Source organism: Streptomyces sp. 1-11 (assembly GCF_007176755.1).
In the GTDB taxonomy this organism is placed as follows: domain Bacteria; phylum Actinomycetota; class Actinomycetes; order Streptomycetales; family Streptomycetaceae; genus Streptomyces.
The window spans coordinates 1-113918 of sequence record NZ_BJTV01000004.1 but is presented as its reverse complement, the minus strand read 5'-3'; the positions used below and the strand labels follow the sequence as shown (position 1 = coordinate 113918).

General features: G+C 71.8%; 103 protein-coding genes, 1 tRNA gene and 6 pseudogenes (1 of these 110 running past the window's edge). 72 read left to right on the top strand and 38 right to left on the bottom strand.

The annotated features are described in order from the left end of the window. Positions 1 to 281, bottom strand: the 5' portion of a protein-coding gene (locus TNCT1_RS10230; RefSeq protein WP_143630546.1) for an ABC transporter permease. The gene continues 895 nt to the left of window position 1, outside the view; only the first 281 of its 1176 coding nucleotides appear in the window; the start codon lies at positions 279 to 281; the stop codon falls past the left edge of the window. After that, on the bottom strand, positions 278 to 1255 hold the full coding sequence (locus TNCT1_RS36645; RefSeq protein WP_268894162.1) for an ABC transporter ATP-binding protein: 978 nt from the start codon (positions 1253 to 1255) through the stop codon (positions 278 to 280). The genes TNCT1_RS10230 and TNCT1_RS36645 overlap by 4 nt, the downstream gene beginning before the upstream one ends. 148 nt (positions 1256 to 1403) lie before the next feature. Here TNCT1_RS36645 and TNCT1_RS10220 point away from each other — a divergent pair, with 148 nt between their 5' ends. The 13 genes from TNCT1_RS10220 to TNCT1_RS10175 all read left to right on the top strand — a co-directional run bounded on the left by TNCT1_RS10220 (position 1404) and on the right by TNCT1_RS10175 (position 15541). Continuing rightward, a complete protein-coding gene (locus TNCT1_RS10220; RefSeq protein WP_143630544.1) occupies positions 1404 to 1910 on the top strand; it encodes a hypothetical protein in 507 nt (168 codons plus the stop codon). Further along, entirely contained in the window at positions 1910 to 2218 is a 309-nt protein-coding gene (locus TNCT1_RS10215) for a transcriptional regulator (protein WP_143630543.1), read from the top strand. The genes TNCT1_RS10220 and TNCT1_RS10215 overlap by 1 nt, the downstream gene beginning before the upstream one ends. 91 nt (positions 2219 to 2309) lie before the next feature. Further along, positions 2310 to 3227 (top strand): ATP-binding cassette domain-containing protein, encoded by a 918-nt coding sequence (locus TNCT1_RS10210; RefSeq protein WP_143630542.1) that lies wholly within the window; start codon positions 2310 to 2312, stop codon positions 3225 to 3227. Continuing rightward, positions 3224 to 3988 (top strand): ABC transporter permease subunit, encoded by a 765-nt coding sequence (locus TNCT1_RS10205; protein WP_143630541.1) that lies wholly within the window; start codon positions 3224 to 3226, stop codon positions 3986 to 3988. Before TNCT1_RS10210 ends, TNCT1_RS10205 begins: the two co-directional genes overlap by 4 nt. A 165-nt stretch (positions 3989 to 4153) precedes the next feature. Further along, positions 4154 to 4318: a plantaricin C family lantibiotic gene (locus TNCT1_RS10200; protein WP_143630540.1), complete on the top strand. Its 165-nt coding sequence runs from the start codon at positions 4154 to 4156 to the stop codon at positions 4316 to 4318. A 31-nt stretch (positions 4319 to 4349) separates the two neighbouring features. Further along, complete coding sequence (locus tag TNCT1_RS35805) at positions 4350 to 4511, top strand: class II lanthipeptide, LchA2/BrtA2 family (protein ID WP_174266226.1); 162 nt, start codon at positions 4350 to 4352, stop codon at positions 4509 to 4511. A 37-nt stretch (positions 4512 to 4548) separates the two neighbouring features. Then, complete coding sequence (locus tag TNCT1_RS35800; RefSeq protein WP_174266225.1) at positions 4549 to 4710, top strand: class II lanthipeptide, LchA2/BrtA2 family; 162 nt, start codon at positions 4549 to 4551, stop codon at positions 4708 to 4710. Between the two features lie 110 nt (positions 4711 to 4820). Then, positions 4821 to 7838 carry a type 2 lanthipeptide synthetase LanM family protein gene (locus TNCT1_RS10195; protein WP_143630539.1) on the top strand — a complete coding sequence of 1006 codons (3018 nt, stop codon included), beginning with the start codon at positions 4821 to 4823 and terminating at the stop codon, positions 7836 to 7838. Positions 7839 to 7840: 2 nt separating this feature from the next. After that, on the top strand, positions 7841 to 10033 hold the full coding sequence (locus TNCT1_RS10190) for a peptidase domain-containing ABC transporter (protein ID WP_143630538.1): 2193 nt from the start codon (positions 7841 to 7843) through the stop codon (positions 10031 to 10033). Beyond that, positions 10030 to 12876, top strand: coding sequence for a type 2 lanthipeptide synthetase LanM (gene lanM, locus TNCT1_RS10185; protein WP_143630537.1), 2847 nt, complete (start codon positions 10030 to 10032; stop codon positions 12874 to 12876). Before TNCT1_RS10190 ends, lanM begins: the two co-directional genes overlap by 4 nt. A 23-nt stretch (positions 12877 to 12899) precedes the next feature. Further along, positions 12900 to 13067 (top strand): hypothetical protein, encoded by a 168-nt coding sequence (locus tag TNCT1_RS35515; protein WP_160160386.1) that lies wholly within the window; start codon positions 12900 to 12902, stop codon positions 13065 to 13067. A gap of 6 nt (positions 13068 to 13073) precedes the next feature. After that, complete coding sequence (locus tag TNCT1_RS10180; protein WP_143630536.1) at positions 13074 to 14057, top strand: LLM class flavin-dependent oxidoreductase; 984 nt, start codon at positions 13074 to 13076, stop codon at positions 14055 to 14057. A gap of 140 nt (positions 14058 to 14197) precedes the next feature. Further along, positions 14198 to 15541, top strand: coding sequence for an NAD(P)/FAD-dependent oxidoreductase (locus tag TNCT1_RS10175; RefSeq protein WP_143630535.1), 1344 nt, complete (start codon positions 14198 to 14200; stop codon positions 15539 to 15541). A gap of 462 nt (positions 15542 to 16003) precedes the next feature. On the opposite strand, the gene TNCT1_RS10170 is transcribed toward TNCT1_RS10175, so the two are convergent. Continuing rightward, entirely contained in the window at positions 16004 to 16987 is a 984-nt protein-coding gene (locus TNCT1_RS10170) for a helix-turn-helix transcriptional regulator (protein ID WP_235902536.1), read from the bottom strand. An 824-nt stretch (positions 16988 to 17811) separates the two neighbouring features. Between TNCT1_RS10170 and TNCT1_RS10165 the strand changes: the two genes are divergently transcribed. Next, positions 17812 to 18639 carry a BTAD domain-containing putative transcriptional regulator gene (locus TNCT1_RS10165; RefSeq protein ID WP_268894166.1) on the top strand — a complete coding sequence of 276 codons (828 nt, stop codon included), beginning with the start codon at positions 17812 to 17814 and terminating at the stop codon, positions 18637 to 18639. 98 nt (positions 18640 to 18737) lie between these two features. After that, positions 18738 to 19679 carry a cupin domain-containing protein gene (locus TNCT1_RS10160; protein ID WP_143630532.1) on the top strand — a complete coding sequence of 314 codons (942 nt, stop codon included), beginning with the start codon at positions 18738 to 18740 and terminating at the stop codon, positions 19677 to 19679. Positions 19680 to 19871: 192 nt separating this feature from the next. Here the strand turns inward: TNCT1_RS10160 and TNCT1_RS10155 are convergent, their stop codons facing one another. Both TNCT1_RS10155 and TNCT1_RS10150 read right to left on the bottom strand, forming a co-directional pair. Continuing rightward, entirely contained in the window at positions 19872 to 20993 is a 1122-nt protein-coding gene (locus TNCT1_RS10155; protein WP_143630531.1) for an acyl-CoA desaturase, read from the bottom strand. Between the two features lie 7 nt (positions 20994 to 21000). After that, complete coding sequence (locus TNCT1_RS10150; protein WP_143630530.1) at positions 21001 to 22056, bottom strand: ferredoxin reductase; 1056 nt, start codon at positions 22054 to 22056, stop codon at positions 21001 to 21003. Positions 22057 to 22143: 87 nt separating this feature from the next. Between TNCT1_RS10150 and TNCT1_RS10145 the strand changes: the two genes are divergently transcribed. The 6 genes and pseudogenes from TNCT1_RS10145 (at position 22144) to TNCT1_RS10110 (ending at position 29360) form a co-directional block, all read left to right on the top strand. Beyond that, positions 22144 to 23283: a CdaR family transcriptional regulator gene (locus tag TNCT1_RS10145; RefSeq protein ID WP_143630529.1), complete on the top strand. Its 1140-nt coding sequence runs from the start codon at positions 22144 to 22146 to the stop codon at positions 23281 to 23283. 145 nt (positions 23284 to 23428) lie between these two features. Next, positions 23429 to 23502 (top strand) — tRNA-Met (locus TNCT1_RS10140). A 326-nt stretch (positions 23503 to 23828) separates the two neighbouring features. Continuing rightward, positions 23829 to 24233 carry an anti-sigma regulatory factor gene (locus tag TNCT1_RS35795; protein WP_174266224.1) on the top strand — a complete coding sequence of 135 codons (405 nt, stop codon included), beginning with the start codon at positions 23829 to 23831 and terminating at the stop codon, positions 24231 to 24233. Positions 24234 to 24652: 419 nt separating this feature from the next. Continuing rightward, positions 24653 to 24879, top strand: a pseudogene (locus TNCT1_RS10125) (IS5/IS1182 family transposase); the annotation flags it as partial. Between the two features lie 790 nt (positions 24880 to 25669). Beyond that, positions 25670 to 27763: a SpoIIE family protein phosphatase gene (locus TNCT1_RS10115; RefSeq protein WP_235902498.1), complete on the top strand. Its 2094-nt coding sequence runs from the start codon at positions 25670 to 25672 to the stop codon at positions 27761 to 27763. A 661-nt stretch (positions 27764 to 28424) separates the two neighbouring features. Then, entirely contained in the window at positions 28425 to 29360 is a 936-nt protein-coding gene (locus TNCT1_RS10110; RefSeq protein WP_143630527.1) for a GAF domain-containing SpoIIE family protein phosphatase, read from the top strand. Positions 29361 to 29506: 146 nt separating this feature from the next. Here the strand turns inward: TNCT1_RS10110 and TNCT1_RS10105 are convergent, their stop codons facing one another. After that, positions 29507 to 29827: an ANTAR domain-containing protein gene (locus tag TNCT1_RS10105; RefSeq protein WP_143630526.1), complete on the bottom strand. Its 321-nt coding sequence runs from the start codon at positions 29825 to 29827 to the stop codon at positions 29507 to 29509. 771 nt (positions 29828 to 30598) lie between these two features. Here TNCT1_RS10105 and TNCT1_RS10100 point away from each other — a divergent pair. Beyond that, positions 30599 to 32392, top strand: coding sequence for a SpoIIE family protein phosphatase (locus tag TNCT1_RS10100; protein ID WP_143630525.1), 1794 nt, complete (start codon positions 30599 to 30601; stop codon positions 32390 to 32392). A gap of 37 nt (positions 32393 to 32429) precedes the next feature. Here the strand turns inward: TNCT1_RS10100 and TNCT1_RS10095 are convergent, their stop codons facing one another. Next, a complete protein-coding gene (locus TNCT1_RS10095; protein ID WP_235902496.1) occupies positions 32430 to 32951 on the bottom strand; it encodes a hypothetical protein in 522 nt (173 codons plus the stop codon). Positions 32952 to 33741: 790 nt separating this feature from the next. Here TNCT1_RS10095 and TNCT1_RS10090 point away from each other — a divergent pair. The 3 genes from TNCT1_RS10090 to TNCT1_RS36225 all read left to right on the top strand — a co-directional run bounded on the left by TNCT1_RS10090 (position 33742) and on the right by TNCT1_RS36225 (position 35617). After that, positions 33742 to 34047 (top strand): hypothetical protein, encoded by a 306-nt coding sequence (locus tag TNCT1_RS10090; protein WP_143630523.1) that lies wholly within the window; start codon positions 33742 to 33744, stop codon positions 34045 to 34047. 134 nt (positions 34048 to 34181) lie between these two features. Beyond that, a complete protein-coding gene (locus tag TNCT1_RS10085; RefSeq protein ID WP_235902493.1) occupies positions 34182 to 34676 on the top strand; it encodes a DUF5994 family protein in 495 nt (164 codons plus the stop codon). A gap of 71 nt (positions 34677 to 34747) precedes the next feature. After that, positions 34748 to 35617, top strand: coding sequence for a DUF5994 family protein (locus TNCT1_RS36225; protein WP_235902491.1), 870 nt, complete (start codon positions 34748 to 34750; stop codon positions 35615 to 35617). A 211-nt stretch (positions 35618 to 35828) separates the two neighbouring features. On the opposite strand, the pseudogene TNCT1_RS10070 reads toward TNCT1_RS36225, so the two are convergent. Then, positions 35829 to 36914: pseudogene (locus TNCT1_RS10070) on the bottom strand (fatty acid desaturase). 87 nt (positions 36915 to 37001) lie between these two features. Between TNCT1_RS10070 and TNCT1_RS10065 the strand changes: the two are divergent. The 4 genes from TNCT1_RS10065 (at position 37002) to TNCT1_RS10045 (ending at position 40002) form a co-directional block, all read left to right on the top strand. Further along, complete coding sequence (locus TNCT1_RS10065) at positions 37002 to 37979, top strand: magnesium transporter CorA family protein (protein WP_143630522.1); 978 nt, start codon at positions 37002 to 37004, stop codon at positions 37977 to 37979. Between the two features lie 189 nt (positions 37980 to 38168). Next, complete coding sequence (locus TNCT1_RS10060) at positions 38169 to 38705, top strand: DUF5994 family protein (RefSeq protein WP_143630521.1); 537 nt, start codon at positions 38169 to 38171, stop codon at positions 38703 to 38705. Between the two features lie 6 nt (positions 38706 to 38711). Further along, complete coding sequence (locus tag TNCT1_RS36910; protein ID WP_373298060.1) at positions 38712 to 39233, top strand: hypothetical protein; 522 nt, start codon at positions 38712 to 38714, stop codon at positions 39231 to 39233. Between the two features lie 283 nt (positions 39234 to 39516). Further along, positions 39517 to 40002, top strand: a complete 486-nt coding sequence (locus TNCT1_RS10045) for a DUF5994 family protein (RefSeq protein WP_069777876.1) — start codon at positions 39517 to 39519, stop codon at positions 40000 to 40002. A 39-nt stretch (positions 40003 to 40041) separates the two neighbouring features. On the opposite strand, the gene TNCT1_RS10040 is transcribed toward TNCT1_RS10045, so the two are convergent. The 3 genes from TNCT1_RS10040 to TNCT1_RS10030 all read right to left on the bottom strand — a co-directional run bounded on the left by TNCT1_RS10040 (position 40042) and on the right by TNCT1_RS10030 (position 43110). Next, positions 40042 to 41310, bottom strand: coding sequence for an ATP-binding protein (locus tag TNCT1_RS10040; RefSeq protein ID WP_069777875.1), 1269 nt, complete (start codon positions 41308 to 41310; stop codon positions 40042 to 40044). Positions 41311 to 41429: 119 nt separating this feature from the next. Further along, positions 41430 to 42293, bottom strand: a complete 864-nt coding sequence (locus TNCT1_RS10035) for a slipin family protein (protein ID WP_069777874.1) — start codon at positions 42291 to 42293, stop codon at positions 41430 to 41432. Between the two features lie 124 nt (positions 42294 to 42417). Further along, positions 42418 to 43110, bottom strand: a complete 693-nt coding sequence (locus TNCT1_RS10030; protein ID WP_143630520.1) for a DUF5994 family protein — start codon at positions 43108 to 43110, stop codon at positions 42418 to 42420. A 344-nt stretch (positions 43111 to 43454) separates the two neighbouring features. On the opposite strand from TNCT1_RS10030, the gene TNCT1_RS10025 reads away from it, so the two are divergent. Next, a complete protein-coding gene (locus TNCT1_RS10025; RefSeq protein ID WP_143630519.1) occupies positions 43455 to 44015 on the top strand; it encodes a DUF5994 family protein in 561 nt (186 codons plus the stop codon). A 108-nt stretch (positions 44016 to 44123) separates the two neighbouring features. Here TNCT1_RS10025 and TNCT1_RS10020 read toward each other — a convergent pair whose 3' ends face one another. The 7 genes from TNCT1_RS10020 to TNCT1_RS10000 form a co-directional block, all read right to left on the bottom strand. Continuing rightward, positions 44124 to 45365: a PP2C family protein-serine/threonine phosphatase gene (locus tag TNCT1_RS10020; RefSeq protein WP_143630518.1), complete on the bottom strand. Its 1242-nt coding sequence runs from the start codon at positions 45363 to 45365 to the stop codon at positions 44124 to 44126. A 352-nt stretch (positions 45366 to 45717) separates the two neighbouring features. Next, positions 45718 to 45873 (bottom strand): DUF6131 family protein, encoded by a 156-nt coding sequence (locus tag TNCT1_RS35790; protein WP_099054839.1) that lies wholly within the window; start codon positions 45871 to 45873, stop codon positions 45718 to 45720. 85 nt (positions 45874 to 45958) lie between these two features. Then, entirely contained in the window at positions 45959 to 46567 is a 609-nt protein-coding gene (locus TNCT1_RS10015; protein WP_143630517.1) for an alkaline shock response membrane anchor protein AmaP, read from the bottom strand. Between the two features lie 27 nt (positions 46568 to 46594). Further along, on the bottom strand, positions 46595 to 47221 hold the full coding sequence (locus TNCT1_RS10010) for a DUF6286 domain-containing protein (RefSeq protein WP_235902489.1): 627 nt from the start codon (positions 47219 to 47221) through the stop codon (positions 46595 to 46597). A 104-nt stretch (positions 47222 to 47325) separates the two neighbouring features. After that, positions 47326 to 47733, bottom strand: coding sequence for an Asp23/Gls24 family envelope stress response protein (locus TNCT1_RS10005; RefSeq protein ID WP_143630516.1), 408 nt, complete (start codon positions 47731 to 47733; stop codon positions 47326 to 47328). Beyond that, positions 47730 to 47897 carry a hypothetical protein gene (locus tag TNCT1_RS35785; protein WP_030645371.1) on the bottom strand — a complete coding sequence of 56 codons (168 nt, stop codon included), beginning with the start codon at positions 47895 to 47897 and terminating at the stop codon, positions 47730 to 47732. The genes TNCT1_RS10005 and TNCT1_RS35785 overlap by 4 nt, the downstream gene beginning before the upstream one ends. Before the next feature lie 84 nt (positions 47898 to 47981). Continuing rightward, a complete protein-coding gene (locus TNCT1_RS10000; RefSeq protein WP_143630515.1) occupies positions 47982 to 48473 on the bottom strand; it encodes an Asp23/Gls24 family envelope stress response protein in 492 nt (163 codons plus the stop codon). A gap of 154 nt (positions 48474 to 48627) precedes the next feature. Between TNCT1_RS10000 and TNCT1_RS09995 the strand changes: the two genes are divergently transcribed. From TNCT1_RS09995 to TNCT1_RS09955, 9 genes are all read left to right on the top strand, one after another. Continuing rightward, complete coding sequence (locus TNCT1_RS09995; RefSeq protein ID WP_174266222.1) at positions 48628 to 49203, top strand: RNA polymerase sigma factor; 576 nt, start codon at positions 48628 to 48630, stop codon at positions 49201 to 49203. Then, positions 49194 to 49865 (top strand): hypothetical protein, encoded by a 672-nt coding sequence (locus tag TNCT1_RS09990; protein WP_143630514.1) that lies wholly within the window; start codon positions 49194 to 49196, stop codon positions 49863 to 49865. Before TNCT1_RS09995 ends, TNCT1_RS09990 begins: the two co-directional genes overlap by 10 nt. After that, positions 49862 to 50230, top strand: a complete 369-nt coding sequence (locus tag TNCT1_RS09985; protein ID WP_235902487.1) for a hypothetical protein — start codon at positions 49862 to 49864, stop codon at positions 50228 to 50230. Before TNCT1_RS09990 ends, TNCT1_RS09985 begins: the two co-directional genes overlap by 4 nt. Positions 50231 to 50607: 377 nt before the next feature. Then, a complete protein-coding gene (locus TNCT1_RS09980) occupies positions 50608 to 51843 on the top strand; it encodes a PP2C family protein-serine/threonine phosphatase (protein ID WP_143630513.1) in 1236 nt (411 codons plus the stop codon). A gap of 658 nt (positions 51844 to 52501) precedes the next feature. Next, positions 52502 to 53539, top strand: a complete 1038-nt coding sequence (locus TNCT1_RS09975; RefSeq protein WP_235902485.1) for an IS110 family transposase — start codon at positions 52502 to 52504, stop codon at positions 53537 to 53539. A gap of 32 nt (positions 53540 to 53571) precedes the next feature. Further along, positions 53572 to 54858, top strand: a complete 1287-nt coding sequence (locus tag TNCT1_RS09970; RefSeq protein WP_143630512.1) for an alpha/beta fold hydrolase — start codon at positions 53572 to 53574, stop codon at positions 54856 to 54858. 35 nt (positions 54859 to 54893) lie between these two features. After that, positions 54894 to 55529: an MBL fold metallo-hydrolase gene (locus TNCT1_RS09965; RefSeq protein WP_143630511.1), complete on the top strand. Its 636-nt coding sequence runs from the start codon at positions 54894 to 54896 to the stop codon at positions 55527 to 55529. A gap of 40 nt (positions 55530 to 55569) precedes the next feature. After that, on the top strand, positions 55570 to 56349 hold the full coding sequence (locus TNCT1_RS09960; RefSeq protein WP_143630510.1) for an exodeoxyribonuclease III: 780 nt from the start codon (positions 55570 to 55572) through the stop codon (positions 56347 to 56349). 15 nt (positions 56350 to 56364) lie between these two features. Further along, entirely contained in the window at positions 56365 to 56784 is a 420-nt protein-coding gene (locus TNCT1_RS09955) for a DUF6278 family protein (protein ID WP_143630509.1), read from the top strand. A gap of 260 nt (positions 56785 to 57044) precedes the next feature. On the opposite strand, the gene TNCT1_RS09945 is transcribed toward TNCT1_RS09955, so the two are convergent. Further along, entirely contained in the window at positions 57045 to 58610 is a 1566-nt protein-coding gene (locus tag TNCT1_RS09945; RefSeq protein ID WP_143630508.1) for an alpha/beta fold hydrolase, read from the bottom strand. 120 nt (positions 58611 to 58730) lie between these two features. Next, positions 58731 to 59120 (bottom strand): annotated as a pseudogene (locus tag TNCT1_RS09940) (hypothetical protein); the annotation flags it as partial. Positions 59121 to 59197: 77 nt separating this feature from the next. On the opposite strand from TNCT1_RS09940, the gene TNCT1_RS36640 reads away from it, so the two are divergent. The 5 genes and pseudogenes from TNCT1_RS36640 to TNCT1_RS36900 form a co-directional block, all read left to right on the top strand. After that, on the top strand, positions 59198 to 59329 hold the full coding sequence (locus tag TNCT1_RS36640; RefSeq protein WP_268894161.1) for a hypothetical protein: 132 nt from the start codon (positions 59198 to 59200) through the stop codon (positions 59327 to 59329). A 287-nt stretch (positions 59330 to 59616) separates the two neighbouring features. Continuing rightward, positions 59617 to 59715: pseudogene (locus TNCT1_RS36905) on the top strand (WhiB family transcriptional regulator); the annotation flags it as partial. A gap of 281 nt (positions 59716 to 59996) precedes the next feature. Further along, complete coding sequence (locus TNCT1_RS09930) at positions 59997 to 60263, top strand: hypothetical protein (protein ID WP_143630507.1); 267 nt, start codon at positions 59997 to 59999, stop codon at positions 60261 to 60263. Beyond that, positions 60263 to 60529, top strand: coding sequence for a PD-(D/E)XK nuclease family protein (locus TNCT1_RS09925; RefSeq protein WP_143630506.1), 267 nt, complete (start codon positions 60263 to 60265; stop codon positions 60527 to 60529). The genes TNCT1_RS09930 and TNCT1_RS09925 overlap by 1 nt, the downstream gene beginning before the upstream one ends. A gap of 170 nt (positions 60530 to 60699) precedes the next feature. After that, positions 60700 to 61782 (top strand): annotated as a pseudogene (locus TNCT1_RS36900) (recombinase family protein); the annotation flags it as partial. A gap of 817 nt (positions 61783 to 62599) precedes the next feature. On the opposite strand, the pseudogene TNCT1_RS36215 reads toward TNCT1_RS36900, so the two are convergent. Further along, positions 62600 to 62957 (bottom strand): annotated as a pseudogene (locus TNCT1_RS36215) (hypothetical protein); the annotation flags it as partial. A 143-nt stretch (positions 62958 to 63100) separates the two neighbouring features. On the opposite strand from TNCT1_RS36215, the gene ggt reads away from it, so the two are divergent. Then, positions 63101 to 64903, top strand: coding sequence for a gamma-glutamyltransferase (gene ggt / locus TNCT1_RS09910; protein ID WP_143630504.1), 1803 nt, complete (start codon positions 63101 to 63103; stop codon positions 64901 to 64903). Positions 64904 to 64938: 35 nt separating this feature from the next. On the opposite strand, the gene TNCT1_RS09905 is transcribed toward ggt, so the two are convergent. Then, positions 64939 to 67638, bottom strand: a complete 2700-nt coding sequence (locus tag TNCT1_RS09905) for an ATP-dependent Clp protease ATP-binding subunit (RefSeq protein WP_143630503.1) — start codon at positions 67636 to 67638, stop codon at positions 64939 to 64941. A gap of 156 nt (positions 67639 to 67794) precedes the next feature. Beyond that, positions 67795 to 68571 (bottom strand): type I methionyl aminopeptidase, encoded by a 777-nt coding sequence (map, locus tag TNCT1_RS09900; protein ID WP_143630502.1) that lies wholly within the window; start codon positions 68569 to 68571, stop codon positions 67795 to 67797. Between the two features lie 63 nt (positions 68572 to 68634). Between map and TNCT1_RS09895 the strand changes: the two genes are divergently transcribed. The 8 genes from TNCT1_RS09895 to TNCT1_RS09860 all read left to right on the top strand — a co-directional run bounded on the left by TNCT1_RS09895 (position 68635) and on the right by TNCT1_RS09860 (position 78212). Beyond that, positions 68635 to 68886: a helix-turn-helix domain-containing protein gene (locus TNCT1_RS09895; protein ID WP_143630501.1), complete on the top strand. Its 252-nt coding sequence runs from the start codon at positions 68635 to 68637 to the stop codon at positions 68884 to 68886. Between the two features lie 461 nt (positions 68887 to 69347). Next, a complete protein-coding gene (locus tag TNCT1_RS09890; protein WP_143630500.1) occupies positions 69348 to 70190 on the top strand; it encodes a nitrilase-related carbon-nitrogen hydrolase in 843 nt (280 codons plus the stop codon). Beyond that, a complete protein-coding gene (locus TNCT1_RS09885; protein WP_143630499.1) occupies positions 70187 to 71470 on the top strand; it encodes an aspartate aminotransferase family protein in 1284 nt (427 codons plus the stop codon). Before TNCT1_RS09890 ends, TNCT1_RS09885 begins: the two co-directional genes overlap by 4 nt. A 17-nt stretch (positions 71471 to 71487) precedes the next feature. Then, positions 71488 to 73074 carry a PucR family transcriptional regulator gene (locus tag TNCT1_RS09880; RefSeq protein ID WP_143630498.1) on the top strand — a complete coding sequence of 529 codons (1587 nt, stop codon included), beginning with the start codon at positions 71488 to 71490 and terminating at the stop codon, positions 73072 to 73074. A gap of 155 nt (positions 73075 to 73229) precedes the next feature. Further along, on the top strand, positions 73230 to 74072 hold the full coding sequence (locus tag TNCT1_RS09875; protein ID WP_143630497.1) for a nitrilase-related carbon-nitrogen hydrolase: 843 nt from the start codon (positions 73230 to 73232) through the stop codon (positions 74070 to 74072). A gap of 31 nt (positions 74073 to 74103) precedes the next feature. After that, entirely contained in the window at positions 74104 to 75507 is a 1404-nt protein-coding gene (hydA, locus tag TNCT1_RS09870) for a dihydropyrimidinase (RefSeq protein WP_143630496.1), read from the top strand. 11 nt (positions 75508 to 75518) lie between these two features. After that, positions 75519 to 76538, top strand: a complete 1020-nt coding sequence (locus TNCT1_RS09865) for a TIGR03842 family LLM class F420-dependent oxidoreductase (protein WP_143630495.1) — start codon at positions 75519 to 75521, stop codon at positions 76536 to 76538. Positions 76539 to 76673: 135 nt separating this feature from the next. Next, positions 76674 to 78212, top strand: coding sequence for an NCS1 family nucleobase:cation symporter-1 (locus TNCT1_RS09860; RefSeq protein WP_143630494.1), 1539 nt, complete (start codon positions 76674 to 76676; stop codon positions 78210 to 78212). Between the two features lie 140 nt (positions 78213 to 78352). Here TNCT1_RS09860 and TNCT1_RS09855 read toward each other — a convergent pair whose 3' ends face one another. Next, entirely contained in the window at positions 78353 to 79018 is a 666-nt protein-coding gene (locus TNCT1_RS09855; RefSeq protein ID WP_143630493.1) for a hypothetical protein, read from the bottom strand. Positions 79019 to 79178: 160 nt separating this feature from the next. Continuing rightward, a complete protein-coding gene (locus TNCT1_RS09850) occupies positions 79179 to 80243 on the bottom strand; it encodes a biotin/lipoate A/B protein ligase family protein (RefSeq protein WP_143630492.1) in 1065 nt (354 codons plus the stop codon). A gap of 230 nt (positions 80244 to 80473) precedes the next feature. On the opposite strand from TNCT1_RS09850, the gene TNCT1_RS09845 reads away from it, so the two are divergent. The 4 genes from TNCT1_RS09845 to TNCT1_RS09830 all read left to right on the top strand — a co-directional run bounded on the left by TNCT1_RS09845 (position 80474) and on the right by TNCT1_RS09830 (position 85230). Next, a complete protein-coding gene (locus TNCT1_RS09845; RefSeq protein ID WP_143630491.1) occupies positions 80474 to 82288 on the top strand; it encodes a gamma-glutamyltransferase family protein in 1815 nt (604 codons plus the stop codon). A gap of 92 nt (positions 82289 to 82380) precedes the next feature. After that, positions 82381 to 83226 (top strand): inositol monophosphatase family protein, encoded by an 846-nt coding sequence (locus TNCT1_RS09840; RefSeq protein WP_143630490.1) that lies wholly within the window; start codon positions 82381 to 82383, stop codon positions 83224 to 83226. A gap of 88 nt (positions 83227 to 83314) precedes the next feature. After that, positions 83315 to 84724, top strand: a complete 1410-nt coding sequence (locus TNCT1_RS09835) for an NAD(P)/FAD-dependent oxidoreductase (protein WP_143630489.1) — start codon at positions 83315 to 83317, stop codon at positions 84722 to 84724. Continuing rightward, positions 84721 to 85230 carry an O-acetyl-ADP-ribose deacetylase gene (locus TNCT1_RS09830; protein WP_143630488.1) on the top strand — a complete coding sequence of 170 codons (510 nt, stop codon included), beginning with the start codon at positions 84721 to 84723 and terminating at the stop codon, positions 85228 to 85230. The genes TNCT1_RS09835 and TNCT1_RS09830 overlap by 4 nt, the downstream gene beginning before the upstream one ends. A gap of 69 nt (positions 85231 to 85299) precedes the next feature. Here the strand turns inward: TNCT1_RS09830 and TNCT1_RS09825 are convergent, their stop codons facing one another. The 3 genes from TNCT1_RS09825 to TNCT1_RS09815 all read right to left on the bottom strand — a co-directional run bounded on the left by TNCT1_RS09825 (position 85300) and on the right by TNCT1_RS09815 (position 87170). Next, positions 85300 to 85626, bottom strand: a complete 327-nt coding sequence (locus TNCT1_RS09825; protein WP_143630487.1) for an SHOCT domain-containing protein — start codon at positions 85624 to 85626, stop codon at positions 85300 to 85302. 35 nt (positions 85627 to 85661) lie between these two features. Beyond that, on the bottom strand, positions 85662 to 86120 hold the full coding sequence (locus TNCT1_RS09820) for a DUF6325 family protein (RefSeq protein WP_235902483.1): 459 nt from the start codon (positions 86118 to 86120) through the stop codon (positions 85662 to 85664). A gap of 162 nt (positions 86121 to 86282) precedes the next feature. Next, positions 86283 to 87170, bottom strand: coding sequence for a YhjD/YihY/BrkB family envelope integrity protein (locus TNCT1_RS09815; protein ID WP_143630486.1), 888 nt, complete (start codon positions 87168 to 87170; stop codon positions 86283 to 86285). A 770-nt stretch (positions 87171 to 87940) separates the two neighbouring features. Here TNCT1_RS09815 and TNCT1_RS09810 point away from each other — a divergent pair. The 5 genes from TNCT1_RS09810 to TNCT1_RS09790 all read left to right on the top strand — a co-directional run bounded on the left by TNCT1_RS09810 (position 87941) and on the right by TNCT1_RS09790 (position 94747). Then, positions 87941 to 89179 (top strand): hypothetical protein, encoded by a 1239-nt coding sequence (locus TNCT1_RS09810; protein ID WP_143630485.1) that lies wholly within the window; start codon positions 87941 to 87943, stop codon positions 89177 to 89179. A 175-nt stretch (positions 89180 to 89354) separates the two neighbouring features. After that, positions 89355 to 92132: a LuxR C-terminal-related transcriptional regulator gene (locus tag TNCT1_RS09805; RefSeq protein WP_143630484.1), complete on the top strand. Its 2778-nt coding sequence runs from the start codon at positions 89355 to 89357 to the stop codon at positions 92130 to 92132. Between the two features lie 30 nt (positions 92133 to 92162). Next, on the top strand, positions 92163 to 93794 hold the full coding sequence (locus tag TNCT1_RS09800) for an MFS transporter (RefSeq protein WP_143630483.1): 1632 nt from the start codon (positions 92163 to 92165) through the stop codon (positions 93792 to 93794). Positions 93795 to 93812: 18 nt separating this feature from the next. Next, on the top strand, positions 93813 to 94331 hold the full coding sequence (locus TNCT1_RS09795) for a hypothetical protein (RefSeq protein ID WP_143630482.1): 519 nt from the start codon (positions 93813 to 93815) through the stop codon (positions 94329 to 94331). 218 nt (positions 94332 to 94549) lie between these two features. Then, on the top strand, positions 94550 to 94747 hold the full coding sequence (locus TNCT1_RS09790) for a hypothetical protein (RefSeq protein ID WP_143630481.1): 198 nt from the start codon (positions 94550 to 94552) through the stop codon (positions 94745 to 94747). 76 nt (positions 94748 to 94823) lie between these two features. Here the strand turns inward: TNCT1_RS09790 and TNCT1_RS09785 are convergent, their stop codons facing one another. Continuing rightward, entirely contained in the window at positions 94824 to 96233 is a 1410-nt protein-coding gene (locus TNCT1_RS09785) for a DUF2252 domain-containing protein (protein ID WP_143630480.1), read from the bottom strand. 180 nt (positions 96234 to 96413) lie between these two features. On the opposite strand from TNCT1_RS09785, the gene TNCT1_RS09780 reads away from it, so the two are divergent. The 8 genes from TNCT1_RS09780 to TNCT1_RS09745 all read left to right on the top strand — a co-directional run bounded on the left by TNCT1_RS09780 (position 96414) and on the right by TNCT1_RS09745 (position 104931). After that, on the top strand, positions 96414 to 97100 hold the full coding sequence (locus tag TNCT1_RS09780; RefSeq protein ID WP_143630479.1) for an HdeD family acid-resistance protein: 687 nt from the start codon (positions 96414 to 96416) through the stop codon (positions 97098 to 97100). A 414-nt stretch (positions 97101 to 97514) separates the two neighbouring features. Beyond that, positions 97515 to 98009, top strand: a complete 495-nt coding sequence (locus tag TNCT1_RS09775) for an SHOCT domain-containing protein (protein WP_143630478.1) — start codon at positions 97515 to 97517, stop codon at positions 98007 to 98009. A gap of 33 nt (positions 98010 to 98042) precedes the next feature. Further along, positions 98043 to 98474 carry a hypothetical protein gene (locus tag TNCT1_RS09770; RefSeq protein ID WP_143630477.1) on the top strand — a complete coding sequence of 144 codons (432 nt, stop codon included), beginning with the start codon at positions 98043 to 98045 and terminating at the stop codon, positions 98472 to 98474. A gap of 46 nt (positions 98475 to 98520) precedes the next feature. Then, on the top strand, positions 98521 to 100434 hold the full coding sequence (locus tag TNCT1_RS09765) for a glycoside hydrolase family 15 protein (protein ID WP_143630476.1): 1914 nt from the start codon (positions 98521 to 98523) through the stop codon (positions 100432 to 100434). Then, positions 100427 to 101914, top strand: a complete 1488-nt coding sequence (locus tag TNCT1_RS09760) for an MFS transporter (protein ID WP_216856606.1) — start codon at positions 100427 to 100429, stop codon at positions 101912 to 101914. The genes TNCT1_RS09765 and TNCT1_RS09760 overlap by 8 nt, the downstream gene beginning before the upstream one ends. 62 nt (positions 101915 to 101976) lie before the next feature. Beyond that, positions 101977 to 102861, top strand: coding sequence for a methylenetetrahydrofolate reductase (locus TNCT1_RS09755; RefSeq protein ID WP_174266219.1), 885 nt, complete (start codon positions 101977 to 101979; stop codon positions 102859 to 102861). Between the two features lie 106 nt (positions 102862 to 102967). Beyond that, on the top strand, positions 102968 to 104437 hold the full coding sequence (locus TNCT1_RS09750; RefSeq protein WP_143630827.1) for an AlkA N-terminal domain-containing protein: 1470 nt from the start codon (positions 102968 to 102970) through the stop codon (positions 104435 to 104437). An 11-nt stretch (positions 104438 to 104448) separates the two neighbouring features. After that, positions 104449 to 104931 (top strand): methylated-DNA--[protein]-cysteine S-methyltransferase, encoded by a 483-nt coding sequence (locus TNCT1_RS09745; protein ID WP_143630475.1) that lies wholly within the window; start codon positions 104449 to 104451, stop codon positions 104929 to 104931. A gap of 9 nt (positions 104932 to 104940) precedes the next feature. Here the strand turns inward: TNCT1_RS09745 and TNCT1_RS09740 are convergent, their stop codons facing one another. From TNCT1_RS09740 to TNCT1_RS09725, 4 genes are all read right to left on the bottom strand, one after another. Then, positions 104941 to 105588, bottom strand: a complete 648-nt coding sequence (locus tag TNCT1_RS09740) for a Sir2 family NAD-dependent protein deacetylase (protein ID WP_143630474.1) — start codon at positions 105586 to 105588, stop codon at positions 104941 to 104943. 92 nt (positions 105589 to 105680) lie between these two features. Further along, positions 105681 to 105992 (bottom strand): hypothetical protein, encoded by a 312-nt coding sequence (locus TNCT1_RS09735; protein ID WP_143630473.1) that lies wholly within the window; start codon positions 105990 to 105992, stop codon positions 105681 to 105683. Then, positions 105992 to 107380, bottom strand: coding sequence for a hypothetical protein (locus TNCT1_RS09730; protein WP_143630472.1), 1389 nt, complete (start codon positions 107378 to 107380; stop codon positions 105992 to 105994). The genes TNCT1_RS09735 and TNCT1_RS09730 overlap by 1 nt, the downstream gene beginning before the upstream one ends. Next, positions 107377 to 107826, bottom strand: a complete 450-nt coding sequence (locus tag TNCT1_RS09725) for a hypothetical protein (protein ID WP_235902482.1) — start codon at positions 107824 to 107826, stop codon at positions 107377 to 107379. The genes TNCT1_RS09730 and TNCT1_RS09725 overlap by 4 nt, the downstream gene beginning before the upstream one ends. Before the next feature lie 527 nt (positions 107827 to 108353). Between TNCT1_RS09725 and TNCT1_RS09720 the strand changes: the two genes are divergently transcribed. Continuing rightward, positions 108354 to 108554: a type II toxin-antitoxin system VapB family antitoxin gene (locus TNCT1_RS09720; protein ID WP_143630471.1), complete on the top strand. Its 201-nt coding sequence runs from the start codon at positions 108354 to 108356 to the stop codon at positions 108552 to 108554. Between the two features lie 4 nt (positions 108555 to 108558). On the opposite strand, the gene TNCT1_RS09715 is transcribed toward TNCT1_RS09720, so the two are convergent. Together TNCT1_RS09715 and TNCT1_RS09710 are read right to left on the bottom strand one after the other, a co-directional pair. Then, entirely contained in the window at positions 108559 to 109053 is a 495-nt protein-coding gene (locus TNCT1_RS09715) for an NUDIX hydrolase (RefSeq protein ID WP_143630470.1), read from the bottom strand. A 28-nt stretch (positions 109054 to 109081) separates the two neighbouring features. Next, entirely contained in the window at positions 109082 to 110155 is a 1074-nt protein-coding gene (locus TNCT1_RS09710) for an ADP-ribosylglycohydrolase family protein (protein ID WP_143630469.1), read from the bottom strand. A 150-nt stretch (positions 110156 to 110305) separates the two neighbouring features. Here TNCT1_RS09710 and TNCT1_RS09705 point away from each other — a divergent pair, with 150 nt between their 5' ends. After that, positions 110306 to 111466: a glycerate kinase gene (locus tag TNCT1_RS09705; protein ID WP_143630468.1), complete on the top strand. Its 1161-nt coding sequence runs from the start codon at positions 110306 to 110308 to the stop codon at positions 111464 to 111466. A gap of 26 nt (positions 111467 to 111492) precedes the next feature. Here the strand turns inward: TNCT1_RS09705 and TNCT1_RS09700 are convergent, their stop codons facing one another. The 3 genes from TNCT1_RS09700 to TNCT1_RS09690 form a co-directional block, all read right to left on the bottom strand. Continuing rightward, on the bottom strand, positions 111493 to 112725 hold the full coding sequence (locus TNCT1_RS09700) for an alpha/beta fold hydrolase (protein WP_143630467.1): 1233 nt from the start codon (positions 112723 to 112725) through the stop codon (positions 111493 to 111495). Between the two features lie 201 nt (positions 112726 to 112926). Then, entirely contained in the window at positions 112927 to 113742 is an 816-nt protein-coding gene (gene pssA, locus TNCT1_RS09695) for a CDP-diacylglycerol--serine O-phosphatidyltransferase (RefSeq protein WP_143630825.1), read from the bottom strand. Positions 113743 to 113764: 22 nt separating this feature from the next. Beyond that, positions 113765 to 113918, bottom strand: a 154-nt coding sequence (locus TNCT1_RS09690) for a phosphatidylserine decarboxylase (RefSeq protein WP_174266218.1), incomplete at its 5' end; no start/stop codon positions are given.

Genomic DNA, 113918 nt, shown 5'->3' with positions numbered 1-113918 from the left:
ACCCGCTTGCGCGCCTGCGCCATGCCGTCGCACGACGTCACCCGCACCCCGGGCGGCGCGGTGCCGAGCGACGCGGCCGGAGTGCCGCAGACGGTCACGGTGGCGGAGGTGCTGCGCCCCATGAAGTTGAAGCCGATCACCAGGCCGAACGTGACCAGGGAGAGCAGAACCAGGCTGAGGAGATAGCCCCGGGTGTACATCCGCGCCCGCAGTTCCCGGACGTAGACCAGGCGGACGCGGGTCGGGTTCAGCGAGTGCTGCTCGGAGCCGGGGCGCTTCACGCGGACACCTCGTCCAGGTCGGAGGTACGGGCCTTGCCCGGGGTCGGAGCGCCGTCGGCCGCGGAGTCGTCGGCGGCGGAGCCGTCGGCCGGCGGGTCCCCGACCGGTTCGACCAGGTCGCGGAACAACTCGGCGAGGCCGGGCACATGTCGCCGCAGCTGCCTCACGGTGCCGTGCCGCACGGCCTCCGCCAGCAGGTCGTTCTCGGTGCGGCCCGCGACGAGATCGACCAGGACCCCCTGCTGGTGCGCCCGGAAACCGGCGGCCGCGGCGCAGCCCGCGGGCCAGTCCTCACCGGCGCCCTCGACCTCCACGTACACCTGGCCGCTCGCCTGCGCGGGCCGCAGCTCGTCGAGGGTCCCGCAGGCCACGCGGCGTCCGGCACGCACGATCGAGACCCGGTCGCAGAGCTGCTCGACCAGGTCCAGCTGGTGGCTGGAGAAGAGCACGGGCACGCCCTGTGCCGCCTTCTCGCGCAGGACGTCACTCATGTCGTCGACGGCGAGCGGGTCGAGCCCCGAGAACGGCTCGTCCAGGACGAGCACTTCGGGATCGTGGACCAGGGCGGCGGCCAGCTGGACGCGCTGCTGGTTGCCGAGACTGAGGGTGTTCACCCGCTTGTCGCGATGCTCGGTGATGCGCAGCCGCTCCGTCCAGCGGACCATCGCCCCACGGGCATCGGCATGGGACAGCCCGTGGAGCTCGCCGAAGTAGATCAGCTGCCGTGCCACGGTCATCTTGGGATAGAGCCCGCGCTCCTCGGGCATGTAGCCGAACCGTGCCGACTCCAGTCTCCCGACCGGCGCATCACCCCAGAGCACCTGTCCGCGGTCCGGTGCGAGCACCCCGACGCCGATGCGCATGGCGGTGGTCTTGCCCGCCCCGTTGCCGCCGACGAAGCCGCATATCTCCCCAGGTCTCACGCTCAACGTGAGTGAATCCAGCGCCTGTCGGGATCCGAAGCGCTTCGACACTTCCTCGAGTAGCAAAGGTTTCACGGGCCTCCCCTTCCGTCTTCCTGTGCCGTGGACGTGTGCGCGGAGTCTACTTTCCTGTCAGGAAACTACCTGCTACTTTCTCGTTAGGAAAGTAGAGGTGCTCCTCAGAAGGGTGTGAGGGCAGATGACGTCCGAAGACAGACACGACAGGGACCCCGCCGGCCGGCAGGCCGTGACGCCGGCCGACGCGCAGGCCGCGCTCGACGACATCCGCAGACGGCAGGAACAGTCCGGTGCGGCCGAACTGCGGTTCGGCCTGTCACGTGCCTCCGTCCTGACGGCGGCGCTGCTGCTGTTCGTCTCCTTCGCCTCCTTCGACCTGCCCAATCCCTGGGGCGGCGCGGTGCTGCTCCCGGGGCTGCTGCTGGTGGCGCTGATCGTGGTCCGGCACACCCACGGCGCGCCGGTCCGCAACAGGCCGGGCGCCACGGGTGCGCTGCTGGGAGTGGTCTGCGGGATCGCCGGGTTCGGGGTGTTCCTGGGGCTGGCGGCGGCGCTCTCCTCGGTCGGCGTGCCGGCGCCCCACCTCGTCGCCGCCGCGGTGGTGGTCGGGGCGTGCCTGCTGGCGGCGCCCCCTGCCCGCCGGGCCGCCGAGGCGCGGCTGCGGCGCCGGGCGGAGCGGCGGTACTGATGGACGCCGACTTCGACGCCTTCCTGCACCCGGCCCCACGGCTGACGATCGTCGCCCTGCTGGCGCCCGCGGGATGGACCGAGTTCGGATTCATCCGGGACGCGATCGGCACGAGTGACTCGGCCCTCTCCAAGCAGTTGTCGGCGCTCGCGGCCGAGGGGTACGTCGAGGTGCGCAAGCAGGTCGGTGTAGGCGGCCGGCGCACCCTCGCACGGCTCACGCCGAAGGGGCGGGACGCGTTCGTGCGGCACGCCGCCGCGCTGGAGCGGATCGCGGCGACGGCGCGGGCCGTGCGACCGGCCGACTGACCGCCGCCGAGAAGGAGACGGCAGGCGCCGGCCCCTGCCTTTCGACACCCATGCTCATACACGCAAAGTCAGTCATGGGAGACACAGTGTGATGATCGAAGTGCGAGAGCTGACGAAATGTTATGGAAAGACCCGGGCGGTCGACGGACTGAGCTTCCGCGTGGAGCCGGGACGAGTGACCGGCTTCCTCGGGCCCAACGGTGCCGGAAAATCGACGACGATCCGCGCGATGATCGGTCTCGACCGTCCCACCTCGGGTGAAGTCCTCATCGACGGCAGGCGTTACGAAGAGCTGCCCCGTCCCCTGACCGCGGTGGGCGCGCTGCTCGACGCCCGCGCGGTGCACAGCGGCCGGAGCGTGCGCGGGCACCTGGCGGGTCTGGCCCGCAGCAACCGGCTGTCGCCGCGGCGGGTCGACGAACTCCTGGACATGGTCGGACTCGCGAGCGTCGCCGACAAGCGGGCGAAGGGGCTGTCGCTGGGCATGGCCCAGCGTCTGGGCATCGCTGCCGCCCTCCTCGGCGACCCACAGGCGCTGCTGCTCGACGAGCCGGTCAACGGCCTGGACCCGGAGGGCGTGAAGTGGATCCGCGACCTGATCAAGCGCCTGGCGTCCGAGGGCCGTGTGGTCCTGGTCTCCAGCCACTTGATGAGCGAGATGGCGTTGACCGCCGAGCACCTGGTCGTGATCGGACGCGGCCGGCTCCTCGCCGACACCTCCGTGGCGGACTTCATCGCCGGCAACTCCCGTTCCTACGTCCTCATCCGCACACCCGAGCCCGAACGGGTGCGCGACCTCCTGGCCGCTCGCGGCGTCCAGGTGGACGCCGGGCCCGACGGATCACTGGAGGCGGTGGGCACCGACCCACGGACGGTGGGCACTCTGGCCGCCGAGAACCGGATCGCCGTCTACGAGGTCAGTCCGAGAACCGCCTCCCTGGAGGAGGCGTTCATGCAGTTCACCGCGGATGCCGTCGAGTACCGCGCGGAGCAGGGGGCAGTGCGATGAGCAACGACCTGGGCGCGGCCGTCGGTTTCGAGTGGTCCAAGGCGCGCACCCTGCGTTCCCTGCCGTGGAGCCTCGCGGTCGGTGTCGGCCTCAGCCTCGCCTTCGCCGTGCTCACCGGAGCCGTCGTGCAGCACCAGTACGCGCACAAGCCGGCTCCGTCGTCCTTCGACCCGATCTCCGCCGGGTTCAGCGGGCTGCGGCTGGGGCTGATCGGGCTCGTGGTCTTCGGAGTGCTGGTCGTCACCAGCGAGTACTCGTCCGGGACGATCCGCAGTTCACTGGCCGCGGTGCCCCGGCGCGGAGTCTTCTACACGGCCAAGCTGCTCACCGGAGGCCTGATGGCCCTGGCGGTCTCCGCCGTCGCCGCGGTCACCAGTTTCCTCCTCGCCCAGGCGACCATGGGCGACGAGAGCGTGTCCCTCACGGCCGACGGCGTGCTGCCCGCCCTGGCCGGGGCAGTGCTCTACGCGACCATGCTGAGCGTGTTCTCCATGGGCGTCGCCGTCCTCCTGCGCTCCTCCGCGATCACCATGGGCATCCTCGTGCCGCTCTTCTTCACGGTCTCGACGATCCTCACGAACATCCCGGGCGTCGGCAGGTTCGCCCAGTTCCTGCCCGACCAGGCCGGCGGGCTGGTGCTCTACCGGCACGCGCCCGACGAGTACGTGCTGAACGCGTGGTCCGGACTCGCGGTCCTCGCGGCGTGGACCGCGGCCGCGGCGATCGCCGGCTATCTGGCCCTGCGCCGCCGCGACGCCTGACCGCACCGGCGCGGTCCGTGCGCCCCGCGCATGCGGACCTTATGCGCAGCCGATGCGCGCTCTCCCTCGTCGGCGATGCGGGGGTCGAATGTCCGCCTCCCATGATCGGAGCAGGCGCCGAACGGCAGTTCGGCCCCCGCATCCACCACACAAGGGAGAACCTCCATGTACCAGGGTGACCTGTCCCTCATCGAGGAGATCGAAGAGCAGGACTTCGACGGCGTCGCTTACGGCGCGTGCACCACGAACACCTTCTCGCTGTCGGACGCGCTGGGCAACCACGGCGGCTGGTGCACCCTCACCAAGGAATGCCAGGCCAACTGCAACTGACCGTCACCGGCGCAGCGAGAGAGGCAGCTCCATGCAGAACGAGAAGGACATCCTCGGGGCGTACGACGAGGCCGAGCTCATCGAGCTGAGCGAGGCCGACGTCACCGGCGGCACGACGCCGGTCTCCATAGCGGTGACCGTGGCGGCCAGCGTCGCCTTCTGCCCGACCATCAAGTGCACCAGCGCCTGCTGACGAGCAGATCACTTCGAGCAACGGGGAAGGAACCATCATGCAGAACGAGAAGGACATTCTCGGGACGTACGACGAGGCCGAGCTCATCGAGCTGAGCGAGGCCGATGTCACCGGTGGCACGACGCCGGTGTCCATCGCGGTGACGGTGGCGGCCAGCGTCGCCTTCTGCCCGACCACCAAGTGCACCAGCGCCTGCTGAGTGCTCTGTAGGTCGGTGTAAGCGGGCGGGGCGGAATGGATCGAAACCCCCAAGGGTCCATTCCGCCCCGCCTTTTGGGGGCACTTCACATCGCGTGCAGAAGGACGGCAATGAGATCTGCGATCAACCTCTATCCGGAGTTCGACGACACGGAGATCGGTGAGACGATCACGCCGCTCGCGCCATTCGACGACCACGTTCTCGCCGTGGTCGCCGGTGAGCCGCGGGAGTCCGTCGCGGCATCCGCCCGGCCCGGCGTCGTCAAGGACTGGCTGTCGCGTCCGGAGGAATACCCGTTCCAGCACGTGATCAGGGCGATCGCGGCGGCTGCCGCGGACGGGGATCCGCTGGCCGCGTTCACCGGCCTGTTCGCCGACGTGGACGACGCGCTGGTCGAACTGCTCGCCAGGGCGGAGATCCGCGTCCGCGAGCTGTACACCCGTCCGCTGGTGGCGGCCGTCAACCACGCGCGCGAGCAGGGGCTCCTCGAAGGGGACAGCCCGCAGGAGCGCTACCGGTACTTCGTGGACGAGGCGACACGGGGTTCGTTCGCCGCCGCCGCGGGTCTCAGCTTTCCCGTGCTGCGGGACCTCACGCCGGTGGTGCTGGCCGGCACCGTCGACGCCGTCGTCGAACTCTGCTCCAGAGTGGCCGCCGACCGGGAGACGCTGCGTGACACCTTCGGTCTCGCGCCGGACGACCGGCTGGTCTCCTTCGGCGCACCCGAGGGCGACACCCACCACCACGGCCGGGCCGTCTGCATCCTCACTTTCGAGTCCGGCACCCGCCTGGCCTACAAACCGCGCGACGTGTCCTGCGAGGCCGCCTACCTCCGCCTCGCGGACGAACTCAACAAGGCCTTCGGCACCCGTCTCGTCGCCGCCCGGGCACTCGCCCGCGACGGCTACGGATACGTCGAGTACATCGAGGCCGAGGACGTCTCCGGCATCTCCGAGCGCTTCATGCGGGACAGCGGTGAACTGGCCGCCGTCCTCTACCTGCTGAACGCGCGTGACATGCACTTCGAGAACATCGTGCCGACCCGCCGCGGTCCCGTCCCGGTGGACCTCGAGACCCTGCTCCACCCGGAGCGGGTCCACGACGGGCCGGTCCCGGAAGCCGAGGGGAACGCGTACGCCACCATCGGACAGTCGGTCTACGGGGTGGGGATCCTGCCGCTGGTGATGGCCGGCAGGAAGAAGGACCGGGGCGGACACGTGGACCTCGGATTCCTCGGCGGGCCGGGGCGCGGCACGTCTCCGTTCAAGCAGATGAGTTTCGACGCGCCGTACACCGACGAGATCAGGCTCTCCCTCAAACCGCAGGCGGTGCAGGGCCGCAAAACCGTCGTCGGCGAGCGGACCGAGGAGGAGATCCTCCGCCTGGGCCGGGAGATGGCGGACGGCTTCACGCGCACGTACCGTGCGGTCCTCGCGGCACCCGGCACCTGGACCGCGCTGCTGCGCACGACCGCCGACGGCCTGCGGATCCGCTACGTCCACAACCCCACCGCGCTCTACTCCCAGACCCTGCGCATGACCACGGGGCCGAGCGCACTGGACGACCCGGCCACCTATCTCGCGCTCCTCAAGCGCATCGCCATCGCCAGCAAGACCTCGGCCCGGCCGCTGATCGTCTCCGAACTCCGGCAGCTCGCCGAGCGGGACGTCCCGTACTTCACCGTCGGCGCCACCGGAACGCGGATCTGCGACGGGGACGGCCGGGAGGTGGGCGCCGAGCTCAGCCACTCCCCGCTGGAACTCGCCCTCGGCAAGGCGGGCCGCCTCGGCGAGACCGATCTCGTACAGCAACTGCGGCTCATCCGGTCGGCGTTCACCGCCCAGTTCCCGGACAACCACCTGTCTCCCGCCCGGCACGCGGAAGCCCCCGCGGCGGCCGGCGACGCCGGCACCGGTGAACGCGAGGCCCTCGTCGCCCTCGCGCGGGAACTGTGCGACGGCCTGGTCGAGACCTCCCTGCCCGACCGCTTCGCGCACCTGCCCAGAACCTGGATCGGGCCGCTGGCGTCCGCGGAGGCGGACCGCCCCTGGCCGCCCGGCGTGCTCGGCTACGACCTCTACACGGGCCGGACCGGAATCGCCCTCACGCTCGGCGCCGCCGGACGCGTCCTGGACGACGACCGCTACCTGAACGTCTCGCGGCAGATCTTCTCGGCGACCGCCGACATCCTGGCCTCGCACCGCTACGAGTCCCGCAGCCTCCGCCAGGCCGGCTACGGCGGCTACACCGGCATGGCGGGCATCCTGTTCTGCCTCTCGGCGGCGGGCCGCCTGGCCGGCGAGGACGACTGGGTGCGCGCCGCCCGGGGAGCGGTGCCCCTGGTCCTCGAGCAGATCCGCGCCGAGCCGGCCGACGGGCTGCCGCTGGACGTCATCAGCGGCCTCGCGGGCGTGCTGAACTGTGTCACGGCCATCGCCGGCCCCGACGCGCCCGAAGCGGTCACCGAGGTGACGCTCCTCCTCGCCCGGGCCATCGGGTCGGACGGTGTCCAGGCCCGGTCGGTCCTGGACCAGTCGGGGTTCGCCCACGGCATCAGCGGGATCGTCCACGCCCTCGGCCGCGCCCACCCCCTGCTGCCGGCGGAACACAGGCCCCTGGTCGAGACGGTGCTGAGCGCACTCGTCGAGCGGCTCGACGTGTTCTTCGACCCGGACGAGCGGAACTGGGCGTCCCGTGCCTCGCAGACGGGAACCTTCGCGACCGGCTGGTGCCACGGCTCGACCAGCGTCGCCCTGGCCCTGGACACCTACGGGACCGTGCCCGGCGCCGAGGACGTCACGGCCTCGCGGGACCTGGCGATCAGCAACACGCTGCGTCTCGGGTTCGGCCGCAACCTGACCTGGTGCCACGGCGACCTGGGCAACCACGGCGCCCTGCGCTTCATCGCCGGCCCGGCCGGCACACCGCTGCACGCGCAAGTGCGCGAACAGGAACGCCGCTGGCTCCGGCCGGAGGTGTTCCGCCGCAAGACGGCCGACCCCGACAGCCGCTACGCGCACACCAACAGCCTCATGGTCGGCAGCGCCGGCCTGGCACTGCACCTGCTCAACCGGATCGAGCCGGACCTGCGCCTGTGCCCGCTCACCCTCACCGTGGGAGGGCGCTGACCATGACGACACCCCACCGGGAGAAGATCTCCACGGCACGCCGGGTACCGACCGTCACCCAGGTCACGCAGACGGAGTGCGGTCTGTGTTCGTGCGTCGCCCTGCTGCGGTACTACGGGCGCGCGGAGGAGATCGTCAGCGCCCGCGAGGTCATGGAGGCGGGACGGGACGGCCTGTCGGCCGGCCAGCTCGCGCAGTTCCTGGAGTCACGCGGCATGCGAGTCAAGCCGTACCGGGTCAGGAACGTGGCCGCCCTCGCGAACTTCACCTCACCGGTGATCCTCTACTGGGAGAACTACCACTTCGTCGTCCTGGAGAGCTTCGACGGCCGCACGGCCGTCGTCATGGATCCCGCCGTCGGACGGCGCCGGATCAGCCGCGAGGAACTGGAGAAGAGCTTCACCGAGATCGTCCTCACCGCCGAGCCGGGCGAGGGGTTCGAGAAGAAGCGCGCCAGGCCGTTCGCCGAATGGCGCAAGTTCCTGCTGCTCACGACGGACGCGAAGCGGCGCATAGGCCTGGTGGCCCTGCTGTCGCTCAGCGGCTACGGGACGGTGCTCGGCATCCCCGTCCTCACCCGCTGGGCCGTCGACCGGTACGCCCACTGGCAGGGACCCGGTGATTCGGCCGTCCTCCTGGGGGCCGTGCTGGCCGCCGCCCTGTGTTACTACGTGCTGCATCTGACGAGGGTCATGCTGCTGTCCTCGTTGATCGCCGTGCTCGGCAAGGACCTGATGAGCCAGACGTTCACGAGGCTCCTCAACCTGCCGTTCAAGTTCTTCACCACACGGCCGCCCGGTGAACTGATCTACCGGCTCAACAGCGTGACGTCGGTACGCGACCTGATCTCCTCCCGGATGGCCCAGGGCGTGCTCGACGTGGGCACACTGATCTGTGTCACGGTGTACCTGCTGGTCACGGAGTGGCGCCTGGGCCTGGTCGCCGTGGGCCTCTTCCTGCTCAACGCCCTGTACCTGATGAAGACGCGGTACCGGGTCACCGAGGCGGTCGACTCGGAGATCGCGTACCTCTCCAAGAGCCAGGGCACCCAGCTCGACGCCATCGTGTCGATCCCGGCCATCAAGATGGGCGGCTACGCCGAGGAGTTCCTGACCGGCTGGAACGAGACGTACAGCAACTCGCTGGACGCGATGAGGACGCGGATGCGTCTCCAGCAGGGCCGCATCGCCGGCCTGTCGACCACGACGCAGATGTTCGGGCCGCTGATCCTGCTGCTGTTCAGCCTCTACCTGGTCAGCCACGGAGGCATCTCCCTGGGGGCCGCCGTGTCGGTCCAGGCGATCTCCGCGACCTACTTCTCGCTGGCCAGTTCGGTGTTCCAGACCTACACCTCGTTCAACGAGGTGTCCCGGTACGTGTCCCGGCTGGCGGAGATCTCCGAAGAGGAACCCGAGGCGCCCGGTGGCACCAGGACCGAGCTCGCCTCCCCGTCCATCACCCTCAAGGACGTCAGTTTCCGGTTCACCAAGCACAGCGACCTGGTGGTCCGGGGCGTCTCGATGACGATCGGCGCGGGAGAACGCGTCGCCCTCGTCGGACCCTCGGGATCCGGCAAGAGCACCCTCGGCCGCATCATCTGCGGACTCTACGGGGCCACGAGCGGAACGATCGAGTTCGGCGGCCACGACCTCGAGAAGTACGACATGACCGCCCTGCGCCGCACCATCGGCTACATCCCCCAGGAGGTGCACATGCACAACCGCACCATCCTGGAGAACCTGACACTGGGCAAGGACCTGTCCGAGGAGTACGTCCGCGAGTTCTGCGACCGGCTGGGCATCCTCGACTTCGTCGACGACCTGCCCATGGGGTTCAACACCCTGGTCTCCGACATGGGAGCCAACTTCTCGGGCGGGCAACGCCAGCGGATCGCCATCGCCCGCGCCCTGCTGGGGAATCCGAAGATCCTGGTCATGGACGAGGCCACAGCGGCACTCGACAACATCAACGAACGCCGTGTCATGCGGGTCATCTCGGAGATCGGGGCGACACAGGTCGTGATAGCGCACCGTCTGGCCACCGTGAAGTCGGCCGACCGGATCTACGTCCTCGACAAGGGCACCATCACCGAAGCCGGAACCCACGAGGAACTCCTCGGCGAGGGCGACCTGTACGCCGACTTGTACGGTGACGGCCGGCGGGAGGAAACGCTGGTGGGGGGAGAGCGAGCGTGACCGGCCCACAGGTGGCAGTCGTCGACTTCCTGCCGTTCTACACGAACCGCGTACCCCGTCAGGCAGTCGTGGACCGACTGCGCGGCCCCCTGTCCCGGGTGTCCGCACCCGAGCACGCGCGGGAGCTGACCGACCAGATCTGGGAGGACCTCGTCACCACCGTGGAGGGACACTCCCTCCGGGTGCTGATAGCCGAGTTCCACGAGTTCCGGGGAGCCCAGGGGCTGCCCATGTCCACCGACAGCGACGAGGCGCTCCAGAAGTTCCGCCGGCACCTGGACGACCCGGTGAACTGCCAGGACATCCTGGCCCGTTACGAGGTGCTGCGCCGTCGGCTCACCGTGGTCCTGGACCATTTCCTCGACGCCTACGACGAGATGTTCACCGCCTTCCACCAGGACCGGCCGCGGCTCGCGGCGGCCGGGCTGCTGGCCGACGGGAACGACACGCTCGCCTCCCTGATCACCACGGGCGGGGACCCCCACAACGACAACCGGCGCGTCGTGGGCGTGCGCCTCGCCGGCGGCGGAAGGCTGGTCTTCAAGCCGCGCACCCTGGTGGCCGACGACTTCGTCCGCGACCTGTACGCCGCGGCCGAGCCGTACCTCGTCCATTCCCTCGACGGATGCGTGCCGGCGTCGCTGTCCGTGGGCGAGCACGGATGGCAGCGGTTCGTCACCCCCGGCGCCATGACCGCGCCGGACCAGCCGGCCCGGTACTTCTACCGCTTCGGGGCGCTGTGCGCGCTCTTCGGCGCCATCGGCGCGTCCGACCTCCACGACGAGAACCTGCTGGCCGCCGGGGAGCACCCGTGCGTCATCGACACGGAGATGATGCTGCGGCCGGGCGCCGGCTCCGGGGACGACTCGCTCGAACACCGGCTGATCAAGCACGTCGAGGCCTCCGTGGCCTCCACCATGCTGGTCCCGAACGTCCGCCCCGAATCGCCGATCGACGTGATCCTGGCGGGCGTCGGCGTCGGCGGCGAGCAGGTGTCCGGGAAGCTGAAGAAGACCGTGATCCAGGACGGCGGCACGGACGCCGTCCGCCTGCGCTGGGAACCGGTCGTGTACCGGCACAAGGAGAACGTGCCGCGACTCGGCGAGGAGGGGCTGCCGGCCGTGCGGTACTACGGCGACATCCTCGCCGGATACACCGACGCCCTGGGAGCCGTCCGGCAGCGCGAGGCGATCGAGGGCGTTCTCGACCGGTACGCCGACCTGCCCGTACGCTGCCTGATCCGCTCGACGATGGTGTACGGCCGCTTCCTCGACGCGGCCACGCAACCCAAGTACCTGCGCGACACCGGTGAGACCGAGCGTCTCCTCGGACTGCTGAAGGGCTTCCCCCGGCATCTGAGCGACGAGGCGCGCGCGTTCGCGGGCGAGGCCGAGCGCATCGCGCTGGACACCGGGAACGTGCCCTACTTCACGGCGCGGGCCGGTTCCACCGAGCTGGCCACGAACACCTCCCGGCAGGACCGGGCCCACCCGTCGTCACCGGCGGACTTCGCCCGCGCGGGCCTCGCGCTCCACGCCGGGCAGAGCGACGCCTACCACCGGTTCGTCCTGGAGGAGTGCTTCGGCGAACTCGCCGAGGCGGCGCCGGACGTCATGTCCCGGCACAGCGTCTTCGCCCCGGTCCTGCACACCGCGGCGGACGAGGCGTGGTGGCCTCTGGTGGCCCGCACGCTCCAGGACGTGCGGGTGACTCACCAGGGCGAGGACGGTGCGCAGTGCGGCTGGATCGGCGGGGTGGGACCCGACCGCGGGGTCCCCACCGTGGTCCCGGGAAACCTCCTGTCGTTCCACGACAGCGGGGGGATGGTCACCTTCCTCGAGGACGCCGCGCGGCACGACCCGGAACTGGCGGAGCTGCACCTGAGTGCCGACCGCGGCCTGAGCGCGCTTCTCGAGACGTACGGGGAGGCGCTGCTGCGGGCCCCGGAGAGCGTGTTCACCGGTGCGGCCTCGCTGCTGCTCACCCGGCCGCGCCGGCAGGACCGCGGCTGGACGTCCCGGTTGCTGGAGCGCATCCCGGAGCGGATCAGGGCCGGCACCCTGGAGAAGGACCTGGCCAACGGTCCCGCCGGCCTCCTCATGGCCGTGCTGGCCCGTCTCGAAGCGGGTCAGGAGCCCCTGATGGACGAGGACCGGCTCACCGAGCTGTGCGATCTGGTGCTCGCCCAGGCCGGTACGACGCTGGACCGCGCCTGGTTCGACGTCGCCCACGGCGACCTCGGCATGCGGTGGGCCGTGTCCCGGATCGGCCGGTACCGGAATGACCCGGCCCTGACCGGCGCGGCCGCGGACTGGCTGACGGAACGCCTGGCCCACGGGGAGCTGCCGCCGGTGCCCGGCTGGTGCAACGGCAGCGCCGGGCTGCTGCTGGTCGCGGCGGAGATCCTCGCGTCGGCGGACCGGCCCTGTACGCTCGCCGGCGGCCGCCTCGCCGAACTGGCGGACCGTGCGACGTCGTTGCGGGAGGGGAAGCCGGTGGACCTGTCGGTCTGCCACGGCTCCAGCGGCGTGATCCAGTCGCTGATCGCGGCGAGCGGACTCTGCGAGGACCCGTCCCTGCTCGACCGGGCGGCCGACTACCGGGGGCGTGTGGCGAGTGCGGCCCGTGAGCAGGGGTTCAACACCGGCTGTCCGGGGAGGACTTCGCTGCTGGGCTACATGTTCGGCTGGTCGGGCATCGGTCATACCGACCTCCTGCTGAACAGGGCGCTGGACGGCCCGGCCCCGGCCTTCGTGCCGGTCGCGTTGACCGCCTCCCGCGTGCCGGGAGCGCCGTCGCCGCGGCCGCGTGGCGCGAGCGCCCTGACGGAAGTCCCGCGGTGACCACAGACAAGGAAGAACCAGTTATGAGCGAGAAGAAGCAGAGCGGCATGGCGCCGTCGTTCCCCCTGTTCGTCGGGGCGATCATCGCGGCCGTGGCCTTCAGCCAGGACAACCGGGGCGGTGCCGTCCTGGGTCTGGTGGCCGGAGCCGTCATCTCCCTGATCGTGTCGGTACGTCGGCGGAAGCGGTAGCGCACGATGAAGTACTCGATATTGCTGCCGGTGGTGCCGGCCCGCCCCGAACAGGCGGTGCTGTTCGCGAACCTCGTGCAGTGGACCGCCGCCGAGCGTCTGTGGCAGGGGCAGTCGCTGGTCCTCGACTCCCACCACCTCGCCACCTGGCTCGCCGGGATCGGAGTGCGCGTCCCGATGGGCTTCGGGGTCTCCCTGATGCCGATGCGGTCGCCCTACCAGGCGGCGTTCGAGGCGCGCTCGGTCGCACTCGCCACCGGGCACTCCGTGGTGGCCGGGTTCGGGCCGGGGCCCGTCTCCTTCCAGAGCGCTCTGATGGGACGGCCGTACGCCAGTCAGCTGCGGGCCTGCCGGGAGTACGCGACGATCGTGCGCGCCCTGGTGTCGGGCGACGACGCCATGGTCGAGGGCGAGTACTTCTCGGTGGCCGCCCGGCTGCCGAAGCGTCCGGCGCCGCCGGTGGAGGTGGGCCTCGGGGTGCTGCGCCCGAGGATGGCGGCGCTCGCGGGCGAGGTGGCCGACCGGGCCGTCACCTGGCTCCTGCCCGCCCGGTACCTGGCCGAGACGCTGGTCCCGGCGATGCACGGCGCCGACCGCAAGCTCGACGAGCCCGTGCGCACCACGGCCATCGTGCCGCTGGCGGTCGCCCGGGAGGGCCGTGACGTCACCGCCCTGGTCGAAGCGACCTGCGGGAACCATCTGAAGGCCCCCCACTACCAGGACGCGCTCCGCAAGGCCGGAATCGCCGTGTCCGACGAGGGCGACGCGAAGGACGCCGCGCGGGTCGCGGACGCGGGTGCCTTCCTGTACGGCACCGTGGACCAGATCCGCGACCGGCTCGCCGAGTTCGCCGCCGCGGGGGTGGACGAGGTGGTCCTCAACACGATCGGTGTCGCGCAGACGCACGGACCGAAAGCGGCCGCCCAGGACCTCCTGCAGATCCTCGGCAGCACGTCGGGCGCGTCCGCGGCCGTCGTCGGACCGGCCTGACGCGCGGCCGGCCGGGCGGCGCCCCGCTCGCCCGGCGTGGCCCGGGGGCGCCGTCCTCCGGGCCCGGGACGCGCGACCGAGCGCGCGTCACCTTCCATGCCTGATCACACGATTGTCCGTCAGCAGAGAGGGCGAAGCACATGTCCCGCACCGAGAACGTCGATGTCGTCGTCGTGGGAGGGGGCCCGGCCGGAGCCACGGCCGGAAGCCTGCTCGCCAAAGCCGGCCACACGGTACTCGTCCTGGAACGGGAGACCTTCCCCCGGTACCACATCGGGGAGTCCATGGTGTCCGGCATGGCGCCGCTCATGGAGGAACTCGGCCTCGTGGACGAGCTGGACGCGCGCTTCCGGCACAAGAGCGGTATCACCCTGCGGTGGGGCAGGGACCCCGAGCCGTGGCGCAGCGACTTCTCCGCGGCCTTCTCCTCGACCGGCAGCCACTTCACCCACGCCTGGCACGTCAGGCGGAGCGAGTTCGACGAGCTGATGCTCGACAACGCCCGCAAGCTCGGCGCCATGGTGCACGAGGCCGCCCAGGTCACGGAGATCCTCCGGGACGAGACCGGCAGAGTGACCGGGGTGGGCTACACGCAGGACGGGGAGACCCACCGGGCCAACGCCCGCTTCGTGGTGGACGCCTCCGGCCAGGGCCGGGTGCTGACCCGTCAGCTGACCCGCACCAACTGGCAGGACGACCTGCGCAACGTGGCGGTGTGGACCTACTTCGACGCCTTCACGCCCATCGCGGACAAGGACGACATCCTCGTCGAGGCCATCCAGGGCGGTGGCTGGGTATGGGGCATCCCGCTCTCCGACACCGAGCTGAGCATGGGTTACGTGCTGTCCGCCGAGCAGCTCGCCGAACGGACCCGTGGCGGTCGTACCCAGCGGGACGTCTTCCTCGACTGCCTGAAGGACAGCCACGTCGCGCGGACGATGGTCGACGTGGACGCCGTCGGTGAACTGCGCACCACACGCGACTGGTCCCATGTGTGCGACACGTTCCACGGCCCGGGCTGGGTCGCGGTGGGAGACGCCGCCGCGTTCATCGACCCCCTGTTCTCCTCCGGGGTGTGGCTGGGCACCTCCGGGGCCTGGCTGGCCGCCCGGGCGCTCGGCGCCGCGCTGGAGGACGAGGGCCAGGAGGAGCGGGCCCTGGAGCGGTTCGACGCCCTCTACCGCCAGCTGTTCAAGGACATCCTGGCCTACGTGCGCTTCTTCATGGACCCGACCCGGCTGCGCGAGGAGTACGAGGAGCGGGCCCGGGAGATCGGGAACATGGTCATGCAGAGCTCGCGTGTCGGCTTCGTCTCGATGATCTCCGGCGTGAACGCCGTCGCGGACGTGGTGGACTTCGACCCGATGAGCGTGGAGGACGTCGAGGGCGTCATGCAGGAGTGGGACGAGCAGGCCACCGCGAGCCAGGAAGCCGGTGAGGACGACGGCCGGCGTTCGCGTGCGCTGCAGGTGGACGCGTCCTAGACCGTGTCCGTGAGGTCGCGTCGTCCGCACGCCGTGCGGGCGTCGCGGCGTCCGGCCCGTGCCCGGGGTCCCGGCCGAAGGCCCGGGGGAGTGCCGGCCGGCCGCCCTCGCACAGGCCGCCCTCGCACCGTGCGGGCTCGGGCTTCCGGCCGGCGCGGCGAGCGGGCGTGCCGGCCGGCGCGGCACGGGCGCGTTCGCGGACACGGCCCAGGAGGCCGTCCGGTGCTCTGACCGCCCCGGCGCCGGCGCGCGGCGCCGCGCTCACCGTCCCATGGAAGGATCCGCTTTGTCCCGAGGAGTCCGCCGGCCCGCATCGGTGGCCACCACCGCGCCCGCGGCCGAGTCGCCGTGGGCCGTGACCGCACAGGCCGAGGCGGGTGCCGGCCTTCCCGCGGAACCGCTGGTGTCGGACTTCACCTGGCCGATTCCGCCGGGCGACAGACCCCCGCTCCGTCCGGTGCGTCAGATCCACTGCCGGCGAGCCGCCTGCACACCTGCCGCGAAGCGGCTGGAGACGCCGAGCCGCTCCATCAGCCCGGCCAGTTTCCGGCGCTCCGTGCGCACGCTGATGCCCAGCGAGCGGGCCACCGCGCTGTCGGTGAGACCTTCGGCCAGCAACTCGAGCAGCTTGCGTTCCTGAGGTGTGATCTCGCAGGGCTCCGTCTCGCCGGAGCCGGCTGGCTGGGAGAACGAGTTGGCATGGTCCCAGTACGCCTCGAACAGCGCCCGCATGGCCAGCACCACCGGCCGGCTCCTGAAGAGCAGCGTCGTGCCGGAGACCTGCCCGGGCAGCCCGCTGACCACGGCGGCCGTCGTGTCCACGATCAGCAGGCGCATCGGCAGGGAGGGGGTGGTGCGCACCTCGCAGTCGTGCTCGACCATCCACTGGGCGTGCGACCGGGTGACGCGATCACGCATGATACTGTCGATGTAGATAGAGCGAAAACGCACGCCTCTGGCGATGGCGCGCTCGTTGAGGAGCCGTGAGGCTTCCACCGACTCCTCGGTCAGTCCCCCCGCGGGATGGAAGGCCAGACTCTCCTGCTGACAGGACTCCGCCAGGGCCTCGATACGCGTACGGATGTCATCGATGCGATGCAGCCGCTCGATGCCGTCGACCTGGGCTGATCTCACGGCGGCGGCGTATTCGGCGGCCAGAGCGTCGAGCACCGTCGTGTTGTGCTTGATGCGGTGTTCCCGCCACGCGAGCTCCTCCTGCTCCCGCTCGAGCAGGACTCTTATCCCGCGCAACGGGTCCACGGCTCTCAGCCCGCCCGGCGAGTCCTCGGAAGGGGCCAGCAGCGACAGGTCGACGAGCCGTGTTATGGCCGCCTTCACGCTGCCGTCGTCGCTGCTCGTCAGCCGGGCCAGCTCGTGTGCCTCCTGTTCGTTGTGGAACAGGAACGCGCGATACACCCGTAGTGTTTCCTGGTCAAGTGCCAGCACCTCGGTCAAGTGCTTCCCCCTTTTACGGCCACCCTGTGAACTAGCCCGCGTCGACCACGCGCCCTGAAGCGGGGGCGCCGGTCTGTGCGTTTCTGGTGATGCTCCTGTCAACAGTCTGCATGATCGGCATGGTAGCGACTGATGACGTCCGATGCGGCTTGCGGACGACTCGTCACTTCGGTACCCCGTCGCCCGCGAGGATCACAGGAGTCGGTCGAAAGGGACTTCACCGACCGGCATCCGTCGCGAGCGGGCGCTGGTTCGTCCCGTCATGTCCTGGCTGCATGTGGCAACTGGCTGCCCGGCAATTTCCTGACAGATCTCGGATGCGCACGGGCGGGTTTCCGAATGGTTTCCTCTCCTCGGTCGCTGTTGCCGCCGGGGTAAGGCGAAGCGGCCGTGGCAAAGGGGACACCACCGGCCCAATGCCCTTCAACGTCCTTTGCGGACATATGAATTGGAGGCGAGGCATGTTCCTGGCGGTCACGCTCGCCACGGCCTTCACTCCTGCTCGCCGCGGACACCGCGCCTGCCCGCGCCGGTCCGCACCATGGCCGGCCAGGCCGCCGGGGCCCGCGCCGCCGGACTCCGCGCGGTACGCGTCACGGGCAAGCTGAACAGATCGTCACATTGAGCAAATAATGGGGGACAATTATGACGTCGACCGTGAGTCGCCGCTTCGTATTACTGACGTTTTTTCCCGAGAAGAAGGTGTTGTTCACAGCCCTGTGCTGTCCGCTCCCGTGAAAGGAGTGGGTGGCACCGTGCTGTTCAGAATCCTGGGACACCTGCGATTTCAGGAAGAGGTCGAGGTTCGTTCCCCCATGCGGCGGGCGATTCTCACGGCTCTGCTCCTGCGGTCCGGTCACCCCATCGGAATGACGGAACTGGCCGAACTGCTGTGGGACGATCCGCCCTCGTCGGCCAAGGCGAACATTCGCAGTCACTTCACCGGACTGCGGCGCGATCTCGACCGGGCCACGCCGGGACTGAGCGACAGGATCAAGACATCCCGCGGCAGTCAGAGCGGCTACCGGGTCGAGGCCGGGCCGGACGAGGTGGACCTGCCCATGTTCGTCCAGGCCTCCCGGCAGGGCCGCAACCACCTGGCGCGGGGCGAGGTCGACCGGGCCATCGCCGTACTCGAGGACGCGCTGGCCCTCTGGCGCGGCCCGTTCGGGCAGGATCTGCCGATGACGCGCTGGTTCGACGCGCACGCGACGGGACTGCGCAACGGGCGCCTCGACACGTACGAGGACCTCTTCACCGCGCTGCTCATCGCGGGCCGGACCGAGATGCTGTCCTACCGCATCGAGACGATCATCGCGGAAGCGCCGTACCGGCAACGTCTGTGGGAGCTCCTGGCAGCGGTGTACTGCGTCCAGGGCGACTCGGCAGGCGCCTTGAGCGTCCTCAGGCGCTGCAGGACGGTCCTCGTCGAGGACCTGGGCCTCGACGTGCCCCCGAGCGTCGAGGCCATCAGAGGCGCGGCGCTCACCTGGGACGGCGACGAGGCCCTGCGGCTGGTCGTACGCGCCGCCTCGTGCCGGGCTCAGGCCCCCTGGGGTGAAGCCGCCCCGGGACGCGAGCGAGGCCGGCCGCTTCCGGCCGTGCCGGCCCCCCGGCTCTCCGTCCAGGAGGCGACCGGGTGAGGCCTACGACCACGGCCGGTCCGCCCCCCGGCACCCCGTCCACCGACTTCCCAACGCAACCGGCCGGTCCCGCGCCGACGGTGAACCACGGAGGAGCCATGGAATCCCCCACAGACCTCTCGGCCGCTGTGGACGACTTCGTCTCCACCCTGACGGCCGGCGACTTCCTGACGCGGGTCTACCACCGGGAACATCGCGTGTTCCCCGGTGCCGCGGAGCCGATCAGGAGCCTCTTCGGCTGGGACGACCTCAACGAGATTCTGGAGACGCACCCCCTCAGATCCCCGCAGATGCGGTTGTCCCGGGACGGCAGACAGCTCCCCGAGGCCTCGTACATGGAGGCACGCGCCGCCCGGCGCGGGCGCCGCCGGGTCCGCGTCGATCCGGTGCGGCTGCGAGCGGCACTGAGCGCGGGCCACACGCTCGCGATGCGGTACGCGGACGAGATCCACCCCGGACTGTCGCAGCTCTCCGAGGCCTTCGAACGCAGGCTGCTCAGCGACTTCGAGTTCAACCTGTATGCCTCCTGGGCGCCCACCGGCGGCTTCAACGCCCACTGGGACAACCACGACGTGTTCGCCATCCAGCTCCAGGGCAGGAAGCGGTGGCGCATCTTCGGGCGCAACGAGTTCTCCATGCACCCGAGGGACTCGGAGATGGGCACGCCACCGGCCGAGGCCGTCGACGACCTGGTGCTCTCGCCCGGGGACGTCCTCTTCCTGCCGCGGGGCTACTGGCACGACCCGGTGACCGAGGAGGGCCCCTCCCTGCACATCACCGGCTCGATCCCCTGCACCACAGGCCTGGACCTCGTCCGCTGGCTGCTGGACCAGCTCCGCGAGGACGAGGCCATGTGCGCCGAACTGCTGCGCTTCGGCGGCCCGGAGGGCCCGCGGGAGGTGCTGGGGAAGGTGCGGGAGCGGCTGAACGCGGCGTTCGAGGAGGAGGACCTGCTGAAGCGGTTCTTCGCCGCCCGGGACGGCGCACAGTTCGGCAGGTTCCGACTGGGCCTCCCGGACGTCGGGCCCACCGCCCCCTGAGCGGGCAGGTCCTCCGGCAGGGCCCTGACAGGGGCCGGCGCGACGCGGCGAAGGGGTGGCCGGGCACGGTCGGCCCCGGAACCCGCGCCCGGCCCCGGGGTTCCGGCGGCGCCGCTTCGCCGGCGGCCGCCGGAATCCCCCGGCGGACAAGGGCGCCTGACCTCGGGTTCGTGAGCCAGGCGCTTTTACCCGTCAGGCTGCGACGAGCTCCTGCTCGCGAGCCGGCGTCTGGACCGCGGGCTTCTTCTTGTTCGGCAGCGAGAGCCGGACGACCTTGCGCCACGCGGAGAACACCTGCTTGGGCAGCGGCCCGGTGACGTACTCCAGCTCGTACTTCTCGAACAGCGCGCGCACCTTCACCGCGACCTCGGCGTACCGGTTGCTCGGCAGGTCCGGGAACAGGTGGTGCTCGATCTGGTGCGACAGGTTGCCGGTCATGAAGTGCATGGCCCTGCTGCCGCTGATGTTCGCCGAGCCCATCATCTGGCGCAGGTACCACTGGCCGCGCGTCTCGTCCTCGATCGACCGGCGCTCGAAGACCTGTACGCCCTCGGGGAAGTGCCCGCACATGATCACGGAGTGGGACCAGACGTTGCGGACCAGGTTCGCGGTGAACGTGGCGGCGAGCGTCGTGAGGAACGACGGGCCCGACAGCAGCGGGTGGATCACGTAGTCCTTGAGCACCTGCTTGCGGATCTTGCGGCCCACGGCCTTCGCCCGCGCGCGGAACTCGGGGTTCCTGCGGCGGCGCTCGCTCAGGTTCTTGCCGAGCTCCAGGTCGTACGCCGCGATGCCGTACTCGAAGAAGCAGGCGTTGACGAAGTTCCACAGCGGCTGACCGAGGTGGAACGGGTGCCACTCCTGGTCCTCGTCGACGCGCATGATGCCGTAGCCGAGGTCGTTGTCCTTGCCGATCACGTTGGTGTACGTGTGGTGCAGCTCGTTGTGCGAGTGCTTCCACTGGTCGGACGGCGAGACGTGGTCCCATTCCCAGGTGGTGGAGTGGATCTTCGGGTCCCGCATCCAGTCCCACTGGCCGTGCAGGATGTTGTGGCCGATCTCCATGTTGTCCATGATCTTCGCCACGGACAGTCCGGCGGTGCCGAGCAGCCACGCGGGCGGGAAGAACGAGAACAGCAGCACACCCCTGCTGACCAGTTCGAGCTTGCGCTGCGCCGCGACGACCTTACGAATGTAGGCGGCGTCCTTCTCGCCGCGGCCGGCGATCACCTCGTCGCGGATCGCGTCCAGCTCGCGGCCGAGCTCCTCGATCTGCTCCGCGGTCAGGTGGGCGGTGGGGTCGATGGCGGTCAAGGTGTTCCTACCGTTCGATGTCGCAGGGGCCCGCGGCGGCGGACACGCAGGTCTGGATGAGGACGCCCGGTTCGGCCTCGGTGATCTCGCCGGTGCGCAGGTCGCGTACGGCGCCCGCCTTGAGCGGCGTGACGCAGCCGAAGCAGATGCCCATGCGGCACCCGGAGGGCATGAGCACGCCGGCCTCTTCACCGACGTCCAGCAACGGCGTGGCGCCGTCCGCGTCGACGGTCTTGCCCGTGGTGCTGAACGTGACCTCGCCACCGTCGCCGGCCACGACGATGCCGGGGCGGAAGCGCTCGGTGTGCAGGCGCTCCTGTACGCCGTGCTCGGTCCAGTGCGCTTCGGCGGCGTCCAGCAGGCCCGCGGGCCCGCAGGCCCAGGTCTCGCGCTCGGCCCAGTCGGGCACGAGCTCGTCGAGACGGGCGATGTCGAGCATGCCGTCCGTCTCGGTGTGCACCTCGGTGAGCCGCAGCTTCTTGTCCGCGACCAGGTCGTGCAGATCGCCTCGGAAGATCACGTCGTGCGGCCGCGGCGCGCAGTGGACCATGACGACGTCGTCGAACTCGGTGTCGCGCAGCATGCCCATCACCGGCGTGATGCCGCTGCCGGCCGTCAGGTAGAGCACCTTGGCCGGCTTGGCCTGCGGCAGCACGAAGTCACCGGTCGCCTGGTCGAGCTGGATCAGCGTGCCCGGTTTCGCCCTGCGGACCAGGTGGTTGCTGACCTTGCCGTCGGGGATCGCCTTCACGGTGATCGTGACGCGGCCGTCCTGGCGGTTCGTCGGCGAGGTGAGGGAGTAGGCACGCCACAGGCGCACCCCGTCGACGTCGACCCCGATCCGCACGTACTGACCGGCTGTGTGGCCGCGCCAGCCCCGTCCCGGTCTGATCACGATGGTCGCGGCGTCGGCCGTCTCGGGGCGCACGGCCTCGATGCGCCCCCGCAGGTCGGCGCCCGCGCGCAGCGGGCTGACCAGGTCGAGGTAGTCCGACGGCAGCAGCGGCGTCGTGACCATCTCCAGCAGTTTCCACGCCCTGCTGCGGAGGGTTGCACTCGTCATGACTCCAGCTTGCTGCGCCTCAGGGCGTAAAGTCCTGACCGTAGGACGTGAATCTGGTGGGTGAAATTGTTCGCAGGGAATAAAAACGTGAGTCGTGTAACCCAGAGGGCCAGCGAACTGGCCCTGGATGAGACGACGGTCACCGCACTGAGGGCCGCGCTGAAGACCACCGCCGACGAGGTGGTCCAGGCGATCATCGACGAAGTCCCCTCCTACGCCAACGCCCTGTCGGGCCACATGGGCGCCACCATCCGCCGAGCCGTTCGCACCGCCCTGGGACACTACCTGGACCTCGCGAGCGGAAACGCCACGGGCGGTGACGGCGGTGACGCGGCCTACGAGCTGGGCCGCGGCGAGGTGCGCGACGGCCGTTCGATGGACGCCCTGCTCAGTGCCTACCGCGTCGGTGCCCGCGTGGCCTGGCGATGCCTGGCAGCGGGCGCCGTGCCCGCAGGTCTGCCCGCCGCCGAGGTCGCCAAGTTCGCCGAGCTGACCTTCGCCTACATCGACGAGCTCTCCGCCGCGAGCGCCGCGGGCCACGCCGACGAACTGGCCGCCAGGGGCAGGGCCCACGAGCGCCACCTGGAACACCTGGCCCGCGACCTCCTCGCCGGCGCGAGCCCGGACGTCCTGCTGGCCTCCGCTCAACGGGCCGGATGGCAGCCTCCGGTTACGCTGACGGCGGTCCTGCTGCCCGCCGCCCAGGCCCGGCCCGCCTACCGCACACTCGACCCGAGCACCCTCGTCCTCGACGATCTGCCGGACGCCACCGGTGTGCTGCTCGTCCCCGATGCCGACCGATCACATCTCTTGCGGCAGCTGACCGACCGCACCGCCGTGGTCGGCCCGGCCCGGCCATGGACTCGTGCGTCATCCTCGTACGCACGAGCCGCACGCGCGCGCTCCCTCTCCTCCGATATCCGCGACACCGAGGACCACCTGCCCGAGCTGGTGCTGAGCGCCGACGTGGACGCGTTCGCAGACCTGCGTGCCCGAGCCCTCGCGCCGTTGCGCACCTTGCCTGTCGCGACCGCACGGCGGCTGGAGGAGACGCTGCGGGCGTGGCTGCTGCACCAGGGCAGGCGGGACGAGGTGGCGGCGGCGTTGTTCGTCCATCCCCAGACAGTCCGGTACCGGATGTCGCAGCTGCGGGAGCTGTTTCCGGATCTCGCATCGCCACACCGGGTCCTTGAACTGACGCTGGCGGTCGGTCTTCGGGCCAGTTGACGCGTAAACGCGTCACCGCCCGCAGTTGTCGACGACGCGGGCCGTCCCTGCGTCCCGTACCTCGCGACCGGCCGGGCTCGCTCCGGAGCGTAGGCGAAGGTCGATTGGGCGATTCCGATCGGTACCGTACAGTTCACCGTACCGACGCGGGGTGGAGCAGCTCGGTAGCTCGCTGGGCTCATAACCCAGAGGTCGCAGGTTCAAATCCTGTCCCCGCTACTCGAAAGTGAAGGCCCGGCATCCGCCGGGCCTTCACTGCGTGGGTCTCGTGCGCTTCGGCGTCGGGGCGGGGTGCCGGAACGGCCGGCACGGCGGTGTCGTCGTCCATCTAGGTGCCGAAGGCGTCGAGGGGGCTGCAGCGCACTCGCCCAGCACGCGCCGGCACCGTCGAACCCCCGCCGGACGACGTCCGCGGGATCTGCCGGTCACCCGGCAGACACGGACGGTTCACCGGGCAGGCATGGGTAACCCGGCAGATGGCTTCCACCGGGTGCGCAGAGCACCGGTCGGCGGCGGCCCGGAGCCACCCGCGCTGGAGGAACCTCGTGAACGGCGAATCGACCATCCCATCCTGCGAGACGCGCTTCCCCGCAGTCACGGCGAGTATCACCGCAGCCCGGCACTGGGTCCGCGACTGCGTGGACGGTTTTGGCGGCCCGCTGCGCCGGCACCGGATGATCGAGACCGCCGAACTGCTCGCCTCGGAACTGATCACCAATGCCATCCGTCACGGCTCCGGCCCGCCCCTGATCCAGCTCACCTGGAACGGTCGGTGTCTGCGCATAGCCGTCAGCGATTCCAGCGACCGCTGGCCCCGCAAGTGCGCCACCGCGAACACCGAGCCCGGCGGTTTCGGCATCCAACTCCTCGACCGACTCGCCCGACGCTGGGGCGTCACCCCTGGTCACCCCGGCAAAACGGTCTGGGCCGAACTCGGCCTCGACTCCTGAACGCGGTGCGGAGCCGACCACCAACGGCGTCGTCCACGGCACCGGCTCGGGCACGCTGCGGATCCGGGCCGAGAGTGAGCGGATCGTCACCTGGGAGGGCAAGACCCGACGCGAGATCATCCGGTGCCTCGAGCGATACGCCGCCCGCGAGGTCTTCAACCTGGTCAGGCCGGTTTCCCGCACCCCTGCGTTATAGGGGCGTCGGTGATAGAGGGAGGCCCGCTGGGAGCATGCTGGCCGGGCCTCTGACCTGAGGCTCGAGGCTAATCCCCGCTGGAGAACTCCGGTGGGGATTAGCCTCGAACTCGACTGTCCCTGAGCGCATGACGCGCTCGGCTCCTCATGCAATTAGCTTTCGGGCGATGCGCTCGGGGACGCTGGAGTTGCAATCGCAGCCAGCGAGACGGGGTCCGTGAGGCGACGCTGCCATCGTCTGGGCCGACTTCGCCCATGCCGGACAGCTCGTGACCTGGGCGAAAACCTACCTGAACCCGACGATCAAGACAATCAGCCGATCGAAGGACGCCTCCGGATTGGTCATTCTGCCCCGGCGTTGGGCCGTCGAACGCTCCCGCTGCCTGGATCATGCACGCCCGTCGGCATGCTCGCGACTACGAACGGCTCGTCCAGGCACTCGGAAGCGCTCAGGAGTCTGTGCCACCGCATTCCCGTGATTACTGCTCCAGCGGGAGGCGTAATGGTCGTGAATTTCTGTTCCTGCCGGTGATCCTTGATGTGCAGGAAACCCAACGCCTCGAGCTGCCGTGCACGGCGCAGCGGACCGACGTCCAGTGGACGCATCGCGCCAGAGGAGATGAGGTCAGCGACCTTGTCCTTGGCAGCAGAGTCGTCACCGGCGATCAGCACGTCGAGCGGGAAGCCGTGGCCTTCACCCGGCGAGAGCAGCCCGGCGAACGTGGTGTTGAACGCCTTGACGACGATCGCGTCCGTGCCGACGATCTGCCACCCCGCTTTCTCAGCCAGCACATCCGCACCGCAGCCACAGCGACGATGTCAGCCGGGTGAGGCGAGGGGACGGGCTCACTCGCGGACTGCACGGAGGTCGCGACACGGCGGTCGCGGCGCTTGATCAGCCGGCCTCTCGGCCCCGGAGACTGCCGGGTCAGGATGCGCCCGCCAGAGCCTGCGCACCGCCTCCGGCTTCTGCGATGCGGCGGGCGCCGTCCGGTCCGAGCCGCCGCCACGGCTGAGGTGCAGACCGATCGCCGACGCCGCCAGGCTCAGCACGGCGGCTGCGCACCGGGCGATCCGGGAGTCGCGACGTGAGGTGGCATCGATGTGGGAGCCGACCACCGCGACGAGAACGGTGATGTCTACCGCGGCGGAGATCCGGCGGCCTGCCCGGGGACGTCGCACGATGCGGTGGAGCGGCGCGCAGGAGCCAGGCGCAGTCTGGATACTGGAGGTGGGTTGCCGTGGCGCACAACGAAGCCATTTCGGCCGTCGAGGGTGCGGCAGTACTGGAAGCTCTGTTCCACCAATCCCCGGCCGGCCTGATGCTCCTGGACACGGAATTGCGGATCCTATGGATCAACGTCAACACGCCGGTCCTGAAAACGGGCACCCCTGAAGAGATCACAGGCCGGCACTTCACCGACGTATGTGACCTTTCCGCGCCCGGTGAGGTCGAGACGATGCTGCACGGCGTGCTGGAGAGCGGCGCGCCCGCTCGGGGGCGGCGATTGGGGGTGCGTCCGAAGGGCGCGCCGGGGCCGGAGTACCGGTTCTCCGTCTCGGCATTTCGTCTTGAGGACGCGCAGGGCAGGATCCTGGGAGTGCTGACGGAGATACTTGGTGTCACCGAATACGAAAAAGTACGCGCCCGTCTGCGCCTTCTCGACTCGGTGCGCGATCGCGTGGGACAGACCCTAGACGTTGTGGCCACTTGCGAGGATTTGGTGCAGGCGGTGGTGCCGGACCTCGCCGACATCGCCGTGGTGGAAGTGGTGGAGGCAGTGGTGCGTGGCGAGGAACCTCCGCCGAGTCCCCTCGGACGGGAGGTGCCGCTGCGCCGTGCCGCCTTCGCTCGCAGTGGCGGCGAGAACCAGGGCCAGGCACATCCGGTGGGGGACGTGCGTGCTCTGCCGTTCCCGACGCCCTACGCCCAGACGCTGACCGACCTCAAGCCGCGCCTCGTCGCCCTGGGTCCCGAAACACCTTGGCTGGCGGCCGTCCCGCAGCGCGCCGAGGCGATCCGCGCCTCAGGCGTCCAGAGCCTTGTTACCACACCCCTGACCCTGCGGGGAAAGGTGCTGGGACTGATGAGCCTCTACCGCACCGACCAGGGCGACGTCTACGACCAAGGCGATGTCACCCTCGCCGAAGCAGTGGCCGCTCACGCCGCGCTGTGCATCGACAACGCCCGCCGTTACACCCGCGAACACACCATTGCCCTGACGATCCAGCGCCACCTGCTGCTTCCCGAGGTTGCGACGCAGACGACCGTTGAAACCGCGCACATACTGGTGCCCTCTGAAACCGGGGGAGGCGGCGGGTTCGACACATTCGCCCTGTCCGGCGCCCGCACCGCACTGGTGGTCGGCGAAGTAGCCGGCCGAGGGGGCATCCATGCGGCCACCACCATGGGACAGATAGGAACCGCCGCACACGCCCTGGCCGCGCTCGACCTGGAGCCCGACGAGCTCCTCGCCCGCCTCAACGACACCGCCATCAGCCTGGCCCAGGAACGCGCCGCTCTGCCGCCCGGCGACCCCATGCCGCTCACGGGAAGCTGCGCGTACGCGGTCTACGACCCGCTCGCTGGGACCTGCACTATCGCCCTGGCCGGTCACCCCCCACCCGTCATCGCCCATCCCGATGGGAGCACCGAGATTCCTCACCTACCGAGCGGACCTCCCATGGGCAGGACCGATGGACCCCCCTTCGCTGCCACCACGGTGTCTCTCCCCGACGGCAGCGTCCTCGCCTTCTACACGCCGTCCCTCCTGCACACCTCCCAGTCCCCGGAGACCCTCCAACGGGCGCTGGCCCACACTGACCGGCCACTGCAGGATCTGTGCGACGACGTGCTCTACGGGCTGCGGGACGACACCCGCCACGGCGACGTCATCCTCCTCCTGGCCCGCACCCACACATTGCCCGCGGACCAGGTCGCCGCATGGCACCTCGACTCCCACCCCAAAGCCGTCGCCACGGCGCGCACCCACGCCCAACACCAACTCACCCACTGGGGAGTGGGCGAGGAAACCGCCTACACCACCGAAATGATCGTCAGCGAACTGGTCACCAACGCCATCCGCTACGGCACACCGCCTGTGCAGTTGCGGCTCATCAAGGACCGCACGCTCACCTGCGAAGTCCACGACCGCAATGCCCTCGCGCCACGGCTGCGTCACGCGAAAACCATCGACGAAGGGGGGCGCGGCCTGTTCATCATCGCCCGACTCGCGCAGAACTGGGGCGTCCGTTACTCCGTCGACGGCAAGATCGTCTGGGCCGAGCAGGCTCTGCCGCCCGCAAACTCGCCCCATCCCCAACAGCGGTCATAGCGTTACCGAGCGCGCCCGGATCGTCCTCGGCCAGCCGTGCCGGCGAGAGCGCGGCGGTGCAACTGCAGCTGCTCGGTGAACTGCAACGGGGCCGGGAGGCGTCCAGAGGGTGCCCGACAGACAAGCCACGAGGCGCTCGGTAGGACCCCGGTAAGTACCTGTATGGGCCCTCGTGCCGTGCACGGCTTCAGTGCACTTCCCGAGGAGTGGTTTCCCAGGACGGAAGCGGCCGTAGAGCCCCCAGGCGGGAGGTGGTCGCCACGGACGAGGATGACGCTGACGCGGACGCGGCGCTGCGAGCTGCGCTCGGCCAGCTGGCGTTCGCCACCCGGAGCGCGGCGGCGCTGTCGAGCACGCTGGACGCGGTCGAGGGGCTCAGGCGGGTGTGCCGCGTACTGGTGCCGGGACTGGCCGACTGGTCCGCGGCCGATCTGATGGACGAGGACGGCGCCGTCGAGCGAGTCTGTGTCTCACACCGTGACCCCAACGCCGCCCTGACCGGCCTGACGGGACCGTTGCCGCCGGTGCCGGTGCCGGTGCCGGTGCCGGAGACGGCGACAGGCCCGCTGTCCCGGTGCTTCGCGGCGCCGGCCCGCCGCTGTTGTCGGCCGGGCGGCTGCCGACCGCGCAGGAGGCGTCCGACTCACTGCACACGGCAACCATGCAACCGTTCGCCCGACTCGGGGGAGACTCCGTGATCGTGGCCCCCTTGCGGGCACGTCGGCGAGTGCTGGGTGCGCTGACCCTGGTCCGGGGCGAGGGACACCCGCCGTGGGGTGAGGCGGACCTGGCGCTGGTCGAGGACCTGACCCACCGCATCGCGCTGGCCCTCGACAAGGCCAGGCTCTACGCCGAGACCCAGGCTGTCGCCGTGCGCCTCCAGCGCTCCCTGCTGCCGGACCTGCCCGTCGTACCGGGTCTGCGCATCACCGCCCGCTACTCCCCGGCGCTCGCCACCGCGCAGATCGGCGGTGACTGGTACGACAGCTTCGTCCTGCCGGAAAGCGGTGACACCACTCTGATCATCGGCGACGTCACCGGCCACGATCTGCATGCCGCCGTGACCATGAGCCAGATCCGGAACATGCTGCGTGGCATCGCCTGCGACCGCCGGGAGCCCCCCGGCATGATCCTGCGCCGCTTGGACCTCGCAGTCGACGCCCTCTACAGCCACCGCACCGCCACCTGCGTGTACGCACTGCTCAAGGGCCAGGAGGGAGGGCCGTACCAGCTGGAGTGGGCGAGTGCCGGACATCCACCACCCCTGCTGGTCACCGCGGACGGCGACACCACCTACCTCTGGGAAGCACACGGCCTGCTGCTGGGCGTCGACCCGCACGCCGAACGGCCCAGTGCCTGCCTGCCCCTGCCCGAGGGCAGCACCCTGCTGTTGTACACGGACGGTCTGATCGAACGGCGCGGCGAATCCATGGATCACGGCATGACCCGGCTCCGGCAGCACGCTGCCGTCCTGGTCGACCAGGACATCGACGAGCTGAGCGACGAGCTGATGAACGGACTCGTGGCAGGGGCCCACGACGACATCGCCCTGCTCGCCCTGCGACTGCCGCAGTCGGATGAGGGCGTCTCGCCCTGAGGCCGGATGCTCGCCGTACGCGATGTAAGTCTGGGGTGGGACGTTTTGGCCAGGTGGGTTCGGGGACTCGTTGGGCGGAGGTCGTGTCGCGTGCGGGTTCGGAAGTGAGCTGGCATTCCATTCGTCCGCCCGCCCTGCCGTCCGGCTCAGAACGCGGGCGGCAGAGCTGCGTTGCGTTCAGATGACCGTGCTCTGGCCAGTGCCTTGTTCAGAGCGGTGTGGATTTCGTCGGGCAGCTGTTTGCCGTGTACCCAGTCCACGATCCGTTCGGATACTTGCCGCAGTTTCGTATTCCTGTGCTGTGAGACCTCTCGCAGCACTTGGAATCCTTGCTCGGGATGCAGGCCACCGACGGTGATGCCCACGCCGATCGCTTGGTCGACCACGGTGTGGGAGACGACGGCTTCCTGCAGCTGACTGGTTTCCGTCTGCAACTCGCTGATCTTGTTCAGGAGCGGTTTCCACATCCCGTTCCACGGCGCGCGGCGGCCGGTGGAGCGGAGCTCGCTCAGGGTTCACTCGGCCAGGGCGGCGGGCCCTGCCTTCGGACGATCAGTACCGCTCGGATCGCGGGATCCTCCGTTCGTGGTGGCGGGTGCCCGCGGGCGTGCATGATCCAGGCGAAGGACTGCTCGACCAGCAGACGCCGGGGCAGACGACCGTGCTGTCGGAGCGCATGAACCGCAGCCGGAAGAAGACGTCTTGACCGCGTCGTCCCAGAGCATGCCCCCCCGGGGTCCTGCGCACGACCGGTCGCGGCTTTGTCCACGAAGAGGAGTGCCCGACGGACCGCAAGGATCCTGCGGGAGCGGATCACGGCTCACATGAGCGTATCCATTGGGCTGGCCCGACTCAGGCTCCTCCGGTTCAGCCAATGAGCCCAGGGGGCCGATGACAGGATCGCAGCGGTGGTGACCGACGACGATGCCCATGGCGTCGACGATGGTCTGGCGGGTGGCGACGGCCAGTTCCGACTGGATGTGGGTGGGCGTTCGAGACGGCGACCCCGCATGGAGGCCGGCAGCCGACTTCTCATCTCGGGGGTCACCCGTGCGCGGTCGCGGTCGAGCGCTTCGCGTTCCACGGGTTGACGAAACCGGTCGGGCGAGGGCGGCGAACTACTCGCGGGTGCGGGTACTCGAAGAGGAACTCGGGATCGGGGTGCCGACGTCTGCGTGACCCGCCGGCCCGGGGGCCGCGGACCGCGGTGTGGTCTGTGCGGAAAGGACGGCGGCGACGTGGCGGAGGGCCTGAGGTCCGGCGGAGAGCACGAGCGGCGGCTGTCCTCGAGGGCGCCGGCTCTGTGGCAGCGGGTGGTCGAGCAGCTGGGCACGGCCCTCGCCGTGATCGACCCGGCCGGGCGGATCGTCGCTGTCAACCCGGCCGCCGAGCGGCTTCTGCAGCGCGCAGCAGGGTCGGTGTACGGGCGGGATCTGCACGACCTGTGCCATCGCGACCCGGGAGGTGGCCTCGTCCCGCGGGAGCGCTGCCCGCTGCTGTGGGCACTGGCCGAGAGGCGTGCGGCACGCGGGGACGACGACAGGGGCCTGCGTGGTGACGGACGGCTGGTCCCGATCTCCTGGTCGGCCACCCCCCTGGCGGACGACGTCTCCGGCGTCTGCCTGGGCATGGCCGTGCTGATCGTCGAGACCGCGGCGGACCGCCTTGCCGGTAGGAAACGAGCGGAGCGCGCCGAGCGGTCGGAACGCGCCGAGCGGTCGGAACGGGTGGAACAGGCGGAACGAGCGGCTCATACGAGCGCGCTGGAGAGTCTCGCCGAGCGGTTGACACTCGTCGCGGAGATCACCGACGTGCTCGGGCAGACCCTGGAGGTGGACGAGGCCCTCGCCCGGTTGAGCCGCGTCCTTGTCCCCCGCCTCGCCGACTGGGCCGCGGTGGACCTGCGGGTCGGCTCTCGTCAGGTGCACCGAGTGGCCGTGACCGGTCCGGAGGGCCGTGCAGCCGGGCAGGAGGACTGGCGCGGTCATCTGCCCCCGGTCGGGGAGGCGACCCACTCGCCCCTGGTCCAGGTACTGAACGAAGGCGCTCCCGTGCTTCAAGAGCGGGTGGACCTGGACGCACCGCCCGACTCCCCGCTGGCCAGCGTGCACGACGCCTTCCTCGGAGCGATCGGCGCCGCATCCGCCATCACGGTGCCGCTCGGCAGTAGACGGCAGGTCACCGGTGCCCTGACGCTGGTGCGCACCGACCCGGCCCGGCCCTTCGACACCGGCGATCTCGACGTGGCCGGCGACATCGGCCGCCGGGTCGGTCTGGTCATCGACAACGCGCGCCGGTTCGGCCGGCAGCGCGCGGTCGCCGAGGCCATGCAGCGCAACCTCCTTCCCCCGCTGCCCGCGCACGGCCGGTTCCAGCTGGCCGCCCGGTACCAGCCCGCTCCGCCCGGCTCCCAGGTCGGTGGTGACTGGTACGACGCCTTCGCGCTGAGGGACGGCACGCTCGCCCTCGTCATCGGCGACGTCGTCGGGCACGATCTGACCGCCGCGGCCGGCATGGCGCAGCTGCACGGCATCCTGCGCTCCCTCGCCTGGGACCATGCCGAGCCGACCGGTGCCGTCGTGGACCGCCTCGACGACGCCATGCACGCCATCACCATCGTGCGGATGGCCACCCTCGTCCTCGCCCGGGTGGAAGGTCCGGACACCGGCCCCTGGACGCTGCACTGGACCAGTGCGGGGCACCCGCCGCCCCTGCTGCTGACCCCCGACGGGAGCGCGCAGTACCTCGAAGCCGGGCAGGGACTCATCCTCGGAACCGACCCGTGTGCCAGCGATCCGCGCCCGAGTGCCGCCCACGCGCTGCCGCCGCGGTCCACGCTCCTGCTCTACACCGACGGCCTGATCGAAGTCCCCGGCAGCGACTTGACCAAAGGGCTCAGCCGACTGCGTCGCCACGCTCTCGCCCTCGCCCACGAACCTCTGGACATCTTGTGCGACCAGCTGGCGGCCCGGACGCCCCTGGGCAGCACGGACGACGTCGCCCTTCTCGCCCTGCGCCTGCCCGTGCCCTGACCGGGCCGAGGCGTGATCCATGACGGGGCGCGGCTGTTCACGTTCCCGGAGCAAGCGCCAGAATGCGGAACGGACCGGGCGGCACGGCCTGAAGGCCGTCGTCTCCGGCGTACCGCCAGCCCCAGGACCGCATTGTCTCGACGGTCCTGCCGTCCCGGACGTCCACCAGTGCGACGCCGAGCGCGGCGCCGTGGTCGGCGAGCAGTCGCCGCTGCAGGCGCCGGGCGAGGTTCCAGACGTGGTCCCGGTACTCCCGGCGCACGCGAGGCGGGACGACGATCCCGGAGACGACGAAGAGCGGCCGGGAGGCGGCGCGGCGGAGCAGACCTCCCCGGACGTGCCCGTCGAAGCCCGCCCACCATGGACCCGAGCCGCCGGTGGGGAAGCCATAGGCGTAACCGGTCAGGGCGGTGGTCTCGGCGATCAGCAGCGAGAACCCCGGCCGTCGTGTGTCGGCCGTGAGATGGCCCAGGAAGGGGCCACGTGCCTGGTTCCACGCCCATGGGTCACCACCGGAGGTTTCCGCGTACAGGTCGCCCAGCTCCTGCAGACGGTCCACGACCTGACCACGCGTCAGCCGATGGATCCGATCTGCAATCTGGGGCGAGGACGTACGCTCCCTCTGCGGCGGGCCCTGTTCGCGGGTACGCGGCCTGCCCCGTGCGGGCCGGAGAGCGGGGAGGGCCAGGGTCGTCGGGGGGAGCACCTGCGCGGTCATTGCCAACCCTGCCCCCGGGCGCGGGCGATGGCCGCCCCGGCGTCGTCGATCCCCGAGAACGGCACCGGTGCCTGAGGCGGTGCGCGGCGTGCCCTCGGTGTGTCCACCGTACTCCCGGCCGGGCCCGCCCCGGCGGGCCCGGCGGTCGCCGACACCAGGAACGGCGCCGACCGTCCGCGTACGGGCGCTCTCCTCCGGCCCAGGCCGGCTCGCGTGGTCACCGGGCTCGGCCGGGGGACCGGCAGGCGGCCGGCCGCCCGGCCGGTCATCCGACGCAGGGCCACCCGTACCCGGCATACCCTGCAGAGGAGGCTGCCGTGGAAACGCGACGCAGGCCCCCACACCGTCGCCGGCTGCGTCGGGCAGCGACCCGAATCGTCGTTGGTGCACGTTTCGCACCCGTCGCCTGTCAGGAGGTCCGTATGGAGCAGCTGCCCGCCGGTCGCGACCCGGCTCCATGTCGCCCTCGACACCGCGCACGCCGCGGAACCCGCACGCTCCGGCTCGCGACCAGCAATTCGACAGAGCACGCGCACGCTCACGCCGACGAGGTATGACCCGGATCCGCGAGGCCACGAGGATCCGCCGGCGTGTCCGTCCCCCGTGGCCGTGACCTCGGAGAACGACAGCCATGACGAGACTCCGCGAACGCAAGAACAACCGGGAGGCGGTCCTGCGATCCCTCTACGGGGCCGTCGAACGCAATCGCCCCGAGGTCAGCGGATCGGTACTCCGCGCCGAGCTGGGCCTGCCCGACGAGGACCTCTCCGCCGCCTGCTCTTATCTGGCCGACGAGGGACTGATCAGCGTGGACTGGACCTCGCACCGGACCCCCGCGGCCGTCTCGCTGACACATGAGGGCATCCGCCTGATGGAGGAGCTGGAGGAAGAACAGGGGGAACACGGCAGGGCAGAGAAGACGGAGCCGGACGGCTGACGCGCGCGCTTCTCCTGGGCCCAGGTGTAGCCTGATCGTACCGAGAGCTTTCCGCGCAGCGCTTCCGGCGGTGCCGTTCCCGGCGAGGGACGAAACGGGCAGTCGTCCTGCGGCTCCCGGGACGGGACCGGACCATGGAACCCAGCAGTACGTCGGCCGGAGGCGTCTCCGGTGCCGACGCGCACACGTACCGTATGCCCCTGCCCCGCCTGACCCTCACCCCGGACGTCAGCCACGGCCCACTGGACGGGGCCTGGTGGCCGCGCTGCGACGCGCTGGAACTCGAACTTCCCTCGCTCGTCGACTTGTTGGAGCCGGAGCCGGGGGCCGTAATACGGGTCACCGTGGACCCCGCCGGGTGGCCCGGTGCCCCGCACACGGTCATGGCCCCGGGCCGGGTGATCGCCGTGGAACCGACCGGACCCGGAAGCGACGCGCACGTCATCACCCTGGACTGCGGCGCCGTGGGACGCTGGGTGCTCCTGGTCGTCCCGCCCGAGGAGCCGGCCGGAACAGCCGTCCGGCTGCTGGCCGCCGCTGCCGACCCGGAGAACCCACTGACCGCCGCGAGCATGCTGGCGCTCGCCGATGCGGGTCGCCCGGTGGGCGCGGCCGGGGAGGCGGAATGAGGCACGGGGCCCCTTGGGAGCCCGCGGCAGGGACGACCGGCCGGCCTCGACCACCATCCTCGCGTGAGCCGTTGCCCACTCTGAATGACACTTCTGCGCTCTTCGAGGAGTGCCGCATCGTCCGCACGTACGGCGAACTGGACACGCAATCAGCGGCCCCACTGGTCCGCGCCCTGACCGAGGCCCGAGCGGCCCCGCCCGGACGGCTCTTCCTGATCGTGGACCTGAGCGAGGTGACCTTCTCCGACTCCAGCGTCCTGTCCGCGCTGTGCGAGGCGTGGTCCGACTGCCGCGCCCGGCGCGGCTGGGTACGCATCGTGTACGACAGCCACACGACCGACCTGCTCTTCCGCCACACCGGCCTGCTCGGCCGCTTCCCCGCCTACGCGAACGCACAGGACGCCTGGGAGGGACGAACGGCCGACGCCGCACTCCCGCCTCCCCGCGAGCGCATCGCCCGCCGCCGAGGCGCGCTGTCCGGCCAAGGGCCACATGCCGCGCCGAACCACCCGACAGGACACCTCATGAGCGACCAGCTGCGGCGCCCGCCACCGGCCCCGCCCCTCCTTCGCCTGTACCTCGCGCCCGAGAACACCGTGCCACGCTGTATCGACGGGGCGTGGTGGCCGCGAACCTTCGACCTCCTGGCGGAGCTCCCGTCACTGCTCTACGGCCTGCCCCGCGCCTGGGGCCAGATCGTCAGTGTCCTGGTGAACGGCGCAGGGTGGGCCGGGGCCCCGGGCCGCATGCTCGTCTGCAACCAGGTCGTCCGGCTGCGCAGGACCGCCACGGCGCGCACGCCGAGCACCATCGTGCTGATGGCCCCCGCCCATGGGCGCCGGGATCTGCTGGTCGTGCCACCGGAGACCACCGAGCAGGCCGCGGACTCGCTCATGTCCGCGGTGGGACTGACGCCGGAGCAGGGTCACTTCGCGAGCTGAGTGCGTGGGTCCGGCCCATCCGGCGGCACAGGCAGGCACATCCGGCGAGGATGCGCTCGCTTCGTGGGTGGACGCCGGCCGGCTGCGGGCGAGGCTTCTTCCGGCGCAGCCCTGCGCGCGACGCGGCGCAAAGTCTGGGACGGGTACGGCGGCTTACGGCTGTGCTGGTTCAGACAGGGCGGCGAGATCGTCTACCGCCGGCGCCGGTGCGTCATGCTCGGGCGCTGCTGATACGGGCTCGCCGCAGTGGCGCTCCTGCTCGGTGGAGGCTGGCGAGTGCTTGCCGGTAGGAGGCGATCAGTCCGGTTTCCCGATAGTCGACTCCCCAGTCCTGGCAGTAGCGGCGGACGACGGGCCGGGCCCTGCGCAGGTGGGAGCTGGGCATGCTGGGGAACAGGTGGTGCTCGATCTGGTGGTTCAGGCCGCCCAGGGCGAGGTCGGTGAACCAACTGCCGCGTACGTTGCGTGCGGTGAGGACCTGGCGGCGCAGGAAGTCGGGGCGGTCCTCGCCGGTCAGGATCGGCATGCCCTTGTGGTTGGGGGCGAACAGACAACCGAGGTACAGGCCGAACAGGCATTGGTGGACGGCCAGGAACGCGATCGCCATACCGGGCGGGAGGACGAGGAACACTGCGGTCAGGTAGGCGGCGGTGTGCCCGTAGAGCAGCGTGCCGTCCAGGGCGCGGTTCTTCAGGGCGCGATTGCCCAGTGCTCGCGCGCTGGAGACATGAAGGTTGAACCCTTCGAGCAGGAGCAGGGGAAAGAAGAGGAACGCCTGCCGACGGCCGATGATCCTCGGCAGTCCGGTCGCGGCGCGGGCTTGGTCCTGGGACCACACCAGCAGGTCCGGGGCGATGTCGGGGTCGAGGTCCTCGTGGTTGGGGTTGGCGTGGTGGCGGGTGTGTTTGTCCTGCCACTATCCGTAGCCCATCCCGATCGCGGCCCCGGCGATGCGGCCGGCCGTCTCGCTGGGCCGGCGCCGGCGGAAGACCTGGCGGTGCGCGACGTCGTGGGCGAGCAGAGCCACCTGCCCGAACATCACGGCGAGGAACGCGGCGAGCGCCAGGGTCCACCACCCGGCGCCGATGACGACGAACGCGCTCCAGCCCCGACGGCGCAGGGTATGCGTGGTCATGGTCTCGGAGTGTCCTTCCCGGCTGACGGGCCGCATCCGGTCGTGCGGTGCAGGCCGGATGCGATGCGGCAGCCGGGTACCCACATCCCTGCCTTCGGACCGGCACCCGATGCTCGTCGGTCGGAGCTCCGGATGTCGCGGGCTTTGACATAAGGCCCCCACGGAGGGTGGCTGCTGTCGATGAACCAGCCGCGCTGGCAATCAGGGCGAAGCGGCATGACAGGGGTATAAAGACACTAGCCTCGGGCCATGGTGACGCGTACCCGGCTGTATCACGACGGCACTCTGGTCCTGGAGGGCTTTCCCGCCAGTGACGTCTCAGCGCATCTCGCTGATCCGGCGTCGGTCCTGTGGCTGGACCTGCACCGGCCCGGAGCCGCTGAACTCACCATGCTCGGTCAGGAGTTCGGCATCCACGAACTGGCTCTGGAGGATGCCGCTCACCATGGACAGCGGCCGAAACTCGACCGCTATCGCACCCACGAGTTCCTCAGCGCCTACGCCGTGACCGTCAGCCCGGACGGTGGGCAACTGACGTACAGCGAGATCGCCGTATTCCTCACCAGCCAGGCCATGATCACCGTCCGCAAGGACGACGGCCTCGACATCGAGGACGTCGTCGCCCGCTGGGACGAGAGCCCGGACCTGGCCGGCCACGGCGTCGGATTCCTGCTGCACGGTCTGCTCGACCATCTCGTGGACGGACACTTCGCCGCGGTCCAGCAGTTGGACGACAGCATCGAGGACCTGGAGGGTCTGCTCTTCGCGGCCGGGCGCCGTGAGATCGAAGCCGTGCAGCGCCGCGTTTTCGCACTGCGTAAGTCGCTCGTCCAGCTGCGCCGCGTCGTGCTCCCGATGCGTGAGGTGGTCAACACCCTCATGCGCCCCGGCCTGCACCTGATCAACGACCCTCTCGCCCCGTACTACCAGGACGTCTACGACCACGTGCTGCGTGCCACCGAGTGGACGGAATCGCTGCGGGACCTGGTGGCCTCGGTCATGGAGACGAACCTCTCGGTCCAGGCCAACCGCATGAACCTGATCATGAAGAAGGTGACGAGCTGGGCCGCGATCATCGCCGTACCCACCGCGATCACCGGCTACTACGGCCAGAACCTCCCCTATCCCGGTTTCGGCCGCGAGTCGGGGTTCGTCACCTCCGCCGCCGTCATCGTGCTCCTGTCCGCATTGCTGTATCTGACGTTCAAGCGCAAGGACTGGCTCTGACCGGCATCGGCACCGGCGACCAGGTCCCGAAGGCAGGAAACTGCCTGGTCATCCCCGGCTTTTCGGACCGGTGAGCGGAGTAGTGTGAAGACACCGGGAGTTCTTCGCGCACCGGCTCCGCTGCGGGTGCCGTTCCCGGAGATCGACAGCGCCGGGCCGCACCCACGAGCCCGGAGACAGGTTCGCGCCATGGCCGTGACCATTGACCGTACGACATCGAGCAGGCGCGCGCCGCCCCATCCGGCCCGGCTGTCCATCACGCCCGCGCCGGGCGGGCTGGACGGTATGTGGTGGCCTCGCTCCCGTGCCTTCACCCGTGAGCTGCCGTCGTTGACGGCGGCATTGGGCGATCTCTGGGGTCGTATCACGGGTGTCACCGTGCACCCGGCCTACTGGCCCGTCCTGCCGCACTGGGTGTCCTATGCCGGGCGCACCGTGCAGGTGGGCTGGTCCACCGAGGAGCAGGATCCCCACAGACTCACTCTTTTCTCCGCTGACGGCCGCCGGGACGTGCTGGTGATTCCGCCGGAAACCGGTGCGGATGTTGCCGCGCAGCTGATGGCCGGCGACGGCGTCGATGCCTCGGCCCGGGAGCAAGCAGCAGACGGGATCGATGCACGAAACAGGGAAGAAGCCTGGGAGGCCGACGGCGGAGCAGGTCGACCGTCGTCCCGGCCCCGGCCCATCGGCTCGGCAGGGCCTTCGCCCGCCGGTCGGCGGAGGTGAGATCCCATGCTCGTCATCGCCGTGGCCGTGCTGCTCGTCCTGATCGCCATCGGAGTAGTTCTGATCCACCAGCTCAATGGTCAGCACGCCGAACGGATCGCTGCCTTCCACTACAGCGATGTTCTGCCGGGGATCGGGCGTCGGCCCCGGAGGCGCCGTCGGCCGGCGGTGGACGCGACCGTTCCGACGCGCCCCACCGCGACCGCGGATGACATCGACTTCGGCCCGACCGTGGGCGGGAGAGGAAGGCGCGTGATGGCGATACTGCGAGACCGGAAGACGTATCGCGAGAGGATCATGCAGGCTCTGTACCAAGCCGCCGAGGGCGATCGACTCCTGGGCGTCGATGGGGCGAAGCTCCGCACCGACCTCGGCATCCCTGAGCAGGACATGGCCGCTGCCTGTATGTACCTGGCGGGCGAAGGCTGGGTCGTCGTGGACTGGGGGAGGGGCAACACGCCCGCGATGATCACGCTGACGCACCAGGGGATCAGGCAGATGGAGACGGAAGAGGAAGGGCGTGGCTGAGCCGCCGCGTCGGCTTCTCGGACCTAAGTTAACCCTCGCAAGGATTGCTTATGGCGGATTAGTCCCTTTGACGTAGCCTGGAAAGCGGGTCGGCGCACGCTCACGTGCAATGACCCGGAAGGGCGGCTCCGGCGGGTATACGCCGGAGCCGTTGCCTGTTTCCGCAACCGCGCCTGCGGCGAAGCGCTCGCGGGAGCGTCGTGCGGAGTACCGTGAGGTAGCAGGGTCGTATCGTGGTCGCACGCCGTGCGGTCGCACTGCTCTCTGCGGACGGGCGGACACCATGGCAGGCTCAGACACCCCCGACTTCCCCAGGCTCCTGCCGGACGCCGTGCACCGGTCGGTGAAACCCGGAACGGCCCTGCTGCGACTGGAGACCACCCACGCACGCGAGGGAATCCTGGACGGCGCATGGTGGCCGCGGTCCCGGGACATCGGTGCCGAGCTTCCCTCGCTGATCTCCGCGTTGACCGAGCATCTCGGGCCTGTCACCCGGGTCGGTCTGGACGGCAGCGCCTGGGACGAACTGCCGACCCGGGTGATGGTCGACGACCGGGTCGTGCACATCGACTCCTTCCCGGTCGGTGACGACACCGTCCTCATCACCCGAGGCGAAGGGGACCTTTTCTCTCTGTTGCTGGTCCCTCCGGACACGTCGCCCGACGCGGCACGCGCCGCGATGGCCAGGGCCGTACGGGCCGAAAACGTCACCGAGGCCAGGCAGATCCTCATCGAAACGGGCAGCGACACGCCACCTACGCCGGCCTGACACGTCCGTCGCAGATCGACTCCCCACCCGGCCTGGACGCTAGATGCGGGCGAACTCCTCCGTCTGCTGGGCGAATTCCCGGGCCATGGCAGCGCTGACCGTGGGCTTGGTGTCGCAGATCGTGTCCAGGTAGTCGTCGGTGGTGGGGGTGGTCCGGGTTCCGGTGTCGAAGGTGCGCTCGAACTGGGCCTGGGAGACGGTACGCGCCGCGTGGGCGATGTCGGCGGGGGTGAACCCCTCGCTGGCGGACGCGAGTACCGCGCTGTCGGCCCGCGCGCCCGCTCGGGCCAGGTAGCTCTCCCACAGTGCAGTCCTGGCGGTGTGGTCGGGAGGGCCGATCGGCAGCACGTAGTCGAAGCGGCCGTGCCGCAGGAACGCGGAGTCGAGCGTGGTCACGTTGTTCGTGGCGCAGACGAGCAGCCGTCCGTCCTGGCTTCGGAACCGGACGATCGCCTTGAGCAGTTCGTTGACGACGCCGACAGCGGTCGCGTCCGCGCCGCCGCGTTCGCCGGCGACCTCCTCGACCTCGTCGATGAAGACGAGGACGTGGTCGAGCCGGGCGATCTCGTCGAAGCGCCGGTTCAGCCCGGTCGCCAGGCCGTACTCGGCGGCCAGACGGGCGGGGAACAGTTCGAGGAAGGGCCATCCCAGGCGGCTGGCGATCGCGTGCGCGAACGTGCTCTTGCCGGTCCCGGGCGGGCCGAACAGCATCACCGCCCGTGGCGGTTCCACTCCGTGCTGGGCGGCCAGTTCGGGATGGGCCAGCGGCAGGACCAGGCGCCGCTCGATGAGCTGCTTCTCCCGTTGCATGCCCGCGACCTTCTGCCAGAGCCCCCCTGGCGGCAGCTCCGCTCCGAGCGAGGACAGCGTGCCGGCCGACTGCGGGGTCACCGGTCCGCGTTTCTCGAAGAAGACCAGCCCGGGGCGGGCGCCGAAGTCGCAATTGCGCAGGGCGGTGGCACCGGTCTCGCCCTCGGGCAGGGCGGCGTGCACCGCGCGGACGCCGGCGGCGAAGACGCGTTGCTCAAGGGCGGTGATCAGGGCACTCCCCAGCCCGCGCTGCCGCCAGCCGGGCGCCATGCAAATGCGCAGAATCCATGCCCGTTCGCCCTCCACCCTGCTCACCGCGGCGCCGATCAGCACGTCGTCGGCCGTGGCCACCACGGCCGGGTGGCGGGTCTGGAGGGCCGTCACGGCGTCCGAGAGTGGGAAGAGCGGCGGCTCCTCGGTCGTGCCGCTCTGCATGTCGACACGGATCACCGCTTCGAGATCGTCCTGGGTGTAGTCCCTGACCCGCCAACCCGTCATGATCAGCTCCGCGTGTTCGGCCGTACCCCCATCATCAGCCGGTGCCCGGAGGATGCGCGCGACAGGCGACGGTCACGAATCCTCCCTGGCGCCACGGATCGCTCGGGCCGTAGTCGGCTTCACGCCGCGGTGCCGGGCGCGCTGCCTGCCGGGCTGAGGGACGTGTCGGTGCGGCCGGTGCCGGCCGGTGGCGCTGCCGCGGCGGGTGCGGCGGCAGCGGTTTCCCGGGCGAGGAAGGAGCCGAGCTCGCCGATCGTGCTCATGAGGGGGGCCGGGAAGACGACGGTGGTGTTCTGGTCGACACCGATCTCCACCAGGCTCTGGAGATTGCGCAGTTGAAGCGCCAGGGGGTGGGCCATCATGGTGTCCGAGGCGTCGCCGAGCGCTGCTGCGGCCAGGGACTCGCCCTCCGCGTTGATGATCTTCGCTCGCTTCTCCCGCTCGGCCTCGGCCTGGCGGGCCATGGCGCGCTTCATGGTGTCGGGCAGCTGGATGTCCTTGAGCTCGACCAGGGTGACCTGCACACCCCAGTCGACGGTGGTGACGTCCAGGATCTGGCGGATGTCCAGGTTGATACGGTCCGTCTCCGACAGCGTCTCGTCGAGCGTGTGCCGGCCGACGACCTTCCGCAGGGTGGTCTGGGCGATCTGGTTGATCGCCGCGTTGACGTTCTCCACGGCGACGACCGACTTCACGGCGTCGACGACCCGGAAGTAGGCGACCGCCGACACGTCCACGCTCACGTTGTCCCGGGTGATGATGCCCTGGGACTGGATCGGCATGGTGACGACCCGCAGCGACACCCGGTGCAGGGCGTCGACGAACGGGATGATGAACCGCAGTCCCGGGGAGCGTGTTCCGACGAGTCGGCCGAAGCGGAACAGCACTCCCTTCTCGTACTGCTTGACGACCTTCACGGACAGGGCGAGGGCCAGGACGGCCAGAAGACCGATCACGACGATGAGAACGATCAGGGCTTGCATGTACTGCTCCTCGGGACGAGGACCACGTGGGGCGGAGACTCGCCGGTCGAGACCCCTGCATGTGCCTGCGCCGGCTCGTGAGGCAGGTCCGAAACCCGTGAAGGCACCGGTCGTGGCGGCCGTCTCACATGCCGATGACCAGGCGACTGGCGCGATCCGTCCCTGCCGGAACGGCCGCTGAGGCGGAGCCGTCCTCCTCGTGCTTCTCTGCCTCGTCCGGTTCGAGTGGCCGGTCGGCGGCGGAGACGGCGTGCCGGGTCTCGTCCGCGGCGATGAGAGCGCTTGCGGTCAGCGGTGGGCCGTCGTAGTCGGACGCGGCCGCCATCAGGCGGGCCGCCGGCTCCGTCTCGGTCTCGGGCGGGATGACCAGCAGGTCCCAGCGGCCGGTGCCGTAGGAGAGCAGCAGCAGCTTGTGCGGGTCGATCTCCGGGGTGAACCATCCGGCCTTGACGACATGACCGCCCACGGGGATCTCGTGCGGGATGACCGGCCAGTACTTCGGGTTGACGGCGATGCGGGTGATGCGGCCCCACAGAGGGTCCAGCACATCGGTCAGTGCGGGCAGCTCGCTCAGCAGGTCTCGGGAGCGGGGCCACCAGGCACCGTCCAGGAGGCCGCGCGACGGGCCGTCGGTCTTCAGCGCGAGACGCACGGCCGGGGCTGCGACGGGCTCGTGGTGTGGCAGGAGTTGGTGCAAGGTCGCCGACATGATGCGGACCCGTCTCCGGGCCGCCTTGGCGGCGCCCCGGGTTTCGTCTCTCGCCGAGAACGACCCGGCGTGGAAGCCGGTGTGCGAAATGCCCTCGGTGCTGTCCACGGTACTCCGCACACGCCGGGGCGGTTGTGGAGACGCCGCCGCATTCGGTGAAGCGGCTGTCGATACCGGCGGCAGTGGGCCGAGGGCGCCGGGGCCCTTCGTATGCCGGCTCCCGGACCGGTCTCACGCCCGACGGCCCGCATGCCCCGGCCCAGCACTCCCCTGGCTCTGTGACGTGTGTTGTTCCGTTCAGCCCGTCACTCCCCGCCAGTCCGCCGGGCCTCGGCGAGGAGTATCCTGGTGATTACCGAGAGCATCTCGTACACCGGCTTCCACGCCGGGTCGTTCTCGGCGATTCATGGCAACCGGGCCGGCCGTGACCGGCCCGGGGTTGGGTCCGCGTCATGACCGCGACCATTCCGTTCACACCCGCAGTCGGAGACCGGGCCCCTTCTTCGTCACCGCTCCGACTCACGCTGGCGCGGGCCGGCGCCCCTCCGGCCCTGATCGACGGTGCCTGGTGGCCCCGTTCGCGCAACCTGACGGAGGAGCTCCCGGCGCTCGTCGAATGTCTCGACCCGCTGTGGGGGAGGATCACCCGGATAGCGGTGAGCCGCACGTTCTGGCCGGTCATCCCGGGTGAAGTGCCCGCGCACGGCCACATGGTGCGCGTCGGCTGGTCCAACGCCGGGCAGGACCCGCACAAGCTGTTGCTGCTGTCCCACACCTTCGGCCGCTGGGACCTGCTGGTGATCCCACCGGAGACAGCCCCGGCCACCGCAGTCCGGCTGATGGCCACGGCCACCGACCCGTCGCGGAGCCTCACGGCGACCGGCCTGATCCATGAGGCCGAACGTTTCCGGGCCGCGGCAGAGGCAGCGGCCGACTCGGACTCGCTCCGGGAGGCGGTCTGGGACTCCGAAGGCGGACACGACGCCCCCCCACCCCGCCTCACGCACTCCTGACGGACCGGTCACCCGTCACGTGCCCACCGCGGCAGCAGGAGTGTGAGAGATCGGCGGTGGGGGAAAGGCTGCGTGTCGTCGGCCTTTCCCTGGGGGTGGGAGGCCGGCTCACTCCGGGAGGGCGAGGTCGTCGGTGGCGCTCCCGCGCCATTCGATCAGCAGGAGCGTCGCATCGTCCGTCGTGATCCCGCCCCGCGCCCGTTGCAGCGTGTGGGAGAGGGAGCGCGCCACCGTGCGGATCTGCTGCGCCGAGGGCTCAAGGCGGTTCACCCACCCGATGAGCTGCTCCTCACTGAATTCCTCACCGCCGACATCGCGCTCCTCTATCAGTCCGTCGGTGAAGCACAGGATCCGGTCGCCGGGGATGAGAGCCACTTCACTGATCCGGGGCTCGTGACCGCCGAAGCCGACGGGCAGGGTCGTCGGGCCCTGCAGCCGTCGTACGACACGGTGTCCACGGATCAACAGAGGAGCGGGATGTCCGGCGTTGACCCACTGAAGCCTGCCCGTTGCCGTGTTGAGCCGCATCATCTGAGCGGTCACGAAGTGGTCGGGGCCGAACTGATCGGCGACGGCCCGGTCCATGAACGTATAGATCTCCGACAGGCCGACGCTGATGCGCCGGGCATGCCGGTAGGCTCCGATGACCACCGTGGCCATCGTGGCGGCGTCGAGTCCGTGGCCCATCGCGTCGACCATGGCCACATGCAGGACATCGCCGTCGAGGGCGTAGTCGAAGCTGTCGCCGGCCACGTCGTAGGCGGGTTCCAGCATCCCGGCCAGCTCGACCCGGGGCGTGGACATCGCCAGCGGTGGCAGCAGCGACCACTGGATCTCCGCCGCCACACTCATCGGTTCTCTGCGCCGCAGCCGGAAGAACAGATCGGTGTAACCGTGCTTGGTCACCAGCATGTCGGCCACGAGTGAGGCGAGCCTGCGCAGCAGCCGTCGCTCGTCGTCCTGGAGGTGGTCCAGGGTGACGGCCATCACTCCCACCTGGTCTCCACCGTCCAGCAGGGGAAGGTAGACCCGCACACCGTCGGCCTGCGAAACCTCGATGGGACGCGCTTCCCGGAAGGCGCGTCCGGCGTCGGAGCCGTCGATCGGCTGCGGTTCCCCGGCCGCCAGCCCGTCGCCCGGCAGGGGGACGAGCCACACCTGGCCGTAGTCCTGCAGGAAGATAGAGGTCTCGCGGCCGTCGAGCCTGCCGATCTGCCGTGCGACGAGCGGACCGAGCTGGTGCGGCGGCAACTCGTGCCCCTGGTCCAGCAGGACTCCCAGAAACTCCTCCCCGAAGTGCTCCGACCGGGTGGAGCCTTCCGCGGGTCCTTGCCGCTCACCGCCCGTCATCGCCGTGGCCCCGGGGGACGTTCCGGGCGGATCCTCACGAAGGTGCTGTGCATACGAACTCCCGACGGAGACTCACCGGCCGACGCGGTGGGGAACTTCCGCCCGGACCGTGGGGGCCGATCCACCGACTCCCCAACGAGTCGGCCGTGCGCTCGTGCGGCGAGGACCGGCACAACGGCCACCGGGCGCGCCCCGGCCGAGCCGCGGCGGCTGGTCAGCACCGGCGGCGGCCTCAGCCGGATCGACCTCTTCGCCGTCGTCGTCCGCCGCCGCGAACATCTTGGTGGGGTCCGCGCCGTCTGCCGGCCTGCCCGCAGCATGGATCACTGCCCTGCAGGGCAACCGACCCCGCCTACCAGTAGTGGCGTCGACCAGCGACGGCGTGTCCCATCGCGCCGAGGATCCACAGGATGGCTCCCACGACCAGCAGGATGATCCCGATGGTCCACAGGATGGACAGGCCGGTGAGGAAGCCGACGACGAGCAGAATGACGCCCAGGATGATCATGATCTCTCCTTCGGGGAGTGGTGCCGGCGCGCCCGCGAACTGCTATGGGCAGCAAGGGCGTCGGCGGGAACGGCCGATCTCCTCCTCACTCCACGCGGTGTGGTCCGTGGCGGCTGACCTGTAGGCGGACCTCGGTTGGCATGTCGATGAGGCCGGTGGACCGACGCGCGGTGCCGATCGGGCCTTCGCACAGGGCACCGAGAGTGGCGCCGGGCGTGCCCTCGGGGGTGAGGGTGAGCTTGATGCGGGTGCGGTGGCGGCCCGGTCGGCCGGTGATGACTACGGCCGCATGGCCTACCCCTGGCAGGGCACCGGCTTCGTTCGCGATCGCTTCGCTGAGTGCGCGGTCGCGCAGTTCGACGCCCTCCTGCGGGGGTGTGCCGCCGACGGGCAGTGAGCCGGGGCGGTGTCGGCTCAGCTGGGCGAGCAGCCACCACAGGGCGAGCAGGGCGGTGAGGACGAGGGCGGCGATGACCGCGGGCCACCACCACCAGCCCTGGCTGCTCCAGCGTGCCCGGTCGGCGGAGCCGAGCAGGACGTCGGCCGGGGTGGTCAGGGGCCAGCCGGCGGGTGGGGCCAGATCGTGCCGCCGGTAGAGGTCGAGCCCGGCGAAGAGGATGAGCAGTCCGCCGCCGAGGAGGACCAGTCCGGCGAGGGCCAGCAGAGTGCGGTTGAGGGCGGATCGCGGCGTCATGGCGGGCTCCGGTGCTCCGGGTTTGTGTCAGCGGGTGCGTCGCCGCGTCCGTACGGCGATGCGGGGAGGACGGGCGAGGGCGAGCCGGTCGCGCTCCTCGGCGAGGACGGCGGTGAGGTCGTCCTTCACCTGTCGGGGCTCGCGGAAGCGGACCTCCGCGCGGGCTTTGATGCGGTGGCGGCCCGCCAGGACGTGCGCCGCGCCGACTCCGGGGACCCGCATGGCGGCGTCGCGCAGCAGGACGGCGGCGCCGTCGCGGTCCACGAAGGCCCGCAATCGCGGGCAGCCGGCGGGTGAGCGCAGGGGTAGCCAGCGGCGCTGACCGGGGGTGAGGGCCAGGACGATCAGCCAGACGCCGACGGCGGCGGCCACGGCGGCCCCCGTCAGCATCCACACGTCGTCCACCGGGCGGGTCGCCAGTTCGTAGGCCAGGTGCCGTCGCCAGGCCGCGGCCGGACGTCCCGCCCGTACGGCGACGACGTCGACGAGCGTCGCGACCGCGGCCACGAGGATCACCGCGGCGACGAGCGCCGCCGTGACGCTGCGCGCCGACCACTTGCGACGGGTTCGGTGCCCTCCTTCGCGCTCACCGGCTGTGAGGTCCGAGGGGGACACGTCGCGTTCGGGAGGATCGGGCTCCTTCGTCAGCGGCACTGCGGCACGGTGCCCGGACGACGCGGAGCCGCGGCCCGGGGGATGTGGACCGGATGTCATCACGATCGCCCTTCCTGCACGGCTGACCCGGGCCGCCCGGCCGCTCACCGGACCCGCCCCCGGCTCGAGGCGGTGGCGGTCACCAGCCGCCGGACGGTGAGGAGGACCTCTCCCACTCGCAGCCCGGTCAGCTGGGCGACCCGTTCGGCGACGTCCCGCTGGATCCGCTCGCAGACACGCGGGATGTCGGTGGGGTAGGGCAGGTCCATGGTCAGATGCAGGCGCACCGATCCGGTACGGACGGCGGCGGAGGCGTGGGGTGCCTCAGATCCGCCCCGATCGGGCGGTACCGCGGCGCGCCGCGACTGCGCCGCGCGCGCGGCCTGCGCGGCGATACGGGCGACCACCCTGTCCGGGATGACGGTGGCGCCCCGCTCGGCCGGGGGCGGCAGCCCGGCGGCCGGCGCCGGCGGGCCCGACCCCTCACCGGGGGAACCGGGCCGGGTCTTCACCGCTGCCTCCGTGTCCGGAGGTCCAGGTCGCCCTGTACGACGAGGCCGACGATCAGCCCCGCCGCGCCCAGGACCAGCACCAGCAGAAACGCCCAGAAGCCGCCGAAGTAGCCGGCGAAGCCGAGGGCCATGCCGGCCGCGAGTCCCGTCGTTGCTGTGTTCATCTCGCACTCACCCGTCTCGCGAGCGTCCCTCTCGCCGTGATCATCCGCTCGGGCCCGAGGACACGGCGGTGCTCCCGGCAGCGGTCACCTCACGCGGCCCTCGTCCGGTCCGGTCTGTTCCTCCTCGTCGTCAGGCAGGTGGACGTCGTCGACGGCGATGTTCACCTCGACGACCTCCAGGCCCGTCATCCGCTCCACGGCGCTGATGACATTGGTGCGTACGCCGCCCGCGACGTCGACGATGGAGACGCCGTACTCGACGACGACGTCCAGGTCCACCGCGGCCTGCCGTTCCCCGACCTCGACCTTGACGCCGCGGGTGACCGCTCCGCCTCCGCCTGCGCCGGGGACGCGCTCCCGCATGGCGCCGAAGGCGCGGGCCATCCCCGCGCCCAGGCTGTGGATGCCCGGTACCTCGCGGGCGGCCATGCCCGCGATCTTGGCCACCACACCGTCCGCGATGGTGGTCCTGCCCCGTGTCTCGGCCGGAGCCCCGGCCCCGGTGCGGCCCTTGAGCGCGCTCACGTCCGCTTCGGGCCGGCTGCCCCCGCCGACGCTGGTGATGTTGTCCGTCATGGCGGTCGCCTCGATCGGTCGGCCGGACACCGGAATGATGCCCGTCGAAAGTTGGACATACCGAGCGGCGGAGTCCTCACGTGCCCTGGTGTGTGACGTACATCACATCTCTTTTCGGGGGTACACGGTCGTTCCGAGCCTGCGTGGGAGCGCCATGATCGAACGCACTGCTTCCCCACGACTGGGGTGCGGCCTGCCCGACCGTCTGCTGGCGGTGCGGGCGGCCGAGGGAGACGAGGACGCCTTCGCCGTTCTCGTCCAGCGGCACAGCCGCTCCCTCCTGACCCTGGCCCGCTGCATGCTGGGCAACCCCCAGGACGCCGAAGAGGCCGTCCAGGACGCCTTCGTCAGTGCCTGGCGCCACCTGCCGGAATACCGCCACAGGGCGGAGTTCCGCACCTGGATGTACCGGATCACCGTCAACCGCTGCCAGACCATGTGCCGCCGCCGACCGCCGCCCCTCCCCCTGGACACCGTGGCCGAACCCGCGGCGAGCGACGCGTGGAGCCAGCCCGTCCGGACCGCCGAGCAGGACGCGGCCACGGCCGCCCTGTCCCGCGCACTCGCCGAGCTGGACGCCGGACAGCGGGTCTGCTGGATCATGCGGGAGGTGCAGGGCCTGCCCTACAAGGAGATAGCGCACGTGACGCGTACCGGCGAGCAGACGGTACGCGGCAGACTGTTCAGGGCACGCCGATCCCTGCAGGAGGCGATGGGCCCATGGCGCTAGACGACCCGCACACGCGGCCTTCCGAACCGCCCGGAGCCGGCGGGCCCCGCAACGGCTCGGCCGCCGCCGACGTGCCCCCGATCGCAGGCGATGAGGTACTGCCCTGCGGCCGCCTGCTCAGCCGGGTCTGGGAACAGGCGCGGGACGCACCGCCGGCCGCCGACCTGCACCCGGTGTCCTGTCCTCACTGCCGAGAGGCGGTCGAGGGACTGGCAACGGTGAATGCGGCCGCCCGGGCGCTGCGCGACGAGGACCCTCCGGGCCTGCGCGCACTCGCGGACCGGGTCATGGACGTCGTCAGGGCAGAGGCCCGGTTCGGGCGACTGCTGCCCCTGGCCGACCCCGACCGCGACCTGCGGATCGCCGAGAGCGCCGCGGCGAAGGTGCTGAGGCGGGCCGCGGACACGGTCCCCGGTGCCAGGGCCGCGACCTGCCGGCTCGTACCCGAGGGCAACGGCACCGACGTGCGGGTGACCATGACCCTGGCCGCCGCCCTCGACCGCCCGCTGCCCGACCGGGTCCACCAGGTACGCCGAACGGTCCTCCACTCGGCCGGACAGGACCTGGGGCTCACGGTGACAGCCGTCGACATCACCGTGGCCGACGTTCTGGAACCGGGGCCGACCCCAGGTCCCCGCCTCCCGACGGGCGGTGGCGCATGATGACCGCCACCGGCACCACCGCGCTCCTCGGCGTCGCGGCCGACGCAGCCCTCGCGGTTCCTGGCGTGGCCGCCCTGCAGCCCCGCCTCGCCCGGCGCCTCGCGGCAGCCGCCGCGCCCACCCGGGCGGACACCACGCCACCCGAGGCCGGCATACGCGCCGACCGGGCGCCGGACGGGTCGGGATGGCACATCGAGGTGCGCTGCGTCCTGACGGAGGGTCGGCGGGCGCTGGACATCGCCCGAAACATCCACGACCGGGTGACAGCCGCCCTCGTCACCCACCTCGCCAACCACGGTGCCGCGGAGCCGGTCACCGTCGCGGTCACAGTGACCGGTGTCGCCGCCTGGCGCGACGCGGCATGAGCGGCGGCGCGGGCACAGGCCCCACGAACCGTCGTTCGGCAAGCGGCAGGTCGCCGACCGTGGGAGCGCGCTGCTCCCCGTCCGGAAGTCCTACATGGGTGGTCGCGGCTCAAGCCTCGGTGCCGCCGACGATCCGGCTCTCGTACGGGGTGACCGGCTGTGAGTTACTCCTCCGGACGTGCCCGTCGAAGCCCGCCCACCATGGAGCTCCAGACTCTGGCGTGTCGCATAAGACATCGGCCTGTCGAGCCGCTTTTGTACAGAGCAGCCGTGGCGGCCGCGTCCGCGGGCGGATGCCGGAGCGTGACTGTTCACGGATTGACGCTCACTGCGGTTATTACCAAGCTGGTGGGGGGGCTGTGGAAGGGGCTGCGGTCGTGAGTGGTGGACAGAGTGAGCTCACCCGATTGCTGACGGCAGCGGAGACAGCGGCGCCGGCGGACGCCGTCGACGTGATCGCGGAGGACCTGCGGCGGCGTTTCGAGGCCACTAAGGTCTCTTTCCTCATCGTGGACCTGACGGGGAAGGCGGTGGCTCGGCTGTCCACCGCTCCCACTCAAGGTGGGCGGCAGGCCGAGCGGGTTCCCCTGTTCGGCAGTGTCTACGAGGAGGTGATCCGTACCCAGCGCCTGTATCAGGACGCGACCGGCGAGGGGCAGCGGGTGATCGTGCCCGTCACCAACCGCGGGGATGCGATCGGGCTGCTGGAACTGCTCCTGCCGACCGGCCCTGGCGAGGACGTGCTCGACGCAGTCGGGGAAGCCGCCCACATCCTGGCCTACATCGTGATCGCCAACGGCCGCTTCACCGATCTCTACACCTGGGGCAAACGCTCCAAGCCGGCCACCCTGGCAGCTGAAATCCAGTACCAGCTGCTGCCCCTGTCGCTGTCGTGCGAGGCCGCACAGTTCACCCTGTGCGGGAACCTGGAGCCCTCCGAGGACCTCAGCGGCGACACCTTCGACTACACCGTGGACCGCGACACCTTGCACGTGTCGGTGACCGATCCCATGGGCCACGACATGGATTCCGCCCTGGCCGCCACGGTCCTGGTGGGCGCCCTGCGCGGTGCCCGCCGGGCGGGCACCGGCCTGGGCGAACAGGCCCACCGGGCAGACCAGGCACTGATCGAACACGGCCACGGTCATGCCACCGGGCAGCTCCTGCGCATCAATCTCCATACCGGGCGGGCCCGGTTCGTCAACGCCGGTCATCCCTGGCCGCTGCGCATGCGCGACGGGGCTGTGGAGACGATTGCCTGCGAGGTGGACCATCCCTTCGGGCTGTCTGAGCTGACTCCCCACCCGTACCGTGTGCAGGACCTCGACCTGCGGCCCGGTGACCGTCTGCTCATGTTCACCGACGGCATGCTCGAACGTCACGGAGAGAAGGTCGATCTGCCCGCCCTGCTGGGGTGCACCCGGAATCTGCACCCGAGGGAGACCGCGCTGGCGCTGACGTCCGCGGTCCGGGACGCCGCCGACGGCCGGCTCGAAGACGATGCCACCGCCGTCTGCCTGGACTGGCACGGCCCCCAGGAGACCCAGCGGCACGTCAGCAGCGGCGCAGACACCCGGCAAGCCTCAGCCGCACGCACGAAGGACCAGTCGTGACCTGGGTGAACGGTGCCAACGCGAATGAGACATCACGAGGTGTCTGGAGAACCGTCCCACTTCTCCTCGGCGGCCCACCCATCGGGCGGCGCCGGGTCGGTGGCGGGGGCCGCGAGCATCGGGTCCGGCAGCGCCCACATGCGCCATGCCTTCCACGCGGGCGCCCCTTCGTGCGGTGCTGCTGTTCCCCGTTACTCGAGTAGACCGAGTTCCCAAGCATTCGCCGGTGCCTTTGCCGAGTTGCTAGGCAGCCTCTTTGGCAGCCCGCGCCATGACTTGCGGACCACCGTGCACCAGAATGAGGGCTCGAAGCCGTTCGTGCGATGGCCGATGGAGGGCGACCGTAAGGCGGCCCAGACGGCTGTCTGTCATTGCCGGTCGCGAGTGGGCGGGGAGTCAACTCATTCTCAGCCTGCTCCGGCCAGGTTGGGCATTGGTTCGGGCGAAGCCATCCGGCTGTGGTCGGTAGATGCCGACACGCCGGGATCGATGCGACGGTTGCGCGATGCCGTCCCGGACGGGGGTCTGACTCCTGAGATCTTTGACCGAAGTGTCCAGTCACAGGCTTGTCGACCGTCGTTGCGGGCTGGCTTCTGCTGTCACCGAGCCACAGGGCGTGTCCCAATAGGGGCCTTGCCCTCCCGTGCGGAGAGAAGTCGTGCTCGGCGTGGACACGCACGGTGAGGTGCACGTCGCCGCCGTGGTGTCCCCGCTGGGCAAGATCCTGGGCACCGAGTCCTTTCCGGCGACGGTGGCCGGCTACCGTCGGCTGCTCGTGTGGGCCCGCAGGCGGGGGACGGTGCGCCGGGCCGGTGTGGAGGGCACCGGTACCTTCGGCGCGGGCCTGTCCCGCTACCTGCTGACCCAGCAGATCCAGGTGTTCGGAGTGAATCGGCCTGACCGCACAGCCCGCCGTCTGCTCGGCAAGTCGGACCCGCTCGATGCGCAGGCCGCAGCGCGAGCCGTGCTCAGCGGTCGCACCCGGGCCCAGGCCAAGTCCGGCGACGGACCCGTGCAAGGCGCCCGGATCTACAAACTCGCCAAGGACTCCGCGGTCAAGGCCCGCACACAGGCGATCAACCAGCTCAAGGCCGTCCTAGTGATCGCCGACCCCGCCCTGCGGGAACGGTTGTCGAGCCTGGGCAACGCCGAGCTGTTCCGCACCTGCGCGACCCTCAGCCCACCCGATGGCGGGGGAGACGAGGACGCGGTGGTCCAGGCCACCCACATGACATTACGCATGCTCGCCGAACGCATCGAACAGCTCACCGGGCAGATCAACGAGCTGAACCAACGCCTGACCCGACTCGTCGAACGCCACGCCCCACAGCTGCTCTTACCGGTGGGCATCGGCCCAGACAGCGCCGTCACTCTACTGATCACCATGGGAGACAACCCCGAGCGACTGAACACTGAGGCGTCCTTTGCTGCCCTTTGCGGAGACAGCCCCATCGAGTACTCCTCCGGCCGGCGGAGCACGCGCCGGCTCAACTACGGCGGCGACCGGCAAGCCAACGCGGCCCCGCACCGCATCGTGTTCACCCGCCTGCGCCACGACCCCCGCACGCAGGCGTACTACGAACGCCGCACCCGGGAGGGCAAGACCCGACGCGAGATCATCCGATGCCTCGAGCGATACGCCGGCCGCGAGGTCTTCAACCGGGGCAGGCCGGTTTCCCGCACCCCTGCGTTATAGGGGCGTCCGCGACACGTGAGAGGGTCTGGGGCGTGAGCGAGACACCACCGAACACCCTGCAATACCGCTTCGACGGGCCACAAGACGCTCCGGTCCTGATCCTGGGACCGTCCCTGGGCACCACATGGCACATGTGGGACCGGCAGATCCCCGAGCTGACGAAGCAGTGGCGGGTCTTCCGGTTCGACCTGCCGGGTCACGGCGGCGCACCCGCCCGCCCGGCGCCCTCCGTCGGCGAACTGGCGGCCCGGCTGCTGGCCACGCTGGACGCGGTCGGCGTGCAGCGCTTCGGCTACGCCGGCTGCGCCCTCGGCGGCGCGGTCGGCATCGAACTGGCCCTGCGCCACCCCGAACGGCTCGCCTCGCTCGCGCTGGTCGCCGCCTCGCCCCGGTTCGGCACCGCCGACGAGTTCCGGCAGCGCGGAGTGATCGTCCGCACCAACGGGCTCGACCCGATCGCCCGGACGTCCCCCGACCGCTGGTTCACCGGTGGCTTCGCCGCCGCCCAGCCCGCGATCACCGAGTGGGCCGTGCAGATGGTGCGCACCACCGACCCGGGCTGCTACATCGCCTCCTGCGAGGCCCTGGCCGGCTTCGACGTACGGCACGAGCTGGGCCGCGTCGGCGTGCCGACCCTGGTGCTGGTCGGCTCCGACGACCAGGTCACCGGCCCGGCCGAGGCCCGCACCCTGGTCGCCGGCATCCCGGACGCCCGGCTCGCGGTCGTCCCCGGCGCCTCCCACCTGGTCCCGGTCGAGCAGCCGGGCGCCGTCACCGACCTGCTGGTCCGGCACTTCTCCACCGCCTGGCAGCAGCCGTACGAGACCGGCCAGACCGCCCTGCCGGCCGCCCCCGTCCACCCCGCGGTCGCCGCGCCGCCGCAGGCGGTGCCCGTCGCCGAGATCGCCCCGGCCGTGCCGGCCCAGCCGCTCGGGCCGCCCGACCGGTACCAGAGCGGGCTGAAAGTCCGCCGGGAGGTGCTGGGCGACGCGCACGTCGACCAGGAGCTGGCCGAGGCCGACGAGTTCTCCGGGGACTTCCAGGAGTTCATGACCCGCTACGCCTGGGGCGAGATCTGGGACCGGCCCGGCCTCGACCGCCGTACCCGGTCCTGTATCGCGCTCACCGCGCTGACCGCCGGCGGCCACCTGGAGGACCTGGCACTCCACGTCCGCGCCGCCCTGCGCAACGGACTGACCCCCCACGAGATCCGGGAGGTGCTGCTCCAGGCGGCCGTGTACTGCGGCGTCCCGGCGGCGAGCAAGGCGTTCCGGGTGGCGCAGCAGGTCGTCCGGGAGGAGACCACGCCCGCCGAGTGAGCGCCCGGCCGCCGGGAGCGGCAGGATGGGGAGCCATGAAGCTCACCAAGAAGTCCCACGCCTGCGTCCGCCTGGAGAGCGGAGGCCGCACGCTGGTGATCGACCCCGGCGGGTTCAGCGAGCCGGACGCGGCGGCCGGCGCCGACGCGATCCTGGTCACGCACGAGCACCCGGACCACTTCGACGAGGGCCGGCTGCGGGCCGCCCTCGAGGACCGCCCGGGCGCGGAGCTCTGGACCGTGAAGCCGGTGGCCGACCGGCTCACGGCGGCCTTCCCGGGCCGGGTGCACACCGTCGGCGACGGTGACGCCTTCACCGCCGCCGGCTTCGAGGTGCAGGCCCGCGGCGAGCTGCACGCCGTGATCCATCCGGACATCCCGCGCGTCGCCAACGTGGGGTACCTGATCGACGGCGGCCGGGTCTTCCACCCCGGCGACGCCCTCACCGTCCCCGGCCGGCCGGTGGACACCCTGCTGGTGCCGGTGATGGCTCCCTGGAACAAGATCGCCGAGGTGATCGACTACGTCCGCGAGGTCGCGCCGCGCCGCGTCGTCGACGTCCACGACGCCCTGCTCACCGATCTCGCCCGGCCGATCTACGACGCCCACATCGGCGGCCTGGGCGGCGCCGACCACCGGCGGCTCGCCCCGGGGGCGTCGGCCGAGCTGTGAGGCGGGCCGGCTGTCACACCCGCCGGGTAGGTTGTGAGACATGCGCATCGCCACCTGGAACGTGAACTCGATCACCGCCCGCCTGCCGCGGCTGCTGGCCTGGCTGGAGAGCAGCGGCACGGACGTGCTCTGCCTCCAGGAGGCGAAGGTCGCCGAGGAGCAGTTCCCGTCCGAGCCGCTGCGCGAGCTGGGCTACGAGGCGGCCGTGCACGCCACCGGCCGGTGGAACGGCGTGGCGGTCCTCTCCCGCGTCGGCATCGAGGACGTGGTCAAGGGCCTGCCGGGCGACCCGGGCTACGACGGCGTGACGGAGCCGCGCGCCCTCGCCGCGACCTGCGGCCCGGTCCGCGTCTGGTCGGTCTACGTGCCCAACGGCCGCGAGGTGGAGCACCCGCACTACGCCTACAAGCTCCAGTGGTTCGAGGCGCTGCGGGCCGCCGTCGCCGGAGACGCCGCCGGCAGCCGCCCGTTCGCGGTGCTCGGCGACTACAACGTGGCGCCGACCGACGACGACGTCTACGACCGGGCCGCCTTCGAGGGCTCCACCCACGTGACCCCGGCCGAGCGCGCCGCCCTCGCCTCCCTGCGCGAGGCGGGCCTCGCGGACGTCGTCCCGCGGCCCCTGAAGTACGACCACCCCTACACCTACTGGGACTACCGCCAGCTCTGCTTCCCCAAGAACCGCGGCATGCGCATCGACCTGGTCTACGGCAACGCGCCCTTCGCCGGCGCGGTGAAGGACGCCTACGTCGACCGCGAGGAGCGCAAGGGCAAGGGCGCGTCCGACCACGCGCCGGTGGTGGTCGACCTGGACGTGTGATGCCACGCTTGGTCCATGCACATTCCGTTCCTGGGCCACCGGCACCACAAGAACGGCCGCGCCGCGCTTCCGGGCGATGCCGAGGCGATCGCCGCGCTGCTGTCCGAATGTGAGCTGCTGCGCTCCCAGGCGGCCCAGGCCGGTGTCCGTCTCGACGACACCCCGGCCTCCCTCGAGGCGCTGGACCAGCTCGTCCCACGCTGGCGCGACGACGCGGAGACGCTGCCCTGGCTGGGCAACGACGCGGGGCTGTACGTGGGCACGGTGGTGGTGCGCACCGTGCCCGGCGCCGCCTGGCGGATCCGGGCCGACGGCGAGCCGGTCGTGCGGCTCGCTTCCGGACGCGAGGTCGAGGTCGTGCGCCCGGGGCAGGAGTGGGCCGCGAGCGGCGTCCCCGAACTGTCGCAGCTCTACGCGGAGGTCTCCGAGTCCTGACACCGCGCCGCCCCTCGGTCCCCGGGGGCAACTCCCGTGTCACTCCTCGGCTTTTCCCGCAGGTGAGAGGCGATCCTCCACGCGGGGAAGCCCATTGCCCCCAACCTCGACTACGATTTGCCGTTCATCCCCGTGGTGATGGTGATCGCGCCGAGCCGCATCGGGATGGGCAAGCTGCCGGGTGGGGAACCCCCACGGTCCCGCGACCGCAGGGGGCCGGCAGTTCATACGGGCCAGGCTCGTCCGGCGGCAGCCGGAGATCACTGCTCGCGCAAGGGGACGGACAGGTACGACGGGTCGTCCGCCGGCGAGGAGAAGGTCAGCTGCGCGCCGGACGGGTTGTGCTCGATGTAGAGCGGATCGACCGTGTCCACCACCAGCGCCAGACGGTGCCCCGCGGGCACGTCGTACGCGGTGGAGAACAGGTCCAGGTCCACGCCGAACGGCTCTCCCGGCGTCCGCCCGTGCCAGGTGAGGGGCGCGTTGGTCACCAGCTTGCCGAAGCCGAGCGGGCCCACGTCGTACAGGTAGGCGATCATGGTGCCGCTCTCCGCGGTCGGGGTGAGCGTGGTGTGCAGGGTGGCCGTGCCGCGCACCCGCTGGGCCGTGCCGTACCGCTCCGACTGCCAGACGGCCGCCCAGCGGCGCGGCAGCAGCGGCACCGCGGCGACGGGCGGCACCCGGGCCACCTGGTCGAGGATGCTGGAGAGGAACACGATCCCGCCGTCCGCGCCCGAGTCGACGCCGGCGTGGATGGTGGTGGAACCCGGCAGCGCCGTCTTCCGGCGGGTCGCGCCGACCGACTTCCAGTCCGGGTAGCCTTCGTATCCGCCCGCGCTACGGGACTTGAGCTGGACCGGTTGCTCACGGTCGATGCCGTTGTCGACGCCCTTGAGGTAGTGGTCGAACCAGCGGCCGGTGTCCGTCCACACGTCGTTGGGCAGCCCGAACAGGCCCGGCAGCTCGGCGGTCGCGTGGTCGCCGGGGCGCAGTTCGAGCCGCTTGGGCACGGTCAGCTTCTGGTAGAAGTCGGCGTACTGGTTGGCCGGGAAGACCGTGTCGCCCCAGGCGTTGGCGAGCAGCACCGCGGCGCCGTTGCGGTTCAGCCGGTCGGTATAGGTCGCGGCGGAACGTTTCCGCCCCCAGTCGACCATCTCCTGCTCGTGGGACAGGTCGGCCGCGTAGAAACGGTCGAAGATCTGCCGGAGTTCGGGGCTCTCGCGGCCGGTGAGGGCGCCCACGCCGTCCAGCAGGGCGCCCGCCTGGACGTGCTGGGTGCGGCCCGAGTAGATGGAGCCGATCAGGTCGGCCCAGCCGCTGAGCGCGGCCACCGCCTTGATCCGCCTGTCGTGGGCGGCGGCGAGCAGGCTGATACCGGCGCCGTAGGAGACCCCCGCCATGCCGATGTGGCGTGCGTCAGCGGGGGTGTTGGCCAGGGCCCAGTCGATCACCCGGGAGGCGTCCGCCGTGTCCGGCGGACCGGCCACTTCTATCTCGCCCCCGGACTGCCAGAACCCGCGCACGTTGTAACCCAGCACCACATAGCCCGAGTCGGCGAGCCTTCGGGCCTGGGCCAGGTACTCCACCTGCGGGAAGCCCCAGCTCGTCGGCAGCACGACGAGCGGGTAGGTCCGCGAGCCGTCGGCGTCCGCGGGCGTGACGACGTTCGCCTTCAGCACGGTGCCGCCGGCGCCGGCGATGTCCACGAACCGCACGGACGGGGCCGCCTGGGCGGCCGCGGCCGGGCCGCCGGCGGTGCCGGCGATCAGGGCGGTGGCGAGGGCGCCGACGGCCAGGGCGCGCGGACCGGTGCGACCGTCTCTCATGGGGTCACTCCTCACTCGGTGGGATGCAAAGTGACCCGACGGTAACCGCGCGCCCGCAGATTTGCTACCCGTCGGTAAGTGAGTTGCGAATAAAGGTGGTTGGCGGGCCGGACCGCCGGGCTACGAGGCCGCGGGCGCGGCGGGCTCCGGTGCCGGCGTCCGGGCCGCCCGGGTCACGTCCGCCACCAGCTCCACCACATCCGGCCCGCACGCCTGGGAGTTGACCACCTTCAGCAGCAGCACGAAGGAACCGGAGCCGTACTTGCGGGCCAACCGCTCGTGCTCGCGGGCGAGATAGCGGGTCGCGGCCTGGTTGGTGATCGCCCGCTGCCCGCAGAACAGGAACACCGGGCGGGCCTCGCCCCGGCCGCCCGCTGTGAGCCGGGCCAGCAGCACGTACTCGCTCCTGCCGCTGTCCACGCGGTAGTCCTCGCCGCCGATGCGGAAGGCGCCCGCCTCCGGGCCCGACTCCGCCTGGGTGTTCACCCCCACGCCCGGCAGCTGGTCGGCGCCATGACCCGACTTCAGAAGCTGATCATCCCGGCCGCCGTAAAGGCGGCCTTCGTCATGTCAGGGGAGCCGTACTGGTGGAACTGATCAAGTGCGCCGCCAGGGCGCTCAAGGAACGCCGCTCGGAGCTGGGCTGGACTGTGGCCAGCAGCATCATCAGCGGAGGCATTGGCCTGCTCATGGCCGCGGCGTACCTGAGGTACCGCTGATGCCGGAGCAGTGCAATAAGAAGCCCTACGCGACCCGCTACGAGGCCCGAGCGGCCCTGCTCATCTTCTTCAAGCGGGGTAGGAAAGAGCGGGCCTCTTACTACTGCGGCGCCTGCGGAGCGTGGCACCTCACAAGTAGGAAGCGGAGGGTCCCCTGATGCTCTACGACATCGAGCGGACGCACCCGAAGGACGCCATCTGCACCGACCCGGCGGACTACAAGCGCTTCTTCGCCAAGACGTCGTCAAGTCAGCAAGGCGCCCTCGGAGAAGACGCAGCAGGCCTGGGACCAGGCCAAGGAAATCTGCCAGATGTGCCCGGTCATGCACCAGTGCCGCCGGGACACGCTGGGGGAGAACGACGGGGTATGGGGCGGGCTGGACCCGCACCAGCGCTTCCGCATCCGCCAGGCCCTGCCCGCGGCCGTCAAGCGCCGGCCGCAGGAGCGGCGCCTGAGGTTGGGCAAGGAGCTGTGCCGCCTCAGGCACGAGCTGGACACGGTCTTCCGCGAGATCCAGCGGATGACCGGCATCCCCGAGAAGCCGGCCATGTACCTGATCCGCGAATGGGAGCGCCATCTCCGGGCGCTGGAGGACGAAGAGCCGGCCGAGGTCGTGGAGCTGAGGCCGGTGGAGCTGGAGCCTGGGGCGGCGGAGAAGAAGAATTCGTGCTCATCGACGGCCGCGGCCGTCGCTACAGATCTTACAAGTGGAGTCCCGCCGATGACGTGCAGATCTACTTCCCCCAGCCCGAGGCCATCAGGGAGTACGTCAACCGGCCGGACGCCGCGAGCGGGCGCGCGGAGAGCGGGGGGAAGTGCCGCAACGGCCACGAGCGCACGCCTGAGAACACGTACGTGGACCCCAACGGGAAGCGGCAGTGCCGCGGCTGCCGGGCCGCGGCGAACGCCCGGTACAAGAAGAAGGCGGCCTGATGCTCCCCCCGCACATCTCTCACAGCTCCAGGGAGACGCTGGAGCGCTGCGCTCGGGCGTACTTCCTCACCCGCATGACACGGGCCCCGCAGATGCCCGCCATGTGGCTCGTGGGCGGCTCCGCCGTGCACGAGGCGACCGAGCACTACGACCTGATGAGCATCGTCGGGAACGAAGATCCCTCCCGGGAGAACATCGGCCGCATCTGGGAGGCCTACTTCGACACCCAGCTGTCCGCGGCCCGAGCCAAGGGGGTGAAGAGGTGAGCGCGGCGGCGCACCGCCGCGCGCTGGAGATCCTGTTCCGCCCCCGCGCTGGCGGCGTGGAGTCCTAAGATCAGCGCCATATGAGTGATCCCGGGAGCGTTTCTCAGGCCCTCCCGGGATCACATCGCCAGTCGTGAAGGGACTGACATGACCAAGACTCTCCGCGCGCCGTGGACACGGCGCTGAGGGCCACTGGAACGCTCACCCTGCGAGCCGTCGACTACCTCCGGGTATCGACCGAGGATCAGGCCAAGGGCTACGGCATCGCCTACACGGGCAAGAAGACGGCCCGGTACATCGAGAAGAAGGGCTGGGCCCACGTCGGCACCTACGCCGACGAAGGCTATTCAGGCAGCCTGGACGCCGATGACCGGCCCGACCTCAAGCGGCTCATGCAGGCCGCCCGCAAGACGCCCCGCCCGTTCGACATGGTCGTTGTCAACGAGGGCCGCGGTATCGGCCGCACCGGCCGGGCGTTCTGGAAGTGGGTCTGGGAGCTGGAAGACCTGGGCGTGTACGTGGCCGTAGTCAAGAAGGACTACGACAACTCCACGCCCGCCGGCCGCAGTCAGATGCGCAAGGATGCCGACTACGCCGAAGACGAGCGTGAGAACATCCGGGACCGCACGCAGGGCGGCATCCAGGAGAAGGCCGAAGACGGCCTGTACCCGGGCGGCACAGTGCCGTTCGGCTGGTGCATCGCTGAGCGCGGCGTGAAGGGCGTCTCTCACTACGCCGTGCACGACGAAGAGGCCGAGACGCTGCGCAGGGCGCGCGAGGTCTTCCTGAGCACGAAGAGCTGGACCACGGTCGCCATCACGCTCAACAGTGAGAAGCGGCTGACCCGTTCGGGTGCTCCCTGGACGCGCAAGAACATCCGGAGCCGGATGCTCGGCCAGGCCGTGCTGGAACAGCAGGTGGTCTGGCGCGGCAGCGCGGCGGCCCGGGACCAGGAGGGCCGGCCGGTCTTCGGGGATTCGGTGATCATCAAGCTGCCCGAGATCTTCTCGGAGGAGAAGATCGAAGCGCTGAAGGCCGCCGCATCCGAGAGGAAGCGGCCGAGGAAGACGCGGCAGCGCGTCTACCTGCTGACCGGCTGCATGGTCAGCCCGTGCGGCAAGTACTACGCGGGCCACCAGCACCGGCCGAATGAGGTCATCTACCGGTGCAAGGGCCGCCAGGAGTCCTACGCCGGAGCCGGCGACCAGTGCTCCTGCCCTTACCTGGAAGCCACCGCCATTGAGCGGCAGGTGTGGCAGGACGTGGTACGCGTCCTGAGCGACGCCGACCGCATGAAGGCCTTGTCCCAGGACTGGCTGGACGCGACGGCCGGTGAGCGTGTGGACCACACGCAGCGCATCGCTGAGCTGGACCAGCAGATTGCCGAGACAGAGGATCTGGTCGACGTCACGGAGGCCGCCGCGGCCCGCAGGGCACTGCGGCGGGGACAGTCCAAGGGAGAGGCTGCGGAGGCCGCCGAACGGGCCTCCAAGCCCCATCTGGAGGAGCTGGAGGGCCTGGAGAAGCTGAAGCGCGAAGCGGAAGCCTTCCAGCGGGAGGCCGCTGACGCCGCCCGGCGCCTTCAGGGCTTCGAGCGTCTGGCCGAGATCGCCAGGGAGAACCTGGCGGAGTTGACCGACGAAGAGAAGGCCGAACTGGTCGATCTCATGGGCATGGAGGCGCAGGTGATCCGCTGCGCTCCGCGCCGGCTGGGCGTCGCCTGCGGCATTCGTGAGTGGTTCGTCCAGGAAGGCCGGGGCGTTCCCGTTCTGGCGGACGAAGGATGGGAGCGGATCAAGCCCCTGATGGGAGGCTCCCGTTCGAAGATGGACCGGCGCCAGGTGGTGCAGCTCCTGCTGGAGAAGGCGGTCACGGGTGACCGGATGATCGATCTGGGCTCGCGGTACGACCTCAACCCGAAGTCGCTCCAGACGCAGTCCCACCGGTGGCTGGCCGATGGCACGTGGGCCGCGGCCATGGAGCTGCTGAAGGACGCGGACACGCGGCCCGTCTGGGAGCCGGACTCCATCGAGATTCAGGTGACCATCCGGCCCCGGGCTATTGAGTCCAAGCCAGGTGACGGGGAATCCGACTCTTGGAGACGGGCCCGCCGAGGCAGAACTCCGTGCGCTCGCCGAAGCCCTGCCGGGTCGCGTCGTGCGCCACGATCTGGGCGTGCGCGTTGCAGTCCTTGATCAGCGCGGAGAGCTCCAGCAGGGCGCACACGTCGTGCCGCATCACCGACAGCTCGGAACCGCCCGCGTTGCGGTACCACCAGCAGCGACTCCGAGTGGTCCGGCAGCCCGAAGAAGGCCTGCTTGCGGCGGAGCCTGCGCCGCCACAGGTAGGTGCGGGCGAGCCAGCCCAGAGCGGCGCTGACGCCGGCCGCCACGACCCCGAGGACGATGTTGCGCACGTCGTCGTTCATGGCCGCGCATGCTAGCGGTCCCGCACGCCCGCTACGTACCCGTGTTCGAGGTGTGACGTTCGTGTGGCGGCTGTCCCAGGCGTACTGTCGGTACGGAGGCAATCTCGTTACGCTGCGCGGACTTGTCCCTGCGGGAGGTACGGATGGGTCGTCCTGGCACGCGGAAACTGGCGGTTCTGGCGGTCTCGGCCGCCGTGGTCTCGGTGGGCGCGGCCGCGCCGCCCACCGCCAGGGCCGGCGGCACGGCCACGAAGACGCCGGTGGCCGTCGGCTACGGCGGCGCCGTCTCCAGCGTCGACGCGGACGCCTCCGCCGCCGGCATCGAGGTGCTGAAGAAGGGCGGCAACGCGGTCGACGCGGCCGTCGCCACCGCCGCCGCGCTCGGTGTCACCGAGCCCTACTCGGCCGGCGTCGGCGGAGGCGGCTACTTCGTCTACTACGACGCCAGGACCCGCACCGTCCACACCATCGACGGCCGCGAGACCGCGCCGCTGTCCGCCGACTCCGGCCTGTTCACGGAGAACGGCAAACCGCTCGCCTTCGCCGACGCGGTCAGCAGCGGCCTGAGCGTCGGCACCCCCGGCACGCCCGCCACCTGGCAGACCGCGCTGGACGAGTGGGGCAGCGAGCGCCTGGGGACGGTCCTGAAGCCGGCCGAGCGGATCGCCCGCCGGGGCTTCACGGTGGACGACACCTTCCGCTCGCAGACCGCCTCCAACGAGACCCGGTTCCGCTACTTCCCGGACACCGCGAAGCTGTTCCTGCCCGACGGCAGGCTCCCGGTCGTCGGCTCCACGCTGAAGAACCCCGAACTCGCGCGCACCTACGAGGAACTGGGCCGCAAGGGCGTCGGCGCGATCTACCGCGGAGACATCGGCGACGACATCGTCAAGACGGTCGAACACCCGCCGGTGGACCCCGCCTCCGGCTGGAACGCCCGCCCGGGCAAGCTGGCCGAGAAGGACCTCGCCGTCTACCGGGCCAAGCTCCAGGCGCCCACCAGGACCTCGTACCGCGGCCTCGGCGTGTACTCCATCGCGCCGTCCTCCTCCGGCGGCACCACCGTCGGCGAGGCGCTCAACATCCTTGAGCGGACCGACCTGTCGAAGGCGAGCCGGACCCAGTACCTGCACCACTACATCGAGGCCAGCCGCATCGCCTTCGCCGACCGGGGCCGCTGGGTGGGCGACCCCGCCTTCGAGGACGTGCCCACCAGGGAACTGCTGTCGCAGCGGTTCGCCGACTCGCGGGCCTGCCTGATCAAGGACGACGCGGTGCTCACCAGCCCGCTCGCGCCGGGCGACCCACGGCATCCGGCGGCTTGCGGCACCGGCGGCAAGGCGGCCCCGACGACCTACGAGGGCGAGAACACCACGCACCTCACGGTCGCCGACAAGTGGGGCAACGTCGTCGCCTACACCCTCACCATCGAGCAGACCGGCGGCAGCGGCATCACCGTCCCCGGCCGGGGCTTCCTGCTCAACAACGAGCTGACCGACTTCTCCTTCACGCCGGCCGACCCGGCCGTGCACGACCCGAACCTGCCGGGGCCGGGCAAGCGGCCGCGCTCCTCGATCTCCCCGACGATCGTCCTGGACCGCAACGAACGGCCCGTCGTGGCGCTCGGCTCACCCGGTGGCGCGACCATCGTCACGACCGTGCTGCAGACCCTGACCGGCTTCCTGGACCGGGGGCTGCCGCTGGTCGACGCCATCGCGGCGCCGCGCGCCAGCCAGCGCAACGCCGCGCAGACCGAGCTGGAACCGGCCCTGTACGACAGCGCGGAGCGGGCCCGGCTGGAGGCGATCGGGCACCGCTTCAAGCTCAACCCCGAGATCGGCGCGGCCACCGGCGTCCAGCGGCTGCCGGACGGCAAGTGGCTCGCGGCCGCCGAGAAGGTGCGGCGGGGCGGCGGCTCGGCGATGGTGGTGAACCCGGCGCCGTGACCCCGTCCCGCGCGCTGCCGTCCCGCGGCCCGGGCCTACAACTCGGGTGCGGGGTGCGGGGGTTCCTCGTCCGGCCGGGCCTCGCCGCCCGGCCGGCTCTCCGCCGCCGGCCCGGAGCCGGGCGCGGAACCATCGGCCTGCGGGGGACCGGACGGCGGGGGACCGGACGGCGGGGGAGCGGGTGACCCGGGACCGGGCGACGGGGCCTGCTCCGCGCGGAAGTCCAGCCGTCCGCCGGCGACGTCCACCGTGACCCGGCTGCCCTCGGTGATGGTGCCGTCGAGCAGCAGCCGCGAGAGCTGGTTGTCCACCTCCCGCTGGATCGTGCGGCGCAGCGGGCGGGCGCCGTACTCCGGCTGGTAGCCGCGCTCGGCGATCCAGTCGACGGCCCCGTCCGTGAACCGCACCGAGACGCCCTGGCCGTCCACGAGCCGGCGGGTGCGCTCCAGCAACAGGTCGGTGATCTGCCGCAGTTGCTCGCCGCTGAGCTGCCGGAAGACCACGATCTCGTCGATGCGGTTGATGAACTCCGGCCTGAAGTGCTCCCGCAGCGGCCGCAGGATCTGCTCGCGCCGCGCCTCCTCGTCGGCGTCCGCGCCGCCGGGTCCGAAGCCGATCCCGGCGCCGCGCCGGCTGATCACGTCGGAGCCCAGGTTGCTGGTCATCACGATGACCGTGTTGGTGAAGTCCACCGTGCGGCCCTGGGAGTCGGTGAGCCGGCCGTCGTCCAGCACCTGGAGCAGGATGTTGAAGACGTCCGGGTGCGCCTTCTCCACCTCGTCCAGGAGCAGCAGCGAGTACGGGTGCCTGCGCACCACCTCGGTGAGCTGGCCGGCCTCCTCGTGGCCGACGTACCCGGGCGGGGCGCCGACCAGCCGGGAGACGGTGTGCCGCTCCTGGTACTCGCTCATGTCGAGCCGGACCATGCGCTCCTCGCTGCCGAACAGCGCCTCCGCGAGCGCCCGGGCCAGCTCGGTCTTGCCGACGCCGGTCGGGCCGAGGAAGAGGAAGCTGCCGATCGGCCGGTCCGGGCTGGCCAGTCCGGCGCGCGAGCGCAGCACGGCCTCGGCGACCACCGCGACCGCCTCGTCCTGGCCGACCACCCGCTGGTGCAGGTGCTGCTCCAGGCCGAGCAGCCGCTCCTTCTCCTCCTGGGTGAGGCGGCTCACCGGGATGCCGGTCCGCCGGGACACCACCTCGGCGATCGCCTCCGCCGTGACCTCGAGCTGGCCCTCGTCGGCCTGCTCACCGTGGCTGGAGTCCGCGATCCGCTGCTTCAGCTCGCCGATCCGGTCGCGGAGCTGCGTGGCCTGCTCGTACTGCTCGTCGGCCACCGCCTGGTCCTTGTCCCTGACGAGCTGCTCGACCTCGCGCTCCATCGTGCGCACGTCCGCGCCCTTGGTCCGGGCGCCGAGCCGTACCCGGGCGCCGGCCTGGTCGATCAGGTCGATCGCCTTGTCCGGCAGCCGGCGGTCGGTGAGGTAGCGGTCGGACAGCTCCACGGCGGCGACCAGCGCCTCGTCGGTGTAGCGCACCTGGTGGTGCGCCTCGTACCGGTCGCGCAGCCCGCGCAGGATCTCGACGGTGTCCGGGACCGTCGGCTCGGGCACCAGGATCGGCTGGAACCGCCGGGCCAGCGCCGCGTCCTTCTCGATCCGCCGGTACTCCTCCAGCGTGGTCGCGCCCACGATGTGCAGCTCGCCCCGGGCGAGCGCGGGCTTGAGGATGTTGCCCGCGTCCATCGCGCCGCCCTCGCCGCCGGAGCCGGCGCCGACGACGGTGTGCAGCTCGTCGATGAAGACGATCAACTGGTCGGAGTGGGCGCGGATCTCCTCCACGATGTTGTTCAGCCGCTCCTCGAAGTCGCCCCGGTACCGGGTGCCCGCGACGACGCCGGTCAGGTCCAGTGCGACGACCCGGCGTCCGGCCAGCATCTCCGGCACGTCGCCGTCCGCGATGCGCTGCGCCAGCCCCTCGACGACGGCCGTCTTGCCGACGCCCGCGTCGCCGATCAGCACCGGGTTGTTCTTCCCGCGCCGGGACAGCACCTCGATGGTCTGCTCGATCTCCTGGTCGCGGCCGATCACCGGGTCCACCCGGCCCTGCTGGGCCATGTCGGTCAGATCGCGGCCGTACTTGTCGAGCGTCGGGGTCGAGGTGGGCCGCTGCCGCTCCGGGCGCGGCGGGGTGGCCTCGGGGGTCTCCGGCGGCAGCCCGCCCGCCTGGAACCGGGCCGCGTTCAGGATGTGCCCGGCGGCCGAGTCCGGGTTCATGGCGAGCGCGCTCAGCACGTGCTCGGGCCCGATGTACCCGGCGCCGCTCGCACGGGCCATGTCGTGCGCGTCCAGCAGGGCGCGCTTGACGGCCGGGGTGAGCGACAGCGAGGTCGGCGGCGGGGTCTCGCCCGGCGGGTGCTGGGCGGGCCCGGCGCGGTGGTCGATCTCCGTGGCCAGTGAGTCGGGGTCGGCGCCGGAGCGGCTGAGCAGGCTCCGGGTGGGCTCGGCGGCCAGGGCGGCGCGCAGCAGGTGCTCGGTGTCCAGGTCGCGGCTGCCGTGTTCGGCGGCGTACTGGGCGGCCCCTCTCACCAGTTCGCGGGCCGGCTGGCTGAGCAGGCGGCCGATGTCGATGTGGCGGGGGGCGCCCTGTCCGCCGGGGACGTTGGGGCCGGTGCCGCCGAAGAAGCGGGCGAAGAATTCTCCGAAGGGGTCCTCCGGGCCGTTGTAGCCGCTGGTCATCGTTTCGTTTCCTTCGCAGACGACGTGCGGAGCGGCCGGGTAACCCGGGGGCGGGCCGCTCATGCCACGATGACACGAGCCGGTGCGAAGGGCATGTGCAGCAACGCCCGCGCGGCAGGGACCCGGGCCCCTGCCGCGGACGGGCCGCCCGGCCCGTCAGCCGGCCTCCCGCGCGGTGAGGATCCGGGGGCCGGCGTCCGTGACGGCCACCGTGTGCTCGGCGTGCGCGGCGCGCGAGCCGTCGGAGGTGCGCAGGGTCCAGCCGTCCTCCGCCTCGTAGTAGGCGTCCTTGCCGCCGCCGATCAGCATGGGCTCGATCGCGAGGACCATGCCGTGGCGCAGCGGCAGCCCGCGGCCGGGCCGGCCCTCGTTGGGGACGTCCGGGTCCTCGTGCATGCGGCGCCCCACGCCGTGGCCGCCGAAGCCCGCCGGGATGCCGTAGCCGGCCGTGCGGCAGACCCGGCCGACGGCGTGCGCGATGTCGCCGATGCGGTTGCCGACGCGGGCCGCGTCGATGCCCGCCGCCAGTGCGCGCTCGGCGGTCTCGACCAGGCGCAGGTCCGCGGGGCGCGGGTGGCCGACCACGAAGCTGATCGCAGAGTCGCCCACCCAGCCGTCCAGCTCGGCGCCGCAGTCGATGGAGACGAGGTCGCCGTCGCGCAGCCGCAGGCCGGTGGGGATGCCGTGCACGATCGCGTCGTTGACGGAGGCGCAGATCACCCCCGGGAACGGGGTCGGGGCGAAGGAGGGGCGGTAGCCGAGGAACGGCGAGGAGGCTCCCGCCTCGCGCAGCACCTCCCGGGCCACCTCGTCCAGTTCCAGCAGCGAGACCCCGACGCGGGCGGCCTGCCGTACGGCCGTCAGGGCCCGTCCCACGACCTGGCCCGCCGCGTGCATCGCGTCGATCGACGCGTCCGTCTTCAGTTCCGTCATGCCAATTACTATACCGGTATTTGAATAGGGGCGCCGTCAGGCGGTCGGTATTAGAATGGGCGCATGGTGCGTACCCCCCTCACCCCCGAAGAGCGCGAACGCGGCGAGCGGCTCGGCCGGTTGCTCCGCGAGGCGCGCGGCGGGCGGAGCATGGCCGAGGTCTCGGTGGCGGCGGGCGTCTCGGCCGAGACCCTGCGCAAGATCGAGACCGGGCGGGCCCCCACCCCGGCCTTCTTCACGGTGGCCGCGCTGGCGGGAGTGCTCGGGCTGTCCATGGACGAGCTGCTGGCCCGGTGCGCGCCGCTGAGCGTCTGACGGGGCCGCGGAGGGCGTGCAGGGCGTGCGGGCCGCGCCGGGCGTCCGATGGGTGCGCCGGGCGTGCGCGGGCGCGCCGAGGGCGGAGAGGTGCGCGCGAGGGGCGTGCCGGGAGTGGAGAGGTGCGCGCGAGGAGCGCGCCCCAGCCGCCCGCACGCTCCCGGAAAACGCCGCGTAGCGGACGCGTAACACGGCTGGTGTTGCCTGACGGGCACAGCGCCGGAGCGGGGCGGGCGGGCCCGCGCCGGCGGTGACGCCGCGGGCCGGTGAACCGGATGCGCGGGCTGCCGGGCGCACCCCGTGACGGGCGCCGTGATCACCCTAAGGAGTGTCAAACGTGATCGACTCCGCGGGTTGGTGACGATGGTCTTGGCAAGGACGTCCGGGAGGCTTACTTTCGTCCCTCTACGGGCCGTTTCTACGGGCGTAGAGGCTCGGACGTAGCGTCGAAGGAGCAGCTCATGGCCAACGTCGTACGTGCCGCACTGGTCCAGGCCGCCTGGACCGGCGACACCGAGTCCATGGTGGCGAAGCACGAGGAGCACGCGCGCGAGGCGGCCCGCCGGGGCGCCCGGGTCATCGGCTTCCAGGAGGTCTTCAACGCCCCCTACTTCTGCCAGGTCCAGGAGCCGGAGCACTACCGCTGGGCCGAACCGGTGCCGGACGGGCCGACGGTCCGCCGGATGCGGGCCCTGGCCCGTGAGACCGGCATGGTGATCGTCGTACCCGTCTTCGAGGTCGAGCAGTCCGGCTTCTACTACAACACCGCCGCCGTGATCGACGCCGACGGCTCCTACCTCGGCAAGTACCGCAAGCACCACATCCCCCAGGTCAAGGGCTTCTGGGAGAAGTACTACTTCAAACCCGGCAACCTGGGCTGGCCCGTCTTCGACACGGCGGTCGGCAAGGTCGGCGTCTACATCTGCTACGACCGGCACTTCCCCGAGGGCTGGCGGCAGCTAGGCCTCAACGGCGCCCAGCTCGTCTACAACCCGTCCGCCACCCACCGCGGGCTCTCCTCGTACCTGTGGCAGCTCGAACAGCCCGCCGCGGCCGTGGCCAACGAGTACTTCGTCGCCGCCATCAACCGGGTCGGCCAGGAGGAGTACGGCGACAACGACTTCTACGGCACGAGTTACTTCGTCGACCCGCGCGGGCAGTTCGTCGGCGACCCGGCGAGCGACAAGACCGAGGAACTCCTCGTCCGCGACCTGGACTTCGACCTCATCGAGCAGGTCCGGCAGCAGTGGGCCTTCTACCGTGACCGCCGCCCCGACGCCTACGAAGGACTGGTGCAGCCGTGAACGACCTCTACGCCCGCCACCGCGGCGTCCTGCCCGACTGGCTGGCCCTCTACTACGACGAGCCGCTGGAGATCACCCACGGCGAGGGCCGGCACGTCTGGGACTCCGTCGGCAACCGGTACCTCGACTTCTTCGGCGGCATCCTCACCACGATGACCGCGCACGCCCTGCCCGAGGTCACCAAGGCCGTCACCGAGCAGGCCGGCCGGATCATCCACTCCTCGACCCTGTACCTCAACCGGCCCATGGTCGAACTGGCCGAGCGCATCGCGCAGTTGAGTGGCATCCCGGACGCCCGGGTGTTCTTCACCACCTCCGGCACCGAGGCCAACGACACCGCCCTGCTGCTCGCCACCACCCACCGGCGCACCAACACCGTCCTGGCCATGCGCAACAGCTACCACGGCCGCTCCTTCAGCACCGTCGGCATCACCGGCAACCGCGGCTGGTCCCCGACCTCGCTCTCCCCGCTGCAGACCCTGTACGTCCACGGCGGCGTCCGCGGCCGGGGCCCGTTCGCCGATCTCGACGACCGCGCGTTCATCGACGCCTGCGTGGCCGACCTGAAGGACGTCCTCGGACACACCCGGCCCCCCGCCGCGCTGATCGCCGAACCGATCCAGGGCGTCGGCGGCTTCACCTCCCCGCCGGACGGGCTGTACGCCGCCTTCCGGGAGGTGCTGAACGCCCACGGCATCCTCTGGATCAGCGACGAGGTGCAGACCGGCTGGGGCCGCACCGGCGACCACTTCTGGGGCTGGCAGGCGCACGCCCGCAGCGGCCCGCCGGACATCGTCACCTTCGCCAAGGGCATCGGCAACGGCATGTCCATCGGCGGGGTGATCGCGCGCGCCGAGATCATGAACTGCCTGGACGCCAACAGCATCTCCACCTTCGGCGGCACCCAGATCACCATGGCCGCGGGCCTCGCCAACCTCGGCTACCTCGTCGAACACGACCTCCAGGGCAACGCCCGGCGGGTCGGCGGCATGCTCCTGGAACGGCTGCGGGCGATCGGCGCGCAGTTGCCCGGCGTCCGGGAGGTGCGCGGGCGCGGACTGATGATCGGCGTGGAACTGGTGCGCCCCGGCACCGACGAGGCCGACCCCAGGGCGGCCGCCGCCGTCCTGGAGGCGGCCCGCGAGGGCGGCCTGCTCATCGGCAAGGGCGGCGGCCACAGCACCAGCGCCCTGCGCATCGCCCCGCCGCTGTCCCTGACCGTGGCGGAGGCGGAGGAGGGCGCGGCGATCCTGGAACGCGCGCTGAGGAGCACGTACTAGAGAGCGGGTCGACGGCGATGACCACCACCTCCCACTCCCGGCACCCCGGCTGGCAGCCGCTGGAACCCGTCCTCTCCGTCCGGCAGGTGCTCACCCTGGAGCGGGTGCTCGCGGGCGAGCCCGAGGTGGTGGCCGGAGCCGGGCAGCTCGACCGGCCGGTGCGCTGGGTGCACGTGGCCGAGGCCGCCGACGTCGGGGTGATGCTCACCGGCGGCGAGATGGTGCTCACCACCGGGGTGCTGCTGGCCGGTGACGAGGCCAAGCAGGCCGAGTACGTCCAGTCCCTGCACCGGGCGGAGGCCGCGGCCGTCGTCCTCGGGCTCGGCCGGGCCTTTCCCGCACCGCCCGAGGTGATGCGCCGGGCCGCCGAGCGGTGCGGGCTGCCCATGGTCGTGCTGCACCGGCCGTTCCCGTTCGCCGAGCTGACCGAGGAGGTCCAGTCGCGGCTGGTGCGGCGCAAGTTCGCCGCCGTGAGCCTGTCGGAGGCCGTTCGCACCGCGCTCACCGGGCTGATCACCGCGGGTGCTCCGCTGCAGCGCCTGCTCGACGAGGCCGCCCAGCACAGCGGCTGCCCCGTCGTCGTCACCAACCTCGCCCACCGGGTCCTCGCCACCGCGGGGGAGCGGCCGGCGGTGGACGACGTGCTGCGCGACTGGGAGCGGATCGCCCGCCAGGCCGGAGGCAGCGAGGGCGACGGCTGGGTCCGCGCCGAGCTCGGCGGGCGCGGCGAGCGGTGGGGCCGGCTGCTGCTGTGCGGATACCGGGGCGACACGGCCACCGGCCGGATGCTCGCCGACCGGACCGCCGAGGCGCTGGTGCTGCACCGCATGCTCGGCGGCGGCTCCGCCCGCACCTGGGAGGAACAGTCGGCGCAGAGCCTGCTCACCGACCTCGTCTCCGGGGTGGTGCCCGCCCGGCAACTGCTGCCCCGGGCCCGGGCGGCCGGGCTGCCGGTCAACCGGCGGACCTTCGTCCCCCTCGTCGTGCCCGGCGGGGAGCCGGTCCGGCTCGACCGGACGCTGCGGCTGCTCGGACTGTCCGGGCTGGTCGCCGAACTGGCCGACGGCGCCACCGCCGTGCTGCTCAGCCTCGCCCGCGACCAGCACGCCGAGGCGCTGACCGCGCACTTCGCCGCACGGCTGCGGACGGAGAGCGGGGCGCCGAACGCCGTGGTCGCCGCCGCCGATCCGCGCACCGTCTGGGAGGACGTGCCCGCGGGGCTGCGGGAGGCGCGGCACGTCGCCGACGCCGTCGCCGACTCCTCCGCCGTGCTCGGCCTGCCGGCCGTCGTCCGGCTGCGCGACGTCCATCTGCGCGGTCTGGTAAGGCTGTTGCGCGACGACCCGCATGTGCAGTCCTTCGCCGAGCGGGAGCTCGACGGGCTGCTGTGCGCGGCCGACCGGGAACTGCTGAACGTGCTGCGGACGTATCTGGCCACGGGCCGCAACAAGTCCCGCACCGCCCAGCTCCACCACGTCTCCCGGCCCGCCCTCTACCGCCGGCTGGAGGCCATACAGGCACGGCTGGGCGTCGACCTCGACGACTTCGAACAGGCGGCCTCCGTGCACATCGCGCTCCTCGCGCATGACGCGCAACAGGGGTGAAACATGCGACGACCTGCGAAAACGGCGGTGAAACATGGACCGGGGAACACGTGACACGGTGGCACGCCGACCGCCCGCGGACGTGACACGCTGCAACTCAAACGGGCCCACCGGGCTTCCTACTCTCGCCGTACACCGAGCGACCGGAGGTCCCGATGAGCCGAGTGATCCGTGCCGCCCTCTTCCAGACCGCCTGGACCGGCGACAAGGAGTCGATGATCCAGGTCCACGAGCAGGCGGTCCGCGACGCGGCCGCGCAGGGCGCCCAAGTCCTCTGCTTCCAGGAACTGTTCTACGGCCCCTACTTCTGCCAGGTGCAGGACAAGGCCTTCTACGAGTACGCCGAGCGGATCCCCGACGGCCCCACCGTCCGGCGCTTCCAGACGCTGGCACGGGAGCTGGGCATCGTCCTCGTCCTGCCCATGTACGAGGAGGAGCAGCCGGGCGTCCTGTACAACACCGCCGCCGTGATCGACGCGGACGGCTCCTACCTCGGCAAGTACCGCAAGACCCACATCCCCCAGGTGCAGGGGTTCTGGGAGAAGTTCTACTTCCGGCCGGGCAACAGCGGCTGGCCCGTCTTCGACACCGCCGTCGGCCGGATCGGCGTCTACATCTGCTACGACCGCCACTTCCCCGAGGGCTGGCGGGCGCTGGGTCTCGCGGGCGCCGAGATCGTCTTCAACCCCTCGGCCACCTCGCGCGGCCTGTCCCGCTACCTGTGGCAGCTCGAACAGCCGGCGGCGGCCGTCGCCAACGAGTACTTCGTCGGCGCGATCAACCGGGTCGGCGTGGAGGACCTGGGCGACAACGACTTCTACGGCACCACCTACTTCGTGGACCCCGAGGCCCAGTTCGTCGGCGAGGTGGCGAGCGACAAGGAGCCCGAACTCGTCGTCCGCGACCTGGACCTGGCCAAGCTCCGCGAGGTCCGCGACCGCTGGCAGTTCTACCGCGACCGGGCGCCCGGCGCCTACACGCCGCTGACCGCGCCCTGACCGCAGCGCCCACCCTGGGAGGAGAGGGACCATGAGCAGCCGTACCGTCATCCGCGGTGGTCTCGTCATCACCGCGTCCGACGAGATCCACGCCGACGTCCTGATCGAGGACGGCCGCATCGCCGCCCTCGCCGCCTCCGGCACCCCGGCCGCCGAGGCGTTCGGCGACGGCCGGGTCATCGACGCCACGGGCAAGTACGTCATCCCGGGCGGGGTCGACGGACACACCCACATGGAGATGCCGTTCGGCGGCACCACCGCCGCCGACACCTTCGAGACCGGCACCCGCGCCGCCGCCTGGGGCGGCACCACCACCATCGTCGACTTCGCGATCCAGAGCGTCGGCGGCACCCTGCGCGAGGGCCTGGACGCCTGGCACGCCAAGGCCGAGGGCAACTGCGCCGTCGACTACGCCTTCCACATGATCGTCTCCGACGTGAACCAGGAGACGCTCAAGGAGATGGACCTGCTGGTCGAGGAGGGCGTGACCAGCTTCAAGCAGTTCATGGCGTACCCCGGGGTGTTCTACTCCGACGACGGCCAGATCCTGCGGGCCATGCAGCGCGCCGCCGAGAACGGCGGGCTGATCATGATGCACGCCGAGAACGGCATCGCCATCGACGTCCTGGTCGAGCAGGCGCTGGCCCGGGGCGAGACCGACCCCCGCTACCACGGGGAGGTCCGCAAGGCGCTGCTGGAGGCCGAGGCCACCCACCGCGCCATCCGGCTCGCCCAGGTCGCCGGGGCCCCGCTGTACGTCGTGCACGTCTCGGCGCAGGAGGCCGTCGCCGAACTCGCCAGGGCACGGGACACGGGACTGAACGTCTTCGGCGAGACCTGCCCGCAGTACCTGTTCCTGTCCACCGACAACCTCGCCGAACCGGACTTCGAGGGCGCCAAGTACGTCTGCTCCACCCCGCTGCGCCCCCGGGAGCACCAGGCGGCCCTGTGGCGCGGCCTGCGCACCAACGACCTGCAGGTCGTCTCCACCGACCACTGCCCCTTCTGCTTCACCGGCCAGAAGGAGCTGGGCCGGGGCGACTTCTCGAAGATCCCCAACGGGCTGCCGGGCGTGGAGAACCGCATGGACCTGCTGCACCAGGCCGTCGTCGACGGGCACATCTCCCGGCGCCGCTGGATCGAGATCGCCTGCGCCACCCCGGCCCGCATGTTCGGCCTCTACCCCAAGAAGGGCACCATCGCCCCGGGCGCCGACGCCGACGTCGTCGTCTACGACCCGCACGCCGAGCAGGTCATGTCAGCCGCGACGCACCACATGAACGTCGACTACTCGGCCTACGAGGGCAGGCGCACGACCGGCCGGGTCGAGACCGTGCTCTCGCGCGGCGAAGTCGTCATCGACCAGCGGGAGTTCACCGGGCGCGCCGGGCACGGCGCCTTCACTCCGCGCACCACCTGTCAGTACCTCAACTAGGAGCGGCGCCCATGGACTTCGGACTCGTCCTGCAGACCGACCCGCCGGCCTCCCGCGTCGTCAGCCTGATGAAGCGGGCCGAGCGCAACGGCTTCACCCACGGCTGGACCTTCGACTCCGCCGTGCTCTGGCAGGAGCCGTTCGTGATCTACAGCCAGATCCTCGCGAACACCACCAGGCTGCGGGTCGGCCCCATGGTCACCAACCCGGGCACCCGCACCTGGGAGGTCACCGCCTCCACCTTCGCCACGCTAAACGACATGTTCGGCAACCGCACGGTGTGCGGGATCGGCCGCGGCGACTCCGCGATGCGCGTCGCCGGCCGCAAGCCCAACACCCTGGCCCGGATCAGCGAGGCCATGAAGGTCATCCGGGCCCTCGGCCGGGGCGAGGAGGCCGACCTCGGCGGCACGAAGATCCGCTTCCCGTGGGTCGCACCCGGCTCCGAACTGCCGGTGTGGATGGCCGCGTACGGCCCCAAGGCGCTGAAGATGACCGGTGAGGAGGCCGACGGCTTCATCCTCCAGCTCGCCGACCTCTACCTCACCGAGTACATGGTGAAGGCCGTCAAGGACGCGGCCGCCGCCGCCGGCCGCGACCCGTCCGAGGTCACCGTCTGCGTGGCCGCCCCCGCCTACGTCACCGAAGACGACTCGCCCGAGGCGCTCGCCCACGCCCGCGAGCAGTGCCGCTGGTTCGGCGGCATGGTCGGCAACCACGTCGCCGACCTGGTCGCCAGGTACGGCGAGCACTCCGCCCAGGTACCCGACGAACTCACCGAGTACATCAAGGCCCGCCAGGGCTACGACTACGCCCACCACGGGCGCAGCGGCAACCCCGACACCCGGTTCGTGCCCGACGAGATCGTCGACCGGTTCTGCCTGATCGGGCCGGCCGAGAAGCACATCGAGAAGCTGAACGCACTGCGCGAGCTGGGCGTCGACCAGTTCGCCGTGTACGACATGCACGACGCCCAGGAAGCCGTCATCGACGCCTACGGCTCCCGGGTGATCCCGGCGGTCAACGCCTGACCGTCACCTCCCCGTTGGTCTCCCCCTTCCCGCGCTCCGGCCCCGGGAAGGGGGCACAGGGCGCCCGCCCGCGCACCCCCCATGCGCCGCCCGCACGGCCTCTCCCGACCCACTCTCACCCCGATTGGCCCGCCCATGACCGACACCGCCCCCTCCGCCATACCCCTGTCCGGCCAGGTGACCCGGCCCGACGGGCGGGTCGAACTCGCCCCCGGCACCCGGCCGCCCGCCGGCCGGTACGCCAACGAGGACCTGCTCCCCGTGCCGGTGACCCGGCGCACCTGGACGACGTACAACTTCTCCGCGCTGTGGGTCGGCATGGCCCACAACACGGCCTCCTGGACCCTGGCCTCCGGGCTGATCGCGGTGGGCATGGACTGGAAGCAGGCCGTGTTCACCATCGCCCTCGCCAATCTGGTCGTGCTGGTGCCGATGCTGCTCACGGGCCACGCCGGGCCCAAGTACGGCATCCCGTTCCCGGTCTTCGCCCGCGCCTCCTTCGGCGTGCGCGGCGCCAACCTGCCCGCCGTCGTACGGGCGCTGGTGGCGTGCGGCTGGTTCGGCATCCAGACCTGGATCGGCGGCGAGGCCATCTACTTCCTCGCCGGCAAGCTCATCGGCGACGACTGGGCGAACGCCTCGCGCATCGGCGGCCACGCCTGGACCATGTGGCTGTCGTTCGCCGTCTTCTGGGTCCTCCAGGTCGCCATCATCCACCGCGGCATGGAGACCATCCGCCGCTTCGAGAACTGGGCGGCGCCCTTCGTCCTCGTCGGCGCGTTCGTGATGCTGTGGTGGATGAGCAGCAAGGCCGGGGGCTTCGGGCCGCTGTTCGACCAGCCGTCCAAGCTGGGCTGGGGCGGCGACTTCTGGAAGCTGTTCTGGCCCTCCCTGATGGGCATGATCGGCTTCTGGTCGACCCTGTCGCTCAACATCCCCGACTTCACCCGCTACGGCCGCAGCCAGCGGGCCCAGACCTGGGGGCAGGCCCTGGGGCTGCCGACCACGATGACCCTGTTCGCCTTCCTGTCCGTGCTGGTCACCTCCGGCTCCCAGGCGGTCTACGGCCGGCCCGTCTGGGACCCGGTCCAGCTCGCCGCCAAGACGGACAACGTGGTGGGCCTGCTCTACGCCCTGGTCACCGTGCTGGTGGCCACCCTGTCCGTGAACATCGCGGCCAACCTGGTCTCCCCGGCGTTCGACTTCTCCAACGTGGCCCCGCGCAAGGTGAGTTTCCGCACCGGCGCGCTGATCACCGCGGTCCTCGCCGTGCTGATCTTCCCGTGGAAGCTGTACTCGGACCCGCAGGGCTACATCTTCACCTGGCTCGGCCTGGTCGGCGGCCTGCTCGGCACGGTCGCGGGCATCCTCGTCGCGGACTACTGGATCGTGCGCCGCACCCGGCTGGTCCTCGCCGACCTGTACCGCGCGGGCGGCCGGTACTGGTACGCGGGCGGCTGGAACTGGCGGGCGGTGGCCGCGTTCCTGGCCGGCGGCGTGCTGGCGGTCGGCGGCGCCGACTTCCACCCGCTGATCGACGGCCGGCCGATCCCCGCCCTGTCCGCCCTCGCCGACTACGGCTGGGCGGTGGGCCTCGGCACCTCCCTGGTGCTCTACCTCGCGCTGACCTGGCTCACCGGGCGGAAGGAGGACCGGGCGCAGCCGGCCGCCTGAGACCGGTCCGCCCCGGCGGCCGGCGCCGCCGGGGCGGACCGCGCCCTCCACCGCGGGCCTCGTCCGACCTCACGGGTGACAGCCTGGACGGCAGCCCGCTCGGGCCGGCCGACCGCTCACCCGCTCCCGAGGGACGCCGGTCAGCCGGACCCGCCCGGCCGCAGGGCGGCCACGGCGCTCTTCGCCGCCTTGATGGCGCCCTTGTTGATCTCGTCGGTGCTCGGCGCCTTCTTGGTCTCGAAGTCGCTGCCGTTGTAGGTGACGACGACCAGCGCGTTGGAGGCCCGGATCAGCACCACGCCCTCGCGGGTCTCCTGCTTGCTCTCGGTGCTGAGGTTCACGACCGAGTAGCCCGCGTCACCGACGCCCGGGACGGGGCCACCGCCGCTCTTCTCGGTGACGCGCTGCTGGTACTCCTTCTTCGCCGCCTCGTCCGACGCGGTGATCTCGAACGAGACGTCGAGCCAGCGGTAGTCGTAGCCCTCGAGGGCGTTCCAGGAGCAGGTGCGGCGCAGCGCGGTGTCCGTCGACGGGATCTCCTTGCCCGCCGTCTTCGCCCCGGGCACCAGGGACTTGACGGTCGCCGCGGGCACACTGGAGCAGGGGGCGGGGGCGGCGGAGTACGACTTCGACGCCGCCGTGGACGACGGCGCGGACGCCGCACCGGTGGGCGTCTGCTGGGCCGGCCGGTCGCCGGCGGCCGCCGGCGCGGCCGGACCCGAGGACAGAGCCCAGCCGGCGCAGGCGAGCACGGCGACCGGCGTCAGGCGCGCGGTCAGGGCGAGCGGCAGAGGCAGTGAACGCACGGCGCACTTCTCGTGGGGGAGGGGGCGCGGAAGGGTTCCGCGGGTGGGCTGGGACGACAGTGTCACACGGCTGACTGTGCGGCGGAAGGGCGAACTCGCTGTGTGCCCGGCCGGTAACTCAGGCCCTCGGAAGCCATGTTGAAAATTCCGCTATGTCCGGTCAGGGAACGCGGGCGGTCCACTCCGGCGAGCCGAACTTCGTCCGCGCCAGCTCCTCGGCCCGCGCCAGTTCCTCCGGCGTCACCTTGCCGTCCACGAGGCCGTACCGCCCCCGGAACGACTCGATCATCCGCCCGATGACCGCGTCCCGCGGCAGCCCCGTCTGCCGGCGCAGCGGATCGACCCGCTTCTTCGCGCTCCTGGTCCCCTTGTCGGACAGCTTCTCCCGCCCGATACGCAGCACCTCGACCATCTTGTCCGCGTCGATGTCGTACGACATGGTCACGTGGTGCAGCACGGCCCCCGGGCCGCCGCCCGGGCCGACGATCCGCTTCTGCGCCGCGCCCGCGATCTTGCCCTGGTCGGTGGCGATGTCGTTCAGCGGCTGGTACCAGGCGCGGATGCCCATCTCGCCGAGGGCGCCGAGCACCCAGTCGTCCAGGTAGGCGTAACTGTCCTGGAAGGACAGGCCCTGCACCAGCGACTCGGGCACCGACAGCGAGTAGGTGATGGTGTTGCCCGGCTCTACGAACATGGCGCCGCCGCCGGAGATCCGCCGCACCACCTCGATGCCGTGCCGGGCGGCGCCCTCCGGGTCCACCTCGTTGCGCAGCGACTGGAAGCTGCCGATGATCACCGAGGGCGCGCCCCACTCCCAGACCCGCAGCGTGGGCGGGCGGCGGCCCGCGGCCACCTCGGCGGTCAGGACCTCGTCCAGGGCCATGTGCAGCGCCGGGGGCTGCGGGCCCTCATGGATGAGCTGCCAGTCGTAGTCGGTCCAGTCCGTGGCGTGCGCCAGCGCCCGGCGCACCGCGATCCCGACGCCCTCCGAGGTCAGGCCGTACATGACCGTGCCCGCGGGCAGCGCCGCGTCGATCCGGGCGGCGAGCCCGGCCGCGTCGGTGTCCGCGGGAGCGCCCTCGAGCGCGCGGTTCACCGCGTCCAGCGCCTCGTCCGGTTCCAGGAAGAAGTCGCCCGCCACGCGCACGTCGCGCAGCACGCCGTCCTCGGCCGCCACGTCCACGACGACCAGCTTGCCGCCGGGCACCTTGTACTCACCGTGCACTGCCTGGCCTCCCTCTTCGACGAGGGGATCAACGCCGCGGGGCCCGGTGGTGTTCCCGGCGGGAGGGCGATCCCGCCGGGAACACCACCGGACCCCGCGGGCCCCCGTACGTCTCCGCGGGAAAGGGCGCGGGGGAGGGGCGCGGGAGCCGGGCCGGAAAACCGCGGCGTCCGCGCCGGGCGGGTCCGATACTGGGGCCCGGCCCACACGCGCGAGCACCGAGGTGACAGATGCGGTTCACCACCCGGCCCACCCTGCAGGGCACCTTCGGCATGGTGTCCGCCACGCACTGGCTGGCCTCCCAGTCGGCGATGGCGGTGCTGGAGGACGGGGGCAACGCCTTCGACGCGGCCGTGGCCGGTGCCTTCGTGCTGCACGTGGTGGAGCCGCACCTGAACGGGCCGGCCGGCGAGGTGCCCATCCTGTTCGCGCCGGCCGGCGGCGAGGTGCGCGTGCTCTGCGGGCAGGGCGTCGCCCCCGCCGCCGCCACCGTCGCGCACCACCAGGGACTCGGCCTCGACCTCGTACCCGGCACCGGACCGCTCGCCGCCGCCGTGCCCGGCGCCTTCGACGCCTGGCTGCTGCTCCTGCGCGACCACGGCACCAAGCCGCTCGAGGACGTCCTGAGGTACGCCATCGGCTACGCCGAACACGGGCACGCGCCCGTGGAGAACGTCGGCGCGACCGTGGAGAGCGTACGCACGCTGTTCGAGACCGAGTGGCCCTCCTCGGCCGAGGTGTACCTGCCCGGCGGCCGGGCGCCCCGGCCCGGCGAACTGCTGCGCAACCGGGCCCTGGCCGCCACCTGGCGGCGACTGCTGGCCGGGACCGCCCGGGCCGGCGGCCGGGAGGCCCGTATCGACGCGGCGCGCGAGGTGTGGCGCTCCGGCTTCATCGCCGAGGCCCTGGTACGGCAGTCCCGGCGGCCCACCTTGGACACCAGCGGGCGGCGGCACACCGGCACCCTCACCGAGGCCGACCTGGCCGGCTGGTCGGCGTCCTACGAGGCGCCCGCGACGTACGACTGGAACGGCTGGACCGTGTGCAAGGCCGGCCCGTGGAGCCAGGGCCCGGCCTTCCTCCAGCAACTGGCCCTGCTGCCGCCCGCACTGCCCGCGTACGGCTCGGCGGACTACGTCCACCTGCTGATCGAGGGCTGCAAGCTCGCCATGGCCGACCGGGAGGCCTGGTACGGGGACGCGGCCGAGGTGCCGCTCGCCGACCTGCTGTCGGACGAGTACAACGCCGGCCGCCGCGCCCTCGTCGGCGACCAGGCCTCCTGGGACCTGCGCCCCGGCAGCCCCGGCGGGCGCACCCCGCGCCTGCCCACACAGGCGCACCGGCTCGTGACCGGCGACGCGCGGTTCAGCCCGATGGGCGCGGGCGAGCCGACCGTCGCGGACCTGACCGGCGAGGCGCGGGTGGCCGCCGACGGCGGCACCCGCGGCGACACCTGCCACCTGGACGTCGTGGACCGCTGGGGCAACATGATCGCGGCCACGCCCAGCGGCGGCTGGCTGCAGTCGAACCCGGTGGTGCCCGAACTCGGCTTCCCGCTCGGCACCCGGCTGCAGATGACGTGGCTGGAGGAGGGACTGCCGAACTCCCTCACCCCGGGCCGCCGTCCCCGCACCACCCTGACCCCGTCCCTGGCGCTCCGCGACGGCGTCCCGGTCATGGCGTTCGGCACACCCGGCGGGGACCAGCAGGACCAGTGGCAGACGCACTTCTTCCTCGCCGCCGTGCTGCGCGCCCCGGTCCGCGGCGGCCTCGACCTGCAGGGCGCGATCGACGCCCCGAACTGGCACAACGACAGCTTCCCCAGCTCCTTCCACCCGCGCGGGCGGCGCCCCGGCAGCGTCACCGTGGAGTCCCGCACTGACCCCGGGGTGATCGAGGCGCTGCGCCGCCGGGGCCACGACGTCACGGTCGGGCCCGGCTGGTCGGAGGGCCGCCTGTGCGCGGTGGCCCGCGACCCGGAGACGGGCGTCCTGTCGGCCGCCGCGAACCCGCGCGGGATGCAGGGGTACGCGGTCGGCCGCTGACGGCCGCTCCGGCACCCGCTCTTCATCCCGATTCCACCCGGCGTCCACCGGCCGGGCGCGGATTGTCAGCGGCGCGTGGTCTCATGGGGGACATGATCGACGAAACGGAAACCATCGAGGAGTTTCTCACCCGCCGCTCGGCCGACGTGGAGGAAGCGGTCCGCATGGCCGCCGCAACCGAGATCCTGCCGCGCTTCCGCCGCCTCGCCGAGCACGAGGTGGACCGCAAGAGCGGTCCGCACGACCTGGTGACCGACGCCGACCGGCTCGCCGAGAAGCGGCTCACCGAGGTCCTCGGCGCCCTGCTGCCCGGCTCGGTCGTGGTCGGCGAGGAGGCGGTGCACGCCAACCCGGCCACCTACGAGGCGATACGGGGCGACGCACCGGTCTGGATCATCGACCCGGTCGACGGCACCCGGCAGTTCGTGCACGGCGACGAGGGCTTCTGCACCCTGGTCGCGCTCGCCCACCGGGGCGTCGTCCAGGCGTCCTGGACCTACGCCCCCGTGCCGGACCGGTTCGCCACGGCCGTCCGCGGCCGGGGCGCCTTCCTCGACGGCGAGCGGCTGTTCGCGGGTCCGCCCGCGCCCGGCCGGGACCTCACCGTCGCCACCTCCCACCCGGACTTCACCACCGACGAGCAGAAGCACGCGCTGCGCGCCCTGTGGACCGACGGTGTCGCCCCGCGCCCGTGCGGTTCCGCGGGCCTTGAGTACCTCGCCGTGGCCCGGGGCGAGTTGGACGCGGTCGCGTTCTCCTGGGAGGCGGCCTGGGACCACGCGGCGGGCCTGCTGCTGGTCGAGGAGGCGGGCGGCGTCCACCTGACGCGCACCGGCGAGCCGTTCCGGGTGACCGGCGGCAACGCACTGCCGTTCACCGCCGCCCGGGACGCCGCCACCGCCCGCCGCGTGGCGCACCTGCTGGGCACCGGCGGCTGAGACACCCGGCCCGGTCACCGCGGGGGCCACCGGCATATCCTGATCGCGAGTGGCCATCGGCTGACGAAGGAGTCCGAAGGTGCCGTCGATGCTCGATGCGGTCGTGGTGGGTGCGGGACCGAACGGACTGACCGCTGCCGTGGAGCTGGCCCGCAGGGGCCACTCCGTCGCCCTGTTCGAGGCGCGGTCCACCGTCGGCGGCGGCGCGCGCACCGAGGAGCTGACGCTGCCGGGCTTCCGGCACGACCCGTGCTCGGCCGCCCACCCCCTCGGCGTCAACTCGCCCGCCTTCCGCGCCCTGCCGCTCCAGCGGTACGGCCTCGAGTGGGTGCACGCCGACCTGCCCATGGCGCACCCGTTCCCGGACGGGAGCGCCGCCGTGCTCGCCCGGTCCGTCGCCGAGACGGCGGCCTCCTTCGGCCCGCGCGACGCGGGCGCGTACCGCAGGCTCGTCGAGCCGTTCCTGGCCAAGTGGGACACCCTCGTAAGGGACTTCATGTCCCTGCCGTCGACCGCGCTGCCCCGCGACCCGGTCACCCTGGCCCGCTTCGGCCTCGCCGGGCTGCCGCCCTCCACCCTGCTGATGCGCCGCTTCCGCGACGAGCCGGTCAAGGCCCTCTTCTCCGGCCTCGTCGCCCATGTGATCGCCCCGCTCGGCGGCCTCGCCACCGGCGCCATCGGCCTGGTCTTCGCGCTGGCCGCGCACGCCCGCGGCTGGCCCCTGGCCCGCGGCGGATCCCAGGCCGTCTCGGACGCCCTCGCCGCCTACCTCACCGACCTCGGCGGCGCCGTCCACACCGACTACGAGGTCAAGCGACTCGACGACCTGCCGCCGGCCCGCGCCTACGTCTTCGACACCTCGCCCGCCGCGCTCGCCCGCATCGCCGGCTTCGGCGGGTACTACGACCGCTTCCGCTACGGCCCCAGCGTGTTCAAGATCGACTACGCGCTGGACGGCCCGGTCCCCTGGACCGCACCCGAGGCCCGGGCCGCCGGCACCGTGCAGGTCGGCGCGAGCCGGGCCGAGATCGGCACCGCGCTGCACGCCGCGTCCCGTGCGGGCCGGGCCCCCGACCGGCCGTTCCTGATCACCGTCCAGCCCAGCGTGGCCGATCCGACCCGGGCGCCCGAGGGCAAGCACGTCTTCTGGGCCTACGGCCACGTCCCGAACGGCTGGCGGGGCGACCTGACCGACGCCATCGAACGCCAACTGGAGCGCTTCGCCCCCGGGTTCCGCGACCGCGTCCTCGCCCGCGCCACCACGGGCCCGGCCGAACTCGCGGCCCACAACGCCAACTACGTCGGCGGCGACATCGCCTGCGGCGCGGCCTCCGGGCTCCAGCTGCTGCTGCGTCCCAGACTGTCCGCGTTCCCGTACCACACCCCCCATCCGGCCGTCTTCATCTGCTCCTCGGCCACCCCGCCGGGCCCCGGCGTGCACGGCATGTCGGGGCACAACGCGGCCAAGGCCGTCTGGCGGAGACTGAGGCAGAAATGACCACGATCACCTTCGTCCGGGGCGACATCACCCGGCAGCGCGCCGACGCGATCGTCAACGCCGCCAACTCCTCCCTGCTCGGCGGCGGAGGGGTGGACGGGGCCATCCACCGCAGGGGCGGCGCCGCGATCCTCGAGGAGTGCCGCGCCCTGCGCGCCTCCAGGTACGGCAGGGGCCTGCCCACTGGCCAGGCGGTCGCCACCACGGCGGGCGCGCTGGACGCCCGCTGGGTCATCCACACGGTGGGCCCGGTCTGGTCCGCCGGCGAGGACCGCTCGGAACTCCTCGCCTCCTGCTACCGGGAGTCCCTGCGGGTCGCCGACGAACTCGGCGCCCGCACGGTCGCGTTCCCAGCCGTCTCCACCGGCGTCTACCGGTGGCCGATGGACGACGCGGCCCGCATCGCGGTGGAGACGGTGCGCACCACACCGACCTCGGTCGAGGAGGCACGCTTCGTCCTCTTCGACGAGCGGGCGTACCAGGCGTTCGCGGCGCAGGCCGGCTGAGCGCGCGCCCGGCTGAGCGCGCCCGGGCGGTGGGCCCGGCTCGGCACCGGGTCCGCCGCGGCCCGGCGCTCAGCTCAGCAGCCGGCGCTTCTGGGCCTCGAACTCCTCGTCCGTCAGGATTCCCTGCGACTTCAGATCGGCGAGCTGCTTGAGCTGGTCGATCTTGCTGGTCATGTCGTCGCCCGCGGCGGGTGCGGGCGGCGGCGGGGCCGTCTGCTGCTGTTGCTGCGCGTACTGCTGCGGCGCCGCCTGCTGCTGTTCGTACTGCTGTTGCTGCTGCTCGTAGTCCTGCTGCGCCCAGCGGCCGGCCTGCCGCCGTGAGACGCGGTTGGACACGGCGGTGGCCGTACCGGCGACGACGGCGGTACGTGCGACGCCCCTGATCAGTCCGGGCATGATCGTCATCTCCCAGTGTGGAACGGGCCGTCCGGTCAGGCCGCCGCGGAACCGCCGCGGGGAGCCGTGTCCTCCGTGGCGTCCAGCGAAGCCAGCAGCGCCTGGACGGGGATGCGGCCGCTCGCCACGAGCTGGGCGCCGCCGCGGCGCAGGGCGCGGGCCAGGGGAGCGGCCCACAGGTTCTCGTACACCAGCACCGCCGCGGAGTTGCCGGGCTCCAGCGCGTTGCCGGCCTCGTCGATGTCGCCCTGGTCCAGCACCCCGGCGGAGGCGCCCTCGAAGACGGTCAGGTCGATCTCGTCGCCGAGGTCGCTCAGTTCCAGGGCGACGACCGAGCCGTCGCTCTCCTTGCGGACGAAGGCCAGATCGATGATGCGCACGATGCCCCGGTCGGACAGGTCGACGAGCAGCGGGAACGCCTCGCCCGTCATCCGGTTTCCGGGGAACTCGATCACGAGGTAGTCGACGGGGCCCATTTCTTCGACGCTGTCCATGACCACTCCTTGGGAGCTGCGTTCGTCCGACCCCTGGAGCCAATTCCAGCATGGGGCGCCGGGCCTCGCACCTCCGTGCCCGACGGGGCCGGGGGCGACGGCCGGGGCGATCCTCGCGGTGGCGGGTGGCGGGTGGCGGGTGGCGGTCCTCGCGGGGGCGGGTCAGGGGGCGCGCGGGTCGCGGTCCCGCAGGGGCGGCGGGGCGCCGAGGCGGTGGGCCAGGAACGGTTCCTGGGCGGCGACGGCGCCGACGCTGACGCTGACGGCCGCCGCGACGCAGACCACGATCAGCCAGGACAGCAGCACGAAGACGGAGCCCGCCGGTCCGTACTCGGCCAGGGCCCGGTTCAGCGCCCGCGGCATGTACAGGCGCGCGGTCATCGCCAGCACGGTGAGGACCGCCGCCGTGAGCACCGCGCCCGGCAGCAGGGGCTTCCAGCCGACCAGGCCGCCGAGCAGCAGGTGCTGGGTCCACCACCACAGCCCCACCTGGGTGAGGAGCGTCAGGGGCACGCCCAGCCAGGCGCCGACCCCGAAACCGTTCCGCACCGGGCCCTGGAGCACCAGGGCCCCGAGCCACAGGGCGAGCCAGGCCAGCCACCGCCATGGAGCGATGCGGGCGCCCGCCCGGGGGATCTCCCAGGCGCGCTTGCACAGCCGCTGCATGGCCCGGCTGACGGCGGTGGCGGACAGCAGCACCATCAGACCGCCCACGATGCCCGTGGCCTCCTGCAGATTGCCGGTCGTGGGCTCGAACACCTTCTCCAGTTCGGCGTTGGCCGCGCCCGTCAGCCCGAACACCGCGCGCACCGAGTCGATCAACTGGTGGCGCACCGCCGCGGGGGCGTAGGCCGCGAAGACGAAGAGCAGCGGGACCGCGGTCAGGAAGCACTGCGCGGCCAGGCGGGTGCCGGAGTCGAAGATGTTCACCGACACCATGCGGTCCGCGAGATGGGTGAGGACCGGGAAGCGGATCTCCGCCCGGCGGTGTGCCGACTTCGCCCAGGCGACCAGCCGGCCCACCGCCGGCACCCGCACGGAGGTCGGCATGGCGTGGCTCCTTTCGCTGCGTCCAGACTGGGGGCCGGAGCGCGGCACGGCACCCCGGAGACCGCCCGCCGCCCGGTCGCCCGTCCAGCCCCGTCCACCGCCGTGGCGGAGCGGCCGCCTCCCCGTCCACCGCGTGGCGGAGCGGCCGCCTCCCCCGTCCGGCCCCGTCCGCCGCGCGGACGGCGCCCTGCCGCTCGCCCGTCCGGTCCACCCAGCGCGCGTGGCACCCGCGGACCTGACGCAATGGGGGTGTCCGCGCCCCTACACGCCGGAGGCCCCTCGTGCCAGCCATACCCGACCCGCACGCACCAGGCCCCGACCCCCGGCACCCCGACCCGCACGCACCAGGCCCCGACCCCCGGCACCCCGACCCGCACGCGCCGGGCCCCGACCCCCGGCACCCCGACCCGCACGCGCCGGGCCCCGGCCCCGACCCGCATGCACCGGGCCCTGGCCCCGGACCCGGCCCCGGGCATCCGGCCCCGGACCCGCACGCACCGGGCGCCAGTCCCGGGCACCCAGTCCCGCAAGCGCCGGGCCCCGGCCCCTCGAACGTGGCCCCGGACGCGCAGTCGTCGGCCCCAGACCCCGGGCGTCCGGGCGCCGCCCCGCAGGAGCCCGGGCCGGGTCACGGCGCGCCCGGTTCCGGCCCCCCGGCGCGCGGGGACCTTCCCGACGCCGACCGGCATCCGCCCGGCGGGCCCCCGGGGCCGCCGGGGCGGGGGTCCGCCGGGGAGGGCGGGACGCCGCCGGGAAGGAGCGCCGGGCACGTGGCGCGGGCGGTCGCCTCCGCCGTGCTGATCGTGCTGACCTGCGTCCTCGTGCCCGTCGCGCTGCTCGCCACCTGGGTGCACGACATCGTGCTCGACACCGACCGCTACGTGGCCACGGTCGACCCGCTGGCCAAGAACCCCGCCGTGCGGGACGCCGCGGTCCACCGGATCACGGAAGCCGTCGGCGCGCACGTCGACGGCCGGCGGGCCGCCGCGGACATCGCCTCCTGGCTGCAGTCCCAGGGTCTGCCGCCGCTCGCCGCCGACGCGGTCAGGGGACTGGGACCGCAGCTCGACTCCGCGGTCAACCAGGTCGTCACGAAGACCGCCACCCGCGTCGTCGACAGCGACGCCTTCGCGACCGTGTGGAACACCGCCAACCGCACCGCCCACAACGCCGTCGTGCACGCCCTGACCGGCCAGGGACGCGGTGCCGTCGGCGTCAGCGACGGCACGGTCTCCCTGGACGTCGGCACGGCCGTCGACCGGGTCAAACAGGAACTGGTCGACGCCGGCCTGAAGCCCGCCGCCAGGATCCCGCAGGTGAACAAGCAACTGGTGCTGTTCCACTCCGAGGAACTCGCCAAGTTCCGCAAGGCGGCCCACCTCCTCGACGTCGTCGGCAACTGGTTCCCGGTGCTCGTCGTCGTGCTCGGCGCCGCCGGGGTGTTCCTGGCCCGACGGCGACGCAGAGCACTCGCCCGCACCGCGCTGGGCGCGGCCTTCGCCTGCCTGGTGGTGGCGATCGCCCTGGTATTGGCCCGCCGCTACTACCTCGACCACCTGCCGCCGGATGTGCAGTCGAAGGCCGCCGCCGCGGCCGTCTTCGACGCCCTGGTGCGCTTCCTGCGGATCAGCCTGCGCACGGCCGTCGTCCTCGGCGTCGTCATCGCGCTGGGCGCCTACTTCGTCGGGCCCGGACGGCTGCCCGTGGCCGTCCGCGGCGCGTCCGACCACACGGCCGACTCCGCCGCCCGCTGGGCGGCGGCCCACCACATCAGCACCGGACGGGTCGGCTCCTGGACACTGGCCTACCGCCGGGTCATCACCCTCGCCGTCCTGCTGATCATCGCGCTGGTGTTCGCCCTCTGGAACCATCCGACGGTGCTCACGGTGCTGCTGCTGGTCCTCGTGCTGCTCGGGGTCCTGGCGCTGCTCGCGCTGCTCGCCGCGGCCGGCCGGGCCGACCTGCGCTCGGCGCGCGGGGCGGGGCGAGCGCCCGGCGACGAGACCTGAGCGCGAGGGCACCGCTCGCGCGGCGTCCGACCCGGGCGGGCCGGGCGCGGGACGGCCCGTCGCCGGTGCCGCCGGTCGCGGCCGCCGCCGTGCGAACTGCGCGCGGACGGGAAGACTGCGATCCTGATCGAGGAGAGCAAGTGTCCATGGGCTGTCGGACGGGGGTGATGACCCCGTGGCTGCGAGACACGAGAACACGCGGCGCCCGGCCGCCGTCTACGTCGACCCGCTGGGAGAGCCGTTCCTGCAGACCCGCTTCGCCCTGCCCGCCCGGCCGGCCACCTTCCTGCGCCGCCGGCGGCTGACCGAACACCTCGACCAGGCCCTCGGCACCCCGCTGACGATGGTCAACGGCTCGGCCGGCGCGGGCAAGACCCTGCTGGTCGCGGACTGGGCCACCCGCCTCGGGCAGCCGGTCGCCTGGTTCACCAACGAGACGGAGGACCAGGGCTGCGGAGTCTTCTGGGCCTACGTGCTGCAAGCCCTGCGCGCCGCCGGCCTGCCCCTGCCCGCCGAGATCGGCTGCCCGGGCGACGCGGGGCGGGTGGAGCGCACCCTGCTGGCCCGCCTCGCCGACGAGCTGAGCGGACGCCCGCGCCCCGCCGTCCTGGTGCTCGACGAGTTCGACCGGGTGACCACCCCGCAGATCGCCGACCAGCTCGAGTTCGTGCTCCACCACGCCGGCCCCGGGCTGCGCCTGATCCTCGTCACCCGCACCGAGCCGCTGCTGCCGCTGCACCGGTACCGGGCCGCCGCCGCCATGACCGAGATCCGGGACGCCGAGCTGGCCTTCACCGCCGACGAGGCGGCCGCCCTCCTGGAGCGGCACGGCCTGCGCCTGTCGGCCGACGCCACCCGCGCCCTGGTGGAGCGGACCCGCGGCTGGGCCGCCGGGCTGCGGCTGTGCGCCATGGCGGCCCAGCAGCACCCGGACCCCGAGACGTACCTCGCGGACTTCGAGGCGGGCCGGTCCACGATCGCCGACTTTCTCCTGGCCGAGGTGCTGAAACGGCAGCCGGCCCGGACCCAGGACCTGCTGCTGGACGTCAGCGTCGTGGAGCGGTTCTGCCCCGGACTGGCCGAGGCGCTGACCGGCACCGGCGGCGTCGAGCCGGAGCTCGCCGGACTGCACACCCAGAACGCGTTCGTCGAGGATCTCGGGCACTCGTGGTACCGGCTGCACCCGCTGTTCGGCGAGATCCTGCGGACCCATCTGCGGGTCCGCTCACCGGGCCTGGAACCGGAACTCCACCGGCGTGCCGCCCGGTGGCTGCGCGCCTCCGGCTCGCTGCCGGAGGCACTGGCGCACGGCGCCGCCGCGGGCGACTGGGAGTTCGCCGCCCGGGCCCTCGTCGACGACCTCGCGATCGGGCAGCTCTTCACCGGCCTGCGCGCGGACGACCTCACCGAGCTGTTCGCCCGAATGGGACCGGAGGTCCCGGGCCCGGCGGCGGAACTCGTGCGCGCCGCGCGCGACCTCGCGGGGCGCGACGTGGACCGCGGCCTGAGCCATCTGCGCCGGGCCGAGAAGATGCTGCGGGCGGGGGAGCGCCCCCCGGCCGAGCCACGCGCGCGCGCCGGAGGCGGCCCGCGCGACGAGCGAGGCCCGCGCGACGAGCGCGCCCCGCGCTCCGCGGAAGGCGCTCACGAGCCCCCCTCCGACGCGGCGGACCGGCTGAGCCGCGCCCTGCTGGAGGCCCTGGCGGCCCGGCTGACCGGCTCGCCGGGACGGGCCGAGAAGGCGCTGGCGGAGGCCGTCCGGCTGCGCGGCGAGACACCCGCCCACCTGCTGCGCAAGCACCCCGAGTTCACCGCCCTGCTCCTCACCCACCTGGGTTCCGCCCGGCTGTGGGCCGGCCGCTTCGACGAGGCGCGCGACGCCCTGGCGCAGGCGGCGGGCTGCCCCGGCGGGGTCTCGACGGCCCTGCCGAGAGAGGACTCCCTCGGGCACCTGGCCCTGATCGACTACCTGAACGGCTGGCCGGGCCGGGCCGAGCGCCAGGCGCTGGCGGCCCTGGAGGAGACGGAGCAGTTCGGCCTGGGCCGCCCCTCGGGACCGGGCCTCGGGCAGCTCGTGCTGGCCGCGGTGGCCGTCGAACGCGACGACCTCGCGCAGGCACGCCGTCTGCTGGACGGCACGGCCGGCTCCGGGACCGTACCGCTCGACCCGGTGACCGCGGCCGGCCGGTCCCTGGCGACGGCGCGGCTGCTGCTGGCGCGCGGCGAGCCCCGGGCCGCCGCGGCGGCGACCGGGCTCGCCGTCCCGGCCCTGACGGCCTCCCCCTGGGCGGAGGTGCACACCGCGCTGGTCACCGCCGCGGCCCAGCTCGCCGAGGGCCGGCCGGACTGCGCCGCGAAGGTGCTCGACGAGGTGCCGTACGCCGGCGAGCCCGCGTACGCGGCGGAGCTGGCCCGGGTCAGGCTCGCCGCGGGCGACCGCGACACGGCGATCGGCCTCCTCGACCTGATGGGCGGACAGGACAACCTGGGACCTGGCGTCACCGTGCGGGCCGCGCTGGTGCGCGCGCGGGTCGCCCAGGACGAGGGGGACGACGCCGCCGCCCGCAAGCTGCTCGCCCGGGCCCTGCTGGAGGCGCGCGGGGAACGGCTGCGGCGGCCCTTCGCCGAGGCCGGACCCCGGATCCGGCACCTCATGGACACCCCGCCCCTGCAGGCACTGGCCGCCGGCTGGCTCGTCCCCGGCGTCCCGGCGGAGCGGGGCCGTCCCGGCACGGCCGCCGAGCCCGCGCCGCTGGTCGTGGAGGAGCTGAGCGGCCGCGAGCGCGAGGTGCTGGGCAGGCTCGCGCAGATGATGTCCACGGAGGAGATCGCCGCCGACCTGTACGTGTCGGTCAACACCGTGAAGACCCACCTCAAGAGCGTCTACCGCAAACTCGGCGTGAACCGGCGCGGCGACGCGGTACGGCAGGCCCGCGAACGGGGACTTGTCTGATCCCGGCACAGAACTCGGTGAGGTGGGCAATTGCGACACTGGCGAGCGCTGATGGTCCTCGGCACGGCCCAGTTCCTCATGGTGCTGGACACCTCCGTCATGAACGTCTCCATCAGCAGACTGGTCGAGGACTTCGACACCGAGGTGACCGCCATCCAGGCCGTCATCACGCTCTACGCGCTGGTCATGGCGGCGTTCATGATCATCGGGGGCAGGTTCGGCGACATCCACGGCCGCCGTCGCCTGTTCCTGTCCGGTCTCGTGGTCTACGGCACCGGGTCGGCCCTGACCGCCCTGGCGCCCACGCTGTGGGTCCTCGCGCTGGGCTGGTCCGTCATCGAGGGCCTCGGCGCCGCGATGGTGCTGCCGGCCATGGCGGCCCTGGTCGCCGAGTCCTACCGCGGACGGGACCGGGCGGTCGCCTACGGCGTCATCGGCGGCCTGGCCGGTGCGGGCATCGCGGTCGGCCCGCTGCTGGGCGGCTGGGTTACCACGTACCTGACCTGGCGGCTGGTCTTCGCGGGCGAGGTCGTGGTCGTGGTCGCCGTCCTGTGCTGCCACCGGGTGATCAAGGAGTCGCCGCGGACCGGGCCGGCGCCCCGGCTGGACGGCATCGGCGCGGTCCTCTCGGCGGTGGGCCTGGCCCTGGGCGTGCTCGGCGTGCTGCAGAGCAGCACCTGGGGCTGGGTGCAGCCGCGCAACCCGCCCTTCACCGTCCTCGGCTTCGCGCCGACCCTGTTCGTCGTCGGCGCCGGGGTGGCCGTGCTGTCCGGCTTCGTACGCTGGGAGCGCGCGCGTGAGGCGAAGGGCGCCGACCCCCTGGTGCACCTGTCGCTGCTCCGCGTGCCGCCGCTTCGATCGGGGCTGCTGTGCCTGCTGAGCCAGAACCTGATCCTGCTGGGACTGTTCTTCACCATCCCGCTGTACCTCCAGGTCGTGCAGGGCTTCGACGCCTTCCGGACGGGCCTGCGGCTGCTGCCGGTGTCCATCACGATGCTGGTCACCTCGCTGACCGCGGCCCGGCTCGGGCGCACCCTGGGGCCGCGCCGGGTCGTACGGCTGGCCCTGCTGACGCTGGCCGTCGCCATCGTGTGGCTGCTGGCCACCATCGACCCCGTCATCGACGACGCGCAGTTCGCCGCCGCGATGGCCGTGCTCGGCGTCGGCATGGGCCTGCTCGCCTCGCAGCTCGGCAACGTCGTGCAGTCCAGCGTCGGCGAGGAGGAACGCAGCGAGGCCGGCGGCCTGCAGTTCACCTCGCAGAACCTCGGCTCGGCACTGGGCACCGCGCTCATCGGCTCGATGCTGATCGGAGCGCTGGCACACGCGTTCACCGCGGACGTGCAGAACAACGCCCTGCTGTCGGAGCAGACCAGGCAGCAGGCCGGCGTGGCCCTCGAAGCCGGGGTCACCTTCGTGCCCACGGACCAGGTGCGCTCGGCGGCCCAGCGGGCCGGGGCGCCCCCGGCCGAGGTCGACGCCCTCACGGACTCGTACGCCACCGCGCAGCTCGACGGCCTGCGGGCGGCCATCCTCGCCACCGGCGCGATCACCCTCGCGAGTTTCCTCGTCACGCCCCATCTGCCGGCCGCGCCGGGCCGTGGCCGCCCGGCACGGCCGGCGTCCGGCGCTCCGGCCGGCGTCAAGGGCGACGCGGAGTGAGTGCGAAAGGAGACGCCGATGCCCTCGACCCGGCCCACCGCCACACGGACACCACCGGCCGAGCGCCGCGCACACGCCGACTACACCGGCGCCGTCTACGGATCGATGCTCGCCGCGTCGGTGGTCATCGGCGCCGGCGGGCTGGGCAAGTTCCCCCGGGTGCAACTGGTGGTGCTGCTGGTGCTCACCGGCCTCGTCTTCTGGGTCGGGCACGTGCACGCCCAGCTGTTCGGCGCCCGGCTCGCGCAGCGCTCGCTGGACGGACCGACCGTCCGGCGGGTGTGCCGCGAGGAGTGGCCGATCGTCGAGGCGGCCGTCCCGCCGGCCCTGGCCGTCGCCGTGAGCCCGCTGCTGGGCCTCGACGTGACGGGCGCCGTGTGGCTCGCGGTCGCGGTGGCCGTGGCCGGCCAGGTGGGCTGGTCGGCCCTCGGCGCGCGGCAGGCGGGCGCCTCCTGGCGGCTGGTGTCCGTCACCGCGGCGGTCAATCTGCTGCTCGGACTGGTCATCATCGCCTTCAAACTCGCGCTGACCCACTGACCCACTGACCCACTGACCCGCCGACCCGCTGATCCACTGGCCGACTGAACGACTGAACGACTGAACGACTGATCCACTGACCCGCCGATCGGTCCGCGCCGGCCGGCGCCACCGGCCGCCGGACCCCTTATCACCTGCACCGGGTGAGGTCCGGTGCCCCGGGAACGGAGCAGGATCGCAGGTGACACCGCAGCCGGCCCGCGGCGGGAGAACGGCACATGCGCTATGAGATCCGCGTCGATGGACACATGTCGGAGACCCTGACCAAGGCCTTCCCCGAGTTCGAGCATGTGATGATGTCCGGCCAGACGGTCCTGTTCGGCCGGATCATCGACCAGGCGCACCTCTACGGCCTGCTGGTCCGCTGCCAGTCGCTCGGCCTGCGGGTCGTGGAGATGCGGCAACTACCCGAATGAGAAACGGGGTTCGGACCTGGCCCCGCGACCGTACGGGCCCGCTCCGACCGGGTCCGTACGGTCACAGGTCCGCCGCTCACAGGTCCGCCGCCTCCACCCGCCCCGTGCGCGCGGCCTCGCCCAGGGCGGCGAAGTCCCGCTCGTTCCGGTCCGCGTACGCCTGGGCGAAGTGCGGCAGCGCCCGATCGAAGCGGTCCCCGCCGCCGAGGTAGGCGGCGATGGCGACCGGGTCGCCGGAGCGGGCGTGGGCCCGGGCCAGCGAGGCCCCGCACACCTGGCCGAACAGGTCCAGCAGAGCCGGGTCCATGGTCTCCGGCCGGGCGATGCCCTTCCAGTCGAGCAGTTGGCGCACGTAGAAGTCCCGGCCGAGTCCGTCGAGGCCGATGACGTGGGTCCAGCCCAGGAAGATGTCGCTGGTCGTCTGCATGAGCCGCTGGCCCGCCACCACCCGGTTGCCCTGGTTGTCGTACCGCTCCCCGTCCGTGTACGGGGCCAGCACCGACTTCTGGGCCTCCTTGGCCTGCAGCAGCAGGGGATCGTCGTCGTCCCGGCCGAGCAGCAGCAGGATCCAGCAGCGGGTGCCGACGCTGCCGACGCCCACCACCTTGCGGGCCACGTCCACCAGCCGGTAGTGCCGCAGCAGATGCCGCCGCTCCGAGGGAAGAGTGCGCGCGTACTGCTCCAGCAGCGACTGCAGGTACCGGTCCTCCTGCTCGGCCGGGGCGCCGGCCTCCAGGTCGCGCAGCGGCATGATCAGCGGCGGGTCCGCGGTGATCCGCCGGCCCTGCGGGGTCAGCGTGGTCAGCTTGGCGAAGGCCCGCATGTGGGTGCGCGTACGGGCGCGCGCGGTCGCCCGTGCGGTACGGCGCCGGCCCTCCTTGTCCAGGGCGGAGGCCAGCAGCCGGCGCAGCCGGTCCGCGTCGTCCTGGGCGTACCAGACGTCCAGCGTGCGCATGCGGGCGAACTCCCGCATGCGTTCCCGGTAGGCCCGCACGCACCGCAGCACCGCCTCGTCCTGCCGCCCGACCGGGAAGCCGTTGGCCCGGCCCGCGATGACGAGACTGGCCGCGAGCCGTTTCACGTCCCACTCGAACGGGCCCGGGAAGGTCTCGTCGAAGTCGTTGATGTCGAAGACCAGACGCCGTTCGGGCGAGGCCAGCAGCCGGAAGTTCAGCAGGTGGGCGTCGCCGCACAGTTGCACGTCGAGCCCGGTGCGGGGGAGCGGGCCGAGGTCGGCCGCCATGACCGCGGCGGCGCCCCGGTAGAAGCGGAACGGGGACTCGAGCATGCGGCCGTAGCGGATCGGCACCAACTCCGGTAACCGGGTCGCCGACTGACGCGCCAGCACGTCGATCACGTCCGGCCGGTCCGGCGCGGTCCCGAAGTCGCCGTGCCCCGAGCGCGGTGCCCGGGCCCGGGCGTTCCTGCCGTGGGCGGCGCGGTCCGCCGGCGACCACGAGACGGTGGCGGCACTCGGTGCGGTCATGTGCGGAGCCCTCCTCGTACCTCACCCCCGTGCCACTCCACCGTTGCGGCACCGGGCGGGGGATCACCCACCGCGGGTGATCCCTCGCACCGGCCGGCGCGGGATGCTTTCCGCTGAGGGGTTCGCGCGCCGCCCCGCCGGCGGCCCGGAGACGCCCCGTCGTCCACGCGAGGAGGAGCCATGACCGAGTCGCGTGGCACGGCACCGGGCACCGGACCGTCGCATGCGTTCGGCGGGGCGGCCGCGGGGCCGCCGCCGGGGGAGGCCATGACGGCGCTCGCCCGGTCGTGGGTCTGGATCCTCGGGTCGGCGGTGGTGACGCTGGTCCCGGGTGTGCTGATCCTGGTCTGGCCGGACGAGACGCTGCACGTCCTGGCCGTCCTCGTCGGCCTCTACCTGCTGCTGATCGGCGTGCTGCGGTTCGTGACGGCCTTCTCCCGGGAGGGGGCGGCGGAACGGCTGCCCGGGCTGCTCATCGCTCTGCTGTTCGTCCTGGCCGGCGTGCTCTGCCTGCGCAATCCGCTGCAGACCATCACCGCGCTGTCCCTGATCGTCGGACTCGCCTGGCTGACGTCCGGCATCCTCAGCCTCTACACCGCGATCTCCGCCGTGGACCTCCCGCACCGCGGGGTGGTCCTCGGCGCCGCGCTGCTCGGCATCGTCGCCGGGATCGTGGTGCTCGTCCTGCCCGCCGAGTCGGCGCGGGCGCTGACCCGGCTGCTCGGGCTGTGGCTCGTGCTGCTGGGCCTGGTCGAACTCGCGGTCGCCCTCGCCTGGCGTGGCGCACTGCGCCGCGCGACCTCCGCGCAGGACGCCCTGCGGACCCCGCCGGGCCCCCCACCGCACAGCCCCGGCCCACCGCGCTGAGACCGCCGGCCGGTTCCGTCCCCTGGTGCTGCTGGTGACCTCCGTCGCGCTGTGACCGCCGGCCGGCCCCGTCCCCTTGGTGACCGCCGGCCGGTTACGTCGTACCAGGAGTGCTGCTCGGCTCTGTCACCGCCGGACCGCTGGTTGCCCCCGCTGAGCCGAGACCGTCGGTCGGCCCCGTACCGGGAGACGTCCACCGGCCCCCTTGTGCCTCACCACCGCTCGGCCTCGCCGCCGCGACACCGCCGAACCGCCGAACCGCCGAACCGCCGGACGGCCCGTCGCGGCGGCGGTGCGGCGGCCACGATCACCCGCCTCGGGTGAGGCCGCCCCGTCCCGCCCCGCGCACTCTGGGATCGGCACACACCGGCCCGGCCGGCTCGACAGGCCGGAGCCCCGGAACTGAGGAGAGAAATGAGCGCGCAGACCTACCTCGCGTACGACTATCCACTCCTGAGCGCCTTCTGGACGATGCTGGTGTTCTTCCTGTGGATCATGTGGTTCGTCCTGCTGTTCCGGATCATCGTCGACATCTTCCGTGACGACGGCATGAACGGCTGGGCCAAGGCCGGCTGGACGCTCTTCGTGATCGTGCTGCCCTTCCTGGGCGTCCTCGTCTACCTGATCGCCCGCGGCAAGGGCATGGGCAAGCGGGAGATGGAGCAGGCACGCGCCCAGCAGGCAGCCTTCGACTCCTACGTCCGGGAGACCGCGCTGGGCGGCGCGGACCGCAGGAGCAGCGCCGACGAACTCGCCAAGCTGTCCGAGATGCGCTCGCGCGGCGACATCAGCGAGGACGAGTTCCGCAGGGCGAAGGAACTGGTCCTCAGCGGCGCCGCCGGCACCGGCTCCGGTTCCGGGACGGCGCAGCAGCCGGCTCGCGGCGTACCGACCTCGTCCGGGCGCTGAGCACCTCCCACCACGACGAACGGAGGCAGTGGTATGACCGCGTCACCGCGCACCGGCGCACACACCCGGACCGCCAAGCAGCAGTGGGCCGGAGGACTGACGGCCTTCGCGGGCATCATGCTCATGATCGCCGGACTGCTCAGCCTGTTCCGCGGCATCATGGCGATCGCCCAGGACGACGTCTTCGTCACGACCCCGAACTACGTCTTCAAGTTCGACCTCACCAGCTGGGGCTGGATCCACCTGGCCCTCGGCGTGGTCGCGATCGCCGTCAGCTTCGGTCTGTTCGGGCCGGCGATGTGGGCCCGGATCGCCGGCGTGGCCATCGCCGGACTCGTCATCATCGCCAACTTCCTGTCCCTGCCGTACTACCCGGTGTGGTCGGTGGTGATGATCGCGCTGTCCGGCTTCATCATCTGGGCCCTGTGCGTCGTCAAGCGCGACGACGCCGCCGCGATTCCGTAGCACCGGCGCGCCACGACCCGTCACCGGTGTGCGAGGAGGCCGGCGCATGGACAGGTATCCGCCGATCGCGGAGCACGGAATGGTGGGTGACCTCCAGACGGCGGCCCTGGTGTCGTCCGGCGGAACCGTCGACTGGTGGTGCACCCCGCGCTTCGACTCGCCCAGCGTCTTCGCCTCACTGCTGGACAGCGAGCGCGGCGGGTACTGCCGGCTGGCGGCGGAGCATCCGGACGGCGACGGCATGTCGGTGCGCCAGCTCTACCTGTCCGACACGGCGATCCTGATCACCCGGTTCATGGGACCCGGCGGCGTCGGCGAGGTCGCCGACTTCATGGTCCCCGTCGACTCGCCGGAGCCCACCGACCGGCACCGCCTGATCAGGATCGTCCGGGTGGTGCGGGGCGCCCTGCCCTTCGCCCTCGCCTGCGGGCCGCGCTTCGACTACGGGCGCGCCCGGCACTCCCTCGAACTCGCCGACGGCCACGCGGCCGTGCTGCGCGGCCCGGGCACGGACCTGCACGTCCAGACGACTGGCGGCATCACGCTGCGGGCCGACGGCGACGACGTGTCCGCCCGATTCACCCTCTCCGCCGGGCAGGCCGCCGCCGTCGTGCTGACCACCGCGGGCGGGGGAGCCCCGGCCCCTCCGGCGCCGTCCTTGCCGGGCGTCGCCGAGGACCTGGAGCGGTGCCGCGAGTTCTGGCTTGCCTGGCTGCGGTCCTGCACCTACCGCGGCCGCTGGCAGGAAGTGGTCAACCGTTCCGCGATCACCCTCAAGATGCTCACGTACGCGCCGACGGGGGCTCCCGTCGCCGCGGCCACCATGGGGCTGCCCGAACAGGCCGGCGGCGAGCGCAACTGGGACTACCGCTACACCTGGGTCCGGGACGCCTCCCTGTCCGTGGGGACCCTGATCGAGCTCGGCTTCGTGGAGGAGGCGTACGCCTTCCGCCGCTGGCTGCGCGACCGCGTCGAGGCCGGCGCCACCACCTCGGGCGACCCGCTGCAGATCATGTACCGGGTGGACGGCGACCCCCACCTCACCGAGGAGACCCTCGACCACCTGGAGGGCTACCTGGGATCGCGGCCGGTGCGGGCGGGCAACGCTGCCGCGGACCAGCTCCAGCTCGACATCTACGGCGAGGCCTCCGACGCCTTCGTGGTCGGCCGGGACGTCGGCGCCATCCGGGGCTGGAAGGCGCTGGGCCGGGTGCTGGACTGGCTGGCCGACAACTGGGACCGGCCCGACGAGGGCATCTGGGAGACCCGCGGCGGCCGGCAGAACTTCACCTACAGCCGCCTGATGGCCTGGGTGGCGTTCGACCGGGGCATCCGCGCGGCCACCGAGTTCTCCCGCCCGGCCGACATCCCGCGCTGGACGGCCGCCCGGGACGCGGTCTTCGGGCAGATCACCGAACGCGGCTGGCACGACAAGCGCAAGGCCTTCGTGCAGCACTACGACACCGACGTGCTGGACGCCTCGCTGCTGCTGATGCCCCGGGTCGGCTTCATCTCCCCGCGCGACCCGGACTGGATCAGCACCCTCGACGCCATGGACGAGGAACTGGTCAGCGACAGCCTGGTCTACCGCTACGACCCCGCCGCCTCACCCGACGGACTGCGCGGCTCCGAGGGCACGTTCAACCTCTGCAGCTTCCTCTACGTCGAGGCGCTCGCCCGGTCCGGCCGGCTCCTGCAGGCCCGCCACGCCTTCGACAAGATGCTCACCTACGCCAACCCCGTCGGTCTCTTCGCCGAGGAGATCGGCCCCTCGGGCGAGCAACTCGGCAACTTCCCGCAGGCGTTCACCCACCTCTCGCTCGTCTCCGCCGCCATGGCGCTGGACGAGGAGCTGAGCCGGGCGAGCACGATGCCGCGCGACGGCGGCACCCGGCACCCCGGCGTCCACGGCTTCAAGGTGCCCCCCGAAGCCACGGACAAGGACACCGAGGGTGACTGACCGGGCGGCGCCGGCCAAGGCCCCGCCGGGGGAGCGGCGGGTCCTCGCCGCGCTGGCCCTGGCGCAGTTCATCTGCAGCTTCGCCGGCTCCAACATGAACGTGATGATCAACGACATCAGCAGGGACCTGGGCACCACGGTCCAGGGGGTGCAGATCTCCATCACCCTCTTCCTGCTGGTCATGGCCGCGCTGATGATCCCCGGCGGGAAACTGACCGACCGCTACGGCCGCAAGCGGTGCTTCCTCACCGGTCTCGTCGTCTACGCCGTGGGCGCACTGCTGTGCGCGGTGGCGCCGGGCCTCGGGGTGCTCATCCTCGGCAACTCGATCCTGGAGGGCGTCGGCACCGCCCTGCTGATCCCGCCGGTCTACATCCTCACCACGCTGCTGTACCCCGACGTCACCTCCCGCGCCCGCGCCTTCGGGGTGATCATGGCGCTGGGCGGCATCGGCGCGGCGGCGGGACCGCTGATCGGCGGGCTCATCACGACCGCCGTGAGCTGGCGCGCGGCCTTCGTGTTCCAGGCGCTGGTCATCGCGGTGATCGTGGGGCTGAGCCGCCGGGTCCGCGACCCCCTGCCACCGGACCCGGAGCGCCCCTTCGACACCGGCGGAGCGGTCCTGTCGGCCACCGGGCTCGTCCTGATCGTCATGGGCATCCTGGCGGCGGACAACGACCTCCGGCTGATGATCGCGCTGATCCTCCTGGGCGCCCTCGTCCTCGCCTGGTTCTTCCGCTCCACCCGCGCCAAGGAACGGGCCGGCCGTGAGCCCCTGCTCTCGCTCGCCCTCTTCCGCGACCGCACCTCCAACCTCGGGCTCATCACGCAGAACGTCCAGTGGCTGCTGCTCATGGGCACGTCCTTCACGGTGGCCGCCTACCTCCAGGTGGTCCGCGGCTACGACGCCGTCCGGACCGGAGTGATCTTCACGGCCGCCACGCTCGGACTGCTGCTGACCTCGCTGTCCGCCGAGCGGCTGGCCGAGCGGCGGTCCCAGCGGACGCTGATCATGGCCGGTTTCACGCTCTCCGTCGCGGGCGTGGCGGTGCTGGTCGCGCTGGTCGCCGCCTTCTCCACCCCCTGGGCCTTCGTGCCCGGGCTGCTGCTCATCGGGCTGGGCCTGGGCGTGATGCTGACCCCGTCCGTGAACGTCGTCCAGTCGAGCTTCCCGGAGGAGCAGCAGGGCGAGATCTCCGGCCTGTCCCGCAGCGTGTCCAACCTGGGCTCGTCCTTCGGCACCGCCATCGCCGGCACCATCCTCGTCGCCGGCCTCACCAAGGGCGCCTACGCCGCGGCGATGATCACGCTCGCCGTGATCGGGCTCGCCGGCCTCGCCGCGGCGGCCCGGCTGCCCCGCGCGCCCGGCCGCACCGCACCCGGGGGAGCGCCTTCCGGCGCGGCGCCGGGGACCGAGGCGCGACCGCCGCTCCCGGATTCCGGGCAGCCCCCCGCCCCGCGCCGCCCGCACCGCGCGTGACATCATCGGCCCCGGTCAGGACCGACGCCGAAAGCGGTGGCAGGAGCCGCACGAGGAGCACGATGAACCCCCGTCCCGCCGCCCCGCCCGCGGTGAGCGCCTCGCTGCTGGACGACTTCTCCCTGGAGATGACCGGCAAGGACGTGCCGAAGCTGCAGGAGGCGCGCCACAGCATCCCGCCGGGCACCCGGATCAACGTCACCTTCCTGGCGGGCGAGGACCTCGCCACGCGGCTGGCCGCGGCCCGCGCGGTCAAGAGCCTCGGCTTCGTCCCCGTGCCGCACATCTCCGCCCGCCGCCTGCCCTCCCGGGCCCATCTGGAGGAGTTCCTGGCCGGCCTGGCCGCGGACGGCACCGCCGAGAACGTGTTCGTGGTCGGCGGCGACCCCGCCCGCCCCGAGGGCCCGTACCCGGACGCCCTGTCCGTCATCCGCACCGGGCTGCTGCAGCGGCACGGCGTGCGCCACATCGGCATCAGCGGCTACCCGGAGGGCCACCCGGCGATCACCGAGGGCACCCTGTGGTCGGCGCTGACCGACAAGTCGGCGGTCCTCGGCGCGGAACGGCTCGCGGGCGACGTCATCACCCAGTTCGGATTCGACGTCGACCCGGTGCTCGGCTGGCTGGAGGCCGTACGCGCCCGGGGCGTCGCCCTGCCGGTGCGCATCGGCGTCCCCGGCCCCGCGGGGGTGCGCCGGCTGATGGCCTACGCCACCCGCTTCGGCGTCGCCACCAGCGCCTCCGTGGCCCGCAAGTACGGCTTCTCGCTGACCAACCTCATCGGCACGGCCGGCCCCGACCGGTTCCTGCACGCCCTCGCCCGGCACCACGACCCCGCCCGGCACGGCCGGGTGAAGGTGCACTTCTACACCTTCGGCGGACTGCGGGCCACCTCCGAGTGGATAGCCCGTTTCCGGCACGGGGAACGGGCCGACCGGCGCCCCTGACCGACGGGGGCGATACGGCGACGCCCTGGCGAGCGCCACGTACATGTCGGTTTCCCGCCAGCGAGCGGCCCCCGCGGTGCCCGATCCTTGAGACATGCAGACAGGGATGCACCTCGACCGGGAACGCTGCGTGGGCGCCGTACGGTCCAAGGACGCGCGGTTCGACGGATGGTTCTTCACGGCCGTCCTGACCACCCGCATCTACTGCCGGCCGAGCTGTCCGGTGGTCCCGCCCAAGGCGGAGAACATGACCTTCCTGCCGAGCGCGGCGGCCTGCCAGCAGGCCGGGTTCCGGGCCTGCAAGCGCTGCCGTCCCGACACCAGCCCCGGCTCCCCGGAATGGAACCGGCGCGCCGACCTGGTGGCCCGGGCGATGCGGCTGATCGCCGACGGGGTCGTGGACCGCGAGGGCGTGCCCGGGCTGGCCGCCCGGCTCGGCTACAGCGCCCGGCAGGTGGAGCGCCAGCTCCTCGCCGAGCTGGGCGCCGGCCCCCTCGCGCTGGCCCGCGCCCAGCGGGCGCAGACCGCGCGGCTGCTGATCGAGACGACTCCGCTGCCCATGGCGGAGATCGCCTTCGCGGCCGGCTTCTCCTCCATCCGCACCTTCAACGACACCGTCCGCGAGGTGTTCGCCCTCTCCCCGAGCGAGCTGCGCGCCCGGGTGCCGGGCAACGCGGCGGCGGGCGCCCCCGGCACCCTGGCGCTGCGGCTGCCGTTCCGCGCCCCGCTCAACCCGGACAACCTCTTCGGCCACCTGGCCGCCACCGCCGTACCGGGCGTGGAGGAGTGGCGGGACGGCGCCTACCGGCGCACGCTGCGGCTGCCGTACGGACACGGCATCGTGGCCCTCGCGCCGCACCCCGACCACATCGCCTGCCGCCTGACCCTCAGCGACCCGCGCGACCTGACCGTGGCCATCAGCCGCTGCCGGCGCATGCTCGACCTGGACGCCGACCCGGTCGCCGTGGACGAGCGGCTGCGCGCCGACCCGCTGCTCGCGCCGCTGGTGGACCGGGCGCCCGGCCGCCGCGTGCCGCGCACCGTCGACGAGGCCGAGTTCGCCGTCCGCGCCGTGCTCGGGCAGCAGGTCTCCACGGCCGCCGCCCGCACCCACGCGGCCCGCCTGGTCACCGCGCACGGCAAGCCCCTCGAGGACCCCGAGGGCGGCCTCACCCACCTCTTCCCGTCCCCCGAAGCGCTGGCCGCCGTGGACCCCGAGACCCTCGCCATGCCCCGCACCCGCCGCGCCACCCTCACCACCCTGGTGCGCCAACTGGCCGACGGCGCCCTCCGCCTCGGCGTCGAGTCCGACTGGGCCGAAACCCGGGCGCGCCTGCTCGCCCTGCCCGGCTTCGGCCCGTGGACGGCCGACGTCATCGCCATGCGGGCCCTCGGCGACCCCGACGCCTTCCTCCCCACCGACCTCGGGATCCGGCGCGCCGCCCGGGAGCTGGGCCTGCCCGACACCCCGGCCGCGCTCACCGCCCGCGCCGAGTCCTGGCGCCCCTGGCGGGCCTACGCGGTCCAGTACCTGTGGGCCACGGACGGCCACCCCATCAACTTCCTTCCCGTCTGAGGACGTCCACCATGAAGAAGCACACCGTCGTCGACAGCCCCTACGGCCCGCTCACCCTCGTCGCCGAGGACGGCGTCCTGTGCGGCCTCTACATGGCCGGCCAGCGGCACCGCCCGCCGCAGGAGGCCTTCGGCGAACCCGACGAGACCCCCTTCGCCGAGGCCGCGGAACAGCTCTCCGCCTACTTCGCGGGCGAGTTGCGGGAGTTCACCCTCGAACTCCGCCTGTCCGGGACGCCGTTCCAGCGTGGCGTCTGGGCCGAGCTGACCCGCATCCCGTACGGCGAGACCCGCTCCTACGGCGAACTCGCCACCGTGCTGGGCAATCCCAAGGCGTCCCGCGCGGTCGGCCTCGCCAACGGCCGGAACCCCGTCGGCATCATCGTCCCCTGCCACCGCGTCATCGGCGCCGCCGGCGGCCTCACCGGCTACGGCGGCGGCCTCGACCGCAAGCGCCGCCTGCTCGACTTCGAACGGGGGACGGCCCTGTTTTAGGAGCCGTGGTCACACGCCCTGTTCCGACGTCGCGGCCAGTCGGTCCAGCAGTGCGGGCAGCGCCGTGCCGATCGGCTCGCGGACGATCTCGTCGGCGATCTCGTCGTAGGGCGTCGACTCGGCGTTGACGATGATCAGGCGGGCCCCGTGGTCGGCGGCGACGTCCGCGAGGCCGGCGGCGGGCTGGACCTGGAGGCTGGTGCCGACGGCGATGAAGACCTGGCAGGCCTTGGTGACGGCGACCGCCTCGCCGAGCACCATCGGGTCGAGCCGTTCGCCGAACATCACGGTCGCCGACTTGAGGATGCCGCCGCACTCCAGGCACGGCGGGTCGTCCTCACAGACCACGCTGCGGGCGGTGCCGTGCAGCTCCAGCACCTTGCGGGCGGGCAGCCCGGCGAGCTGGTGCAGCCCGTCCACGTTCTGCGTGATCACCCTGACCGGCACCCCGGAGCGCTCCAGCTCGGCGACGGCCCGGTGCGCGGCGTTCGGCTCGGCGTCGCGCGCCCCGTTCTCGCACCGCATCCGCCACGACCGCCGCCGGATCCCCGGATCACTCATGTAGTACTCGTACGTCACGAGCTTCTCGGCCTCCGGGTCCCGGCGCCACAGGCCGTTCGGGCCGCGATAGTCGGGGATGCCGGAGTCGCAAGGCATTGGCAGACGTAACACGTCGTCGTTCCGGCAGCGGAGCGTTCGTAGGAGGCGATGGCGATTACGTGACGCGCTGAATGGGGCGGTAGTGGTCCCTAGCCACCCAAGCTCCATCGCACGCCCGCCACAACCCCGAGCATCACGGCAGGAACCACCCACCCCCACCCCATGACCCGTCGCACCGACGGCAGCAGCCACAAACCCGTCGCCGCACCGGCAGTCCCGATGGTTAGGACGCAGGACAGGACGATGCCGGCGTATGCGTCGTCGTCCCAAGGGCCTGACGGGCGGATGGTCAGGGCGGTCCAGCAGAAGTACGCGGCGATGAGGGTGAGCAGGGTCAGTGGTACGGCGAGGACCAGGCGCAGGCCGCCGCGGTCGTTGTCCGGGTGGGAAGGGCGGGTCATCAGCGCAGCGCGTTCCTTGCCTCGTCCAGGTTGTTTGTGAAGCCACGCCCGTAGGCCTGAGCGTCATCGGTCTGCCAGTACGGGCCACCGTTGTAGCGCGCGGCGAGCTCCTGGTACTGGGCCGCTGTCATCTCCTCCGGCGGTACATCGGCGAACTCGCTCTCCGCCTTGAGCTGGGCCAGGTACTCCGAGGCGATGAAGATGTTCTGCCCGGGGTCTTGGAGGGCCTCCTCCACCATGCCGCGCTGTTGGTCGGTGAGGTTGTCGGGGTCGTAGCCGAGGACCTCGGCACCGCGTCGCACTTGGATGGCTATGGGCCCCATGGATGTGTTGTCGGGGTCGCCGCCGAGACGCCAAGGCAAGCTCTCGGGGGCGATCGGGCTCAACGGGGAGTCCGCCTGTTCGCGGATGGTGTCGGTGATGTCGTCGAGGATGCCAGGCTGCCCACCGATCTCCTGCCAGGCGATGCCGGCGACCATGTCCGGCGGCAGCCCCGAGTTCCGTGCCGCCGCCTTGATGATCTCTTTGTTCGCGGCGATCCACTCAGCGTGCTCCTCGGCGTTGGAGGGCGGGCTCCAGTAACTGTCCTTCGCTCCGGGGAGGCTGGCGACCTGGAGGCGGATGTCGCGCAGTGTCGGAGAGACGATTTCGTTCCCGGCGATGGGGTAGTAGTCCTGCTTGGGGCCGCTGCCGGGCAACCGCGTCAACGGGTTCGTGCTCGCCTCGGCCGCTTCCCGCCGCAGCTCCGAGATCGCAGAGACGATGTCGACGCGTTGGATGAAACCCATGCGAAAGTCCGGCAGCAGGTCGTAGGCCTGCTTGAGTTCGTGGACGCAGATCTCCCGCGCCTCGTGCTCAGTGGTCTTCGCCAAGTGGAAGTCTCCGCCGGCGGCGTCGTGCAACCGGTTCGCATCGTCGCGGATGTCGTCGACGTCCATGGTGAGTTCAGCGAAGAAGTCCATGACACCGGTGGTGGCCCGCATGTCCTCCCACTGGCGCATCGGCTCCGCTTCCTGGGCTTCGCGGGTGACCGCCGTGCCCTTGGTGTGGATCAGTGTCGCGAGCGCCTGCTCGTTCGCCTTGCCGTTGGAGTAGTGGGCCTTGGCGACCTCCAGCGCGAATGCGTAGCTGCGCAGGGCGCTGGCGGCCTTGTCGTAGCCCTCGGCCAGTTGCGCGATGAGCTTGCGCCCTTCGGCGAGTCTGGCCTCGTAGTGCTGACTGCCCTCACTTTTCCACTGCGTGTGCTTCTCGGCGCGCTCGGCGGAGGGGTCGACCGCCACGAGCATGTCGTGCAGGCGCTTGAACTCGTCCGCGTTCCGTTCGACGAGGGGTGGGTTGCAGCTTTCCAGGAACTCGACGTCCTTGCGGTGGCTGATGCCGCTGCTCATCGTGCCTCCGGGGCGACGTACTGGCCGTAGCGAAGGACGTCGTCGAGGAAGCGCTGAGCTGTGTCGTCGTCGATCTTCACGAAGTCGCTGCCGGTCGTCCTCAGGCGGGTGGATAGCGCCGCGAACAGAGCGACTGCGTCCAGGTACTGGTCATCGGCGAATCCAGCGAACCGTGCCACCTGTTTGGCCACGTCCTCAGGCGTCCGGGGTGCACGGGCCATGCTGGTCAGTTCGGCGTCAGGCCGCCCCTCGTGAAGGAAGCCCGCGATTTCGATCAGCAGATTCGCGTTGCCATTGATCGACTCGGCCTTGGCCATCAGAGACCCGGAGGCTGGGGCGCCTGACCCCGCGCCTCCGTCTGCCGGCAGCTGGTCGATCTGCATGCCGGCCTGCCGACGCGCCAAAGCGTCGGCCTTCAATTGGGCCCACTCCTCCTCGAATGACAACCTGTTCCCCCTCCAGCTCGATGCCTCGAACAGTCAATCGATCATGCCACTGGGGAGGGGCGTACCGAAATCTCGCCACTCCGGTTGCGGACCGGTGTGACAGACCGCTCAACTCAGGCGGGTGTAACGGGGGAGAGACGTGTGGCGGCGCAGGCAGCGCGTACGGGCCGCCGCACAGTGCGTCCCGGTTCGTCAGTTGTGATGTGGCCACCGGCACCTATGCGCGCTGAAGGCTCTTCCAAGACTTGGAGCCGCCCACGACCCCCAGGCACGTACATCGGCTCCAGCCGCCCCGTAGTTCCTGGTGCTCGTGCAAGGCGCAGGATGCTTGGACGAAATCCCCATGTCGGTGGAGATGCCGGCCCCGCTCAGCAGGGCGACGAGGGGCTTGGTCATGACCCCGAGGGTAGGGCGGGGCCCGCGGGCACGGCGAACGGATATCGCGGGGAAGTGTGTCGCCGTGTCGCCGGGAACGGATGTCGCCGGGAACGCTGCTCGCGGCGGGCGCCGGCTGTTAGCGTCCCGGCATGGCCAAGGTCACTGTCTCGCTCGACGCCCAGCTCGTCGTCGAGGTCATGGTGCTCGCGGGAGTCGGCAGCCCGCAGGACGCCGTGGAACTCGTCGTCCGCGACTACATCGAGCGCGGGCACCGCACCGAGGCGCGCGTCGCCGAGCGCGAGGAGACACTGCGCGACGTGGACGCCAGGCCCCCCGACCCCGAGGGCTGAGACCTCAGGCGACCCGGTGGCCGTTCTCCAGCTCCGCCGTGCCCGCGTTCTCGGCCAGCACGTCCAGCGCGGCCAGCACCCGGCGTCCCAGGGCGCCGGGCAGGTGGGCGGCCAGATCCTCACGGGGCACCAGGCGCCAGGACAGCAGCTCCTCCTCCTGCAGCCGGATGGCGTCGAACTCGGCCCCCGTGAGCACCCCGCCGTCGTACAGGTACGCCACCAGCGGCGGCCGTCCGGTGCCGACCACCCAGTCCACCGCCAGCAGCCGGCCGAGGTCCCGGTCCAGTCCGATCTCCTCCAGGGTCTCGCGGCGGGCGCCCTGGCGCGGGCTCTCCCCGTCGTCGGACTCGACGGTCCCGCCCGGCAGCGCCCACCCCTCGCGGTAGTTGGGCTCGACGAGCAGCACCCGCCCCTCGGCGTCCCGGAACAGCGCGGCGGCGGCGGCGAGGACACGGGGCAGGCTCGCGATGTACGCGGCGAAGGTGTCTGTGGTGGTCATCCAGGAAGAGTAACCAGGTGCGGGACCCCTAAAGGCCGGCCCTCGCCAGACGCACGGTGCGTTCGGCCAGCGCACTGATCCGCACCCCGTCGAAGCCGAACACCGCGCTGCGCACCGTGTCCCGCAGCGGCTCGGTCCACCGGGCCGGGATCGCGGCGGCGCCGGTCATCACCCCGGCCACCGACCCGGCCGTCGCGCCGTTGGAGTCGGTGTCCAGGCCGCCGCGGACGGTGAGGGCGACGGTCCGGGTGAAGTCGCCGCCGCCGTACAGCAGTCCGGCGGTCAGGACGGCCGCGTTGGGGACGGTGTGGATCCAGCCGAGCCCGGCGGTCTCCCCGGACACCGTGTCCAGGGTCTCCTCCCAGGACAGGCGGGCCTCGTGCAGGGACATCACCCGGCGCACGGTCCGGGCCAGCCTGCTGCTCGCCGGGATCACGGCCAGCGCGCTCTGAAGCGCCTCGCGCACGTCCCGCGCCGTGAACGCGGAGGCGATCAGCGCGGCCGCCCACATGGCCCCGTAGACCCCGTTGCCGGTGTGCGAGAGCACCGCGTCCCGGCGGGCCAGCGAGGCCGCGCGGCGCGGGTCGCCCGGGCAGGTCCAGCCGTGCACGTCGGCCCGGATCAGCGCGCCGATCCACTCCTGGTACGGGTTGTCGTACGTCGCCGTCAGCGGCGGCTTGAGACCGTTCGCGAGGTTGCGGTACGCGGCCCGTTCCGCGGTGAAGGTCTGCAGGTACGGCAGCCTGAGCAGCCACAGGTCGCCGACCTGCTCGGTGCTGAAGCCGAAGCCGTGCGTCTCCAGCAGGTGCAGGCCGAGGACGGCGTAGTCGACGTCGTCGTCCCGGCAGCTGCCCCGGACGCGGCCGCGCACGCACTGGCGCCACTCCGGGCGCAGCGCGGCGGCGTCGGCGGGGTCGGCGGGCTCGGGCAGGTAGTCGGTGAGCGGCAGCGCGTCCGCCTCGCGCAGATAGCGGTCGATGCGCTCGCGCGTCCACACCTCGCCCTGCTCGACCGGCTTGCCGAGCATGTTGCCCGCGATCCGGCCGAGCCAGCCGCCGTGGACGCGGTCGGCGAGGTCCGGCCCGGTGTCGAGATCGCTCATGGCTGGTGCCTACCCGCTTTCCCCGGCCGCCTCCCAGCCGTTTCCCAGGGTTCGGGCAGGGCATGGCGGCACGGCCGTCCTGCGGTTAAGGTCGCAGCGGCGCGACTGGCCCCGACGTGCGCGGGGCCCGGAGAGCAAGGGGAATGCAAGGTGGCGGACGCTGCAGGCAACGGGACCCGTCGGGTGCTCATCGCCGCGGACAAGTTCAAGGGCTCGCTGACGGCCGTGCGGGTCGCCGAGCGGGTCACGGCCGGGCTGCGCCGGATCGTGCCCGGTCTCGAGGTGGAGGCGCTGCCGGTCGCCGACGGCGGCGACGGCACCGTGGACGCGGCCGTCGCGGCCGGTTTCGAGCGCCGGGAGGTCCGGGTGGCCGGGCCGCTCGGGCAGGAGGTGACGGCCGCGTACGCGCTGCGCGGCGGCACCGCGGTCGTGGAGATGGCGGAGGCGAGCGGGCTGCAGCGGCTGCCGGCCGGCGTCTTCGCGCCGCTGACCGCCTCCACGTACGGCTCCGGGGAGCTGCTGCGCGCCGCGCTGGACGAGGGCGCGCGGACGATCGTGTTCGGCGTCGGCGGCAGCGCCACGACGGACGGCGGCGCCGGGATGCTCTCGGCGCTGGGCGCGCGGTTCCTGGACGCGGACGGGGAGCCGGTGCCGCCGGGGGGCGGCGGTCTCGCCGCGCTGGCCCGGGCCGACCTGTCCGGCCTCGACCCGCGCCTGGACTCGGTGGAGCTGGTCCTCGCCAGCGACGTCGACAACCCGCTCACCGGCCCGAAGGGCGCGCCCGCGGTGTACGGACCGCAGAAGGGCGCCTCGCCGGACGACGTGGCGGCCCTGGACGCCGCGCTCGTGCGCCTCGCCGAGGTGCTGGAGGCGGCCGTGGGCCCGCGTGCCGCCGACTTCGCCGCGGCGCCCGGCGCCGGGGCCGCCGGCGGCATCGGCTACGGCGCCCTCCTGCTGGGCGCCCGGTTCCGCCCCGGCATCGAGGTGATGCTGGACGTCCTGGGCTTCGCCCCGGCGCTGGAGCGCGCCTCGCTGGTGATCACCGGGGAGGGTTCGCTGGACGAGCAGACCCTGCACGGCAAGGCCCCCGCGGGGGTCGCCGCCGCGGCCCGGGCGGCGGGCAAGGAGGTCGTCGCGGTGTGCGGGCGGCTCGCCCTGTCCGAGGAGGCGCTGCGGCGGGCCGGGATCGGCCGGGCGTACCCGCTGACGTCCGTCGAGCCGGACGTCGACAAGTGCATCGCGGACGCGGGGCCGATCCTGGAGCGGGTCGCGGAGCGGATCGCCGTGGACCACCTTCGCGGCACGGCGTAGGCCCGGCGGGAATCGTCGGACAGGACCTAGGGCAGCGGGGTCAGCTCGCCGTTGGCGTCCCGGTAATAGCTGCCGCTGGTGAGACCCCACACCTTGTACTTGTTCTGCAGCCAGTGCTGCGAGATCTCGTGCACGACCTGGGCGGGCCGCTCCCAGACCACGGAGTGTCCCGCGCCCTCGAGCTGGAACATCAGCTTGTGCGGTCCCTGGACCGCCTTGTAGAGGGCCGGCACCGAGAAGCGCTGGACGTCGGGCACGGGGGAGGAGTCGGGGGTGTTGACGGTTTTGTCCAGCGCGCCGTGGACGAGCAGCAGGGGCACCCGGTCACCGAGCACGGGGGTGCCCGGCGGGTTCTCGAACTTCGCGGTCTCGTTGTTCCAGCCCCACCAGTAGGAGTTGCGGTACCGGTGGATGCCCTCGGGCCTGCCCGAGGGGAGTATCTGCCCCCAGGCGCCGCCGACCGGGTCGTTCTCCATCATGGCGGCCCACACCCGGTCGACCATGCCGGGCTCCCGCTGGTACACGCTGCCCTGCTCGGCGTCCCACGCGTTCGTGAAGCCCGTCCTGCTGCTCACGTGCATGGGGAAGCCGAAGACGGCGGGGGGCACGGACACGGGCAGCGTGGCCGCCTCCTGCGGGCGCCCGAACGGATTCGAGGCGTCGTCCGACCACCGGCCCTTCGGCGGGAAGATCGGGGCGAGCAGGAACAGGCTCTTGACGTCCTCGGGGTGCTGCAGCGTGTAGGGCCCCATCACCGGACCCGCGGCGGACCAGCCGATGAAGTCGATCGGCGTGGTCATCCGGGGCAGCGACTTGACGAAGGCGATCACGGTCGCCAGCTCCGCCCACTCGCTGTCGGAGTTGCCGAGCTGGTGCGGGTACAGGGGTGCCCCGGTGTACGGGGCCGGCAGGGGGTTGGGGGTGAGCACGCCCCGCTGGGCGGGGTTGGCGTTGCGCGGTTCGTCCATCTTCGGGCGCGGGGACCGTCCGTTGCCCTGCAGGTCCATCATGAACACGTCGTAATGGTGCGAGGCGAGCTGCTGCGCCCAGCTGTACGCGATGTCGGAACCGGGGCCGATCAGGTCGTACCCGGCGACCACCGGCACGCTTCTGCCGTGCAGCATCAGGATCGGTGTGCGGGGCTGGTTGCCCTGGGTGCCGTCGTACTCGCGGACGTAGAGCCGTACGGCGTCGCCCTCGTTGGCCGGGATCGTGGAGATGTGCGGGACCTGGTGCTCGTGGAGCGTGGGTGCGGGCATGGCCGCCTCCCGGTGAGAATCTGGTGAGTTGTGGGTAAGTGCCCCTTTTAAACGCTCCTCCGCCCCGAAGTCTCCTGCAACTCGGCGTGTTCCAGGAGTACTTGATCGGTCAACGGGGAAAGCCGGCAGCCCTTGAACGCGAAACGGGTGTGGCCCGGGTCCCAAGGACCCGGGCCACACCCGTCGGCGTCGGCGAGGGGGCTACGGCTGGGCCGCCCGCGCCTCGCGGCGGTTGTCCCGGAAGTTGTTCACCCGGCGGGCCGTGGCGAACAGCGGGATGACCGCGCCCATGACGAGCTGCAGCGCGCAGCCGGTCTGCAGGAGCAGCTGGCCGCTCGGGGCGTCGAAGGCCCAGGCGGCCAGGAGGCCCATCGACAGGACGATCCAGGACAGCATCGCGCCGGCGAGCCGGCCGCGCGGCTTCGGGTACTCGACGCGGCTCACCATCAGCCACGCGGTGCCCAGGATCGCCAGCAGGGTGGCCACGAAGGGCAGCTCCAGCAGGACGATCGAGACGACCGTGAGCGCGCCGAACGGCGAGGGCATGCCCTGGAAGGTGCCGTCCTTCACCGTCACGCAGCTGAACCGCGCGAGCCTGAGCACCACGGCCAGGAGCACCACGATCGCCCCCAGTGCCGCCACCCGCTGGTGCGCGTCGTCCGCGACCATGCCGTAGACGAGCACGAAGTACGCGGGCGCCAGGCCGAAGCTGATCAGGTCCGAGAGGTTGTCCAGCTCCGCGCCCATCGGGGAGGAGCGCAGCTTCCTCGCGACCAGGCCGTCGAACAGGTCGAAGACCGCCGCGCAGAGCATCAGGATCACCGCCGTGGCCGCGCTGTGGCGGGCCATGCCGGACTCCTGGCTGCCGGTGAGGTGCGGGATCAGGATGCCGGTGGTGGTGAAGTACACCGCCATGAACCCGCACGTGGCGTTGCCCAGCGTGAGGGTGTCCGCTATCGACAGGCGGAGAGAAAGAGGCATCTCCTCGTCGTCGTCCACCTCGTCGGCCTCGGGCACCCAGCCCGCCTGGGTCTCCGGATCAATCACGGTCAATGCGAGTCACCCCAGCCACGGTCTTCTGTCCGACCTCGACCGCGACCTCCACGCCCTCGGGCAGGTAGAGGTCGACACGCGAGCCGAAGCGGATCAGACCGATGCGGTCGCCCTGCTCGACCTTCGTGCCCTCGGGGATG

Bases quoted from the DNA above. Each gene is read 5' to 3' on its own strand.
- TNCT1_RS10220 (WP_143630544.1), top strand. From the start codon at position 1,404: ATGACGTCCGAAGACAGACACGACAGGGACCCCGCCGGCCGGCAGGCC.
- TNCT1_RS10215 (WP_143630543.1), top strand. From the start codon at position 1,910: ATGGACGCCGACTTCGACGCCTTCCTGCACCCGGCCCCACGGCTGACG.
- TNCT1_RS10210 (WP_143630542.1), top strand. From the start codon at position 2,310: ATGATCGAAGTGCGAGAGCTGACGAAATGTTATGGAAAGACCCGGGCG.
- TNCT1_RS10205 (WP_143630541.1), top strand. From the start codon at position 3,224: ATGAGCAACGACCTGGGCGCGGCCGTCGGTTTCGAGTGGTCCAAGGCG.
- TNCT1_RS10200 (WP_143630540.1), top strand. From the start codon at position 4,154: ATGTACCAGGGTGACCTGTCCCTCATCGAGGAGATCGAAGAGCAGGAC.
- TNCT1_RS35805 (WP_174266226.1), top strand. From the start codon at position 4,350: ATGCAGAACGAGAAGGACATCCTCGGGGCGTACGACGAGGCCGAGCTC.
- TNCT1_RS35800 (WP_174266225.1), top strand. From the start codon at position 4,549: ATGCAGAACGAGAAGGACATTCTCGGGACGTACGACGAGGCCGAGCTC.
- TNCT1_RS10195 (WP_143630539.1), top strand. From the start codon at position 4,821: ATGAGATCTGCGATCAACCTCTATCCGGAGTTCGACGACACGGAGATC.
- TNCT1_RS10190 (WP_143630538.1), top strand. From the start codon at position 7,841: ATGACGACACCCCACCGGGAGAAGATCTCCACGGCACGCCGGGTACCG.
- TNCT1_RS35515 (WP_160160386.1), top strand. From the start codon at position 12,900: ATGAGCGAGAAGAAGCAGAGCGGCATGGCGCCGTCGTTCCCCCTGTTC.
- TNCT1_RS10180 (WP_143630536.1), top strand. From the start codon at position 13,074: ATGAAGTACTCGATATTGCTGCCGGTGGTGCCGGCCCGCCCCGAACAG.
- TNCT1_RS10175 (WP_143630535.1), top strand. From the start codon at position 14,198: ATGTCCCGCACCGAGAACGTCGATGTCGTCGTCGTGGGAGGGGGCCCG.
- TNCT1_RS10165 (WP_268894166.1), top strand. From the start codon at position 17,812: ATGCGGCGGGCGATTCTCACGGCTCTGCTCCTGCGGTCCGGTCACCCC.
- TNCT1_RS10160 (WP_143630532.1), top strand. From the start codon at position 18,738: ATGGAATCCCCCACAGACCTCTCGGCCGCTGTGGACGACTTCGTCTCC.
- TNCT1_RS10150 (WP_143630530.1), bottom strand. From the start codon at position 22,056: ATGACGAGTGCAACCCTCCGCAGCAGGGCGTGGAAACTGCTGGAGATG.
- TNCT1_RS10110 (WP_143630527.1), top strand. From the start codon at position 28,425: ATGCAACCGTTCGCCCGACTCGGGGGAGACTCCGTGATCGTGGCCCCC.
- TNCT1_RS10105 (WP_143630526.1), bottom strand. From the start codon at position 29,827: ATGTGGAAACCGCTCCTGAACAAGATCAGCGAGTTGCAGACGGAAACC.
- TNCT1_RS10090 (WP_143630523.1), top strand. From the start codon at position 33,742: ATGACGAGACTCCGCGAACGCAAGAACAACCGGGAGGCGGTCCTGCGA.
- TNCT1_RS10085 (WP_235902493.1), top strand. From the start codon at position 34,182: ATGGAACCCAGCAGTACGTCGGCCGGAGGCGTCTCCGGTGCCGACGCG.
- TNCT1_RS10065 (WP_143630522.1), top strand. From the start codon at position 37,002: ATGGTGACGCGTACCCGGCTGTATCACGACGGCACTCTGGTCCTGGAG.
- TNCT1_RS10060 (WP_143630521.1), top strand. From the start codon at position 38,169: ATGGCCGTGACCATTGACCGTACGACATCGAGCAGGCGCGCGCCGCCC.
- TNCT1_RS36910 (WP_373298060.1), top strand. From the start codon at position 38,712: ATGCTCGTCATCGCCGTGGCCGTGCTGCTCGTCCTGATCGCCATCGGA.
- TNCT1_RS10045 (WP_069777876.1), top strand. From the start codon at position 39,517: ATGGCAGGCTCAGACACCCCCGACTTCCCCAGGCTCCTGCCGGACGCC.
- TNCT1_RS10040 (WP_069777875.1), bottom strand. From the start codon at position 41,310: ATGACGGGTTGGCGGGTCAGGGACTACACCCAGGACGATCTCGAAGCG.
- TNCT1_RS10035 (WP_069777874.1), bottom strand. From the start codon at position 42,293: ATGCAAGCCCTGATCGTTCTCATCGTCGTGATCGGTCTTCTGGCCGTC.
- TNCT1_RS10025 (WP_143630519.1), top strand. From the start codon at position 43,455: ATGACCGCGACCATTCCGTTCACACCCGCAGTCGGAGACCGGGCCCCT.
- TNCT1_RS10020 (WP_143630518.1), bottom strand. From the start codon at position 45,365: ATGACGGGCGGTGAGCGGCAAGGACCCGCGGAAGGCTCCACCCGGTCG.
- TNCT1_RS35790 (WP_099054839.1), bottom strand. From the start codon at position 45,873: ATGATCATCCTGGGCGTCATTCTGCTCGTCGTCGGCTTCCTCACCGGC.
- TNCT1_RS10015 (WP_143630517.1), bottom strand. From the start codon at position 46,567: ATGACGCCGCGATCCGCCCTCAACCGCACTCTGCTGGCCCTCGCCGGA.
- TNCT1_RS35785 (WP_030645371.1), bottom strand. From the start codon at position 47,897: ATGAACACAGCAACGACGGGACTCGCGGCCGGCATGGCCCTCGGCTTC.
- TNCT1_RS10000 (WP_143630515.1), bottom strand. From the start codon at position 48,473: ATGACGGACAACATCACCAGCGTCGGCGGGGGCAGCCGGCCCGAAGCG.
- TNCT1_RS09995 (WP_174266222.1), top strand. From the start codon at position 48,628: ATGATCGAACGCACTGCTTCCCCACGACTGGGGTGCGGCCTGCCCGAC.
- TNCT1_RS09990 (WP_143630514.1), top strand. From the start codon at position 49,194: ATGGCGCTAGACGACCCGCACACGCGGCCTTCCGAACCGCCCGGAGCC.
- TNCT1_RS09985 (WP_235902487.1), top strand. From the start codon at position 49,862: ATGATGACCGCCACCGGCACCACCGCGCTCCTCGGCGTCGCGGCCGAC.
- TNCT1_RS09965 (WP_143630511.1), top strand. From the start codon at position 54,894: ATGAAGCTCACCAAGAAGTCCCACGCCTGCGTCCGCCTGGAGAGCGGA.
- TNCT1_RS09960 (WP_143630510.1), top strand. From the start codon at position 55,570: ATGCGCATCGCCACCTGGAACGTGAACTCGATCACCGCCCGCCTGCCG.
- TNCT1_RS09955 (WP_143630509.1), top strand. From the start codon at position 56,365: ATGCACATTCCGTTCCTGGGCCACCGGCACCACAAGAACGGCCGCGCC.
- TNCT1_RS09945 (WP_143630508.1), bottom strand. From the start codon at position 58,610: ATGAGAGACGGTCGCACCGGTCCGCGCGCCCTGGCCGTCGGCGCCCTC.
- TNCT1_RS09925 (WP_143630506.1), top strand. From the start codon at position 60,263: ATGCTCCCCCCGCACATCTCTCACAGCTCCAGGGAGACGCTGGAGCGC.
- ggt (WP_143630504.1), top strand. From the start codon at position 63,101: ATGGGTCGTCCTGGCACGCGGAAACTGGCGGTTCTGGCGGTCTCGGCC.
- TNCT1_RS09905 (WP_143630503.1), bottom strand. From the start codon at position 67,638: ATGACCAGCGGCTACAACGGCCCGGAGGACCCCTTCGGAGAATTCTTC.
- map (WP_143630502.1), bottom strand. From the start codon at position 68,571: ATGACGGAACTGAAGACGGACGCGTCGATCGACGCGATGCACGCGGCG.
- TNCT1_RS09895 (WP_143630501.1), top strand. From the start codon at position 68,635: ATGGTGCGTACCCCCCTCACCCCCGAAGAGCGCGAACGCGGCGAGCGG.
- TNCT1_RS09890 (WP_143630500.1), top strand. From the start codon at position 69,348: ATGGCCAACGTCGTACGTGCCGCACTGGTCCAGGCCGCCTGGACCGGC.
- TNCT1_RS09880 (WP_143630498.1), top strand. From the start codon at position 71,488: ATGACCACCACCTCCCACTCCCGGCACCCCGGCTGGCAGCCGCTGGAA.
- TNCT1_RS09875 (WP_143630497.1), top strand. From the start codon at position 73,230: ATGAGCCGAGTGATCCGTGCCGCCCTCTTCCAGACCGCCTGGACCGGC.
- hydA (WP_143630496.1), top strand. From the start codon at position 74,104: ATGAGCAGCCGTACCGTCATCCGCGGTGGTCTCGTCATCACCGCGTCC.
- TNCT1_RS09865 (WP_143630495.1), top strand. From the start codon at position 75,519: ATGGACTTCGGACTCGTCCTGCAGACCGACCCGCCGGCCTCCCGCGTC.
- TNCT1_RS09860 (WP_143630494.1), top strand. From the start codon at position 76,674: ATGACCGACACCGCCCCCTCCGCCATACCCCTGTCCGGCCAGGTGACC.
- TNCT1_RS09845 (WP_143630491.1), top strand. From the start codon at position 80,474: ATGCGGTTCACCACCCGGCCCACCCTGCAGGGCACCTTCGGCATGGTG.
- TNCT1_RS09840 (WP_143630490.1), top strand. From the start codon at position 82,381: ATGATCGACGAAACGGAAACCATCGAGGAGTTTCTCACCCGCCGCTCG.
- TNCT1_RS09835 (WP_143630489.1), top strand. From the start codon at position 83,315: ATGCTCGATGCGGTCGTGGTGGGTGCGGGACCGAACGGACTGACCGCT.
- TNCT1_RS09830 (WP_143630488.1), top strand. From the start codon at position 84,721: ATGACCACGATCACCTTCGTCCGGGGCGACATCACCCGGCAGCGCGCC.
- TNCT1_RS09825 (WP_143630487.1), bottom strand. From the start codon at position 85,626: ATGCCCGGACTGATCAGGGGCGTCGCACGTACCGCCGTCGTCGCCGGT.
- TNCT1_RS09820 (WP_235902483.1), bottom strand. From the start codon at position 86,120: ATGGACAGCGTCGAAGAAATGGGCCCCGTCGACTACCTCGTGATCGAG.
- TNCT1_RS09815 (WP_143630486.1), bottom strand. From the start codon at position 87,170: ATGCCGACCTCCGTGCGGGTGCCGGCGGTGGGCCGGCTGGTCGCCTGG.
- TNCT1_RS09795 (WP_143630482.1), top strand. From the start codon at position 93,813: ATGCCCTCGACCCGGCCCACCGCCACACGGACACCACCGGCCGAGCGC.
- TNCT1_RS09790 (WP_143630481.1), top strand. From the start codon at position 94,550: ATGCGCTATGAGATCCGCGTCGATGGACACATGTCGGAGACCCTGACC.
- TNCT1_RS09785 (WP_143630480.1), bottom strand. From the start codon at position 96,233: ATGACCGCACCGAGTGCCGCCACCGTCTCGTGGTCGCCGGCGGACCGC.
- TNCT1_RS09780 (WP_143630479.1), top strand. From the start codon at position 96,414: ATGACCGAGTCGCGTGGCACGGCACCGGGCACCGGACCGTCGCATGCG.
- TNCT1_RS09775 (WP_143630478.1), top strand. From the start codon at position 97,515: ATGAGCGCGCAGACCTACCTCGCGTACGACTATCCACTCCTGAGCGCC.
- TNCT1_RS09770 (WP_143630477.1), top strand. From the start codon at position 98,043: ATGACCGCGTCACCGCGCACCGGCGCACACACCCGGACCGCCAAGCAG.
- TNCT1_RS09765 (WP_143630476.1), top strand. From the start codon at position 98,521: ATGGACAGGTATCCGCCGATCGCGGAGCACGGAATGGTGGGTGACCTC.
- TNCT1_RS09755 (WP_174266219.1), top strand. From the start codon at position 101,977: ATGAACCCCCGTCCCGCCGCCCCGCCCGCGGTGAGCGCCTCGCTGCTG.
- TNCT1_RS09750 (WP_143630827.1), top strand. From the start codon at position 102,968: ATGCACCTCGACCGGGAACGCTGCGTGGGCGCCGTACGGTCCAAGGAC.
- TNCT1_RS09745 (WP_143630475.1), top strand. From the start codon at position 104,449: ATGAAGAAGCACACCGTCGTCGACAGCCCCTACGGCCCGCTCACCCTC.
- TNCT1_RS09740 (WP_143630474.1), bottom strand. From the start codon at position 105,588: ATGCCTTGCGACTCCGGCATCCCCGACTATCGCGGCCCGAACGGCCTG.
- TNCT1_RS09735 (WP_143630473.1), bottom strand. From the start codon at position 105,992: ATGACCCGCCCTTCCCACCCGGACAACGACCGCGGCGGCCTGCGCCTG.
- TNCT1_RS09730 (WP_143630472.1), bottom strand. From the start codon at position 107,380: ATGAGCAGCGGCATCAGCCACCGCAAGGACGTCGAGTTCCTGGAAAGC.
- TNCT1_RS09720 (WP_143630471.1), top strand. From the start codon at position 108,354: ATGGCCAAGGTCACTGTCTCGCTCGACGCCCAGCTCGTCGTCGAGGTC.
- TNCT1_RS09715 (WP_143630470.1), bottom strand. From the start codon at position 109,053: ATGACCACCACAGACACCTTCGCCGCGTACATCGCGAGCCTGCCCCGT.
- TNCT1_RS09710 (WP_143630469.1), bottom strand. From the start codon at position 110,155: ATGAGCGATCTCGACACCGGGCCGGACCTCGCCGACCGCGTCCACGGC.
- TNCT1_RS09700 (WP_143630467.1), bottom strand. From the start codon at position 112,725: ATGCCCGCACCCACGCTCCACGAGCACCAGGTCCCGCACATCTCCACG.